Source organism: Parasphingorhabdus sp., from assembly GCF_059726685.1.
In genome coordinates this window covers 1,643,816-1,753,833 of the sequence record NZ_AP041068.1, presented here as the reverse complement: position 1 = coordinate 1,753,833, position 110,018 = coordinate 1,643,816, and the positions used below count along the sequence as shown (strand labels likewise).

The following is a 110,018-nucleotide window of genomic DNA, read 5'->3' as shown; positions in this document are numbered from 1 at the left end:
CAATGATCGCAAGGTCCGCATAGAAGTCGGCTATGGATTGGAAGGCATAATGACTGATGCGCTGTCCAGCATGATAATCCAAAATGACATCTTACCACAATTTCGAAACGGCAACATGCCGGCTGGCATTGAAGCTGGCGTTGACCGGATCGCGATGCAGCTCACACTGCCCGAAGAAGAAGCACGCGCCTTTGCATCACAGGCAGTGGTTCAACAACGTGAGCGTTCCAATGATGGCGAAGGCGGTTTGATCATATTCTGGATCATTGTCGGAATAGTCATAATCGTAATGTCCATATCCGGTTCCCGTGGCGGCAGGCGTTATCGCGGCGGCTCTGGCCCCGTTGTTATCTGGGGCGGTGGTGGCTCCAGCGGATGGGGCAGTTCCAGCGGCGGATTTAGCAGCGGCGGCTTTGGCGGTGGCGGTTTTAGCGGCGGTGGCGGCAGTTTCGGCGGCGGCGGCGCATCGGGGGGATGGTAATGAAAAAGGTCAACCAACTTTCCGAAGCCGATCACAAGCTTGTTACGGCAGCAGTCAGCGAAGCAGAAAAATCCACTGACGGAGAGATTGTCACGATCGTGACCGATCTGTCAGACAAATATCATGATGCCGGGCTGCAATGGGCTATTGGTATCACATTCTTCTTCTTGTCGACGCTCGCTGTTTTTCCGGCCTTTTATCAATCAATAATAACGGGCCTATTCGGTGGCTGGGAACAGGATTTCACCACCGCGGGTGAGCAAATGGCAGTGCTCTTCATTGCCAGCGTTACCCTGTTTCTTGTGATGCGCTACCTCTTTGCCTGGATGCCGCTGCGACTATTGGTGACGCCGAAAAGTACCAAACAGCGCCGCGTGCGCAAGCGGGCGATAGACTTTTTCAAAGTAGGTGCAGAGCGCAGAACTATGGGCTTGACTGGAATATTGATCTACGTTTCCTTGAAGGAACATCGTGCAGAAATTGTTGCCGATCAGGCCATCGCGGAAAAAGTCTCTCCCGAAGTCTGGGGCGAGGCCATGGTTGCGCTGATCGATGAAGTACGCGCTGGCCGACCTGGCGAAGGGATGGCAGCGGCCGTCAAGCATGTCGGCGTGGTGTTGAAAGAGCATTTTCCCAAAACTGACAAAAATCCCAATGAACTGCCAGATCGGTTGATCGAAATTTGAGTAGCGGAAATTCCGACACGCCGGATTCCGGTGCCCCTGTCGAAACCATGTGGGAAGGCCGTTTTATAACGGCCAAAAAACAAGGTCGATGGGAATATGTTTCCCGCAGTCGCGGTATCCGGGCTGCAGTCATATTGGCTATCGATGAAGGTCATGTCCTGTTGGTCGAACAATATCGTGTGCCATTGGGTAAGAACTGCATAGAACTTCCGGCAGGCCTAGTTGGCGATCATGATGATAATATCGATGAGGACGCGTCTTTAGCAGCCATTCGAGAGTTGGAGGAAGAGACCGGTTACCGGGCCGGAACAATGGAAAATTGCGGCGAATTTTATTCTTCGCCGGGCATGGTATCAGAGAGCTTTTCGCTATTCAGGGCACATGGTCTGAGCAAAGTCGGCGAAGGTGGCGGCGTGGACGGTGAGAATATCATTGTCCACCGCATCGCTGTTGAAGAGCTTGATGATTTCATTGATCAAAAACGCGCTGAAGGTGCTGCAATTGATGTTAGGCTGCTGTTACTTTTTCAACCGAAATAAGAGCAATCTCTATCGAAAATTATCCGCATAGGCTTGGATTTTTAAAGTCTTGTTCGGCGTAGGCACGATAGAATAAGAAATACCATATTTGTCGGCATAAGCCTTTGCAGCATCAACATCAGGAAATTTCATCCGCACTTGTCGCTGTGTATCACCAGATCCCGCCCAGCCAGTCAGTTTGTCCGCTTTGCGTGCTTCGGACGGCTCAAACTCCAATATCCATTTGTCAGTTAGCGCCTTGCCTGACTGCATAGCATTCATGGGGTTCTGGTAAATCCGTGCGGCCATCACATTTTCCTTCGTTGATGATCGCCTCAATAAGCGCGTGAAATCGCAAATTCAACCGCTTCGGTCATAGCGGCTTTTGCCTTACCCGAGGGGAAAGCACCCAGAGCGTCAATTGCCCGCTGTCCATAGTGGCGCGCGCGGGAAATCGTGTCATCAATCGCGCCGGTTTTCTTTAGCAGGCTAGTGGCAAAAGCCAGATCATCGTCCGAGACCCTGTGCCCGATAATCGCATCTTTCCAGAATTGCCGATCCTCATCACTCCCACGGGCATAAGCCAGAATCACTGGTAGGGTGACCTTGCCTTCGCGGAAATCATCACCGGCATCTTTACCCATTGTTTCGCTGTCAGAGGAATAATCAATCGCATCATCGACCAGCTGAAATGCGATTCCCAAATTGCGACCGTAAGAATCGAGTGCCAACTCGGTTTCTTCTCCCCGCTCCGCAACCACGCCTGAAATCCGGCTGGCTGCGGCGAATAGTGCCGCTGTCTTGGATCCGATAATATCGAGATAACGGTCTTCGCTAGTATCAATCTTGCGCTGAGCCGTCAGTTGATTGACTTCACCTTCCGCGATGATGGCCGACGCACTGGACAGAATTTTCAGTACTTTCAAAGAGCCGTCTTCCACCATCAGTTCGAAGGATCGGCTGAACAGAAAGTCCCCCACCAATACGGTCGCAGGATTGCCGAAAACCAGATTGGCGGTAGTTTTGCCGCGCCGCAGGTCAGAACCATCTACAACATCGTCATGCAGCAACGTAGCAGTATGGATAAATTCAACCGCTGCCGCCAATTTGAAATGGCGATCCCCTTCGTAACCAATCAATTTGGCAGCCGCCAAGGTTAGCATGGGACGCATTCTTTTGCCGCCACCGGCAATCAGATGGCCCGCCAATTCAGGGATTAAAGGGATTTCAGACTGCATCCGGTCAAGGATGACGCTGTTCACCTGGTTCATGTCACTGGCGACCAGTGCCATAAGTGGTTCTAAGGACGGGGTCGCTTCACGCCCCAAATGATGCACTGTTGCAGACATATTCCCTGCGATGTGGCAAGGGAAAGGCGATAAGGCAAGTGAAATCAAAGCATCTACAGGTGAAGTTTGCAAAACTTGCGGGCAAGTCTATCAAGCTATGAATCAATTAAGGAAATCAGGCTGCTATCCATGGACGACAAGCTCAAACAATATCGCCAAAGCATCAACAATATCGACGCCGCATTGGTGTTCATGCTGGCAGAACGGTTCAAGGTCACGCAGGCCGTTGGCGAATATAAGGCGAAGAACAAGCTCCCCCCTGCTGACCCTTCCCGCGAACAGGAACAAATTGCCCGCTTGCGACAACTCGCCAGCGACGCCGATCTTGATCCCGAATTTTCCGAAAAGTTCTTGCGCTTCATAATCGATGAAGTGATCCGACACCATGAGCAGATCCGGGAGGAGTCCGCCTAGTCTTGCTTTTGCCTGATATGCTTTAGGCCCAAAACACCGGATACAATATGAGTTATAAAGCTGCGTACCACTGGCCATCGGGCAAAATGGTGGATGGCGAGGTCGCGGATAAACGGTAAAATTCTGCCATTTGACTGATAAAGCGGCGTGAACATGACACTGAGCAACTGATAAAGCTCGATATGAAAGGACCGCAACCGGCTATATCGTTTCGATATGCCATCAATGCTGGCAACAGCCGTCGCGAGCGCACTGGCGTCGATGAGGGCCATGTTGGCCCCCTGCCCCAATTGCGGGCTTGTGCAGTGCCAGCTGTCGCCAACATGATATAGTCTTTTCGACGTCTGCGAGCGGCCGGTACGATGCCCATAAACGGCCATGGTCAGCTCATCCATTGAACCAATCTGAGCTATAAAGGGTTCGGCTTCAGGCCAGAGTTTGCAATATTCCGTCCTGAACTGCTCAATACCCGCATCCATGACACCGGCAGCATTTTCCGGCTTTTCAGACCAGAATATCGCTGCCCCCTGATTACCGGTGGCTGGATTGATGCCAACCGGCATTATTCCCGCCATTTTGCTGGCGTGCCAGTAACGCTGATCCAATGCGTTGGGCATTACTCCATGATTGTCAGGTATATCCACAGTAGCCCAGAATGCACCATAACTTAGTTTTCTAAGGCGTCCGGTCGCCAAAGGGCTACGAGCGCCGCTGGCATCCACCAGCAGGTCGAATTGCGCGGCTGGCATACCGTCAGCAAAAACCGGCTCAATTGCAGATTCATTTTCCGATACACCAACCAGTTCCTTGCATGTTTCTATCGGAATTCCAGCCTCTTTTACCGCCTGCATCAAAGTGTCGAAAAGGCTGGCACGGTGAATGCCCAAAGCAGAAACGGCATGGCGGGCATTTTCATATTTCATATCCAGCGCGCGGCGCCCATTATGCACCGAGATACCGTGCAATTGGTGAACAGGGCTAGCCAGTTGCCGAATGCGATCCAGCAATCCCAATGAGTCCAGAACTTGTTGTCCAGAAGGTTGAATGAGCAAGCCTGATCCAAGCGGTCTGGGTTCAGAAAAACGCTCAAACAGAGTTACCTGATGCCCTTGCCGCGCAAGAAACAAGGCAGATGCTAGACCACCCGGTCCGCATCCTATTATTGCAATATTCTGTGCGACTAGCCCCAAAGTTGTAATACTCAAATATTGTCGACAAACTGACTTTATGTCACTGATTTACCATCGATTTCGGTAAGCAGAGCCTGACCATCAAACCGCCAAGATCTTCGCTTTCTTCCAGAGAAACTGTGCCATGATAAATTTCCGCAACATCCCGGACAATGGCGAGCCCCAGGCCTGTACCCGGTTTGCCGGTATCCAGACGCGCACCGCGATCGAAAATGCGTTGACGCTCTTCGGCAGGGATGCCCATGCCATCGTCCTCGATCAGCAATTCGACAAACTCGTCATTCGGTTCGACTGTGACAAAAACACTGCCACCGCCATATTTTGCAGCATTTTCAACCAGATTGCCGATCATCTCGTCAAGATCCTGACGTTCGACAGATACCGCAGCATCCTTGTCGCCATCGATATCGATCCGGACATGCTTATAGAGCCGCCCAACAGCTCGTTCGACTGCCTGCAGGCTGGGCCACACACGGGCACGGCTGTGCGCATGACCGCGGCGACCAACCGCTCGGGCGCGGGCAAGGTGGTGGTCCACCTGACGGCGCATAACGCCCGATTCCCGGATCACCGTGTCAGCAAGGTCATCGGCCTTGGCCGTGGCGCTGTTCATGATGACGGTCAGCGGCGTTTTCAGCGCATGAGCCAGATTGCCTGCATGCCGACGCGCTTCTTCCGCCTGTTTTTCATTATGGTCGAGCAGCTCGTTCAACTCGTCAACCATCGGTGTAACCTCATTGGGCATGGGTTCGCTAACGCGCTTTTTCTGCCCGTTTCGCATCTCACCGATCGCCTTGCGAATTTTTCGCAGAGGCCAAAGCCCATATAAAGTCTGCAACGCAGCCATGCCGATCAGTCCAAGGGCGAGCAACAGGAAGCTGTTGATCAATATCGACCGTATTTCATTCACCTGAGCGTCCAACCCATCTCGGCTCTGGGCGACCTGAAACGACCATCTCACCTCTGAATCGGGAAGAACGACGCTTCGTTCTGCTATCCGCAAAGGTTCCTCAGGGAACTGGTCACTCTCATAGAGATGGGTCTCCAGATCCTCATGGGGTTCTGTTTGCTCCAATGTTCGATCCCATAGCGAACGGGAAGCCCAATCATCATGCCCGGCACCGCTAATCTGCCAATAGGAACCACTATTGGGTTCCAGAAACCGTTGCTCGCCAAGTGGTCGATTGAATAATATCTCACCGTCGGGTCCGATTTCTGCGGAAGCGATCATTGCCGTCAGGGCATATTCAAGCTGATTGTCAAAATTGCGGGTGACCGCGTTGACGAGCACCCGGTCGAGCGCAACGCCGCCGCCAAGTAGCAATATGATGATCCATGCGGCTGCAATACCGATCATCCTGCGGCTCAGCGACCCTGTGGTTTGCGTGCCTAATGGGGGTTTCGGCTGGACATCTGCTTCATCAATCGGAAGATCTATTTTGCTTGTCTCATTCAGCTGTCAGGATCCTCTAGACTGTAACCCAGCCCCCGGATTGTCGAAATGACATCGGCACCCAATTTTTTCCGGATACGGGTTACAAATACTTCAATCGTATTCGAATCACGGTCGAAATCCTGATCATAAATATGTTCGATCAGTTCAGTTCGGGACACAACCTTGCCTTTGTGGTGCATGAGATAAGACAAGAGTTTATATTCCTGCGCGGTCAGCTTCACCGGTCCACCATTTAAAGTGACTTTGCCGGAACGCGTATCCAGCCGGACATCCCCTGCGGTGAGCTCTGATGACGCATTGCCGGAGGCGCGGCGTATCAGCGCTCTAAGGCGTGCAATTAGCTCTTCGGTCTGGAACGGCTTGGCGAGATAATCGTCAGCCCCTGCATCCAGTCCAGCAACCTTATCCGACCAGCTGTCGCGGGCTGTCAGAACCAGCACCGGAAAATTCCGCTCTTCCCTGCGCCATCGGTCCAATACCGTCAGACCATCAATCTCCGGCAAGCCCAGATCAAGGATAACCGCGTCATATTCTTCGGTAGAGCCCATGAAATGGCCATCTTCGCCATCAGTGGACAGGTCAATTGCATAGCCATTGCTTTCCAGAGTCGATTTTAGCTGTTGTCCCAAGGTGGGTTCATCTTCGACTATAAGCACGCGCATAAAGTTACTCCAGGAAACCGGTTTTCAAGATGATATAGCTATATCACCATCATTAAATCCCACAATGATAAAGAGAAAACGACTTAGCGGCGTTCACGGAGGATGGCTCCAGTCCGGCCATCGACATCGACAAAGATGACATGGCCTTTCTGGATAAATTTCAATCGATAGACCTGGGCTGAAGGATCATATTCCGGCCCCAGATACTGGCTACCCGCCATTCTTGGCAGGACCTTGTTTTCAATCGATCGCAGGGACTTTCCCTTGCCCGCCATCATTTGCGCACGAGCTGCTTTTTGCTCGTTATCGCGTTGCATAGCCTGAACCGGGACAGCCGTCACAGCCAAGGCAGTGCAAGCCATTATCGCAGAAAAGATGGGTTTCTTGAACATGATCAGGCTTTTAACGTTCCTGCTTTTAACATCACGTGAACGGCAAGTTCAGTTCACATCTTTAAAGATTAACGGATCATTTCATAGGTAATATTGAGACTAACCGTCGTTCCGACTTGTCCCGGCGCGACGGGGACGGACTCGTCTTGAACACTCATCATCCGCATCGAGCTCACAGGGTGAGGAGAAGCATTACTGAATCCTTCGGCTATGGAAACCACACGCACACCGGTATATCCAGAAGCCCTTGCATAGCTTTCCGCTTGCCTCTTCCCATTTGCAAGGGCTCGTTCGCGCGCCGTTTGCTTGACTTTACTATCGTCATCAATGGAGAAATAGGGACCGTTGAGATTGGTTGCACCGCCATCACTAACAAGCGCGTCCAATATCTGGCCCAGATCATCAATATTGCGAACTTTTGCCCGGACCTGATTGGAAACGCGATAGCCGACAAATCGACTTACCTTGCCCCCGCGATCATATTGGTAATCAGCATTGAGGTTAATACCCGTCGTTTGAATGTCATCTGCTGCAACACCGAGTGATTTCAATTTTTCGATCATCATCCTGGCTTGGCGAGAGTTTTCCCGTAACGCTTGCGTTGCAGTGGGCGCCTTCGTTTCCACTCTGGTACTAAACGTCGCCGTATCGGGACGACTATCGACCTGCTCCGATATGGTGAGCTCAATTACGGGGTTTTGTGCGGTAATCTGGACATTAGCGGCTTCAGCCATCTGACCGCCTCCCAACATCGCAGCAGCGATAGTAATAATTGCGAGATACTTCATGTCGTTCCTTCCAATAAAATCAAAAGTTAAGAACCCTGCTTTGACCAAATGCGACCACCCCATAGTCGTGAGTTGGTTCCTTATAGCCTGCTTTTGCCAAAACGTAACTTGAGCAAAACGCCACTTGCCTATAACGCGCAAGGATAATGTCTCAGCCACCTATTTTCTCTTATGAAGGCCTATCTCTCCATCAAGGCGAAGGATGGTTGTTCCGTGACCTTGATCTGCACGTCGGTCCGCGCGACCGTTTGGCATTAATTGGTCGTAACGGTGCGGGAAAAACGACATTGTTGCGGCTGATTGCCGATCAGATTGAGCCGGATAAAGGCAAACGAATGATCCAACCCGGCACCAATATCGTGATGCTGGAGCAGGAGCCGGATTTCTCTCCATTCGAAACACTGCTTGATTTTGCGGTCGCCGGAAGCCCCGGACCAGCTGCACATGAAGTTCAGTCCATCGCTGACCAGCTGTCTACAGACCTTGCAATCCGTGCGGACAAGGCCAGTGGCGGTGAAAAACGCCGGGCAGCGATTTGCCGGGCGCTGGCTTTGGAACCGGATCTGTTGTTGCTTGACGAACCGACCAACCATCTCGATCTAGGCGCGATTGACTGGCTGGAAGACTGGCTGCGTCGGTACAAGGGCGCTTTCATTACGATTTCCCATGACCGGACCTTTCTTACCCGTCTTACCAAACAGACTATCTGGCTTGATCGCGGTGCTATCCGCCGACAGGAGGTCGGCTTTGGCGGCTATGACGCGTGGATGGAAAAAGTTCATGCAGACGAGGCTCAGGCAGCCAGCAAAATCGACGCCAAGCTGAAACTGGAAGCACGCTGGCTGGAGCGCGGCGTAACTGCAAGGCGCAAACGCAATCAGGGGCGGCTTGAGAAATTATATCAAATGCGGGCGCAACGTGCAGCCATGATTGGTCCGGCCGGAACGGCCAACCTGAAAGCCCAAAGCGATGATGTCCGCACAAAGTCCATCATCATGGCCGAAAATATCTCCAAGGCTTTTGTTGAAGGCGATGCCAAACGCACAATCATTCGGGATTTCTCCCTGCGCATTCAGCGGGGAGACCGGATTGGTATTGTCGGGGCCAACGGAGCCGGCAAGACGACTTTGCTCAAGATGCTGACCGGCGAACTGAAACCGGACACCGGATCGGTTGATCTGGCCAAAACGCTGAACGGTGTCTTCATTGACCAGCAGCGCAGCCTTTTGGAAGGAAACAAGACCGTCCGTGACGTCCTTGCCGATGGCAGCGACTGGGTGGATGTGCGCGGCAACAAAAAACATGTGCAGGGCTATCTCAAAGACTTCCTGTTCGCCCCCAGCCTCATTGACGCCAGAGTAGGCACCTTGTCAGGCGGCGAGCAGTCCCGGCTGCTCCTCGCCCGGGAATTTGCGCGTATGTCAAATTTGCTCGTACTGGACGAGCCGACCAATGATCTCGATCTTGAAACGCTCGATCTTCTTCAGGAAGTGATTGCGGATTATGAAGGCACCGTACTACTCGTCAGTCATGACCGCGACTTCCTGGACCGCACGGTTACCGTGACTTTGGGACTGGATGGCAGCGGCAGGGTAGATATTGTCGCAGGCGGCTATGCAGAATGGGAAGCCAAGCGCAAATCCGATAGCAACGGATCAAAGTCCAGGAAAACCGGCAAAGCGGCACCGACAAAAGCTACTACAAAATCAAGCAGTCCGGCGAAGAAGCTGAGTTACAAGGACCAGCGGGACTATGACATGCTGCCCGGTCGGATCGAAGCAATTGACAAACGTATGGAGCAAATTGCCGAAGCTCTGTCCGACGCCGACTTGTACACCAAAAACTTCACTCAATTCGAACAACTTACCGAAGAGAACGCAACTCTCATTGACGAAAAGGATGAGGCTGAGATGCGTTGGCTAGAATTGGCAGAGCAGGTAGAACAGCTAAAAGGATAGCGATAGAAACAGTGATCAGGCACTCTACACTTGATAACCATGTTCGAAACAAAGAAATGGGCCGTATAGAGTGAAGTCTCAATACGTAAAGATGCCTAAGTAACAGTATGGCCATTCGATGGAAATTGGGTTAGTTAGAAAGTTTATGATGAAGCACGGCTTATAAATATGGACCCAGTCAGCGTTGAAATCGCCGCGATCAGGTCAGCGCTGGCTGAAGCCACCGAAAAGATCGAAGCGCTGAACGGGCTGGTTGTATCCTCCGAAAATGACGAGACTGATACCCCCGACCCAGCCGTTGAAGATATCACTGCGGCAGAGTTGATACATCGCGCGGAAAGACTGTTGAAATGGAGCCGGCTCAAAGCCGATACGCTTAATCTCGGTTCCGGGTTATTTGCTGATTCCTGTTGGAACATGTGCCTTGACACTTATATTTGCGATCTCAAGGGCCAGAAGATAACCGTCTCGTCAATCGCACATAGTTCCGGGATACCCATGACAACGGCCATGCGATATATCAACGTGATGGCAGAAGAAGGCCTGCTCGAGAAATCACCCAATCCTTCTGACAATCGCATGGTTTTCATATCCACTTCTGAAACCTGCAAAGACAAGATCTCTACCATATTGTCTCATTTCAAGTGATCTGACCACCAAGAAGCAAAGCGGTCTGATCCAGTTAACTTCTATTTAACCATCTTTGTTCATTTACGTTTTTACCAGGTGACGGTTCGGAGATTGCGGGATCTTCGAACCACCTCTCCCCGGCGATGCCGGATATTGTGGTTTGTTATCTGGGTAGTTTAATGAGTGACGCAAATTTAGAGACGCTCCTAGCATCAAAGCTGATTGGCAGCAGTCCCAAAATGCAGCAACTGCGAATGCTGGTAAAGTTCGCCGGTCGTTGCAACAGCTCTATCATGATCACCGGCCCTTCCGGAAGCGGTAAAGAAGTTGTAGCTGAAGCGATTCACAGCATTTCACAACGGGCCGCAGCTCCCAACATTACTGTCAATTGTGGCGCGCTGCCGGAACAGTTGATTGAGTCCGAATTATTCGGTCATGAAAAAGGCAGTTTTACCGGCGCAGTCAACAAACATGTCGGTTTGTTTGAACAGTCTAACGAAGGCACTATTTTTCTCGACGAAATCGGCGATATGCCCCTTAACATGCAAGTTAAATTGCTACGGGTTCTGGAATCGCGAATAGTCAACCGTGTTGGCGGCAACCAGAATATTCCGATCAATGTCAGAGTAATCGCTGCGACCCACAAAAATCTGGGCACCGCTATTCAACGCGGATCTTTCCGCGAAGACCTGTTCTATCGGCTTTGTGTTGTACCCATCGAAGTCCCTGCTCTGAGCGAACGGACAGAAGACATCCCGGCATTGGTGGAACATTTTCTGAATAATCAATCAGATAGCAACCCTCTGCCGATTTTTACCGCGGAGGCCTACGCGGCGCTTCAAAACTATAATTGGCCAGGCAACGTGCGTGAACTACGCAACGTCGTTGAACGCGCTACGGTGTTCTTTTCCGGCCAGCAGGTCCATGCCCATGATATCGCGACTTTGGTTCAATCCGAAATCATACCGGCAATCCATGATCGGCAAGTGGAAGCACAACCTCAGTTCGCTGAGAGCACCCCGGGCATAGACAGCGAGGAAGATTTTGCGCCTACCTCACCAATGTTTGCTGCACCACAGTCGAACAATGTCATCGACCTTAACGCCCATCTCAAAAATGAAGAGCGCCGCATCATAATGCATGCTTTGGAAGCCTCACACGGCGTTGTTTCGAAAGCCGCACGGTCGATCAATATCAAACGGACCACGTTTATCGACAAGATGCGCAAACATAGTATCGATAAACAGCTGCAAGATAGCGTAGCACTAGCCGCCGGTTTTTAGCGCCAGCGCTATTGGTATCGTCTCTTCAGCGTTTTATCGTCCCGGAGCGATTGCTAGCCATGATTTTTCTATTTCATGTAGCATTTCCCGCGCGGACTCTGCTTTTTCAATAAATGAGACACCAACTTCCGCCTGGATCCGGCGCCCCGCTTCCCGGTAGATGGTATGGAGCGTTTGGGCGAGATCACCAGCAGCTTCAAAATCCAGCGACTCATCCAATCCATTTAGAATACCAAGCGCTTTGGCCCGAAATTCAAACATTTTTCCATGATCATTGCGCTTTGCACTTTCGATCATCGCGTCCAGACTGTCTCGCAGTTCAGCGAATAATATCGACACCAGATCATAAGGGTTGGCCGACAATACGTGGCTGTTCTTCTGAACCGATTGATAGCTTGATGCACGGCGAATATTGGATTGAAATGTCATTCTTTATTTCTTTCTAACGTCAGTTATCATCAAAAGATGCGAATTGTTGTTCGACATAGGATTGCGTAGCCCGAAGAACGGACAACTGCCGTTCCAAGCCAGCAAAAGTAGTTTGTAATTGTTCACGCAGGCGATCGCCCTCATCAGTGATTTTTTCCCGGCGCTCCTCAATGGACTCCCGGATCGCATCAAGCCGCTCTTGTGCCTGTGCCAAAGCGCCATTCTCGTCCTGTAAGCGGGAAGAAATTGCATCAAGCGCTCCGCTCAAGCCCACATTGGTCTCGCTCACAGTGACTGGCTCCAGCATCAACTTAACTCCGCCGCTGTCCAGTTCCAGCGCAGCATCAAGACGAACATTATCGATACTCAAGGTACCATCGCTTTCGGTGCGCACACCGATATCGGCGAGAGTCCGGAAATCGCCGCCATCCGCCAATTGGGTTGACGTCAGCTGGCTAAGCTGTCGGATGACTTCGCGCGCGCCGCGATCACCGGCCAATGGACCGCCGCTTACACCAGCCAGGCCGGGCGCGGTTGCATCATTTAAAGAACTGCGCAGTTCATTATAGGCGGTGACGAATTCCGTCACGAGACTGCGAACATCGAGCGGTTCTGAATCACCGCTAATCGAAAAAACTGTGCCGGGTTCAGCCGCCAGTAGAGATAGCTGCACTCCGGGAATAGCACCGGTAACCGCATTGCTGCTGTTGGTCAGCTCTATGCCGTCAACCCGAATAATACTATCTGCAGCGGCTCCGATATTTGATAGATTCAAGGCTGCCGAAGGCCCGCTCTGACCAATTGTAAAAGCATTTTCGACCCCTTCCTGCGCTTCAAATACCAGACGAGACCCTGCATTGTCAGTCAATATAGAGGCTGTGACACCGCTATTGCTGGCATTGATCGCATCTTTCAAACCGGCCAGACTGTTATTGGTATCATCAATGACAATATCGAAACTGCCCCCGCTGTTGGTAATGGTGAGAGTGCGCTCCCCAATCGGGTCGGAAGCGCTGGCAAAAACGTCGGTCATTTCTCGCTGAGCGGCCGCTATTTGCACAACCTCTACGGAGGCTGGCAGTCCTTCCGGTCGCGCATCTTCAAGCACGGTTGCGTTGGCCAGTTCGGTGCGGCTGGATATCAGCTCACCGACAAATCCCTGACCATCAAGAGTTTCTTTCACTGCGTCGGAAAAGGTAGTCAGCGCCGAAGCGGTGGCGGCCATTGCCGATATCCGTGTGCTATTAAGCTGGCTTCGTTCATTGAGCTGGCTCAACTTGACACCCGTTGATGCCGCGACGAGGTCGGACACCAATTGGGCGGAGTTGATACCGGAACCAGCGCCGATACTGTTTATGACATTACCAAACATTATTCTTTCACCTTCCTGGTGATTTACGGCACGTTTCGGGGCCGATTAAGATACAGTTTTTCATTTCAGATCAGGCCATCCTGCTGCCGTCGGCACTATATTGCATGTCTTCAGGCAGGTTGATTTTGGGTTTGTGGAGAGGGCTGACCAGTTTTTCGTCCAGCTGAATGAGGAAGCTCAGTATGGCAGCGACCACTGCATAGAGGCGATCGTCAATGACCTCTCCTACCTCCGATGTGTAGTAGATGGAGCGGGTAAGGTCCTGATATTCCATAACCGGCGTACCAACTTCTGCCGCCATTTCACGCATGGCCAGAGCTATCGCGTCACAGCCTTTACCCAATACCACTGGCGCATAATCCTGTTCCCGGTCATAGCGCAGTGCGACGGCAAAGTGGGTTGGATTAACCAGCAGAACGGTGGCGTCTGCGACGGCTTTGCGGGTCGAGTCACTGAGCATCTCGCTGCGACGCTGACGCTGGATAGCCCTGGTGTCAGGTGAACCTTCGGTTTGTTTATACTCGTCCTTGACCTCTTGCTTGGTCATTTTCAGGCGCTTCGTCCGCTGGAACAACTGGATTGGCACATCGATCATCGCGATCAGCATCAGGCTCACGGTGATACCGACCAACAGTTTCAGGAAAAGCGATGTGTAACTGGCAACAGCCATATCCAAATCCTGCGCACCCAGCTGGGCAAGATCGCCAAAATGCATGGATAATATGGACCCGCCGACCACTCCAAGCAGCAAGACTTTCATGATCGACTTGCCAAGCTCCATCAGACCATTGGTTCCGAATATTTTCCCCATCCCCTTTATCGGGTCCAGCTTTGATGGTTTGGGTTTCATCGCAGACCAGCGAAAGCCCAGTGATCCCAGCAATGCTGGTGTCGCTATTGCGGCAACCAGCAACATGGCGAACAGGCTCATAAATTCCGGTACGATACCGGAAACGAGTGAGAAACTGCGCCCTTCTATGTCGAATATCTCAATATCACGATGATCGAAAATCAGCGCGCTGGCGAGCATATCGGCAAGCGCCTGATACAGCGTTCCACCAAAAATCACGACCGCCACGGTGCCAAAGAAAATAACCATCGCGCCGCCAAGGTCCTGGGACTTGAGGACATCACCTTTCTCGGCGCTGTCTTTCAGTTTCTTGGGGGTTGGTGCTTCGGTCTTTTCGCCGCCGGTTGGGGATTCCTGTGCCACTATCCGCCGCCCGCAATGAAGACAGCCTGATTGAGGCCCATGCCCAAAGACTGGACAATCGTGTCGGCCATGATCGGCGCAGTTATTGCCAGCATTACCAGGCCAGCTGTAATTGTGACCGGAATACCGACAGCGAACAGATTAAGCGCTGGTGCCGTTCGGGCCAAGAAGCCCATAACAAATTGAATGAGGATAAGCGCACCGCCGACAGGCAGAGCAATGAGCAGCCCCATGGAAAATAACGTGCCACCAAATTTCACCATGCCTAGCAGCAATTCGGGACCCAGAAATGCAAAGCCCGGCGGCAAAGCGGAATAGCTTTCGACAATCGCCGCGATCAGCATCAAATGGCCATCGATAGCGAGCAGCAACAGCGTCGCCACGATCATTAAAAACTGACCAATAACCGGCGTAGATTGACCTGTTTGCGGGTCCGCCATGCTGGCAAAGCCCAGGCCCATGGCGTTACTGATCGTTTCACCTGCTATAAGCACGCTGGCAAAGCCCAGTTGTAATGCAAAGCCGATAGCGAGGCCGAGTAGCACTTCTCCCATTACGAAAATCATGTTGTTCAGGGTGATCGCTGAATCGGTCGGCAAGTCGAAACTTACGCTGTTGGTTGCGACCATACCGATCATGAACGCCAGGATGATGCGGATCTGGACGGGCACATTAGCCGCGCCGAAAACCGGCGTCACAACCATCGCCGCGCCGGGACGGATCATCGCCATCATCCACATCCAGATCTGGCTTTCTACATCAGCAAAACCGGCCAAAATCATAAGAGCAAATCCGGAATCCTGGTGTAAATTTCACGCGTGAAATCGACAATCAGAACAAGGATTGAGCCACCGAAAATTGCAGCAACAATGGCAACAATAACTAGCTTGGGCACGAAGGTAAGCGTTTGTTCGTTAACCGATGTTGCTGCCTGAACCATGCCCAGGACAAGTCCGACCAGCAAAGCGGGGATCAAAAACGGGGCGGCAGCGAGAGCGGTAACCCACAAGGCTTGCTGCGCGATACCGACAAAGAAATCTGCATTATCGGTCATGGCTAACTCGCAAACGAGGCCGCTAGAGAGCCCATAGTAAGAGCCCAGCCATCTACAAGAACGAAAAGTAGCAGTTTGAACGGCATCGATATAATCACCGGCGACAACATCATCATACCGAGTGACATCAACACGGCGGCTACGACCAGATCGATGATCAGGAAAGGCAGGAATATGAGAAAGCCGATCTGAAAAGCGGTTTTCAGTTCGCTGGTGACAAAGGCCGGCAGCATGATCGAGAAAGGAATATCTTCAGTCGATTCAAAACCGTCTTCATTGGCAAGATCCATGAACAGGCGAAGATCGCTTTGGCGCGTCTGTTTCGCCATAAATTTATGCATGACCTTGCCAGACCGATCAATGGCTTCGGTCAACGTGATCTCGTCCGCCGAATAGGGCGTTATCGCCTGTTCATTTATCTTTTCAATACTCGGCGCCATGACAAACAGCGAGAGAAACAGGGACAGGCCGATCAGCACCTGATTGGGTGGTGTTTGCTGCAGGCCCAGTGCATGACGCAAGATCGAAAGGACTATGATGATCCGTGTAAAGCTGGTCATCATCAGGACTATTGACGGCAATATCGTCAGCAACCCCATTACGATGAGGATTTGCAATGTCGTGCTCAACGGTTGTCCGTCTCCCGACACATCGTCCAGCGCCCGTTCCAGCGCAGCAGATGCACCCGGCGCGGCATCCTGCGCGAAGGCCGGAGCCGCAATGAATGCGGATGCGATGATCGCGACAATGATCCAGATGGTTTTTAGATTAATCTGCATTTTTCTCATCAACTTTTGCAACACCATTGCGAGTGACAGAGAGCAGGATCTTGCGTCCTTCAAAATCAACGACGGCCAGTTTGTTGTTCACACCAATCGGCATGACTTCGACGATATTGAGGCTGGTTGATTTCTGACGCATCATCGTCTGCGGTTGATATTTGCGATAGAGCCAGAGCGTCCCGTAAATCAGCAAGCCGATTAGCGGCAGCATGATTGCGAGTTTTAGAATGTAAAAGGTCATCAGGTGCGCCTTTCCACGCGCGCCCGTGCCATGCCGTTCGACACGATCTCAGCGATCCTTACGCCGAATTTATTCTTGACCGGCACAACCTCGCCGCGGGCCACCAGGGTACCGTTGACGTTAATGTCGATCAGCTGATCGACCTGACGGTCGAGTTCGACGACCGAGCCTTCGCGTAGGTCCATAATGTCGGATACCGTCATAGACACGCTACCAACTTCGACCGACAGGCGAACCTTGATATCCGCCAGAAAGGCATAATGGTCCTGCGGCTGGCTGACATTTACACCACCGTTTACGTCGGCAGGTTCTGCGGCTCCCAGAGCCTCGCTATCATGGGTCATATCGTTCATTTTCTGGTCCTATAGAAACTGTTTGATTTTGAATGCGACACCGCCATTTTGTTCGCCGATGCTGCCGCGTGCGAAGACGCGGTCACCGACGATAAGTGGTACGTTATCGGTTGGAGAAACTGGCAATATGTCACCGACGGCAAGCCGGGACAGTTTGGACAAGTCCATTGTCGGACGCGCCAGGACGGAGCGAACAGGCATATAAACCTGATCAAAAGATTCTTTCAGCGATCTTTGCCAGGCCGGATCAATAGCATTGGTTTCCCGGCTTACCGGGCGATGCAACTGTGGTTCGATAGCGGTGAGTCCATCAATCGGCTGGGCAAAATCAATTGCTTCCACCGCATGACCCGAAAGCGCGATCCGGGCAGAACTGACAAGAATATTCGGATCTTCGAGATCCATCTCGAGATCATCCTTGTCATGAATATATCCGGCATAACGAAACGTTGTTTCATAAACCACCGACCAACTCTCGGCGAGGCTATCGGCGATCGCTTTTCCCAGACGATCAATCATCGCCGTTTCGGACCGCGAAAGCTTTCCTTCTGCGCAGGCTTCACCATCAAATTGCCCGCCAAAAAAACAGTCTACACACCCCGTCAGAAACAAACGCGAAACCCGGACCCACATAGGAGGTCCCGACGTGCCGGAATGATATTCCAGATAGACTGCGTCACCTTCCAGTGCCTCATGCCATTTGGGGAATTGCAATGTGTCGCTGCTGGTCATTTCGACGCCCAACTCACAACTGACAATGCCCATCAGGTGGGCTTTGATCCGACTGGCCAGTTTTTTCTCGACCTTCCGATATACCGTCAACAGCATATCATCAGGACCGCCTTTTTTCAGCAGACTGTGCTCTGCTGGCGCGCGGTCAGTTGAGGCGCTGGCGGAGGCGTTTTCTGTGGTAGGCTCGGACATTGGTTTATCGCCTTCTAAAATCTTACTGGATGACCATGCTGGTGAAATAGACGTCCTCAATTCCGCCAAATCCCGATTTTTCTTTCAGGGTGGCGTTGATGACATCGCGGAGCTTTTTCTTCAGCTCGCGTTTGCCTTCGGACGTGTCCAGCTCGAACGGATCTTGTTGCCCCAGTTCCATCAGGATAGCGGAACGGATGGCAATCTCATGCTCGGTCACATGCTCAAAAACACGCTCATCATAATAGGTTGAGATAGCGAGCGACAATTGCGCAAAGCTCTCAGAATTGGAGAGATTCGATGTAAACGGCTGCTCGATCTGATGATAAGTAATTTTGAAATTACTATCATTAGGCTCCGATATTGCGGTCTTGGCTTCCCGTTCGCTAACGGCTGTGCCGTCTTTCAAAATTATCTTGGGCTTGTTCGGGTCTTCAGGTTCACCACCTTCACTGTTCATCGTACCGGCGACATAAAATCCGCCAGCCGCGCCGCCGCCGCCGAGAACAGCAACTGCAGCAAGCCCAATGATGATGCCTTTCATCTTGCCCTTTTTCTTTTTGGGCTTTTCTTCTTCCGGATTGGTATCTGACATTTTGACCTCTGAAGTTTCTATTCGTTTTAACGGGTGATTTCAGGTTCAGGCGTAGCGGCTGTTATCGGACGGTGCCGGTGGATCGACATCACCCTCGGCCGTCATCGCTGCGCTGCCATTTTGGGAAGGCGAAGCGGTGTGTTCTTCCTGTTCGCCTGCGCCGTTTTGTTGGCTGAAATCCATGCTGTCATTTTGAGATGCAGCGAACATATTGTCCCGTACATCCACACGCAGGGTCAGATCAGACCGTCCCTGTGCCTTTAAAATATCCTGAATCGCCTGGCTGTGTTGTACTATCACCTCACGAGCTGCGTCACTTTCTGCTTCAATTTGAAGTACTTCCACGCCGCCGCGCGAAACGAAAGACACTTCCAGACGCCCCATATTTCTTGGGTTGATCTCAAATTTCTTCAGATCGCCGTTGATCCGCATATCACTGATTTCAGCGGCAAAACGCTCGGCAAATTGCGGCGCGTTCCAGTCGAAACCAACAGTCTTTTGTGTAACAGTTTGAGTGCTGGCGGGTTGGGCAACAGACGCTGGCGCCGACAGTTCAATGCTTGTTTCAAGATCATGCCCAGTGGAAAGCTTTTGCATTTCCATGAAAGACGATTTTGTCTCGATTTTCATCGAAGCATCTGTAGGCGCCTTAGAAACCCGGGCGTCAATTTCAGGGGCTTGTACAGGTTTGGTGCCTGCCAAATTTCGATTACTGGCCAACCGCAAATCAAGAGAGTCCAATACAGGTTGCTCCGATCCAATATTACTTGGCGAGGAAAGTGCCGCAGGGCGTTTGCCATCCACATTATTGGTTTTCGAGCGATTGCGTATTGCAAAGTCAGTATATGGTGCTGCCAGGATGGGAGCCGTTGATTTATTGGTGGTTTGTGACGTTTCCGTTGTAGTGGTCTGCGCCAGAGCGGGCTTCTGCACACTGATTTCAGGTGAGGATTTGTCTGCATTGCTCAACGAAGCAGATGAGATTTTGGCTTTCACGCCATTTTCAGAAACCGGTTTACTCTCTGCCAATATCCTACCATCGAGTGGGGTTTTACTTTGTCCGACAGGATCATTTTCCATCTTGGGCGCAGAGAAAGTTTTGGCACCTTCCCTCAACACATTGCCGTTTTCCGGCGTCGCTATTTTGATGTCGCTAGGAGCAGGCAAATCGACCGGGGTGGTCAACTGCTTACCTGTCAACATAGGGGCCTGTTTGGTATCTATATTCGCGCCAGGGTTTTGCTCTTTGGTGCTCTGGACCGTCACATTCGCACCATTGGGTGCTCGCTTCGGTTCAATGTCAGATATGCTCTTGCCGATCTGTGTTGAATCGCCGGAGGACGGTTGAAGAACCGATACGAAGCGCTGCATTTCCGAAGCAGCTTCTGGAGAAAACGAAGCATCGGTCTGGGTACTATCGACACCGTCATCACCCGCGATCTTCATTGTGACGGTTTTTACCATCTCACGCTTTTCTGAAGGTGTAACGGACTGATCATCATTACCGATCAACTGCGCCAGAAACTGCTCAGCGTCATTGCCTTCTGCCGTTTCTGCTCCGTCTTTATCCAATGCCGAACGCGGCCGGTCTTCACCGGTGGCCAGAAGGGAGCTGAACTCGTTATTTGCAGTGCGTGTTTCCATGCCGACAGGCTTTGCAGAAAGCATGCCAATTATGGATTGAGAGGCCTCAGACAAGATTTTACCCATCATCACGGCGATCCTTTTTCCTATTATTTCCTATATTATACAATATGTTATGACGAACATCGGTTTTAAATATTTCCGCCTTGCGAGCCTTGCGAAGGTTGGAATGGAGGAGTTTTTCGGTACCCTCATAGGTGGTCCGGGCGGCAAGGTTTTGCCGCTCTGCATGGGCAAAGTCTTGCCGGGCTTTCTCCATAGACGCTTCTATCGAGCGCTCGGCATCAACCAGGCGCCCGGAAAGTTCCATTCTGGCGGACAACATATCGGCGTTCACCGCCTGAACATCGGACAGTGTTTCAATCTGAAGTTTTCTGATCCTGTCCGCGTTATGCTCCAATACCGCGCAATGATTGCCAGCTTTTGCAAGCGCCATTTCCTTTAATTTCTTCTGGGTATCACGCACTTTCAATATGCGCTGCAGCCCCTTCACTTTCCGTTTCATGGCTCGAACAGACCAAACAGATCACTGATGCTTTGCCGGAAGTTCACAAGTTCGCGGGGTTTCTGCTTCAGATACTCGACCATGATCGGCCACTGTGCGAGCGCTTCGTCAATATTGGGATCATTACCGGCTTGGTATGCTCCCATTAAAACCAGATCCCGGTTTTCCTCGTAGATGGACCAGAGACGCTTGAAATGGGTTTGCGCCGCATGATGCGCATCATCGATAATGTCCACCGCGACCCGGCTGATTGATTTCCCGATATCAATGGCCGGAAAAATACCCTGCTCCGCCAGCGAGCGAGACAATATTATATGGCCGTCAGCAATAGCCCGCGCATTGTCGACAACCGGGTCGTCGAGGTCATCACCGTCAGCAAGGACAGTGTAAATGGCGGTTATCGAGCCACCAGTCTTATTGTCATTCCCTGCCCTTTCAATCAGACGCGGGATCATCGACAGGGCCGAGGGTGGATAACCTTTCATCGTCGGCGGTTCGCCGGCAGCCAGACCGATTTCGCGTTGAGCATGGGCAACCCGTGTCAGGCTGTCGATAACCAACACAACCGATTTGCCTTGCGACCGAAAATGTTCGGCAATCGCGGTCGCGCGATGGGCCGCCTTTAACCGCGAGGAAGGCGAGTGATCCGCAGGCACAGCTACCGTAATCGTCGGCACTGCATCCTTTTTCTCATTACGGCGGTTCACAAAGTCGTTCACCTCGCGGCCGCGTTCCCCGATCAGGCCAACAACAACAACGTCGGCAACGACGCCGTCCAAAATCTGATTGATCAGCATTGATTTGCCAACACCCGATCCGGCAATGACGACAACCCGTTGACCCTGACCAAATGTCAGCAAACCGTTCAATGCCCTTATGCCCATATCGATAGGCTTGGTTACACTGGCTCGGCGCATCACATTACCTTCAAGCCCCGATAGCGGGATACTCTCGGTGGCCAATATCGGTCCCTTGCCGTCAATGGGCTCTCCCATCGGGCCAATTATCCGGCCGAACAGTGCGTCGCCAACTGCGGCTTCATTAGATTTGGCAAAGGGTAGCACCCGGCTGCCGCTTCGCAGCGGCGCATCCTGCACCATCGGGATCATCAGGGTGCGTGATCCCTTGAAACCCACAACCTCGGCCGTAATCTCCCGGCCGTCGGTCGCTGTCACACGGCCGGAATATCCCAAAGGATATGGGAAACCTGTGACTTCCAGCATGCCATTGTCATGCGCAGATAATTTGCCGACCTGGCGTGGTTCATTGCCGATATGTTCAATGCGGGCCAAAAGACCGCGAATGCCTTTGCCGCTATTATGGTCGCTAACGAACGTTTGGACCGTTTCACTCATGACCGGATTCCGATTGCTGACCGCTCAATTCATCTATCAGTCCGCGCAATTCATCCAGTACGACTTCCGACCCTTTTTCGATCCAGCCGCCGGCGTGATTAAGTTTCAGGTTACCGCGCAGCATGGATGGGTCGGCGCGCAAAGGCAGCTTGCACTTTTCCTGATCAAGCAATGCCAGATCATCGGGGTGCAAAAGCAGGCTTGCACCCTTTTGATCCTGGTCAATTCTGTCTGCCAATTGCGTTGCCCAGGCCTCCAGCAGGACTTTATCTGGTACGGCAAGTTCCGAGCAACGGCGAAAAAGCGATTCAATCGCGTTGAGGATCAAGGAAAAGCTGCCAGTCGAATATAGATCATTCAGATGACTGATTGCGTCGGCCAAGGTGGCAGAGGCCTGATCATTCGTTTCCTGCTCTGCAGCCAAAGCCGCCTGCCCGTCTTCCCAGCCTTTGCGATAGGCCGCTTCAAATATGTCTTCTTCCTCGCCGCCGGGGGCACCGTTCATGCCTGTTTCCGATCCATCAAAACTCGGAAACTGATGGTCAGAACCCGATCCACTATTTTTCGGGAGGCTGCCTGACCAGGCAGAAAATTCTTTCTGTTCCATCGGCATGCGCCACAGTGGAACAACCTCATCATTGTCCATGGCACTGTGGAGATTTTTTTCCGAACGCAGGTCAGACATAATCAGCACCGCCGGTCGACATGCTGATTTCTCCATTATCGATCATCAACTTCGCGATAGCGATAACGCCTTTTTGTGCACTGATCACAGCTTCCATAGGTTGTGGTGGGGACTCATCCATTTCATCCTGAATAGTCTCCGCCGCCCGCTGTGACATAGCTTCGAATATTTTCGCTTTGAGTTCGCTGGAAGCACCGCGCAAAGCAGGCACCAATATGGCAGAATCCACCTTGCGAACGACCGTACCGATATCCTTTTTCGACAGGTTCATCAGGTCGGCAAACACGAACATCTCATCTTCGATCTGCTTTGCGATCTTACGGTCGCGTTTTGCCACACCTTTCAAAATCGCCTGACTGGCCTGCTTGGGCAAGCCGTTGATAATCGACGCACTATCCATCAACCCGCCAATTTCCATCGGTGGCGCAATCTCTTCTGCCGACGGGCCATTGCTTTCCAGAAGTGCGTGAATTTGTGCCAGTGCGTGAGCGCTAACTGGCCCCAAGGTCGCAACGCGGTAAATCAGTTCTTCCTGCAATGCAGGCTCTACCAGCTGCAACATTTCTGCTGCTGCTTCAGGTGTCATGAATGAGATTAAGACCGCAGCAATTTGTGGCGGTTCGTTCTGAACCAATTCGGCCAGGTCTTTAATCTCGACCCACTTGAGTAGCTCCGCGATATTGGTGGGCCTCTTCGGGGCAAAGCGGTTCATCATCGTTTCCGCACGGGGTGTTCCCAGTGCAGCCCGAAAAACGCGGCCGACTTTTTCATCCGACTTATAGGCGAGCATGGTCTGATTTCTGGTCAGTTGCAAAAACCGGTCGAGCGACCCGTCAATTTGAATGGCATCGACGTCAGCAACACTGAACATCGCCTCTCCCAGAAGTTCAGCTTCCTGCGGTTCGAGGCGCTCCAGAATTTTAGCAGCCTCATCATCATCAAACAAAAGCATGAGGATTGCGGCCGTCTGACGTCCGGTAATCAGCTCAAGCTGCTGGCCGTCTTCTTTTTCTGTTTTATCATCCTTAGATGCAGCGTCAGCCATCAGCTTCCTCCAGCTCATCCGATTCTTTCAAAAGCTCTTTCACCACCAGAGCAGCGTGATCAGGATTTTGTTTGACAAAACTCTGCGTCAACAGCGCTCGTTCTTGATAGCTTGGTGCCGCCTGGATCATGTCGATGGTGACCTGTGAACCATTGATCTGGGCTGTCTGCCCCGCACTGCCTCCCGCATCAGCGTTTGTCGGCGCTGCGCTTGGCAGGCTGCGGTTTTGCATCATAAGGTCAGCAGGAATAGCCGCGCTGTTGGCAGCCATATTGGCTTTCAGATTTTTCTCCGCACTCAGCCATTTTTTCAATATCGGGCGAGCGATTAGGAATATGATCAGCAAGGCGACAACCAGCGCCGTCACATTTCGAGCGATAATCGCAAACCAGGGGGATTCATAAAAAGCTTCTTCGGCTTCTTTTTCCGTTACTGGCCGGAATTGACGGGCAGATACGGCAATCTGGTCACCGCGCTCGGCATTAAAGCCAATGGTTCCCTTGACCAGCTTTTCTATTTCCTGGATCTCTTTGGGTGACTTGGTATCTTTCAGCGCCTTGTCATCAATGGCTACCGCGACCGAAAGACGGGAAACCTGACCAGTGGCTTGGTTTGTTATTGCAATTTCACGAGCCAGTTCGAAATTGCGCTGATATTCTTCGCTAGTTTTCCGTGGCTCGGTTTGCTGAGCAACTTGCTCTTCCTCACCGCCAGGTTGATCTTCAAATTCAGCAGCAGCAGGGGGCCTGTTGGCCAGTGCTCCAGGTATACCGCCAACTTGCGGCCCACCGACCGGTTCTTCCGAGCGCATACCTTGTTCAGAGCGCAGGACCGAACCATCGGCAGGATAAATCTCACTGGTCGCCTGTTTCTCGTCAAAATTGACATCGGCGGTGACCTCAGCAACGAAGTTTCCGGGACCGACAATCGGCGTCAAAAGGCTCGCCAGTGATTGACGATAGCGATCTTCTATCGCCGCTTTGATTTTTAACTGGGTATCATTGTTCTTTGAGTTTTCATCGTCACGGCTAGACAATAATCTACCATTTTGATCAATGACCGATACATTGGAAGCGTCCAAACCCGGTACGGAGCTGGCGACCAGATTCAATATCGCTGTCGTCTGGCGCTCGTCCAATTTAGTGGCGCCGCTTAATTGCAAAATGACCGATGCAGCCGGCTCATTTCGATCACGCAGAAATATACTTGGCTGCTCGACAGCCAAGTGCACCCGCGCAGAGATCACATTATCCAGTGCCTCTATCGATCGCGCCAAATCCATTTCCCGGGCCGTGCGCAGCTTTTCAGACTCAACTGCACGACTGGCCCCCATGGGCATACTCGACATAACAGTGTCGCCGCTGGGCGCGGTGCGCGGCAGCCCCTGCCCCGCTAGTTCGATTTTTGCAGCGTGATAATCTTCGTTGCTAACCGTCAAAGTGCCGCTGGTTTCATCAACTTGATAGGGAATATTGGCGCTTTGCAGCGCTTGCATAACCGCCGACTTGTCATTGTCGGGCAGACCGCGGAACAAGTCCCGTTGCGCGGGTTCACGCAAGACCAGCCAGGCCGAAAGAGCGGCGACTATGACTGCGGACAGTATGATCAAAGGCATAGCCCGCGCAATGGCAGGCTGTTGCACAAAGGATTGGATTGAGCCCATGAACCCGCTGACGCCAGACGCGTTCCTGCCCGTCGGCGCGACGGGCGTGAGGTTCTGGTTGATGGAAGTTTCTTCAGCCATCTTATACCGACATGTTCATTATGTCTTTGTAGGCGGACAAGAGTTTGTTCCGAACCTGCAAAGTGGATTCAAAGCCGATGGAGGCTTTATGTTTGGACAGCATGACTGCCGCCACATCGTTGGTTTCGCCCATTTGATAGGCAGCCGTATCGGCTTTGGCGGTGGCCTGTAGCTGGTTCACTTCCTGAATTGCATTGGTCAACTGCGCAGCGAAACCTTTTGGGTCGCTTACCTGTTCAGTTTCGCGCATCTGACCTGGACCGGCCAGATTGCTTGTCTTGCTGGCGATATCCTGCAGCGCATTGTTGCGGTTCAAGATCGCATTGCGTGCAGCCATCAGGCTATTCATATTGACGGAAGACATAATCTATCTCCTGCTCAAGCCGCGAGCGCTCGCATATCGGCCATCCGATAGCGTAGCGTCCGTTCTGAAATACCAAGCTCTTTCGCAGCCTCACGGCGGTTGCCGTTGGTTTGTTCGAGCGTTTTGGTTATCGCGTCATATTCAACGCTTTTGGAAATGGAGTGGAGGTCGCGGCCGCGGACGAAGCGGGCAGAACTGCCAGGCTGCACTGCATCTTGCTTCGGCTGGGCTGAAAGGCTTTCACCAGAGAACATCAGATCTTTGGCTTCAAGACGATCACCGTCACACATGACCAATGCGCGTTGCAGTACATTGGCAAGCTCGCGGACATTACCTGGCCAGTGATGCGCTTTAAGCCGATCAATGCAGGAAGGTGACAGTGCGATGAATTTGTCGCGACCTTTTTGAAAGTCCATCATCATGAATGTTGCTATTGCAACAATATCAGCCGGGCGAGCCGCAAGCGGTTCCAGTTCAACCGGCATCACATTCAAACGCCAGTAAAGATCTTCGCGGAATTTTCCGGCTTTAACTTCTTCAGCAAAATTGCGGTTGGCCGCACAAATGACGCGAACATCGATTTTCTCATGACGCGTTGCGCCGACGGGAAGAATTTCACCTTCTTGCAGAACGCGCAAAAGCTTGGACTGGCTCTCCAGCGGCATCTCGGTAATCTCATCGAGGAAAATCGTACCGCCGTCGGCTTCTTTGAACAAACCAACGGCATTTGCATAGGCGCCTGTAAAGGCACCTTTTTTGTGACCGAATAAAATGGACTCTATCATTGTTTCGGTAATCGCTGCGCAGTTGATGGTGACAAGCTGTTTGTCAGCGCGCGTACTATGTTCGTGAATATATCTTGCGACGCCTTCTTTGCCGGTACCGGTTTCGCCGGTAATCATAACATTGGCATCACTGCTCGCCACCCGGGCGGCATATTTATATAAGGCAACAGATTTCGGATCGGCAAAGGCGGGCCCTTTGCCCCCGCGCATGGACTCGATGATACACGACAGACCAAATACTTTGTCTGCCTCACCAAATTCAATGCGTGGGGGCTGGCTGAGGGTAGCCGGAACGAAACGGAATGGTCCATCGCGATAAATCACGATGGGATCTTTTGTACCACCATTAGCATCTTTTTTCGCTGCACCATCAATGTGGGGTAGTTGCGCAGCGGTGGATGACAATGTGCGGTCGGAGTGGAAAGTTTCTACACTCTCGAGCATATCAACAAGCTCTGGAAACCTAGAGACCAGGCTAGATTTTGTCGCGTTGTTGATCATCTCATTCCCTCACGTTTTACTCTGAACACGGGATCGTAGTTGTGCTCATCCGACACCTCGCAATCCGCGTGCCAGTTTTGGGAATTGGCTGAAAATCAGCTTTTTTTGTTCTAAAACCGTCGGTTTCCCGACATTTCTGTCGGAAAGCAGACACCTTTGAGAGGCACCTGTCGGAGAACCGACAATTTTTTTTGATTAATTATTTTGGGGTCCGCCGTTAACTCCTCTGAGGCCGCTTCAGCAGACGAGGTGACCCATAGTATCAATCAAGTTAAGTAAATTGTGAAAAGGAAGTCACCATGACTGTAATAGGAACCAACGTAACGTCACTGCGGGCCAGCTTCGCTTCTAGCCAAGCTGAAATGGGTCTCGCAAAATCTATCGAACGCCTGTCAACCGGCCGCCGGATCAACTCTGCGGCGGACGATGCTGCCGGTAACGCAATCGCAACCCGCATGACCTCTGAAGTCCGCGGCCTGAATATGGCTATCCGTAATGCCAATGATGGCATTTCTGCAGCGCAGACCGCAGAAGGCGGCATGAACGAAATCACGAGCATGTTGCAACGTATGCGTGAACTGTCTGTTCAATCTGCCAACGGCACGCTTTCTGGCGGTGACCGCACCAACCTTCAGGCTGAGGTAACACAGCTTATCGGACAGATTGGTGATGTGGCATCACGCACAACCTTTAACGATGTTGCTCTGCTTGATGGCACCAACGCATCGATCAGCATTCAGACCGGCAGCGACGCCAGTCAGACAGTGTCGATCGCTCTGACCGATGTCGACGCTACCGCTCTTGCAGTCAACGCGGTTGATATCAGCACCGAAGCTGGTGCGACCGCCGCACTGACCGCTCTGGATACTGCTCTGGACACGGTCACAACCGCACAGGCTAATTTGGGTGCCTCGCAGAACCGTCTGCAGACCACCGTATCCAACTTGTCCGACCGAGTGGCCAACATCACAGAATCTCGCTCACGCATCGTGGATGTAGACTTCTCTGCTGAAACCACAGAACTGGCCAAGAACCAGATCCTGAGCCAGGCATCCACAGCGATGCTCGCACAGGCTAACCAGTCTCAGCAGTCGGTATTGAGCCTGATCAGGTAAGTTCGTTCAGACCAATACTAAAGAGAAGCCTCTTCCCCGAACGGGAGGAGGCTTTTTCTTTGCCTAAATTATTCAAAAAAATATACCGCGCCGGTTTAGTCTGAACTCATCGCGGCTTGCAGTTTTTCCAAGGCACGTTTTTTGATCTGGCAAACCCGGACAGAGGATACGTCAAGCACAGCGCCTATTTCATCAAGCTGCATCTCTTCTATGAAATAGCAGTTCAGGACAAGCTGCTCCCGCTCATTCAGTTTCTTCAGATTTGCCGACAGCAGTTCAACCATCTGGCTTTTTTCCAGTATCTCGTGCTGGTCATCATCATCGTTGGTAAACCAGCTGCTGGAATCGCAATAGACTTCATCAAGGGAATCAACGTGGACGTCGATGGCGCGATCGGCATTCTTGCGAAACTCCGCCTGGTCCATGCCCATCGCTTCAGCCAGTTCGACTTCATTCGGCTCCCGACCATTTTCCTGGGCAAGCTGATCACTAATCCGGCGAAGCTTTTTGTTCCACTCAACCGCACTTCGCCGAAGGCTGCAAGTGTTCCGCAAATAGTCAATCATCGCGCCGCGAACGCGAACGTATAGATAGGTACTGAAGTTATGCCCCTGATCGACATATTTCGCAGCGGCCTCGACCATAGCAACCAGACCGACCTGGATCAGATCCTCTACCTCAATTTGATCGGGCGAGAAGGATTTAATCTGCCATGCAATTTTGGTCACCAAACCTTGATGATCCTGGACCAATTTGGTCTCGTCAATCTGCATGGCACCGTAGGCCTGAGATGCTTTGATTTTTGATTGAAACATAAGTCTATTCCACTCGATTAAAATGTCTGATTTGCTTCGACCCGCGGCGCATCAGGCCGAGGTGAAGGGACGCCAATTTTCGCCAATACTTCGATGGATTTGTCTTCCGGCAACTCGTGATAGGAAAGCACCGTCAAATCCGGGAAGCGGTTCTTCAGCAACCCGCCAAGGGGGCGCCGCACAATCGGAGAAGTGATAAGAGCGATATTCCGCGCTTCCATTGGCAGCGTGCGCGCTGTTTCATCGACTGCTTCGACCAGCTGCTGCGCGAGTTGCGGCTCTATCGGATAGCTTGCGTCTTCTCCGACCTTCAGCGCTTTAACGAGTAGACTTTCCAGTTCCGCATCGAGCGTCACCACCGGCAATGGCAGATTGATAGGGACCATTGTCTGAACGATCAGGTTGCCGATTTTCTGACGGATCATATCAACAATCTGTTCGGTCTCAGTATGGTGGTTCGATGCCTCAAGCATTGCCAGGCAGATTTTCTGAAAATCTTTGACTGGCACTTTCTCCGCCAGCAGTTCTCGGCAAATTGCGGTGATCGCAAATAACGAGAGCGGTTGCGGCGTAAGGCTGTCGACCAGTTGCGGCGATGTTTCCTTCAGCAGGTCGAGCAGTTTCTGCGCCTCATCCATGCTGAACAACTGGGTTGCGTTTCGGCGAACGACATCGTTGAGATGAGTTGCGACAACTGTAGGTGCATCAACAACTGTATAACCTTCGGCAACAGCGTGTGATTTTTTGTCGGCACCGACCCACAAGGCATCCATGCCGAATGTTGGATCTTTACAAGGGCGCCCCTCGATAACCGCATCTACATGACCATCATCCAGCGCCAGAAAGTCATTGGGCCAGACGGTGCCTTCACCCAAAACCATGCCGCCCATCATGATGCGGTAGCTATTAGGTTCCAGTTCCAGATCATCTTTGATGCGGACGAGCGGCACCACAAAACCGAGTTCCTTGGAAATCTGACGACGAATGCCGGTGATCCTTTTCATCAGCGGCGCGCCCTTGCGGTCTTCGACCATCGAGACGAGACCATAGCCAATCTCGATTCCAAGCCGTGCTTTTTCCGATACATCCTCCCAATCAATCTGTTCCGGCTGTTTTTCCTGAACTGGTTCGGGAGGAGCTTCGACAGGCTTTGGTTTGCGGATCAGATAGAACGCAAAGCCACCCGCTACGGCAGCTGCCGGCAGCACGATCATATGCGGCATGCCCGGCAGCACACCCAAAATAGTGAGAATGGCAGCAACCGGTATCCAGGCCCCGCCGGATCCGAATTGCGAGGTAATCTGGTCCGGCAGGTTTTTACTGGATGCAACCCGCGTCACAATCGCGGCCGCAGCAATGGACAGGATCAACGCCGGTACTTGTGCAACAAGGGCATCACCAATGGCGAGCATCGAATAGGTGCTGGCCGCTTCAGCAAACGGCAGACCGTGTACGGCGGTGCCAAGCACAATGCCGCCGATAATATTAACTGCCAAAATCAATATGCCGGCGACTGCGTCACCTTTCACAAACTTCGACGCACCATCCATGGAGCCATAAAAATCTGCTTCGGTCGCAACCTCAGAACGTCTTTCCTTAGCTTCCTCTGGCGCAATCAAACCGGCATTCAGATCAGCATCAATCGCCATTTGTTTGCCGGGCAAGGCATCCAGAGTGAAACGGGCGGATACTTCGGACACGCGGCCCGCACCTTTGGTGATAACAATCAGGTTGATGATCATCAGGATCGAGAAGACGAATATCCCGACGACATAATTGCCGCCAAGCAATAAGCTGCCAAAGGCTTCGATGACCTGCCCAGCGGAATCACCGCCTTCATGGCCCTGCACCAATACCACCCGTGTCGAAGCGACATTAAGGCCGAGGCGCATCAATGTCGCAAATAACAGCACGGTCGGAAAACTCGAAAAGTCGAGCGGTTTGGTCGCGTTTAATGCGACCATAAGGATCGCGAGCGAGATCATGATGTTGGTAATGAAGCCAATATCCAGCATGATTGTAGGAAGCGGCAAAACCAGAAAGATGACGAGCAACAGGGTTGCCATCGGTAACAAACCGGATTTCAGGTTATTGGCCATCCGGTCCATGGAAAAAGCTTGTCGGTTCATTATGATTTACATCCCCAAGGTGGCGAGCATCAGATAGGCGGCACGTGCGGGCTCGCTAAAAGGCTTCGGTGAGTTTGAATGGTTTTCGCCAACTGCGTTGGCATCGGTAACGTGCGCCTGGGCGATGCGCAGATAGTCCTCAGGCTGCACTGTCCGCCTTGTATTTTCGGACGGCGGCAAGATGTTTCCGTTCATCGGCAAACCCTTGCCGGCACCGACCAGATCAACCGCATTGGCCAGTTTCTGTTGGAAACGTCCCCGAATATCCTCAAAACTGCGGGCCTGCCCCTTTTTATCGAAAAATATATTGTGGTTGGCCCGGGCAGCTTTCGGAAAGGCTGATGCGGCAGAAGCAGAGGGGTTGCTATCCATGCGATTGAGAAACTTGGCGGCTCCTACGGGGCCAAGGAAATGCGCCAGATAGAGATCTACTGATTCCGGCTTGCGACCCGTTTGCTGTTGCAGATAGGCGCTATTGTCTCTTGCGAATTCTCCGGCCAGGTGTGCGGAAATCTCGGGATTATTGCGCAGCGCCAATATGCTGGATTTCTGGGCCTTATCGGCGACAGTCAGCTGTCCGTTCGAGCGTCTCGAAATGGCATTCTGCGCCCAGCCAAGCCCATATTGGTCGCCCTTGTCCTTGACCAAACCAAGCCAGGTTTGATCGATAAACTGGTAGAGACCAGTTGCTGAAGATGTTTTTGCCTTGGCATCAGCGCGCATCCCGCTTTCGAGCTGGGCTTGAGCGATCAGATATTGGAAATCGACACCCGTCCGCTGCGCACTTTGCGCGATGACGCTTTTCAGATTGTGCTGCTGGTGCAGATTGGTGATCGATAAATTGGACATGGCTGTATCAAAGTCTCCTTCAAAAGAGAGAAGCAATGATCATGCCAAGTTGCTATTTTTTGGGGTTTTTCCGGGCTGTTTCTAGTGCACCCGAACATGTGTATTTTAAACGCGATTCATCCATCGCGAAACCGCATGGACTTTCACAAATTCAAAGATTTTAATGTGACGGCTTTTGGGTTTATCTACCCCGTCCGGCACCGGAATAGGTGTTGGCCTGACTGTCCCGAAAGCCCGCCAGAAGTTGAAGTCGTGTGGAACTATGGTCACGCAAGAAACGCAGCCGATAGATCGAAGCCTGGATCAATTGATCCGCCTCGTTCATCATTGGTTCCAGACTGCGATCAATATTCCTGGGTTCAATTGCCCCCAATTGCGCCACCGCTTCACCCAATTGTTTACTGGCTTGAAAAATCGCATCACTGTCATGGCCTTCAAGAGCCGAGAAGAGCATATCCTGAGAGTGGCGAAAAGATTCTACCATCTGTTTCATTTGGTCGTTTCCACTCCGAATACGCCCATATCGAGCATCTTTTGTGCCAGTGCGGCTGTATCCACACTGTAAATTCCCGACGCAATTTTCTGTCGCACATCGGCCACTTTCTGAGCATCAAATGGCGGCGTTTGCGCAGCCAGTATAGAAGCCGTGGTGGTGATTGACGGCGCTTCTTTTGCCTGACCGGAATCTGCACCAGCACCAAGTTTCGTTGTGGCACCTTCTTGCAAAACCGGCCGGTCAAGGCGCGTATTAATCGCTGAGTAGCTTTCAACAGGTTTCATTTCAATTCATCCTTAATGTGTTCAACTTATTGATCTTTTTCATCTCAGTCGAAACACCGACAACTTCTTTCACAACAATTTACGGCACGTTGTGAAAAAATTAATATCTTTACAAAAAAATTATTGAGCCAGCTCCACTTCACCCGACCCGGACACACGGGCCATCAATATTTTGGATTTGCGGCTGGAGCGAACGGGAATGTAATCCCCTATTCTTCCGTTTTTCTGCGCCACGACCTTGTAGCTGATACTGAAACTAGGCCGCCTGACCACAAGGTTTAGCGGCTGGTTCCGGCGAACTGCAAATTCCTCTGCGCGGTTGTTTTGAGCAGTCGCACGTCCCTGTCCGCGCCACAGGGGCACAAACACCCTCCATCCAAGATCAGGGCAGCTGACCATGACGGCGTTGTTATTAGTTTCTGAAAAGCGGACGCGATTTGGGCAACGCTTCAATCGCAGCTTTTTGTCTATCGGAGCACGGGCGCCTCCTGCATCACCAATATCTGCATTAAGATATACTGCCACCTGACGATCCAGATGATCTGTATCTTCAAAGGACGAGGCCGCGCCCATTGCAAAAACGGACAATAGGGGAATGGCTAGACGAAAATGGGGCATGATTTTTTCCTGTGCACTCTGTTCGGGAAAAACAAAGCAGGTTTCATGCCAATTTAGCAGTTCGCTATATCCTTATTCTGAAACATCGCTTCCCGGCGGCAGAAATACCAGGCTGATATCCTGTTTCTCTTTGGCCTTGGACACCAGCTTATCCGGCATTTTCAATAATATCATCTCACCGTCCTGGCCCGCCTTTTCAAAAGCATCCGCAATCGCTGCTGAGCGAGCCGCCACTTTTTCCCATTGCCGCAACCTTTGCCCTTCCCTGCTTTCAGAAGCAGGAGGGACATATATGGTAAGCAACTGATTCTGCTGGAGGGTAGCGATCTCCGAGATTTCCTCGCGGGCAAATTCCGTCAACATGGCGTTACTATCTTCAAAAAACGCATCTGCCTTATAATCATAGGCCCCCAATATCTCCGGGGCTTTTGCTGCTTCTTCAGCCAGTTTCGCACGCGTCTCCGGATCTGCAGCATTCACAAAATGCGCATAAGCAAATGCACTGAGCAACATCAGCGCCAGATCGAGAAAGGACAAGGTGGTGCGTCCCGCGTTCACCGCTCAACCCGCCGCCTTCAAAGGTTTTGCCGGGGAAAAATGAACCGGGCCCAATATGACAAGCTCCCGTTTGGCAATCGCAATCGCATGCTGCACAACCTCAGCCCGATAGTTGTTCAGTATCTCTGCCCTGGCTTGCAAGCGTACATAAATGGGAAAAGCGATAATGTGGGACACGAACAGCCCATACAGGCTGGTGAGCAGTGTGAAGCTCATCGCAGGTCCCATTTTCATTGGGTCAATGCCAGTCGCGAACAGCTGGATTAGCCCCAGTATCGTTCCGATCAGTCCGATCGCCGGCGCAATTTCAGATGCGGCGCTCCAATAAGTTGCGGTAATATCCTGCTTCTTTTGGACGATACTCTGTTGTAACCGGGCCCACTCCTCAAAGGTTTTGGCATCCTTGGCGTTGAGTAGTTCGGCAATCACACGGGTGACAAATGCGTCTTCACTACGCACTTTCTCCAGTCCGACAAGCCCTTGTTCCCGCAGTACAAAATCAATGCGGCGGCACATGAAAGTGGCATTCTCTCCGCTTTCTGCAAAAGGATCCCGGCCGCTGTTGAGCAGCGCGGCGAAGGCCAGAGCGAAAGATGCACGGCCGTTCTGGATCCAGGCCATGATCAACACGCTGCCAAGCACCATGCCGAACAATAGCGGGTCAAAAAACCGTTCGATATTACTGAGGATAATATCCATCAGATCGCGCTTTTCCCGCAAGCGGCAAAATTTTTCCGGTAACCGGCAAAAACTTGCCGGTCCGGGCCAAGCTTAAAAAATATCATGATTGCCACCGGCATAAAATCCCCAAAAACCGTCAATTGTCGCTTGCCGCCCCAAAATTGGCACGCCCTTTGCGAAGTACTATTCGAGATTACCGATCCCGGTGTTTCTCATGCCCAAGTGACGGTCGAAAGGCCGCACAGTTAAGACAGGATTTTGTTTCGATGCCGAGTTTGGACCAAGTATTTGCATTAAATGGCGGGGCGCTAAAATTGCGTTCGCAGCGTTTGAACATGCTTGCCTCTAACATCGCGAATGCGTCCACGCCTGGATACAAGGCGAAGGACCTCGATTTTGATCGGGCGATGCAGCAGGCACAAAAAGGCAGTTCCATCGACAAGGCGATGAGCGATCACACCGGTTTTCGCGTGCCGCTGCAACCTTCGCTTGATGGCAACACCGTCGAACTGGCGGTGGAGCAAACCCTGTTTGCCGAGAACGCCATTCAATATCGCACCACCCTATCCTTTCTGAATGGACAGGTGTCGTCGATCAAACGCGCCTTGAAAGGGGAATGAAAATGAGCGGTAGCATGAATGTATTTGATGTCGCCAGCCGGGCCATGTCGGCCCAGATGGTACGCCTCAACACCACGGCTTCCAATCTGGCAAATGCCCGCACGGATTATGCCAGCAAGGATGAAGCCTATCGCGCCATGCGTCCGGTTTTTCGTTCGGTCATGGAAGATAATATGGCGACGATTGATGTCGAACGCGTCGTTCAAACCGATGCCGAACCGCAAAAACGGTACGATCCATCAAATCCCATCGCCGACAAGGAAGGCTATGTCTGGGAAGCGGCTGTCGATGAGACAGCAGAGATGATCGACATGCTCGAGACCGCCCGAAATTATAAGAATAACGTACAAGTTTTACAGACCGCAAAATCACTCATTCTAGAAACGGTAAGGAACCAATAATGGAAATTGCACCACAAGTTTTTGAAAATAACAGATCAAATATCGCTGGTCTTGCGGAGGCACAGCCTGCCAACGCCAAAGGCGATAACAGCTTGGGTCAGGAATCCTTTCTGCGTCTGATGACGACACAGCTGAAGTTCCAGGACCCTTTTGATCCGCTGGATAACCAGGCCATGGTCGCACAGCTCGCACAATTTTCAAGCGTTGCCGGTATTTCCGAGATGAACCAGTCTCTTACAGATATTGCATCGATGCTGGGCAATAACCGCCTGTCCGATGCCAAGGAATGGATCGGTCATTCCGTCCTGGTTCCCGGCAATTTCGCAGTGGCCAACAAGGATGGCGAATATACCGGTGAGTTTGAACTTAACCAGGCAAGCGAAAACCTCTCCATCGATCTGCTTAACGAAGCTGGCGAAATCGTGATGTTCGCCGAGCTTGGCAGTCAGGAAGCCGGACCAATCCAGTTTAACTTTGACAGCAAGAATGCCGCTGGCCAGCCGCAAGACTTAGGTCGACTGCGAGTGCGCGTAAATGGTGGCTCTGTGTCGGATCTCGCGACATGGGTTCCGGTTGCATCGGTGCAGACGTCCGAAGGGAACGGCCCACCCATTCTTGTAACCCCGATTGGTAACGTCCTGCCAGCCGAAGCGCTGCGCATCGGATAGTCGGGAACGTCCCTCAAAAAGATTTTAACCAGGAGAAGAACTAATGTCTTTCTTTACATCCCTTAGTGGCCTGAAGGCCGCACAAACCGATTTGAACGTTATTTCAAACAACGTCGCGAACACGAGTTCGACCGGTTTTAAGAAAAGCCGTGCGCAATTTGGCGACCTGTTTGCCGCGTCACCGACCCAGACAACCAAGACCGTTGCCGGTCAAGGCGTCCGGTTGAGCGGTATTACACAGCAATTCACGCAGGGCACATTGCAGGCCACCGACAAAACGCTGGATCTTGCAATTGCCGGTGACGGATTTTTCTCCGTCCGAGGTCAACCTCCGCGGCAGGGCCTGTCTTTTACCCGCAACGGTTCTTTCTCGGTCAATGTCGATCGCGAAGTCGTCGATACTACTGGCGCCAAGGCGCAGCTTTTACCCGTCGATGCCAATGGTGTGGCGACATCAACCAACGCTGCGGACATGTTCGATTTCATTGTACCGGAATTCGATCCCGCCGATCCAACAGAACTGCTGACCAACATTTCCATCAACGGCGAAGGCGTTGTGAACGCGACCTTCTCCAACGGAAACCAGATTGCGCTCGGAGCGATGGCCATGGCCAGCTTTACCGCTATCGAAGGCTTGCGTCCGGTTGGCGATGCCCACTGGGTTGCGACCGGAGATTCCGGACCAGCACAGGTCAACCAGGCTGCGAACGGACCACTTGGTCAGGTTCGTTCTGGTTCACTGGAACTGGCCAATGTCGATATTACCGAAGAGTTGGTCTCTCTGATTTCAGCCCAGCGGAATTTCCAGGCCAACGCCCAGGCTATCGAGACCGCCAACACCCTCAGCCAGACGGTCATCAACCTTCAGGTCTAGGATCTGATGGTCATATCAATCCAGGAATAATCTATGGATAAGCTTGCATATACCAGCATCAACGCAATGAAATCGTTGATGAACCGACAGACGGCTATCGCCAACAACATGGCGAACTCCAATACTGTCGGTTTCAAAGCCGACATGGTGTCGGCCGAGGCCAAATATCTGGTCGGCCCCGGCCATGACAGCCGTGCAATGGCGGTTGAGCGGGATATGCAGGCCGATATGAACGCCGGTTCGGTAACCCAAACCGGCCGTTCCCTGGATATTGCCCTGGAAGGCGATGCGATGATCGCGGTTCAGGCCGCGGATGGCAAGGAAGCCTATTCCCGGCGCGGCGATTTTCGGATCGCCGCATCGGGTGCCATGGTCACCGGTGACGGTTTTCCCGTTATTGGTGAAGGCGGCCCGATCACAATGCCTCCGGCGGAGCGCATAGATATCGGTGCCGACGGCACGGTGTTCTTTGTACCACAGGGCGGTGATCCAACACAGCCACAGGAACTCGACCGGATCAAGCTTGTCAGCATGACGGGCAGCGCCATTTCCAAAGGGCCGGACGCATTGTTTCGTGCTGCCAATAATGGGGTTTTACCGGTTGATGACAATGCGCAGGTTATCTCTGGCGCTCTGGAGGAATCCAACGTCAACATGACCGCCGCTCTGGTCGATATGATCGAGACCAGCCGCGCATGGGAAACACAGGCGAAACTGCTGCGCACGGCCGAAGAACTGGACGAAAGCAGCTCTGCCATCATGAACATGCCGCAAGGATAATGGGTGCGATAGTCGCACGAAGGAGATTTTGAAATGACCAATGCAGCCCTGCAAGTCGCGCGTACCGGTCTGGATGCGCAAAACACGAAAATGCGTGTTATCGCCAATAACCTGGCGAACGTGAACACCACGGGTTTCAAACGGGACCGCGCGGATTTCGAAACGCTTGCCTATCAGAATATTGTCACGCCAGGAGCGCCATCGGATGCACAGAACCGTTTTGCCAGTGGTCTGCAACTCGGTACCGGCGTCAAGCTATCCGGTATTGGCAAGATCAGTACGCAAGGAACGTTACAAAACAGCGAGAATGCGCTCGACATGGCGATTGAGGGCTCCGGCTTTTTTCAGGTTGAGAGACCCGATGGCACGACAGGCTATACTCGCGCCGGTAACTTCAGCCTGACCGCTGAGGGGAATATGGTCACAAGTGATGGCCTGCCTCTGGTTCCGGCCATTCAGGTACCACAAGGCGCAACCTCTTTGACTATTGGCAATAACGGGACGGTCACGGCAAATCTTGCCGGTCAAACCGACGTAAGCGAGCTTGGTCAGATAGAGCTAGCCAACTTTACAAACCCGTCCGGGCTGATGTCTGTCGGCAACAATATTCTCATTGAAACACCGGCCAGCGGGCCACCTCAGGTCGGCGAAGCGGGCACCGAGGGAATAGGCAGCATTCGCCAAGGCGCGCTGGAGCAGTCCAACGTCAATATCGTCGAAGAGCTGGTGAACATGATCGAGACGCAGCGCGCCTATGAGGTCAATAGCAAAATGATCTCGGCAACCGACGAGATGCTGCAGTTCGTCAATCAACAGATTTAACCTCCAATTGAGCGAGAGGCACTAACATGATGCGCATATCCCATTTTTCGAAGACGGCACTGTCCGTTACTGTGGCTCCCTTTCTGCTGATTAGTTGCATGGGCTCCGGTGGGTCCAATGCGGAGCGGGGTTTCGCAGCCGCGATCGCACCGCCATTGCCAGCCCCTGTCCCCGCAGCTGCCAATGGTGCGATTTTTCAGCAAGCCTCCGGCTATGCTGCACTAACCAGCGGTATGCGCGCCAGCAGGAAGGGTGATATCATCACCATCCTGCTTGTCGAAGATACCAGAGCAGCCAAATCAAATAGTGCATCCAAAGACCGTACAGGCGGGATTTCATTGACGCCGCCCACTTCGGGCCTGTTCTCATTATTCTCGCCCAGCGATGTCGCATCCAGCGGTTCACAGAATTTCAACGGCAGCGGAAATGCCGCCCAGTCCAATTCACTGCAAGGACGGATTAGCGTGACGGTCGCGGAAAGCTATGCCAACGGCACGATGCTGGTGCGTGGTCAAAAACTGACATCGCTCAATCGCGGCGACGAACATACCCAGTTTAGCGGCCTCATCCGTGCGATAGATATTTCTTCCGACAATACTATCCCGTCCACCAAGGTCGCCAATGCCCGCATTATTTACGGCGGCACCGGCGAAATTGCATCCGCCAGCAAGCAAGGCTGGTTGCAAAAATTCTTCTCTTTCATTTCCCCCTTTTAGTCCCCGATCAGGCGAGACAATATGACCCTATCTCCTAAAATAACCCGCTTCATCCATGCCTTCGCAGCATTGGTAATCACCCTGTTTATTGCGATGCAACCGGCGCAAGCAGAACGGATCAAAGACCTTGGTCATTTTGCTGGCCTGCGAACCAACCAGCTGGTTGGCTATGGCGTTGTGGTCGGGCTTGCCGGAACCGGCGATGACAGTCTGGAATATGCGACGTTGGGCGTGAAAGGCATGACCAGCCGTTTTGGCCTGGCCCTGCCTCCCGGCGTTAATCCCGCTACCAAAAATGCAGCGGCGGTAATGGTCACGGCCGAAATGCCGGCCTTCGCCAAACCTGGCCAGCGGATGGACGTGACTGTTTCAGCCTTGGGCAAAGCCAAATCGCTGCGTGGCGGTACATTGATTTTGATGCCGCTCTATGGTGCCGATCAACAAATCTATGCGATGGCGCAGGGTAACCTCGCCGTCGGTGGTTTGGGTATTTCCGCAACCGACGGGTCACAGCTTACTGTCAACATTCCCTCTGTGGGGCGGATTTCAGGCGGCGCAACCATTGAAAGAACTGTCGCAACCGGTTTCGAAAGCGAGCCTTTTCTTAGCTTCAATCTGTCCGATGCCGATCTGACCACCTCCCTGCGCGTGGCGGATGCGATCAATGAAGCATTGGGGACGGATCAGGCTATTGCTGCAGATGCCGTCACCGTGCGGATCGCTGCCCCCGTTGGTGCACAGGAACGCGTGATGTTGATGGGTAAAATCGAAAATTTGATGGTCAAGCCTGCAGAGGCCCGCGCTCGTATCATTGTAAATGCGAGGACTGGAACCGTCGTGATCAACGGAGCCGTTCGTCTGGGTCCTGCGGCGGTGACGCACGGAAAACTGACCGTGCGGGTCGAAGAAAATCCGACGGTTGTGCAACCTGCACCGTTTAGTCGCGGACGCACCACAACCGAGCCAAATAGTGACATCGCTCTGGAAGATGAAGGTGCCCCGGCCTTTGAAATTCGTCGCCGTGCTTCTTTGTCCGAAATTGTCGAAACTATTAATTCCATCGGAGTTTCACCGTCTGATCTAACAGCGATCCTTGAAGGATTGAAACAGGCCGGGGCCCTGAAAGCGGAGCTGATCATTATATGACCATTATTAATCCTACAGGGAAGCCTCTCGCTGGTTCGGCAACAAATGCCACGAAACCCGCCGCGAACCGCGCTAAAACCGAAACAGCAGAGATGGCAGCTAATTTCGAAGCGATATTTGTCCGCCAAATGCTGTCTACAATGCGTACGGCTTCGTTGGGCGAAGGCCTGTTTGATGGTCAGGGCACGGAACAATTCCGAGACATGCAGGATAGCATGCTCGCCAAGAACATGGCCGACAAAGGCGTTTTCGGCGTCGCCGAATTGCTGACACGCCACGTCCAAAACAACGGATCGGAGAAAAATAATGTCTGATCTACTGTCTATTGGACGTTCTGCACTGCGCGTTAACAGCCGGGCGCTGGAAGTGGTTGGATCCAACATCGCCAATGCCGAAAACCCTGACTATGTACGCCGGTCGTTAAATGTCGGTGACACCACCAACTATGGAAACACCAATCCGATATATACCAACTATACCGGCGTTGGCGGCGTCGCCATAAATGGCGTTGTCCGCGCCAGCGACCAGTTTCTGGAAGCGGCCACCCGGCAAACCGGCGCAGACCGTGTCAGGACCGAAGTCACGGTACAATGGCTTGACCAGGGTGAGATCGCGCTGGCCAATAACCAGTCGGATATCGGTAGCCAGCTGACCGAGCTCTTTGGCAGTGCTGAAGAGCTGTCCGCCGTTCCATTCGAACCCGCACTTCGGGGTCAGTTTCTGGGCGATATCGAAGATACGGTAGCCCGGTTCAACCAGACTGCGTCGAACCTTTCCACCACCACGACATTGATGAACGGTGCGGCAGCGCAGGAAACATCCGAGCTGAATGCCGCCTTGGCCGAGCTTGCCGAGGTCAACGAAAAATTGCGGCCCACCGAGCCGGGCACATCACAGCAGGTCGCTCTTTTAGATCAGCGCGATGCCGCCTTAACCGTGATTACCGAGAAGCTGGATGTCGAGATCAGCTTCGGTGAAAATGGGCTCGTTGACATTACGCGCGGCGGTACAAGCCTGGTCGACTATGACAGTGCCAGTCCGGTGACATTTGTCGCCAATGCTGGAGGTGCATTTGACATTGAGGTCGGCGGAGCCGTCCAGCCGCCGCCAACCAATGGAACATTGGGCGGCCTCCACCGTGCGCAAACCGACATTGCGGCAGTATCGACCAACCTCGATGCACTGGCTGTGCAATTTGCCAATGAACTTAATGGCTGGCAGGCCAATGGCCGGACCGATGCCGGAGCGGTTGGTGCAGCCATTGTTTCGCATGGCGGCACTGCTGCAAGTCTCTCCACCACAGGATTGACTGCCAATGATCTGGCCCTGGCATCGCCCGCCGGAGTGGCCAATGGCAACATATTGGCCTTTGTAGACTTACGCACACCGACCGGCACAGAACAGCAATATGAGGGACTTGTCCTCGGACAGGCCCAAAACCTGTTGTCCGCGCGCAGCGAAAGTGACGCGGCGACGGCCTTTGACCTGGCGACGCGCGAGTCACGCAATCGGGTTTCCAGCGTAGATCTGGACCGTGAAGCAGCGGATCTTATCCGTTTGCAGCAGTCTTATGAGGCATCGGCCCGGATTATCCAGGTCGCTCGTGAGACAGTTCAATCCGTATTGGCAATTTTTTAATGAGGCGCTGAACCAGGCGCGCCCAGGGGGTATATAATGGAATCTATCAACCGCACCAGACCAGCGGATGCCATTCAAAAGCAGGCTGACCTATCTGAATTGATTGCCCGGACACAGGATTCAATTGCGACAGGTATTAAGTTCAACCGGCCGTCCGAGGCGCCCTCCAGCTGGTTGGAAATATCCAGCATCAGCAGACAATCCACAATTGAGGACAGCTGGTCGAGCAATATTGGCCGCGCACGCATATTGGCACAGCAAGCAGAATCGACCATCGATACCATGTCCAACGGTACGGCCCGTATCAGGGAGCTGATGGTCCTTGCCAACAATGATACGCTGGCACCGCAAGACCGTGAAATAATAGCTCTGGAGCTGGAAAGTTTTCGGGAACAGTTTAACCAGCTGACGCAGGTTAAGGATAATTATGGCGGCGACCTGTTCTACTCGGGTAACCCGATTCAGATGCGTATTGATGCCAATGTTCTGGTCACGCCAACGCCGACGCTGGATGATGTGTCCGGCAGTGTTGATATTGGCGGCGGCGCGACCGAAAGCCTGGACACGATATTGACAAACATGATTGACGCGGTTCGCAGCGGAACGCCCACAGAACGCGGTGAACAGCTGGATCGTGCCAAATCGCTGACTGATCATTTCTCTGCGCTGCTCGGTCGTCAGGGTCTGACCATCAATCGGCTGGATGAACAGGATTTGAGGCTACAAGAATCTGGAATCAATACATCGGAGCGGCGCAAGGCGCTTGAAAATACCGACATTGCCGAGGCCATATCCCAGGCGCAATCACTACTGATCAACTTGGAAGCCGCGCAACGGGTCTATGCCCAGACAGCTAATAATTCCTTGATTCAGCTGATTGGCTAACCGGCCCAAATCATCACTATCACGCCCTTAACCATAAGGGCTTTCGACCGTCCATCAATATGATGATCGTCCCTTTGCCCATGGGCTTGCGGACAGATTTAAACGGACCTGTGGATTGGAAATAACGTTATGTTCGCTGGAATTGGTATTGTTGTCCTGCTTGTCATGGTATTTGGCGTGTTTCTGGTATCCGGTGGTGACCTGGGCGTGGTTGTAGCCGCTTTGCCAGTCGAAATGGGCATTATCGGTGGTGCCGCGGTTGGCGCGCTCATCATCGGCAATAGCGGCGCGCAACTGAAGGCGCTGATGGGCGGCTTTGGGAAAGTTTTCAAGGGCCCGACTTATGTCAAACAGGACTTCATGGACTGTATCTTGTTGGTCTCCAAGCTGACAAAAATCCTCAAAAGTGAAGGCCCAGTTGCTCTGGAACCGCATATCGAGGATCCCAAAGCGTCACCAATATTCAGCGAATATCCCAAGCTGCTGAAGGACGACACACTTATCCACCTGATCGCTGACAGCCTCAGGCTTGTTGTCGTGTCTTCCGGTACGCTCGACCCGCATGCCGTCGAAGACGTCATGGATCAGGCCATCAAAACACACCATCACGAAGCGATTGCGCCGGCTGACAATCTTCAGGGACTGGCCGATGCCTTGCCTGCGCTGGGCATTGTCGCCGCTGTTTTGGGTATTATCAAAGTCATGGGCTCGATCGATAAACCGCCGACCATATTGGGCGGTATGATCGGTTCTGCGCTTGTCGGAACCTTCCTTGGTGTTTTGCTGGCTTATGGTCTGGTTGGTCCGATGGCCAATCGAGCACGCTCGGTCATCGAAAGCGATGCGAGTATTTATCATGTCGCCAAACAGCTGATTATTGCCAGTCTGCATGGCCATCCGCAGCCGTTGATCATCGAAGCGGCCCGGACCAGCCTGCAGCATGAAAACCAGCCGAGTTTCTCTGATGTATTTGATGCCATAAGGGCAAAATAAACCATGGCCAAGAAAGCAGCACCGGAGCCGGTTCAACCCATCATCGTCAAAAAGATCATTATGGAAGACCATGGCGGCCATCACGGCGGCGCATGGAAAGTTGCCTATGCCGACTTTGTGACGGCGATGATGGCATTCTTTCTGTTAATGTGGTTGCTTGGTGCGACCGAGGAGAAACAACGCAAGGGTATTGCTGATTATTTCGCGCCAACGCTTGCCCAAGTAAAGCGCGATAGCGCGGGCGGCAAAGGAATGTTTGGCGGCTCTTCCGTTACTGATCCTGACAAATATCCTCATAAGAAAGCGAAAAACGTCGGAGACCAGTCAGTCGCAATTCCGCGCCCGCCTGCTGACAATCCGTCTGACACCAAGGGCAAGTTTGAAGGCGCAAAATCTGAGGCTAAATCCCTCACTGCAAGAGAATTTGAAAAGCGCATCCGTGAGCAGTTGAAGAACGATCCGGGGAATCTGAAGCTTCTGTCAAACGTTCGATTTACCGATACCGCAGAAGGGCTGCGCATCGATATTATCGATGAAGCTGATTTCAGCATGTTTGCGCTGGCAACCGATAATCTGAAATCGAAGGCGGCAGATCTCATCGGGGAAGTCGCAAAGATAATCGATACTGTCGATAACGAACTGATCATCAGGGGGCATACAGACAGTCTGCCCTATGCCAGTGGACAAAGCATGAATAACTGGCTGTTGTCGTCAGCCAGGGCAGAAGCTACCCGACAGGAACTGGTCAAAAGAGGCGTGGCGATGAGTCGTATGGCCCGTATCGAGGGCGTTGCGGATACCGAGCCCTATAATCCGGCAGAGCCTATGGATGACCGGAACAGGCGGATATCGATAACAATGAAGACCAAATAAAACTGTTGTCAGTTTAGCGGCCTCAACCAATTACAACCAATTTGGAAATAAAATGGACCAATCTTCTCAGATTGGTCCGAAAATGAATTGCTATTCAGGTTCTCGCTGAAGATACAAGTGATTGAAAGTGTAAAACCTTTCTCTCAAGGTCATCTCAGCCCCCGCAGGTTGCGACTTTGATAAACGTAGCGCACCTGGTCTGCGTTATAGTTTGGGTAGAGTGGTCTATACCACTCTACCCAATCGTCGTTTAGAGGCTCTCAAAAGTGTTCTGCACTTATGGAACTGGACACTCTGCCCAGCAACCATCCCATGGCGACAGTCATGAAAACATCTGCCCTTTACACACCCCTGCCGTTAACCAGCACCGCAAACAAAAAAAGGGGACCAAGCTTCACGCTTGGCCCCCTGCCCCAAATATTTCCAGTGTCATGTTGATAGAGTCATGAAAGCTCTTCCTGATCTACGAGCTATTACCCGGCGCCAGCACTGCAAAGCCGAGACGCAGTTGAAATCACTACGCCCCGAAGCTCCACAAGACTACAGATCATTGGCATATGTCAGGACGTTGTTACGACCGCGCGATTTGGCTTCATAAAGCGCCAGATCGGCTTTTCTGAGGATCGAACGCTTTGTGTCTGAGTCCAGACACTGCGCCACGCCAGCGGAAAAAGTAACCTTACCCAGAGCATTTCCGGACTCCAGATCGACCAGCTCACGGCGCGCCAATCCTTCACGGCACGCATCGACCAGCTTGCATACCTCTTCAATGTTATGGTCTTCGAAGATAACAGCGAACTCTTCACCGCCATAACGAGATGTATGACATTTGCTGTTTGTAAGAGATGACAATTCATCCGCTACCAGCTTCAGCACGCGATCGCCGCATTCATGACCAAAAGCATCGTTTATCTTCTTGAAGTGATCAATGTCGATAAAAGCCAAAACCAATGGTTGTCCGTCTTCGATCAGCTTTTCCAATACCTCATCCAACGTCCGTTCAAACTTCCGGCGGTTTGGCAGTTTGGTCAGCTGATCAAAGTCGGCTTCGTTTCTGGCCTGCTCCAGTTCGGTCTGCAAACTGGCCAGCTTTTTATTTGTTTCGGTGATCTGCTCCCGGTTTTCGCGTGTCGATTCAACCATCAACTTCGATAGATCCAGCAGCTTTTGAATGGCAATGTCAACATCGCCCGAGCGTGCCCGGATACTATCCGCCTGTTCGATCATGTTATTCTCACATTCGATCGCATTTTTATTACCATCATCAATGGTTTGCGTCGTCGCGCGAATATGTTGAATCGCTTCCATGAGGATCTTGTCGATCTGCACCCCAATATCTGAACGCAAGTGTTTATCATGCAGTTCCTGCGCCGCGGCGTTGTCAAGACGTCCTGCAGAAGACAAGCCCACGATTTCGTTTTTCAGACTGGTATTGCCGCCGCAAATATACTCCCATGCCAATTCCAGATTGGAGGAAGACAGAGTAAGATTATGCTGCCGGATGAAACTGGCGATGGCGTAAAGCGGTGGCCGCTCGCCATTATCTTCTATGCAAACCGGGCATGTATCATCGCCGTCATTGTCGCGGAAATAGCTGTCTAATATGTTTTTGATATCTAGTTTCACTTCATGCTCTCAATCTTGGTTGTGGCATCCGGTTGTACGCATCCAGTGCGGCAACCTTGTAGGCCTCGGCTAGTGTTGGAAAATTAAAAACGGTGTCGGACAGATAGTCGATGCCGCCGTCCAGGTTCAGGACGGCTTGGCCGATGTGGATTAACTCTGTCGCGCCTTCACCGACTATATGTACGCCCAATAGCTTGCGGTTGTTCAGGTCGAAAATACATTTCAACAGACCTTTGCAATCGCCCAATATATGTCCGCGTGATGTTTCCTGGAATCGGGCTATGCCGATCTCAACCTGCAGACCCTTGGCGCGCGCCTCATCTTCGGAAAGACCGATGCTGGCGATTTCCGGGATAGAATAGATGCCGAGCGGAAAGCTATGTTCCGAACAATGGATTGGATGATTGAATGCATGGCAAGCGGCTAGCCGGCCCTGCTCCATCGATGTGGAGGCCAGCGCGGGAAAACCGATTATGTCGCCGGCTGCATAGATATGAGGCTGTGACGTTTGCAGTGTTTTTTCATCTACCGTCAATCGACCCCGGCTATCAGCTTCCACTCCAATTTTTTCCAGCCCAAGCTTGTCCACAGCGCCAACGCGGCCAGCAGTGAAAAGCAACATTTCCGAACGAAGCCGTCTGCCGTCATCAAGCTCTACATGCGGATTATCATTTTCATCCAGTTCGATATTCTTGATCGACCTGCCCAAGCGAAGGCTGATACCCCGCTCCGAAAGTTGATGAGTGAAATTGGAGATGATATCGCGATCAATAAATTCCAGTATGTTTTCACGCGCCTCTACAACAGTAACCGGAATTTCCAGCGTCGAGAATATGGTAGCATATTCAAGCCCGATGACCCCGCCACCAACAACAATGATGGATTTTGGCATCGGCATGTTTGCAGCAATGGAATCGCTGTCAACAACGCTAGAGCCATTGAAAGGAATGTGCTTCGGCCGGAACGGTTTTGTTCCCACTGCGATAAGAAATTTTTCTGCAGTGACCGAAAAACTTGTTCGCTTTCCCTGAACCGACTGCGATACGGCCAGTTTGTGAGGGCCGGTAAATTTTGCACGACCGTTCAGCGTTTCAATGTTATTGCGGGATAGTTGACTGTCGATCACCGCGACTTCATCACCCAAGGTTGTTGACAACCGTGAAGCAATGGATTTGCGCGTTACATCTGAACCGTTCCGCTGGCGGCCCGATTTAAAATATTGATCGCGCCATCCGGTAACCGACAGAACCGACTCCCGGATTGTTTTCGACGGCAAAGTTCCTGTGTGAACAGACACCCCGCCAATCTTCTTTTGATCGTCCACAATGGCAACTGATTTTCCCAGCTTGGACGCCTGGATTGCTGCCCTGCGCCCGGCCGGACCACCCCCGATTACCACGAAATCATAGTCAAAATTGGTCATCTATTTCCCTTTCGTGTCATGGTTAACGGTGACAAAGAGAAACATTAAACCCCAAGGGGTAATATCAGTGATGTTATGGAAAAACGCATGTGCGGAAGTTTGTCAGCTGATGAGCGATCAGAAAGAATAATGCATCAATTTGGGACATATCCCAATAAATTATACACCTGTGTCATAAGTCCGTAATTTTTGTTGAAACTGCAACCAGTTGTGATTATTGGACTTTGATTTAACGGCTGTAACCTTTCGCGGCATTCGTGCGAATTAGGAAACAGGTCTTTAAAAAGAACCATTTTTATCGCCAAGGAAAGGCGCTGTCGATCAACATGAGTAACCGCGAAATCGACATGCTCAGTCTAGTGACGCGGCTCGAAAAAATTCTTTCTGCTCTAGATGAAAACGGATATTCCATCGCAGCAATAAAAGTCGAAGAAGCAATTAATGCTCTTGAACGGGCCCAGGAAGCTGAGGAGCAAAACGGAGAAAATTCCTAATCTTCGCTTCTACTGAAGCTCATATATCATCAGCACACAGTTTTTAATCCGTTTCCTTGTTTCATCATCACAATCCCGGCGACTAATGTCCTGCAGCCGTTCATCCCTGTCATCTCCACCTTCAATATAGGTACTCGGCCGGATCTCGATCCGCCGATGAATTTTTGCGCTGGCATAGGCTGTTGCGGATGCGCCCGCTTTACGAACTTTGCCTTCTTCCGCTTTTACCGGCAGGAACAATGTAAAGATGAATATGGGAATGGCTGCCAGCTTTAGTCTAGCCAAGCTTGACGATGCCTTGGGTGGGCCAGTGTCGAGCATGCTGCCTCTCTCTGATACCAAATAAGTTCAGAGTCAGTAACGGCAATTGTAGCGCTATCTTAAGTCGCGGCGAAAAACCTGTCAGATTTCCTGTCCGCAAACATCAGGTGCGAATATGCAGGTTCGATAGATTCATGACGGAATCGAGATAGGCGACACAAGCCTGTCTCGCATTGTCTGTCATGCGGATATTGTCAGCTCCCTGCCCTTCACAATCGGTCACATATTGACGGTCAAAAAACACCGAAATCCAGCGCGATGCTATGGCAGGCGTGGTTGATAGTTCAGCGAACAATTCGTCCCTGGAAATGCACTCCTGTTTTTCTGTCGCAATATATATTTCGAGCAAAAGCTCCCAAGCGGGATCACCAAATATCCCATCATTGGAAAAGAACAGGCTTCTCTCTCGCTGCATGGCCAAAAATCGTTGAGCCCGAGCGACGTGATTATCCAATATGGGATCGGTCATAGCAACCTCATCTTGCGAAAACTTGACCACTGATTGCCCGCAATAATGATATGATCGTGCAATTTGATTTCCAATTCTCGGCATATGGTTTTGATCAGCATGGTGAATTTTATATCGGATTGACTGGGCTTGAGATCGCCAGCGGGATGGTTATGTACCAAAATTATCGCAGAGGCGTTCAGCTCCAGAGCCCGTTTCAATATGGACCGCGGCGGCACAAATATCTTGTTCGGCGAACCGGTCCCCAGCTCCTCATCTTTCAGCAGATGGTTGGCATTATCCAGAAACAAGACCCGCATGGTTTCATTTGCCAACGAGCCCATACTGCCTTGCAGATAGTTGATCAATTTGCTGTCGGTTGCCGAGACCAGCCTTTTGGGCAGGTCATTCTGCAATTGCGCTGTGAATAGTTTCTCAGCAGCCATCAGCAAATTGATCACGGCGTCGTGCGACCCTATTACACGCCGTAAAGCTTCTTCCGATTCCGATAAGATTCGGCCGATCGAGCCAAACTCGGTTAATAGTGCGTCAGATAATGAGATGGCCTTTTCAGGCGCGACTGACTTTATGAGCTCCGCCAGGACGGATCGGTCCCGTATGTCTTCAATCTGAGTTGATGACAGTAAGTTCCTATCGCCAGCGTTATCAGCAAGGGATAAGAAGAAGCGACTTGCATGATCAAATAGGCCAACGGATGTATCGACACGTCCATCAGCTTTGCTGAATGCGCCACTAGCGCTATGGTTTGTAGCGAGACTACGCATAGCGGCCAAAACCGCCTAGCACGCAACGCAATTGCAAGAAACGCAGACCAAGCGAACATATCAATGATGAGGTGCCCCGGATCCATTGCCGTGTACTCAGCAGGAGTGAACATGTGCACAAAAGGATCCGACACAGCCATGAAAATACAAGCCAATGCCGTAGCTCGCTCCGGCCCTCCTCCTCGGTACAGAGAATAGATAATGACCGCACCGAAAAGGAGGAAAAAAAGGACAACTCGCATTGTCTGATCGGAACACGTGGAGACATTTCAGTCAACCCTCTGATCAATCAAGAAACCACAGAAAGATGAGAGGATTCATCTATCGATGTCTGTGCAGCAGGCGGACATTCATGCATATCCAAACCAGCATATTCTTTTCCAATTTTTTTCAATTCGCCATGAACACGCAGAACATCGTTGCTTGCATCCACAAGAGCCATTTGTGCTTTGGCAAGGCGCAGAATGGCAGCTTGACCGGTGGAAGCAGGAACACCTGTGCTCAAGCGGGCTTTAACTAATGTCGACATAAGGTCTGAAACAGAGACCAGTGCCTGATCAATACTATACTCGGTGTGCGGCATATCCTGGCCGATTTGGTCTTTGGCTTTTTTGATTTCGTAAGACATAACATTCCCTTTCCGCGAAGCGCGAATTCCAAAAAATTAAATTTCAGGTTAGGTCTGGTGTATGCTTACGCGGCCAGCAGACCTGAAAGAGACTGAGAGACGGCTAGTCCGATCAAGACAATTGCCAAAATGCCGACAGTCATGCCCACAATGATGGCCAGTCTTTGAACGGTTCCAAGATCGCCGCTCGGTTCCTTCAGGGCTTGCAACCAAAGGTTCGATTCATGGGTGGAGTTAAAGTCGTATGGTACGGCTGCTTCTTCCAACATGAACGACTCTGCTTGTTCGCCCTGACTTGCTTTTGCAGCCAGATCGGGTTCGGATGGAAGATAGGCCGGATCATATATGATCCGATCATAGTCGCCAGCGGCCCGTGCAAAGACGATTGCGGCTTGATCACGCGTTGCCACGTCCAGCGTCCGTCGGGCGCTATCCAGCCGCTGATCCACAGCTGGTTTGGATATGTTCAAGATCCGGGCGATTTCTTTTGATGATTTTCGTAAGACAACAAGGTGCAGACATTCACGCTGCTTCTCAGTCAGTCTTGCAACACGCTCGGCTTCGATTTCAAACTGGTCCACTGGTTACCCCCACGAACTAAGGCGAATATAGTTTCACATTCGAAGATAGGCAACTGGCTAAAAGACTATATATAATTTCGACAAACCCGCCATTAGCTTCAACCAAAAGCAAATTGCTCCAAAGAGAAGGTCAGTGAAGGAAAATACTCTGGAACAGATATCAATGATGCAGAAAGTAAATGCCAGCGTTACAGTTTGATAACATTATGAAATATTGTTCCTAGGGGTCAAATTTTTTGACAGTCTACGTTCATGTTTAAACCGCTATCAAGTTGCCGGCGAGCAATGAGCCTTTGATTTCGGGATATTTCATGGGGCCTTCAAAGCAGGGGATGATATGTGATGAGCAGTTCAGAACACATAAATTTCGAAGATGACGCATCTCAAACGACCGAAATCGTAACCCTGCTGGAGCAGATATTAGCCGAGTTTGACGCCATGGAACTTACAGTGCCCGCTATAAAAATTGCCGAAGCGATTGATTGTCTAAAACAGACGTAATCCCATCTTCTCTGCTTCATTCAGCCACTGAACAATATCAAAAACTAAAAAGTTGCGATGACTGTTAATCGGGATTTGAAAGTGCCGTTAACTTATTCAGGCACTTTCAGCTGCCTAAAACTTGTTGGGCGCCGCATTAATCATCCCCACAATGAGCGGTTGCTTTAACACGAATTGGAAAGGGGCGATTTTTGTTTGCTGGTCCTTACTGGATCGCCCCTTTTTCAATCTCCAAAATGTTGATATCCTGCTCATCGCGTGGTCAATATTGCCAGCGATTTGATTACAGCAGCTGTGCCTAGTCGGCAAGGCCGTCCCAGGCCTCCTTGATTTTTGAAAAGAAACCGCTGCTATTTGGACTTTCGTCGCCCGTTTCGGTTTCCTGAAATTCACGCAGCAGCTCTTTTTGTCGCGCCGACAGCTTGGTTGGCGTCTCCACCTCTATCTGCACAACCATATCACCATGACCGCGGCCACGTAGAACAGGCATGCCCGCACCACGTTGTCTGATTTGCTTACCGGACTGTATGCCCGCAGGGATACGGATTTCATGTTTGGTACCATCAAGGCCCGGGATCACAATCTCCCCGCCGAGAGCTGCTACCGAGAAACTGATCGGCGCGCGCGTAAACAGCGTCGTGCCTTCGCGCTCAAAAATATCATGGCGTGCCAGATGAATGAAAATATAGAGATCACCAGGAGGGGCACCTCGAGCACCCGCCTCACCTTTGCCGGACAACCGAATACGGGTACCGCTATCAACACCAGCCGGGATTTCTACTTCCAGGGCCTGCGGCTTATCGACCCGGCCCTCGCCATAACAGACATGGCATGGGCTCTCGATCACCTCGCCGCGTCCCTGGCAGCTTGCACAGGTACGTTCTACGACGAAAAAGCCTTGTTGTGCTCTTACTTTCCCATGGCCGTGGCAGGTTGGGCAAGTTTTGACACCAGTTCCGGGCTCCGCACCTGATCCATCACATTCATCACAACCGACTGATACATCTATTTCAATCTCTGTTTGCTTGCCATGGAATGCGTCTTCCAGCGAAATTTCCATATCATAGCGCAAATCTGCACCACGTGCCGGACCGCGCTGTTGCTGCTGTCCGCCAAAGCCGCCGCCAGCACCGCCACCGAAAATTGTTTCGAAAATATCGCCAATATCATTGAAAGCGGCTCCACCAAAACCGCCACCGCCAGCATTATTGCCGCCGCCATTGGTAAAAGCCGCGTGGCCATATTGGTCATAAGCCGCTCGCTTTTGGGGGTCCTTCAGGACGTCATAAGCTTCGCTGATGGATTTGAATTTCGCCTCTGCTGCGGCATCACCCGGATTTTTGTCGGGGTGATATTTCATCGCCAGTTTGCGATAAGATGATTTCAGCGTCGCGCCATCGCAGCCGCGATCGACCTGAAGCTGCTCATAATAATCCATTTCGGTTGCCATTACTCTGCTTCCCCCGAAGCTTTACATATACTCAAAAGCTGTGCCCCCGCGCAGGCGGGGGCCTCCTCAACCAATGGCGCTTGCCAGAGGAGATTCCCGCCTGCGCGGGAATACACCATATGTCGCATTACTCAGCCGCTTTTTCTTTTTTGTCAGAGTCCGCGTCGTCGCTATCATCAACTTCGGAGAATTCCGCATCGACGACATCATCATCTGCCTTGGCAGCTGCATCTGCCGCTGCTGCATCAGCAGCATCTCCGCCAGCCGCCTGCTCGGCTTCATAGATTTTCTGGCCCATTTGCATGGAAACTTGTGCCAGTGCTTCTGACTTGGTCTTCATTGCTTCCGGATCACCGCTTTCAATGGCTTCCTTGGTTTCCTTGACCGCTTCTTCGATCTGACCTTTCAGATCGGCATCAATCTTGTCACCATGTTCGGACAATTGCTTCTCGGTCGTGTGGACAAGGCTTTCCGCGTTGTTCTTGGCTTCCGCCTCTTCCCGCCGCTTCTTGTCTTCTTCAGCAAATTTCTCGGCATCTTCAACCATCTGATCGATATCAGTATCGGTCAGACCGCCAGAAGCCTGGATCTTGATCTGCTGTTCTTTGCCGGTGCCCTTATCCTTGGCGGAAACGTTCACGATACCGTTGGCATCAATGTCAAACGTCACGTCAATCTGCGGTACACCGCGCGGTGCTGGTGGAATGCCAACCAGATCGAAATTGCCGAGCATTTTATTATCTGCAGCCATTTCGCGTTCACCCTGGAATACGCGGATGGTCACAGCCTGCTGATTGTCGTCAGCAGTCGAATACACCTGCGATTTCTTCGTCGGGATGGTCGTGTTGCGATCAATCATGCGCGTGAAGACACCGCCAAGGGTTTCGATACCCAATGACAAAGGCGTCACGTCGAGCAGAAGCACGTCTTTGACATCGCCCTGCAGAACGCCGGCCTGAATGGCGGCGCCCATGGCTACAACCTCATCCGGGTTCACACCGGTATGCGGTTCTTTACCGAAAAATTCCTGCACGGTTTCGCGCACCTTAGGCATACGGGTCATACCGCCGACCATCACAACATCGTCAATTTCTGATGCGCTGATGCCAGCGTCTTTCAATGCCTTCTTGCAAGGATCGAGCGTCCGCTTGATCAAATCGCCAACCAGCTTTTCAAGATCAGAGCGGGTGATCGATTTCACCAGATGCTTCGGACCATTTTGGTCGGCAGTGATGAAAGGCAGGTTGACCTCTGTGGTCTGCGCGGAAGACAGTTCAATCTTCGCTTTTTCTGCTGCTTCCTTCAAACGTTGCAGGGCCAGCTTGTCCTTCGTCAGGTCAATGCTTTCTGCCTTTTTGAAATCATCGGCAAGAAATTCGACCAACTTGGCGTCAAAATCTTCGCCGCCGAGGAACGTATCACCGTTGGTTGATTTCACTTCAAAGACGCCGTCACCGATTTCGAGGATCGAAATATCGAACGTACCGCCGCCAAGGTCATAGACCGCGATGGTTTTACCGTCATTTTTCTCAAGTCCATAAGCCAAGGCGGCAGCGGTTGGCTCGTTGATGATCCGCAGGACTTCAAGACCGGCAATTTTACCGGCATCCTTTGTTGCCTGACGCTGAGCATCATTAAAATAAGCGGGAACCGTGATAACGGCCTGTGTAACCGTCTCACCAAGATAGCTCTCGGCAGTTTCTTTCATCTTTTGCAATGTGAAAGCGGAAATCTGGGCTGGGGAATAATCTTCGCCGCCTGCTTTCACCCATGCATCACCATTAGAGCCTTTGACGATTTCATAAGGCACCAATTCCGTGTCTTTCTTGGTCATCGGATCATCAAACCGGCGGCCGATCAGGCGCTTGACTGCAAAGATGGTGCTTTCCGGATTGGTCACAGCCTGACGCTTAGCCGGCTGTCCGATCAGGCGCTCACCGTCTTTCGTGAAAGCCACAACGGACGGCGTGGTGCGCGCGCCCTCTGCATTTTCAATAACCTTCGGCTTACCGCCGTCCATAACGGCAACACAGCTGTTGGTGGTGCCTAGATCAATACCGATAACTTTAGCCATTTTTCCCTCAATTCAATTTCAAAATATTTTCTGTTCATTTCCCGTAGTGGGGCAAAATAACCGCCCGGCCCTTTTCGTTTGGCACCGTTACGGCTTCGAATTGGGATATAGGAGGCATTTTCTTGCGCACAAGTCTTGGCATCGGGATGCCGAGACCATACATAGGTATAAACATTGTTTTCGAGCCCAAATTCTGGAGTTTTCAGCCAATCATGACAAAACATCTTTCGATATTTTTTGCTGGCCTTGCTGCGGTTTTTTTGACTTCCTGTGGACAGGGCGATGTCCTGCTTGTGAAGGATGTAGTGGTCAACCTGTCACCGGTGGAGGGCAATCCTTCGGCTGGCTATGCCACGATTAAAGGCGGACCGGAGGATGTTTCGCTGGTCAGCGTGACCGCGGATGACGTGATGCGCATGGAAATGCATGAAACCGTTGAAGAAAACGGCATGGCAATGATGAAAACACTGGGCAAGGTGCCGGTCCCTGCGGGAGGAACCGTGAAGTTTGAACCCGGCGGAAAGCATCTTATGATATGGGGTATTGGCGGCGGTTCTGTCGCGCAGGGTTCGCTCAGAATGATCTTCATATTCTCAAACGATGACCGTATCCAGGTCGATGCCGCGATCAAGAAAGCAGGCGCAGCAGCAGCCGATGACGAAAAAGCGGACAGTACAGAATAAGTGATAGTGTAAGTGACATCCGCGGCCAGATCAGGACGCCAGCTTACCGAAGCGGAGATCAATTTGTGCCGATCGGTTTTCGCTGACGCAATCGACTATCGCACCGTTCAAATATTCAATCGCAAATGGTGGCCCTTTCAGCCAAGGCGCGTCACAATGGCACCGGACGGGAATCTCTGGTTCCATCCCAAAGGCGGCTTGTTCCGGGATGACTATGCTCAAACCGACCTCAACCTGCAGGGGCTTTTCATTCATGAAATGGTACATGTGTGGCAACATCAGCAGGGGGTATTTCTACCGATCGCGCGGCACCCGTTCTGCCGCTATGATTACAGGCTGATTCCCGGAAAGGCCTTCGCAGATTACGGCATAGAGCAACAGGCCGAAATCGTCCGGCATGATTTTCTGCTAAAACAAGGCGCGCGACTAAAAAACGGCTTCCAGCCTGAACAGTTTATTGGATTGGTTCCGTTTTGATCGGATATGTTTAACCGTTGACGCGATGCTTTAGTCAAACAAGTCTTCCAGAAAAGACTTCCGGCGCTTCTTCTTATATTTCCGGTGGTCATAGCTGTCGCTGTAAATCGTGCGATCGGGCCGGTACGTCTGCTGATGTCGCGGCATTTCAGCAGGCCGTGACCTTTCGATAATCTTATCGATTTCGCCGCGGTCGAGCCACACGCCGCGGCATTGAGGGCAGAAATCTATTTCCACCCCTTGCCTTTCACTGATCGTTAGACTGACATGACAAACCGGACAGGGCATGGCTGGCCCTGTTTGCCGGGCGGGAGACCCATTGGGCGAGTGAGAGTTCATAACATTTCCTGCATTGGGTTTGGGAGCGACGGAAACTTGGAGAAATTCATGGCGGGCGGCATGCATAGGTTTCCGGTGGGGACCGGGGAGTGAAACACGGGGCATGCCGCCCAACCATCTGGCCTGTTAGGTTGTAACAGGATCCAGTTCGCGCTTTGCAGCGGCGATCTTGTCCTTGATCTTCAGGCGAATGCGCTTCAGCTGCTGCATTTCCTGTTGCCGGCCAGCGGCGCGGCAATTGTCGATCAAGCGGTTAAGCCGGCGGTGGCGTTTTACTAGTTCATTAACGTAGTTTTTCATGGGCGACCTCCTGGGGGTTAAACTGCTTGAACAATATGTGCCAAGGATAGGCCAATTGATCCAATCGAAACGATTGCGCACCATTCATAGTTTTTTACTATGGAAGAAATTTGACGGAGATACGAACCGCCCATGCGAGCGGGCTCGACCATCAGATTTATGGAAGCAACCCGATCCGCTCTCGCATCATCCAGCGTGCCAGCATCAGCACGGCAACAATACCCAAGCCACTGGCAAGCCCGGTCCAGACGCCAATGCCTTCCCAGCCCTGCCAGAAGGCAAGTCCAGCGCCGACCCCGATACCGATGAACCAATAGCCCATCAGCGCAAAGACCATCGGTACAGTCGTGTCATGAAGCCCGCGCAACATCCCTGCCCCGACCACCTGCGCCCCATCGACAATCTGGAAGATCGCCGCAATCGCCAGAAAACTGACAGCCAGCGCTGCGACCTTTTCATTGCCGGGAGCACTGGCATCGATGAAAATTGAAATCAGGAAATTCGGCGCAAGCACAAAGACCAGAGCCATCGCCGCCATGAACGATGTCCCCAGCACAAAACTAACCCAACCCGCGCGCGTAATCCCGGCGTGATCGCGGCGGCCATATTGGATGCCCACACGCACCGTGGCCGCCTGTCCCAGTCCCATCGGCACCATGAAGGTCAGTGACGCAAGCTGCAGAGCGATGGCGTGGGCCGCGACGGACTCCGCGTTTATCAATCCCATCAGCAAGGCGGCCAAGCCAAATACCGACCCTTCCAATCCCATGGTTACACCGATCGGCAAGCCCAATTTCCACAGCGCGCGATAGCGCTGCCAATCCGCGGCCCAGAATCGCCCGAACAAATGATAGCGGCGAAAGCGTTTGTGGAGAATAACCACCAGAGCCATGCCGCCGAACATCAACAGGTTCGTCATCACGCTGCCAATACCGGCCCCGATCACACCAAAAGCGGGAACACCAAATTTTCCGAATATCAGGGCGTAATTGAACAGGGCGTTGGCGAGAACCGCGATCACGCTGATGATCAACGCCCAAACCGGTTGCTCCAGCGCCGAAACGAAGTTCCTCAGGATGATGAAGCCCAGAAACGGTAGTATCGACCACATATAGGCTGAAATATATAAACCGGCATTGTGCGCCAGATCGGGCTGCTGACCGAAATATACCAATATGCTCTCGGTGTTCCAAAGCAATATCCAGAAGGGTATGATAACAGTGACAGCGGTCCAGATCGCCTGCCGGAATGTCCGGCGCACATCGCGCACACTATGGCTCATGCGACCAATTTCGCTGGCCATCATCGGCGCCGAGGCGGTCACCAAACCCATGCAGAAAATCGCGCAGCTCATGGCCAGGTTAAAACCCAGCGTCGCCGCCGCCAGTTCACGCGCACCGAGCCAGCCGATCATCAAGACATCTGTGGCGCCAATAAGCGCCATGGTCAGGTTGGACAGGATAAGCGGCCAGGCGAGTTTCAGCGTCGTGCTCGCCTCATGACGCCACGGATTTGGTGCTGAAAAAGACTGCGCTGCACTAACCATAAAAGCCCGTTAGCCGAGCAAAGCGGGAGGCGCTAGCGAAACTCTGCAAGAAATAGGTGCGGGAACATCGGTGCCGGGAATTGATGCAAAGCTATGATGGTCTTCATCATCTGCTGACATTGTGTCGACACTATCCCGAAAGCGAACATTAGGTTTGCCACGTAGCGACATCGTTCTTTGCTTTGGCTTCTGCATCTGAGATGATCAATCTGAGCCAGTCCAATACCCCTCTGGTGCGTTTTGGAATATGGCGACGCTCAGATACCAGTGCCCATACAGGAACGGTGGCGCCACTCCAATCGGCGAACAAAGGAATCAAGCGGGAATGATCCAGCGATCTCTTGGCTTGGAACCAGAGCACTTGAATAACGCCCAGCCCCTCACAGGCTGCATCTACATATGCGTCAAGATCATCAAAAATAACCCGGCCTGAAGGAACAAAGCTGAGATTTTTCTCATCTTTTGAAAATTCCCACGGATAACCGGTCATCGCACCTGGAAAATGATAAGCAAGGTTATCCAGTTCTTTGAGTTCGGTCGGATCGGCTCCCAGCGTAACAGTTTCGAGAAATTTGGGAGAAGCGCATGTAACCCTTGGAAATTCTCCCAGCTTGCGAACCATGTGACTACTATCGGTTAAGGGCCCAATTCTCATCGCAATATCTATTCCATCCTCGATCATATCGACACGCCGATCGGCCAGAACAAATTCAATTTCGAGATTCGGGTGCTCCTCAACAAAATCATGAATAGCTGGGACAAGTATTGCGCTTGCAAGATGCCGTGGGGCGGCTATCCGAACGCGCCCTTGCAATTCTGCATTATTTGCTCTGATCTCGTCATCCGCCTCTGCCAAATTTTGGAGAATGTCAGTGGCCCGGACATAATATGCCCGGCCCTCATCAGTGACCGACACCCGCCGGGTGGTCCGCTCCAGCAAACGCACGCCTAATCCAGTCTCCAAATCCTTTATCATTTTCGAAACAGTCGCAGGCGGTACACCGAGATCCAGGCCCGCCTTGGAAAAAGACCCTGCATCTACAATTCGGCAAAACACTTCAAGTGCTCTAAATCGATCCATATTTATTATACACTCATATGAATAATGAATTTCTAAATAACATATTTATCCACACTGTAGAATAGATAATTTGCATCCATCGCCAGACAAGTTGTCTGGCCTGAGAAATGGAGACAAGATCATGACCACCTTAGCTAAAGAAAACAAAGCACTGCTTCGCCGCTTGATTGACGATGCATTCAACAATCGGGAACTGAGCATATTGCCAGATGTTCTCCATCCTGATTTTGTGAACCATCAGGAAGTCTTTCCGCTTGAAGCGAAAAGGGGCCCTGCTGTTTTTGAGGAACTCTATTCAAAGTTCTTTGAAGCCTTTCCCGATATCCGGGCTAACTATCACAACATCATTGCAGAAGGCGATCTGGTGATGGCTCGTGACACGATCAGCGGCACAAACGAGGGCGCTTTACCTATAGGCGCACCGGCGACAGGCAAGCGCGTCAAATTCCAGGTGTTCCATCTCTACCGGGTTCAAGATGGCAAACTGATCGAACGTTGGGGGCTGACCGATGACATGGCGATGCTGAAGCAGCTTGGTCTGTTGGAGGTTTAAACTGACAACGCCGAGATTTTTTGAAAATACAGGAGAAGAACGATGGAAAACTCAGAAGCAACGAAAGTCGCTCTAGTAACTGGTGCCAGTGGAGGTATCGGCAGACAAATCGCACTGAGACTCGCTGAAGATGGTTATGATCTCGTGGTCCATTACAATACAAATGAAAGCACAGCTCAAGCCGTTGTTAGTGAAATTCAAAGCCTCGGGAGGGCTGCTTATGCAGTTCAGGCAGACTTGTCTTCAGTTGAAGAAATCAGGGCCATGTTCGCGACCATCAAGAAAATCAGCCAAAGACTGGATGCGTTTATAAACAACGCCGGGGTGCCGGCACAAGGCGTGCCTATGTCTGAAACAGATGAGGAAATCTTCGACCGAGTTTTTGCCACGAATACCAAAGGCACGTTCTTTGCGCTCAGTGAAGCTGCCAATTTGTTGAGCGATGGCGGGCGCATAATCAATATGTCATCCAGTACTACATATTTTCCGACGGCCAATCTGGCGGTTTATACGGCAAGCAAGGCGGCTGTTAAAACCTACACGGAGGTTCTGGCCAAGGAAATTGGTTCGCGAGATATTACAGTAAACACCGTTTCGCCTGGGCCCACCGTGCCAGGCATGTTTGAATGGGCGCCAGAAGAATTGCGTTCGGAGGCGGCTGCATCCTCACCGTTCAATCGTCTCGGAACGCCAGATGATATTTCAGGCGTTATCAGCTTTCTAGCCAGCGATGATGCGCGTTGGGTGTCAGGACAACAAATCCTCGTAAACGGCGGCGCGTCCATATAGACGATTGCAGACACCCAGTACATTAGCACTTGAATTTTGACGTCCGCTTTTGCGCTCAAAGCAGACATCAAACCACGTCGTAACCTGCCCGCAGCTACCCCTAATCAGGATAGCCCGGCTCGCCGCGGCAATCGTCATCCAATTCGCCATCGTCATTATAGCCGTCGCAGCGATCATTCTTGTCGATGAAATAGCCAGCGGCAGCTCCGGCGGCGGCTCCAATGGCTGCGCCTTTCAGGGCATCATCGGTATCGCCGGTTACCGCGCCGATAATGGCTCCGGTTGCGGCGCCTGCCGCGGCGCCTTCACCTGCATAGTTGCCGGCACAGGCAGACAGGGACAGGGCCGATATCGCCGTGACCGATAAGAATGATAATTTTTTCGCAAATAGTCGCATCGCCAAAACTCCTGACATTTTCTGCCCCCATATAGTGCCAGTTTAACCTGCAAATGTTGATCTGCTTCCTGAACATTCCCAATTTTTCGGACGAGTGGAATTGATGTTGCGATGACGAACACAAATGGATCCGACGGACCGATCCGGCCTTTCCTACAAGAGCTTGGCTGTGATATTGCCGGGCAGCAGCACTCGATGACTTCTTCCAAGCTTTGAATATGCCCGTATCACCCCTCAGTCTTGCTGTGTTCGTCAATATCCAGGCCTGTGAGACTTGTGTGAACTTTGACCTTCGGAACAACGCCAGAAGTGTTGTGGCAATGGCCCAAAAGGACTGTGTAAAGATTGTAAACTTCGCTGGAAGCCAGGTTCTCCTGAACCGATCCAGGCGGTAATTCGGGAAGCCTATTAAAAATGATCCTCATCCAAATTGATCCTTGCCGCCGCTTCCTTTCCTCTGCCAATAGGCGAGGAGGATAAAGGGGATCGGCATAATGCTATCAGCAATCGGATTAATCGGGGGCCTCGCGCTGCTCATCTATATGACGGTGAAAGGCGTAAACATATTGATCGCCGGGCCGATTGCCGCCGCGATTGTTGCGATGACCAGCGGGCTGGCATGGTTGCCGCCCTTAGCCGCAGAGGGCGCGCCGGATTTCGCGACCGCCTATATGGATGGCTTTGTCAGCTTCTTCAAAAGTTGGTTTTTCATGTTCCTGCTGGGCGCGATATTTGGTGAGATAATGGGCGCATCGGGTGCTGCTGCCAGCGTCGCCCACTGGATCATCGAAAAAATCGGTATCAAACACGCCGTACTCGCGGTGGTCGCCGCCTGTGCGGTTCTGACCTATGGCGGGGTCAGCGTCTTTATCGTTGCTTTTTCGGTCTATTCGCTGGCGGTGCACCTGTTTCGTGAAGCCAATTTGCCGCGGCGGTTCATTCCCGCTGCTCTGGCGTTCGGGTCCGTCACCTTCACGATGACCACGGCGGGAAGCCCGGAAATCCAGAACCTGATCCCGATGGAGTTTCTGGGCACCACTGCTTATGCTGGCTGGGAAGTCAGCCTGGTCGTCGCGGTCTTCATGGCGATTTCCGGCCATTTCTGGCTCAACTGGATGGTGAAGCGCGCGGTCGCCAGAGGCGAAACATTTGTAGGCCGCGAGACGGATGATACGAATACCGACTATGGCGCCCTGCCCGGCCCGCTTTTGTGTCTGCTGCCCTTGGTTGCCGTGCTCGGCATCTTCCTGATCTTCCAATATCCGCAAGATATGGGCCCGCTTTCGGCCATCTTGCCGCAAAACTCGCTCGACAAATGGGCGCTGGTGGCAGCTCTTGGTTCCGGTGCCATTGTTGCTCTGGCCGTCGGCTATCGTAAGCTTAAAGCGATGCCGGAAGCCTTTTCGCGCGGTGCGACGAGCGCAGTGGTCGCGATTACCAATACCTGTGCAGTCGTCGGTTTTGGCGCGGTAGCAAAACTGTCACCCGCTTTTCAGGAAGCACTGATAATGGTCCAGAATATCCCCGGCAGCCCGTTGATCGGTGCCGCCATTGCCGTCACGGTAATCGCAGGCCTGACTGGCTCGGCCTCGGGCGGCCAGACAATCGCCCTGCCCTTGATCGCACCACATTATCTCGACGTCGGCGCACAACCGGATGAGCTGCACCGGGTGGTCGCCATTTCCTCCGGCGCGCTCGATAGCCTGCCGCATAACGGTTATGTCGTGACCACTATCCGGGCGGTGTGCGGCGAGACGCACAAGGATGCCTATGGAGCGGTTGGCGCGCTCACCGTGGTGATACCGGTGATCGGGACGATCATGGCAGTGGCGCTGTTCACGATGTTCTGATGTCAGGGAGATCATGACCTTAACAACCCGCCGATATACTGCTGCAGATAAGCAGGCCTATATTGCCTTGAATCTCGACTGGATTGAGGAATCCTTCACGCTGGAGCAGAGCGACCGCGACCAGTTGGAAAATCTGGAGACCACCATCCTTGCGCCAGGTGGGCAGATCATTGTTGCAGAACTCGACGGACAAGTGGTCGGTACCGGCGCGATTTTACCACCACATCATGAGCCGCAAGATGGCCGAAAATGGATGGAAATCGTAAAAATGGCGGCCCGGAAAGATTTGCGCGGGCAAGGCATTGGTCGGGCGGTGCTGGAAGCGCTGATTGCCGAAGGCCGGTCAATGGCAGCCGATGCCATCTGGTTGGAGACCAATAATGATCTGAAAGCCGCGATCCGCCTTTATGAGCGGTGCGGCTTTCAGCATTTGTCTGGTGATGATTTGTGGCCAACTCCCTATGCCCGCTGCAATGTGCAGATGGTGCTGGAGCTTTAGTCTTATTTGAGCCGTTCGATCTTGCTCGCCGCCTCGTCAATTATCGCTGCGACGTCGAGAATCTTCTCAGACCCCTTTTCCTCATCGGCAAGACGGATGCGGATAGCGCTTTTCATATTGCTCATAGCGCGGCGGATAGATGCACCATCAGCGGCCTGATCCATCTGCGCAATGCCCTCTAGCCGGGAAAGAACATCTGCAATATGCTTTTCTTCCTCGGCCAGTAACGCGGTTCCCGCATCGGTGATCGAGTAGATTTTCTTGCCACCATCATCGACTTTCTCGTCAATAAGGTCCATTTCGGCCATCAGCGTTAGAGTGGGATAAACAATACCGGGGCTCGGTGCATAGTGACCGCCGGTCAGCTCTTCAATTTGCTGGATCAGGTCATAGCCATGGCGCGGTTCCTGTGAAATCAGGTGCAACAATACCAGCCGCAGCTCTCCACGCTGAAAAACCCGCGCACGGCGTTTGGCTTTCGCTCCTTCAAAAGCGGCAGCAGCAAAGGCACGAGCAAATTTCTGTCCATTCATAGCCCCCCAGCGCTTACCCCGCCGAGAACCCGGTCCGCAATCACTATAGTTTGAATATCGCATGATATGTCCTTCTTTTATATCTAAGCTGTTTCTAAGATATATCTTTATAATCTTTATGCAAGAGATGACGGATGAAAATCTTACAAGGCCCTGATTTGAATGGGTGAATTTCTATAACGCGACCTTTGCGCCATCATTTATCCCATATTGGCTAGTCGGCATCGGGCCCGCTGGCTGTTACCATCAGATGCAAAAGGCCTAAACGATCGGGCGATACGAAAGGATGTTGATATGGATTTGGGCATTTCAGGAAAAGTGGCTCTGGTCAACGGCGGCAGCGCCGGATTGGGGCGCGGTGCAGCATTGGCATTGGCTCGGGAAAAGACTGAACTGTTCGTAACGGCCCGCGGGGAAGAGAGATTATTCAAAAGCTGCGAGCAAATGACAAAAGAGACCGGTGCCAATATAACCCCGATTGTCGCGGATCACAGCAGCGATGAAGGGCGAGAAAAGATTCTCAATATCTGTCCCGACCCCGACATTCTGGTGGCCACCTGCTCTCCCCCGCCGTTCACAGGAGACTTTCGCACAGTGGATCGTGAGGATTGGGAGAAGGCATTGTCGCTCACATTGCTGAGCCCGGTGGACTTCATCAAGGCCGTAATTGATGGCATGATCGAACGCAAATGGGGACGCATTGTCAACATCGCAACCGGCGCCGCAAAATATCCCGCTGCCATGCGCGTTCTTTCAGGACCGCCGCGATCCGCGCTGGTCAACTATAGCGTGGCGGTTGCGAAGCAGGTCGCCAAACATGGTGTCATGATCAACACAATCCTGCCAGGCATGCACCATACGGACGGGATCAGGGACATGTTCGAAAGCCAGGCCGAAGCCAATGGAACCAGCTATGACGAAGAAGTCGCCCAATTCGTCAAACAGGTCCGCATCCCGGTCGGTCGCTTTGGCGATGCCGAAGACATGGGGGCTTTTGTGGCGCTATTCTGCAGCGAAATGGCAGGCTATGTAACGGGGCAAAGCCTGACCATCGACGGCGGTATGGGCAATTCCATTTTCTGATCCAGCGTAACCGGATCTGGTAACCAGCTTATTCCGGCTTTTTCGCCACGCCGACAAAGGCAGGCCGTAACAAGCGGTCCTTGATCGTATAACCGGCCTGCATTTCCTGCACCACGGTTCCCGGTTCCTGCTCATCGGTTGGCACTTCGACCATCGCCTGATGCTGGTTCGGATCCAGCGGCAGACCAACAGAGGCGACACGCTTGATGCCGTTTTTCTCGAACACGGTTTCCAGTTCCCGCCCGGTGGCTTCAATACCGCCGATCAGGCCTTTCCACTTTTCTTCATTCTTGATTTCGGTCGGAATGGCGGCGAGCGCACGCTGGAGATTGTCGGATACGCTCAACATATCACGGGCAAAGCCGGTTGCGGCATAGGCTTTGGCGTCCTGCGCATCTTTTTCCAGCCGGCGGCGGACATTCTGGGTTTCCGCCTGTGCATAGAGAACCTGCTGCTTGGCTTCGGCCAGTTCGTTTTCCAATGCCGCGATACGCTCTTCCTGAGACGTTTCGTCAGCGGCCTCATCTCCACCTTCTTTCAATGCTTCGGGCACGCCTTCCAGCTCTGCGGCGGCGGCTTCGTCCAGTTTCGCATCTTCATTTTCTTGTGGCTTTGTATCACTCATTATTTCGTCACTCATTTCAACAATCTGGACAGCGTTTGTGCTGTGAAATCTACCATGGGTACGACGCGGGCATAGTTCAAGCGGGTGGGGCCAATAACCCCGACCACGCCGACCACCTGTCCGTCGCCATCTTTATAGGGGGCCGCTATCACAGATGAACCGGAAAGGGAGAATAATTTATTCTCTGCACCAATAAATATTTTTGCGGCCTCTGCATCGCGGGCATTATCGAGCAGGCGCGCGATTTCCTGCTTGCCCTCCAGCTCGTCAAGCAATTGGCGGACCCGGTCGAGATCATCCAACGCGCTGTCTTCCAGCAAATTGGCTTGGCCACGGACGATGAGGATGGGCCGCTCTGCCGGATCCTGTGTCCAGGTCACAAGACCGCGCTGGACAAGATCTTCCGACGCTTTGTCAATCGCCGTACGACCAGCCTGAATATCGCGATCGATCCGGGATAGAGCCTGTGACAGGGTCATCCCGCCATATTGGGCGGTGAGATAATTGCCAGCCTCTACCAATGCGGAATCGGATATACCGATAGGCAGATCGAGCACGCGATTTTCTACGCCGCCATCCTGGGACACGAGAATGGCAAGCCCCTGCCCTTCCGACAATTTCACAAAACTGAATTGTTTGAGCGTCGGTTCGCGCTTCGGCACCATGACCAAGCCGGCGCAAGAAGACAGACCTGACAATATGCTGGTCGTCGCGCGCAAAGCGTCTTCGACCGGGCCGCTCTCGCTAATCTGGCTCTCAATCGCATCGCGTTCCTCCCGCGAAGGCTCCGCCGCCTGCATCATACCGTCGACAAATAGCCGCAATCCCAATTCGGTTGGCATCCGCCCGGCGCTGGTATGCGGCGCGGCCAGAAGCCCTAGTTCTTCGAGATCCTGCATGACATTGCGGATCGAGGCGGGCGAAAGCTCTAACCCCGGGGCCTTCGATATGGTTCGCGAACCGACCGGAGCACCGCTATCGAGATAGGACTCCACCACCACGCGAAAAATATCGCGAGTACGGTCGTTCATTTCGGTGATGGGCGTGGTAGTCATGGAAGATAGATAGGACGGTTATGGATATGATTCCAGCGTGAAGAAGCCGTTCAAAATATCTTGAGCGTTGCGCAAAGAAATTTCTTCATGAATATCTATCGACAATGACAAATGGCCGTACCCTGAAAAACTCTCGCTATGTTTTCATTCTCGGAGCACCGAATGATGACTTGGGAGCTTTGTCTGATGTTTCGTTAAGTCGAGTTAAGTCGGCAGTTTCTATTTTTCAGAACGACCGGGATGTAAGGATTATTGTTACCGGTGGCTATGGAGATCATTTCAATCGGACGCACCGACCCCATCGACATTATGTATCAGATGAGCTGGCAAAATATGGCGTTCAAACTGAGACGCTCGGGTACGACAGTTTTTTGAGTTCCAATACGGTGGAGGATGCGGTTCAAATACGTGAATTCGTCGTAGATCAAGGTTTATGGAATTTCGAAGTTATTACCTCCACTTTCCATATCGAGCGATGCATGTTAGTTTTTAAGTGCATTTTGCCGGATAGGAATATCCACTTTCATTCTGCCGATGACCCTGTTGATATTTCATCTCTAACGACACACGAAAAAAGCGCGATGCTCAGACTAAAAAAGCAAGGAGGAGTAATTGTTGGAAAGGAGTTTTTTCCTCTAAACAATAGGCAATAGGCCACTTCTCTTCCCTTTTCCTCAAGAATAGAGAAATAGAGTGGCAACCGCTTACAACTTTCTCTAAGCACACCCCCTCAAAGCCACAGGAGAATCATCACATGCGCCCATCAGGACGCGCGCTGGACGAGATGCGTGCTATTTCTATCGAAACGGGATTTACCAAACATGCTGAGGGCTCTTGCCTGATCAGCTTTGGCGATACCAAGGTCATTTGCACCGCCAGTATCGAAGAGCGTATTCCACCCTGGCTGCGCGGCAAGGGCGAAGGCTGGGTCACCGGCGAATATTCGATGCTGCCCCGCGCCACCAATACCCGCAATTCCCGTGAAGCGGCACGCGGTAAGCAATCGGGCAGAACGCAGGAAATCCAACGCCTTATCGGACGTTCTCTGCGTGCCGTTGTCGACATGAAGAAACTCGGCGAGCGTCAGATCACAGTCGATTGCGATGTGATACAGGCTGATGGCGGTACGCGGACCGCGTCAATCAGCGGTGCCTGGGTTGCGCTGCGTCTCGCAGTGAACGGTCTGCTCGATGAGAAACTGATCAGCGAAGATCCGATTGAACAGAAAATCGCGGCGATCAGCTGCGGTATCTATAACGGCAATCCGGTGCTCGACCTTGACTATGACGAGGATAGCAATGCCGGTGCCGACGCCAATTTCGTTCTGACCGGCGACGGCAATATTGCCGAAGCGCAGGCGACAGCCGAAGGCGAGACATTTGATGATGAAGGTCTGATGCGCTTGATGCGTTTGGCCAAAATCGGGTGTAGCCAGATTTTTGAGGCACAAGACAAAGCGGTTTCGTAAGAACGACTATGACCGAACACCGCAAACTGTCTCCGGGTAAACTGATCATCGCCAGTCACAATAAAGGCAAGGTCAGAGAAATTCGGGCACTACTGGCTCCTTTCGGCATTGAACCGATATCCGCTGCTGAATTGAACCTGCCGGAACCGGAAGAAACCGGCACAACATTCGCGGAAAACGCGCTGCTGAAGGCTCATGCCAGCGCCAAAGGTGCGGATTGCGTTGCACTGGCAGATGACAGTGGACTGTGCGTTGCGGCATTAAATGGCGCGCCAGGCGTTTATACTGCGGATTGGGCAGAAGCCGATACCTATGAAGGCGGCCCGGGTCGCGACTGGTATATGGCCATGGGCAAGGTGGAAGGGAAGTTATCCGAACTGGGCCCTGAAGCAGATCGCAGCGCCTATTTTACCTGCACCCTCGCCCTTGCCTGGCCCGATGGGCACGCAGAGCTATTCGAAGGTCGTGTGCATGGCAATCTGGTTTGGCCGCCCCGTGGAACCATGGGTTTCGGTTACGATCCGGTGTTCCAGCCCTTAGGTTTTGAACAAACCTTTGCTGAGCTGGACCCGCAGCAAAAACATGACATGAGCCACCGTGCCGACGCTTTTGATAAACTGGTAAAGGCTTGTTTCGACCAGCCTGTCTGATCAGGGTACGGTTCTACCAATAAAGTTACCTGGCGGACTGTAACGGCACACCAAGACATCGCGTTGACTATTGCTGGCAAGACCGCAGCCGATCTTGGTCGTCTGGCGCCAGATTATTTGAGTATAATGGCCCACGTCCTGCCACCTGCCTGTTGTGCTGACATCGGGAAACGTGCCCGGCACGAAAAATTGTTTTTCGTTGATCCAGCCATCAACCATATTCTGAAAAGAAAAGGCTCCTGCCGTTCCTGCCCACAGATTCTCACCCTGATTGGGCCTCGAACTGCCAGGGCTATGTTCAAATCGGCCATTGGCAATCAATGTTTCGGCATAATCGAGGGCCGCTGCATTGAGCGCAGCATCCAGCTCAACCGGAGGCACGCCAACCTCAGCACGCGCCGCATTGTGAGATGCCAGCATAACGTCGAGCATTGTGCTGCTCGGCGGGGTGGGAGTGGGAGTTGGTGTCGGAGTAGGTGTTGGTGTCGGCGTGGGGGTGGGGGTCGGAGTAGGAGTAGGAGTAGGAGTAGGAGTAGGAGTAGGAGTAGGGGTCGGAGTAGGCGTGGGCGTTGGTGTTGGGCTCGGTGAACCGGGAAGCGTAACCTGCGAATTGCTGCTGCCACTTTCGCCGCCGCAACCGGCAATCAAGACCAGCATTGTAGCTTGCACCAATGTTCGGGGATACCTAGTGATACGCCGATGTTTCATGCTTCATCCTCCACCCTTGCAGCAAAGCCAGCGGACGAGGACGCGCTCGCCCTCTATATCCATTGGCCTTTTTGTGTCGCCAAATGTCCCTATTGCGACTTCAACAGCCATGTTCGTGATCAAATTGACCAAGACGCATGGCAGACAGCCCTTCTTCTTGATCTCAGGCATGAATATAAAGTTAATGGTAACAGGCAGATAAGCTCGATTTTCTTCGGCGGCGGCACTCCGTCGCTTATGGAACCTCGGCTCGTCGCGAAACTGATTGAGGAAGCTGATGTCCTATGGGGCCTGACAGACCATTGTGAAATCACCCTGGAGGCCAATCCCTCGTCTGTCGAAGCCGATCGTTTTGCTGACCTTTCTCATGCTGGAGTGAACCGTGTTTCGCTGGGATTACAATCACTTGATGATGAGACGTTAAAATTTCTGGGCCGCGCTCACGACGTTACGGAAGGGCTGTCAGCGCTGGAAACGGCGCAGCAGAATTTTGATCGCGTCAGCTTCGACCTGATTTATGCACGGCCTGGCCAATCTCTGAGAGATTGGCAGTCCGAATTGGAAAAATCTCTCGGTTTTGGCACCGATCACCTGTCCCTCTATCAGCTTACCATAGAGCCCGGCACACGCTTTGAAACGTTGGTGCGGACTGGAAAACTTGTTCCCGCGGATGATGATCATTGCGCTGACATGTTTGAACTAACGCAGAAGCTGACCCAGGCCGCCGGCCTTCCCGCATATGAGATCAGCAATCATGCCCGGCAGGGTCAAGAGAGCCGACACAATCTCACTTATTGGCGATATGAGGACTATGTCGGCGTGGGTCCTGGCGCGCATGGTCGGCGACTGAACAGTGCAACAGAGCGGCACAAGAAGCCCGAGAATTTCCTATCCGCAGTTCAGCGCAACGGCAATGGCCTGAAAATCGAACAGAGCTTGTCTCCTGAAGTCAAGGCCACAGAAGCGCTGATGATGGGCCTGCGGTTGGCCGAAGGGGTAAATCTGACGGCACTGGAAAAAAAAACCAATCTCGTGACCGATCAAATTATTGATCTGCATCAGGTTGAGAAACTGACGGCCTTGGGATTGCTTGAACCAAGCGCTGATCGGTTGATGGTGACCGCAAGGGGCATGCCACTTCTTGATGCCATTTTACCGAAGGTTATAGCGGATTCGCTTCGCACCTGAATTGAGGTTTCAAATTCCACGTTTGGACTTTGAGGGACTGGCTGCTAGATTCGGTTGCATGGAAAGCGCCCATGCCCTCATCGAGAAATTCTCTCGCCATTTGCGCGAAGGTCGGCGACGGTCGCAACACACGGTACGCGCCTATGTAACAACGGCGGAGCGGTTTTGTGCATTTCTGACAGAACATCTTGGCGCTGCCGTGACTATAAAACAAATCAAAGCCCTCAAGCAGGCGGACATTCGATCCTATCTGGCCTTTCGCCGTGCTGATGGATTGACCAATAACAGTGCAGCCAGGGAACTATCCGCGATCCGAGCCTTCCTTAAGTTCGTTGGCGGAGACGACAGTCAGATACCCAACATCAAAGGACCCAAGGTTACACGCGGCGTTCCTCGTCCGGCCTCGCCAGACGATATTGTAGCGATAGCTGAGGATATTGCAGAAAACGCAAACGCCGATTGGGTCGGCGCACGCGATTGGGCGGTTCTTCTATTGCTCTACGGATCGGGTTTGCGAATTAGCGAAGCGCTGGCCCTGACCGGCAATGCCCTTCCATTGTCCGATACGCTGCGCGTCTCCGGCAAGCGCGGTAAGACCCGGATCGTGCCGCTACTGCCTCAAGTGCGAGAAGCGATAGAGCATTATATCGATCTTTGTCCGCATGCGATGACGCCCGAGCACACCGTTTTTCGCGGAAAGCGAGGTGGCCCATTATCACCCAATCTGGTCCGCCGCGTTGTCCGGCAAGCACGCACAAAACTTGGTCTGTCAGACAAGACCACACCCCACGCTCTACGTCACAGCTTTGCTACCCATTTACTAGCCGGTGGAGCCGATTTGCGGAGCCTGCAAGAATTGCTCGGGCATGCGAGTTTGAGCAGTACCCAGGTTTATACGGCCGTCGATGCCGCGCATTTGCTTGATGTCTATCAGAATGCGCACCCCCGGGCGGGTTGAGTTTTCCATACAATGGTCTCGGCTTTTCAGCCAAAGTGAATTTGTAGAGGGATTTGAACAGAAATCGTAGCGACTTTAAAGGGTCGACAACGACAAAAAAGGAGGAGCGGTGGCCGCTCCTCCTTGTATTGACCTGTCGAGATCGCGGGTCGCTTCCGATCCCGATCAGATCAGCACTTCTTGTCATCTTCCTTCTTGCGGAAAATATTGCCCAGACCACAGCCTACTTTCTTCGTAACCTTGCCGGTATTTTCCAGATGATGCTTGGCGCGGTCACCCATGACTTTCGCGGTCGCTTTGACAGGCTTGTCGCTGGCCAGGGCTGCCCCGTAAGCTGCGCGCCGTTCCCTGCCACTTTGCAGGTCCATGCCGGTGGCATTTTCGACTTTCGCACGATTTTTATCGCCATAGGCTCGCAGATTTTCCTTCATCTTTCCCTTTGTGGTGAATGTTTCACCAATTTTGCGGAAATTCTCCCGGTGATGCGCTGCACGTGCCTTTGCGACGTCACCCAAGGTTACATCCTTGTCGAAAATCGCGGATCCATATTGGAATGTGGTGGAGACCGGATCCTGAATATCGGCTCCGGTGACGGCTTCGATGCCTTCGGTCGCGGCGATTTCAGCCACCACTACAGCCGCTCCTACGCCTGTGCCTGCCAACGCCGCGCGGCCCGCCTTGCCTATTTTTCCGGCGGTCGCGCCGGCTTTGGCCATCTTGGCAAGCTTGGCAGCGTCTGCAGCGGTGGATGCGGCTTTCAATCCACCTGCACCGCGCGCTACCTGCGCCGCACGACCGGCTTTGTTCAGTTTGGAAATATCACCCGCCTTGTTAATGCGCTGCATCAGCTGGGCTTCGTTGGTGGCTCCGCCGATTCCGCGGGCTGCCTGAGCGGCTGTGCCTTTCCCGATAAGCCGTCCGGTTCCCTTGGGACCGGCCTTTTTCAAGATCTCGCCTCTAAGACGTCCTTCGGTCAGTTTCGTTGCGGCTGTACCACCGCGAGGAACCCTTCCGGCCGAGCCGGCCATTTTGGCGGTCTTGCCGATGGATCCGCTTGCCTTGTAGGCAATACCGCCGGCCACGACCGTGCCAATACCCAGCTTGGCCTCATCGGAAAGACCGCCTTCATCGGCGCTGTCATTGCTGCTGGTGGCAAGTTCGGCCTGCCCAGCTACGCCCGGAGGTAAAAGACCACAATTGCCACACCGCTCCACGAAAGGCTCTGTGACGCCCGGCTCCAATGCCGGTTGAGCTTCTATTATAACGCCGGGTTGTGGTGGGCCTAGCGCGTGCGGTTGCGGGCCAGGGCTATTCCGATATTGAACAGGCTGCTGGCTCTGCTGTATCGCCGCAATAAAATGCTGGGGATAGAACAGCTCTACCGGGTCAAGATGGTAAGTGACCGGAACCAGTGATGCTACCGTCGCTGTGATCGAACCGTCTTCTTGAACCACCATATTGGCCTTCGCCATCAGCGGTAGGTCGTCCGCCACATAAACATTGGGTGCTTGCTGTTTGAAATTGCGCAGCACAACCATGTCGGGCTGAATTTCAAAGACAAATGCGTGGATCCAGCTCTCAAGTGCGTACGCACGCCCTGCTTCGACTATAATATGTTTGCCCAGCTCGCGAATTTGCCAGACACCGTCAATAGCCATGGGCTCCGTAACCGCTACCTGATCCGCTTTGGGCAGTAGTCCAGGTATTTGTGCCTGTGCCGTCTGATTTGGCGCAGGAACTATAACTGCGCCAGCTACAGCCAGCGTCAGCAAGGCGCCTGAAATTTTCAAACCGATTTTTCTACCCCGAACGGTGCTGCTTCCCTTTTTCATTGTCTCTTCCTTCTCATCGGAGGCCGATATGGTCCCGCTCCCTGTCATCTTGGGTAGCAAGGAAGGTGGCGATGCTGAATGAGGTGAATCCCCCATTTCAAAATCAGGGTGCCCAGGGGTAATCAGTGGTCATGCCGATTATTACTTCAGACATGATTTCCTTAAAGGTCTCAGATTTCCGCTGCCGGGTCGATCAATCCCTCACGCAGGGAATAAGCAATCAGCTGGGCGACCGAATGAACGTCCAGTTTCTGCATAAGGTTGGTGCGATGGCGGTCGACGGTCTTGGCGCTGATACCAAGATGAGCGGAAATTTCCTTGTTCGATTGCCCGGCGACAATCAGGTTCAAGATCTGTCGTTCCCGATCGGTCAGAACGCTCTGTTGGGGCGCGTTGTCCAAAATACCGGTGAAAAATGGCGAAATATAACGGCCGCCCTGCAAGATCATCGGAACATTCTGATAAAGGTCCTGATTGTCTTCCGCTTTGGAAAACAGACCATCCACACCAGCCTCCACAAGTTCGCTGACTTTTCCCATCGCAGATATGCCAGTAAACACGATAACCCGGGTGTCGGGCGACCAACGCCGTGTTTCGACGAGCACTTCAACGCCCCCCGCGATCGGCATCGACACATCGAGAACAAGCATATCAGGCCTATGTTGTTTAACGGCGCCAATAGCATCCAAACCATTACCGGCTTCTGCCACCACCCTGATATTATGTCCGTCAACAAGCCGCTCGTTTTCAAGAGCGGCTTTCAATCCCGAACGGACGATCGCATGATCATCGGCAATAACGGCGGTAAAGTGGCTCATTTCAATTTTCTGCTCTGCTTGCCTTGGGGCATTTTCCTGTTCTACAATATCGCACAAATGATTGTAACCTATGACATTTCTTAGCGTGATCGCACCATATTTCAAATCAACTTTGCGCTTCTTAGCGTTCATGATCATTCTTGTTGCGATCTCGATTTGGAAGGCTGGGCCGGCAATGGCCGCTCCGGCTCTTCCATTGACGTCCAGCGAAAACCGGACTGATCTGGGTGATTATGTAGTCTATAGTCTGGGCGAAAACCGACCGCTTGCAGAAATGATTTTGGAATATGAGGCGGGCGAATTTGGATCCGGTGTGCCTGTATCCGAAGAGCAGTTTACGCCCTATTCCGACCTTTGGTCTGCCCTCGCCGTAAAAAATATCTCAAAACCAGATGGGCGGCTGGCAGATCAGTGGATTGTTAATTTTGACGCATTTGCCGTGCGGGATGCAGATATCGTTCTGGTCAGGCAGTCTGGCGATGTCGACAGATTACTCTCTTTCTCTTCGGCCAAACCTTATGATCCGACAATATTGAGTGGCACCCAGCTGAAATCCAAACCGCTGATCCTAAGACCGGGAGAAACGGCCACTCTCATGGTTCGGACATCCAAGCTTATGGCAGCAGCGCCCAGTCTAGCGATCAGGGACGAAGCGGATTTGGTCGAACATGAGCTGCGCACGGCGGCACTCAACACGGCCTTCTACACGCTCGCGATATTCGGACTGATTGTCATGCTGGGGGTCAACATTTCGCTGAAAAGCTCAGTTGGAATTCGATACGCTCTGCTTTTCAGCCTGCTGCTCGCCGCCTTGTCCTTCGACGACAATATACCACTCCGGTTCCTCTATCCAAACCATCCGGAATGGAATCCCTATATCGGCTTTCTGATCAGCTATGCCTGCATCATGTTCGGTTTTTACGTGGCAGGCTTTTCAATGGTAACCCGCAAAGGCAGTCACCCATGGTCCAGACACGTCCAATGGCTTGCATTACTGCCCATCGTAACGTTGGTAATGATCCCCTTCCTGCCGCGCATCACGAGCTACAAGATCCAGCTGGCTTGGACAGGCATCATGTGTTTGTCCCATTTCCTGCCCCTCTATTGGTGGGAGAAATCCGCCAATCGCAGATTGTACGAGATGTGGGCTGGACTGATCATCATTTTCATTGCGTTTTTGGTCTACGCAACACTGATGTTCAGCGGTTATCTGGAAAACCAGATCGTCCTGCGGAATTTTGCCAAAACGACATTCATCATAATTGGAACGCTCGTAATGCTTGGCCTTACTTACGGGATCATTTCCCTGCGTAGGGAGCATGACCGGGCTTTGGAAGAGAAAATCCGTGTCCTAAAAGAGGATGCGGAAAAAAGCCAACGTCTGCTGGAGGCCGAAAAAAACTATTCGCGTGCCCGCGATCAGGCCGCGCTGCGCCAGCGCCAGCTGGCAACCGCGTCTCACGACATAAAGCAGCCGCTAACCAGTCTTCGCATGACACTGGATGGGGAAACGACCAATCTAGGAGACACGACGAAAAGGAATATTCGCGAGGCGCTCGATTATCTCGAATCACTTTCGGGAGATTATCTGGTTGAAAGCCGTCCACAGATTGATGAACCTGCGATCAAGGAACAGCAGAAAGCAGAGGACCCCTATCCTCTTTCGATGATCTTTCGAACCGTGGGGCAGATGTTTCGTGAAGAAGCAATTTCCAAGGGCCTCCAGCTTCGGATTGTCGACAGCAATATTCAAACCACCATACCGCCACTGGCTTTAATGCGGATTGTCAGCAACCTTGCCTCCAACGCCATCAAATATACCAACAAAGGCAGGATATTGATCGGAGCGAAACGTCGCGGATCCGGATTCATGATCGTCGTTCTAGACACCGGCCCCGGCATGTCGGAGGCCGAGATTGTCCAGTTTCAGTCAGCATATGAGAAAGGCGACAACTCAAAAGGCGAAGGCCTGGGCCTGGCAATCTGCTTTGAGTTGACCGAACAACATGAATTGGCCCTGGAAATAGACGCAAAGCCCGATCAAGGCACGTGCATACGCATCATTGCAGATGCGATTCAATATTAGACTGATCAGTTACCGATCATCCCGGCCTCCGCTCTGGGATGAAACGAACATTCTTAATTCAAGTCAAACGCCGCTCTATCGCATCCAAGATCATCCCGGATGTGTCAGTGCCATTAAACTTGTCGATGGCCACAATTCCTGTCGGGGATGTCACGTTAATCTCGGTCAGCCATTTTCCACCAATCACGTCTATGCCGACAAAGATCAGCCCGAGCCTTTTCAAATCCGGCCCCATCGCTGCGCAAATTTCCTTTTCACGGTCGGTTAGCTCTGCCGCTTCGGCATAGCCGCCCTGTGCGAGATTGGAGCGAAACTCGCCCTTGCCAGGCTTGCGGTTGATTGCGCCTGCCACTTCACCGTCGACCAGAACGATGCGTTTGTCGCCATCCTGGACCTCGGGAAGGAAGGGCTGGATCATATGTGGCTCTGGCCAGGTTTGATTAAATACTTCAATTAAAGCACTCAAATTACTGCCATCTTCAGGAACTAGAAAAATGGCCTTGCCACCATTACCATGCAATGGCTTCACAACAATACCGCCATGCTGTTCCTGAAAGGCACGGATTTCATCAATGTTGCGGGTGACCAATGTAGGCGGCATATATTTGGCATAGTCCAGCACATAGACTTTTTCAGGTGCATTGCGGACGGATACCGGATTGTTCACGACCAGCGTTTCGCCTTCGATCCGCTCCAGCAGATGGGTTGCCGTGATATAGCCGACATCAAAAGGCGGGTCCTGCCGCATCAACACGACATCGATATCGCTGCCGAGATCCAGCCGCACCCGCTCGCCAAATTCATAATGGTCACCGTGCACTTGTTGGACCTTTACCGGATGTGCCAGCGTAGTCAGACGGCCCGCCAGATAGGTCAGGTCTTTGACATCATAATGATAGAGTTTGTGACCGCGTTTCTGTGCGGCGATCATCAGTGCGAAGCTGCTGTCCCCGCCGATATTGACGGTTTCCATGGGGTCCATTTGCACGGCAATTTTCAAAGTCATAAGAGCGCTTTCTCAGGTCATTGGGGTCACGGCGGGATCAAAACCCGTGCCAGACATTGGGTAAATGGGTCGGCAGACGGCGCGGTGCAACCAAAATTACATCAATCCGCGCGTCTTCGCCATTTTGGCAATATTCCGAATAGAGAATTTCTGCCGCGGCAGCGACCCGTTTTAGCCGATGATGATCAATCGCGGTCTCGAGATCTTTCGCTTTTGTCCGTGCTTTCACCTCAACAAATGCGACGAGCCCGCCTCGCTTGGCGATCAGGTCCACCTCACCGCGCGACGTCCGAACGCGCCGAGCCAGTATACGCCAGCCATGAAGTCGTAACCAGCCTGCGGCGACGCTCTCCGCGCGTCGTCCCTGCTGTTCGGCGCGCTCCCTTTTCGCAGCAGGACGTTTCATTCCTATGCTTCCGCCTTCCAGCGGGTTGCCATTTCATAGAGCTCTTTCCGATCAACTCCATAAGTGCGCGCCACTTCTCCCGCCGCCTTCGAAGCAGGAAGCCGCCGCAATGCAGAGCGCAACGCTTCCTCGATATCCGCGCTACTCACCGGCTCCGCAGCACCCGGTGGTCCAATGACTACGACAATCTCGCCTTTTGGTTTTTCATCGGCATAGCGGCCTGCTAATTCTTGCAGGCTTCCGGTGACCGTTTCCTCAAACTTCTTGGTAATCTCTCGAATGACAGCGGTTTGACGTTCTCCCAATTTATCGAACGCATCCGCGAGCATGGCGCCGAGCCGAGACCCGTTCTCGTAGAAGACCAGGGTCGCCTTGATCGGTTTCAACTCCGTCAACGCCTCACTCCGCGCTTTCATCTTGCTTGGTAAAAAGCCCTCAAACAAAAACCGATCACTAGGCAATCCGGACAAGGTCAGCGCAGCAATCACCGCACTTGGCCCCGGCACTGTTGTGACATATGCACCTTGCGCCCGCGCGTCTCGAACGAGCTTGTAACCGGGATCGGAGATCAGCGGTGTCCCCGCATCACTCACAAGTGCGACAATTTTACATCCTATAGCAGTCAAAATTTCCTGCCGCTCCCGCTCTCCTTTATGGTCATTATAGACCTTCATCTTTCCCTTTTTACCGATGTGATTCAAAAGCTTGCCGGTCACTCTTGAATCTTCGACTAAGATAAGGTCAGCGATTCCAAGGATTTCTTCGGCCCGATGCGACAAATCTCCGAGGTTGCCGATTGGTGTAGCGACGATATACAGGCCATGTTCAATGGGAGCAGACATAATGAACGCCATGACAGATAATTTGCATATAGGACAGGATGAAAAAACATCCCCCCGGATCACATCCGCACCTGTCCGCGAAGGACGCCGCAGCCTTCTGAAATATGCTGGGCTCGCCGGGATCATTTTCCTGGCAGGCTGCGAATCCGTAGTACCGCGCGGCGGTGAGCGTCCGACAAGACCGACACCAACGCCGCCACCGGTCACCGGTGAATTGCCGCAAGATCAAAAGCACCATCGTATTGCGCTGCTGGTTCCCCTATCCGGTAAAAATGCCGGTGTCGGGCAATCCCTGGCCAACGCGACAACAATTGCTCTGCTCGACACCAAAGCACAGAATATTCGCATGACCAGCTACGATACAGCCAAGGGCATTACTGCTGCTGCCCGTAAAGCCGTTGCGGATGGCAATAAACTTATCATTGGACCTTTGCTGAGCGATAATGTCGTAGCGACCGCCAATATCACCCGGCCTGCGGGCGTTCCGATTCTCAGCTTTTCCAATGATGCCGGAGTTGCCGGAAACAATGTTTTCCTGCTCGGCCATATCCCGTCGCAATCGATCAATCGCGTTGTCAGCTACGCCAAGTCAAAAGGCATGAACCGTTTCGCCGCTTTGGTCCCCAATGGGGTTTACGGTCAACGGGCGTCTTCGACATTGCTGCGCTCAGTCAAAAATGTCGGCGGAACGGTTGTTTCGATCCAGAATTTCAACCGCGACTCTCAATCTGTAGAAGCTGCCACCAAGAAATTGTCGCAAAATGGCGACTTTGACGCGGTCTTACTGGCCGACAACGGCACCATGGCGATCAAGGCCGCGCCCTATATTCGGCAAAATGCAAGCGGTAGCGCCAAAATTCTTGGTACCGACCTTTGGAATACAAGCAGCAAGCTTGCCGGATCACCATCGATGCGCGGTGCATGGTTCGCCAGTGTTTCAGACACCCTCTATCGGCAATATGCCAACAAGTATCGCAGTCGCTATGGCCGCGCGCCTTTCCGGCTTTCAAGTCTTGGCTATGATTCGGTTCTACTCACTGTGAAAGTGGCACAAAACTGGAAAGTGGGCACTCCCTTCCCGATCAATCAACTGACTGATTCCGGCGGGTTCATCGGATTGGACGGCGTCTTCCGCTTCCGTCGCAACGGCATTTCCGAACGTGCATTGGAAGTTCAGGAAATCCGAAATGGTAGCTTTAGCGTGGTAGACCCGGCACCCAAGGGGTTCTAATTTATGCTCCGCATCTCGTGCAGAGCATAAACATTATCCAATATTCTGACCGGTGTCTTTCCAGTCTGCCAGAAAGCCCTCGATACCCTTGTCTGTCAGCACATGCTTGAACAATCCACGAATAACGTTCGGAGGCATAGTGGCCACATCTGCTCCAATTCGAGCAGATTCCAGAACATGAACAGGATGACGGATAGAGGCGACCAGAATTTCCGTATCAAAGGCGTAATTGTCGTAAATCAACCGAATGTCATCGATCAGTTTCATGCCATCAAAGCCGTTGTCATCATGACGTCCGACAAAAGGTGAGATAAAGCTCGCTCCCGCTTTGGCCGCCAGGAGTGCCTGATTGGCAGAGAAACATAACGTGACATTGACCATCGTGCCGTCGCTGGTCAGCGCCTTGCAGGTTTTAAGGCCGTCAATGGTCAGTGGCACCTTGATACAAACATTGTCTGCAATTTTGCGCAGCACCTCTGCTTCTTTCATCATCGTTTCATGATCGAGGGCAACGACTTCTGCAGAGACTGGGCCGTCAGTCAGACCGCAAATTTCCTTGGTAACCTCCATAATGTCGCGACCGGATTTCTTGATCAGCGATGGATTGGTGGTAACGCCATCAACCATTCCCGTGGCTGCCAAATCAGCAATTTCAGAGGTATCAGCAGTATCAACAAAAAATTTCATAATTTCCGGCTCCCGATGCGGATATGGTGGTGGCGATAGCGAGTCGCCTAATGTCTTTCCTAGAGACGCGAAACCGGCCGTGCGGTCAAGCTGTGTAGAAAGCTGTGGATAGTCTGTGGGCCAAGCCCACCCAATCAGCTTTAGGTAAAACCAAAAACGCCGATCAGCAATGGATCATTGGTAGCCTCCGGATTGGCCCTGATTTTCGCTTCCTGCGCGCCGATGGACCGATAAATAGCATCACTGACCTTATCCGTCACATCTCCGCTAATATCTGCAAAATTGATATCACTGACTTGCGAAAGCACAAGATTGATAATCTCATTGTCGAACAGGTTTAGCCCCTTGCTGACACCTGGCAGCATCTGGGTCGCCAGCGATGTACCGAGCTGACTCTGCAGCAGGTCCGTGGCGGCCCGTTCCCCACCTTTGATGATCGCGGCGGCATCCGCAATACTCATACCTCTAATGGTGTCAGCAATAATCGGCGCTGCCAGTTCAGCCCCTTTCTCAGCCGCGCGATTAACTTGCTTGAGTAGACGTTTCTGAATCGGTTTGGATCTCAAAAGAGCGGTGGCAATATTCGTAACGCGCGTCCCGCCTAGTCTTTCCGGCACCGATATGCGAGCAATCTGGCTATCGAAAAAGCCGTTGGGTTGCATTAGTTCAGCAAAGGCATTTTGCGAAGACAAGGTCAAAAGACGCCTTACCGCTTCGGTCAGGCTCAGCGATGGCAAGCTGGCACAGCCGGGTAGCGCGACCACCGAGGCAGCAACTCCTGCGGCCAGAAAATTGCGGCGATTGATATGTGTCATGATCTTACTCCCCTAATTCCAGATACGCTGCATAGCAGTTGGTGACGCGATCCCAAACCATGCCTATACGGACCAGATGAATCGTATCCATGATCCTGCCAAAGATCGGGCCAGAGTGCTATTGCTCAACGCCGCGCTGGGGCCGCTCGATTATCGAATACCCGAAGGCATGGATGCTCGTCCGGGCTCTATCGTAATGGCGCCGCTGGGCCCACGCAAATTACCCGGCGTGGTGTGGGAAGCAGAGAGCTTTCCCGTTGACGAGATTGATGCAAAGAAACTGCGTCCCTTGCTGGAACTGCGTGACGTCCCGCCACTTTCCGCACCGCTGAGGCGATTAATTGAATGGACCGCGCGTTACTATTTTGCTGCGCCAGCCTCGGTGTTGCGCATGGTCCTTTCAAGTGGCGCGGCCTTTGCCGACAATCGCCCGATCATCGAATATCGACTCAACGGCAATGTTCCGGACAGGATGACCCCACAACGCGAACAGGCGCTCGAAAAGCTGGTTGATGTACAGGGCACGATCAGCGAACTGGCTTTCAAAGCAAATGTGTCTGTCGCGGTCATAAGGGGGCTTGAAAAAACAGGCGTGCTGGATCGTCATGAAGTATCGGCCTTTGCCGATATCAAGCAACCTGATCCGAATTTTGCCAAGGTCGATCTCAGCGATGATCAGACCGAGGTTAGCGATATCTTGGTCAGCGCCGTGCAGGACGCCGCGTTCCAACCCTATTTGCTCGACGGCGTTACCGGCTCTGGTAAAACCGAGGTCTATTTCGAGGCCGTTGCAGAAGCGTTGCGCCAAGATAAACAGACATTGGTTCTACTCCCCGAAATTGCACTTACCGAACCTTTTTTGGACCGTTTCAAGGCGCGTTTTGGTGCTGAACCAGTCGCCTGGCATAGCGGCCTTAAGCAATCTGATCGCAAGAAAAACTGGCGAGCTTTGGCCGATGGTGATGCGAAAGTAGTCGTCGGCGCACGGTCCGCGTTATTTCTGCCCTATAAGAATCTCGGCCTGATCATCGTCGACGAGGCGCATGAAGTCAGTTTCAAACAGGAAGATGGCGTGCGTTATCACGCTCGTGATGTCGCGGTTATGCGCGGACTACATGAGAAGATTCCGGTTGTGCTGGCCTCTGCAACACCGGCTATTGAGAGCCGGCATCAGGTCGAGCAAGGCAATTATCAGTTGCTCGAATTGCCCGCCCGCTTTGGCACGGCAACTTTGCCCGAAATAGAAGCGTTAGATCTTACCCAGGATATCCCAGCGCGTGGGTCGTGGCTGGCGCCGACGCTGATCAACGCGCTTGAGGATAACCTTGGCAAGAAAGAACAATCATTGTTGTTTCTCAATAGGCGTGGCTTTGCACCGCTGACGCTATGCAGAACCTGCGGCCATCGGATCAATTGTCCGAACTGCACAGCGTGGATGGTCGAACACCGGCTGACCAAACGCCTGGCTTGCCATCATTGCGGTCATGTCATGCCGCAGCCAGAAAAATGCCCGGAATGCGGCGATGAAGATTCACTGGTTGCCTGCGGTCCCGGGGTAGAGCGTATTTGCGACGAAGTTAAAATGCTGTTCCCGCAGGCGCGAACGGCCATTGTCACGTCGGACACCATCTGGTCGCCTGCCAAGGCCGGGGAGTTTGTCGCGCAGATGGAGGCCAGTGCGATAGATATCGTCGTTGGCACACAGTTAGTGACCAAGGGCTATCATTTTCCCAATCTGACATTGGTCGGTGTTGTTGATGCGGATATCGGTCTGGAGGGCGGTGACTTGCGCGCAGCGGAACGCAGTTTCCAGCAGATTGCACAAGTCGCAGGCCGGGCGGGCAGAGCGGAGAAACCCGGTCATGTCTATGTTCAGACGCGCATGCCCGGCGCGCCGGTGATTCAGGCGCTGATAAAAGGCGACAGAGATGGTTTTTATGCCGCCGAAACTGAATCCCGCCGCGCCGCTGCGGCACCGCCTTTTTCCCGGCTGGCCGCGATTATCATCTCTTCCGAGGATAATGCAGAAGCGATGGAAACAGCGCGGCTGATTGGTCAAACCGCGCCCAAGGCGGAGGGCTTCGCTGTTTATGGCCCCGCCCCTGCCCCGCTCGCCATGTTACGCGGCCGTCACCGCCATAGGCTGTTAATCCACACCCATCGCTCGGTCGAGTTGCAGGAAATCATGCGTGAATGGCTGGAAAAACTCGAATGGCCGCGTGGCGTAAGGGTTGGCGTTGACGTCGACCCCTATAGTTTTGTTTGAATCATGGAAAATATCACTAGTTTGTGCTCCGCACTTGATGCGGAGCGGTGGGTAATGGTAGCGCTGCATCCACTCTGGGCTCCGCATCAAGTGCGGAGTACAAAACACCATAAGGCTCACCGATGAACCGTTTTCTCGCTTTTCTTGCTCTTGCCGTTTCAATGCTATTTGCGGCCCCAGCCCATGCCGATCCAGCCGATATCGCGGCGGCCAGCCGGTCAGTCGTGCGAGTTGTCTTAGCGGCCACGGACGGCGACAAGGTTGCGTTTGTCGGCCATGGCAGCGGTTTTGCTGTCGCGCCGGACAAGATCGTCACCAACGCCCATGTCGTCGAGATTGCCCGGCAGGAAAGATCTGTTGTTATAGGTATCGTCCCGTCCCAGGGCGGCACGAGCTATGGCGGGAAAGTGATCGCCTACTCTCCGGGCAATGACCTTGCGCTTATTCAGCTGCAGGACGGCGGGCGATTGCCGCCAATGACTGTTTTTAGTGGTCCGGTTGCAGATGGAGCGAATGTCGTTGCTGTCGGGTATCCCGGATCGGTTGATCGGGCCCAGGGGTTGAACCTTGATGACCTGGTGAACCCGATGTCACCGGTGAAAACCCGTGGTTCCGTATCCGGCGGACGTTCCACCAAACAGTTTGATACGATCCTGCACACCGCACCAATAGCCAGCGGCAATAGCGGTGGACCATTGATAGACAATTGTGGCCGAATACTGGGTGCAAACAGCTTTGGATCCTTGTCTGACGGCAATGACGCAGAATTCGGTTTTGCTGTGTCCAGTCGGGAAATCCTGTCATTTCTGCGCAAGGCTGGAGTCAAAGTCGGCATGACCGCAACGCCCTGCCGATCGGCCGCGGACATCAGCCTCCAGGAACAGCGGCGAGAAGCAGCCGCCCGCGCGAAAATAGAGGCGGCACGAAAAGCCGAATTGGCGAAACGCCAACAGGCCGAGGCAAAACTGCGCACTACCATTTCGCAGGATATCATTACCGAGCGTGAGAACCGGATGGCAATTGCCGCACTGATGCTCGTGCTCTCATTGGTCGCGGTTGGCGGCGTGGGTTATCTGATGATCCAGGACAAGCGCACGCCCGCCATAGGGACAGCAGGCGGAGCGGCTTTGTTGCTGGTAGGGGCGATCATCGTGTTCCTTTCACGCCCAGCCTTCAACGAAATTGATGATCGCGTGGCCGCAGCGCTGAAAGAACAGCTGCCAAGCGAAAACGGGAATAATGGTGGCACCGTTGTGGCAACAACCGGAAAATACCAATGCCGACTCAACACCGAACGCAGCCGGATCACAGTTTCGCAGGCCGACACGCTGGACATAGACTGGACAGAAGGCGGCTGTGTCAATGGTCGCACTCAATATGGCCGTGATGGTGAAAAATGGTCACGGATCTTTGTGCCCAATGAGGAACAGACGGTAACGATCAGCAGCTTCGATCCGGCCAGTGCAGAGTTCACGACCGAACGTTATCTGCTCGGCCTGGCCGCGATGAACAAGGCAAGGGAAATTCGCAAGCAATATGGCAACCGCGCCTGTACCAGCGACGAACAGGCTCTTTCCGAAATAGCCGAAATGGTGAAAGCGATCCGAACAGAGCTGCCAATGCAGACAAATGAGCGCTTGGTGTATGAGTGCGAAAAATCCTTGCAATGATTGAACTCCCGCGATGATCGCCGAGGGGCAGCGCAAATCGGCTATGCGATTCATCCTGCTGACGGTGTTCATCTACTCCGTGGGCTTTGGGATCATTATGCCAGTGCTACCGGAACTGATTCAGGAACTGGAGGATGTCAGTCTTTCGGAAGCAACCTTGCTCGGCGGCTTTATTAGCGCGTCCTATGCGCTGTTCCAGTTTCTGATGGGCCCGCTCGTCGGGAATTTGGGTGACCGGTATGGCCGCCGTCCCGTATTTCTGGTTTCTCTGCTGGCGTTCGGCATTGATTTTGCGCTGATGGGGTTTGCAACCTCTATCATCTGGCTGTTCATTGGTCGTTCCATTGCCGGCGGCCTTGGTGCGATATTCGGTCCAGCCAATGCGGCAATGGCGGACATGTCGAGTGAAGAAGATCGGGCCAAGAGCTTTGGTTTGGTCGGCGCCGCCTTTGGCATTGGTTTCATTGTCGGCCCGGCATTGGGTGGTTTTCTGGGTGACTATGGTACGCGCATCCCGTTCTTTGTCGCGGGCGGACTGGCTTTCCTGAATTTCATCTATGGCTGGTTTGCTTTTCCGGAAACCATGCCGGCCGAACAGAAACGCAGCTTTGAATGGAAACGCGCCAATCCGCTGGGCGCTTTGCTCAACCTTGGCAAATTGCCCAACCTGCTTGGTGTTGCTGTCATCTACTTCCTGTGGATGCTGAGCAGCTCTATCTATCCGACCAGCTGGTCCTTTTTCGCTCCGGCACAATATGGTTGGGACAGCAAGATGGTGGGATTGTCGCTGACCTGTGTCGGCCTTTCCATGGCACTGGTTCAGGCCTTTTTGATTGGTCGCTTCGTGGATGCCATTGGAGAGCGAAAGACCGCAATTTTTGGCATTTTCGTCGCAATCGTGATTTTTGCTGTCTATGTGATGGTCAACATAGGTTGGGTCGCGTTATCAATGTGCCTGGTGGTTGGGCTACAGGGCATGGCCATGCCCAGCATCAACGCCATGATGTCCCGCCGCACACCAAACAACATGCAAGGAGAGCTGCAGGGTTTCAATGGCAGCATGGCTGCGCTTGCCGCCCTGATCGCGCCGCTTCTGTACAATGGCTCACTTTCCTATTTTACCAGCGATGCGGCGCCGTTTCGTTTTGTCGGCGCGCCGTTCGCCATTGCGGCGATTGTCGGGCTAATCCCGCTAATCTTGCTCATGGTCATCAAACCCGCCCCTGACTACAAGGGGTAAGATATAATCAGGCCTGATCGGTAAGAATTTCCAGAGCCTCTGCTTCAAATGCCGCCATGGCCGCCTTCCACGGACCGGGACCGAAGCTGATTCGCGAAACACCCAATTCAGCCAATCGGGACATTGACGGGCCATCGGGCATCATCATGATATTGACCGGCAGTCTGGCTTTTTCGCAAATATTGCTGATCAGTTTTTCGTCCATGGCAAAAGGAATGAAGAAGCTGCCTGCGCCCGCATCGGCATAGACTGAACAGCGTTCCAGCGCCTTTTGGGCCAGCGCGTCATCATGATCGGCCAAGGGCGTCTGAATAAACAAATCCGTGCGTGCGTTTATGAACAGTCCGGTGTCGGCAGCTGCTTTTACGCGTTCGGCCTGTTCTGACACATCGCGCAATCCGCCCGCCGACAGATCCTGATCCTCCAGGTTGAGGCCAGCGGCACCGGCGTCTTTCATCTGCTGTGCATTGACGCCCACTGTCGCCGCATCAGCACCATATCCGGTTTCCAGATCAATGCTAACCGGCACATCAACTGCGGCAACAATATGCTTTGCATTGGTGAGTGCGAAATCAAATGGCAACTTCTCACCATCCTCAAATCCTTGCGCGCCAGCGACTGACAGGCTTCCGGTCGCAACCGCCTTGGCGCCAGATCGAACCGCAACCTGAGCACTGCCCGCATCCCAGATGTTATAGAGTATGATCGGCTCACCCGGTAAATGCAGTTCAGCAAATTTTTTGATCATATCCGTCATTAGGTCGCTTCCTTTTTGAGCAAACGTTCTTTTATTTCGAGTCCATAGGCATAGCCGCCCATACTGCCGTCGCTGCGCACCACCCGGTGACACGGGATCAGCACGGCGACATTATTGGCGCCATTGGCACTGCCCACGGCGCGCACCGCTTTGGGCTTGCCTATGGCCGCCGCAATATCGGCATAGCTGCGGGTCTCGCCGAGCGGAATTTTCTGAAGCTCTTGCCAGACGGCTTCCTGAAACGCTGTGCCCTGCACATCCAATGGAATATGACTGGCATCGCCCGGTCTCTCGACAGAAGCAGTAACTTGTCGAACCAACGTTTGAAACGCATCTCCGCCCTGCTGTAAATCCGCCTTGGGGAAACGGGCGTGTAATTCGTCTTCACCCTCGTTGAACGATAGGCAGCACACACCTTTATCTGTGGCAGCGACCATCATCGTGCCTAGCGACGTTTCGACATTAGCCCAGCGGATCGTCACGCCCGCCCCGCCATTTTTCCAAGCACTTGGCTTCATGCCTAATCTCTTTCCATTATCTGCATAAAATCGCGAAGCAGAGCCATAACCCGCATCATATATAGCTTCGGTTACCGATGCTCCGTCGTCCAGGGCTTTCTTGGCCCGCTCGGATCGCAGGGCGCGCGCATAGGCTGCGGGGGACAAACCCATCTCGCGTTTGAATATGCGCTGCAAATGGGTTGGCGAATAACTGGTCATGGTGCCCAATTCGTCCAGTGTCGGCGCTGTTTCGGCCATACGAATTGCATCTATCACCGCTTTCACAGCTGCATCATCACGTGCAACATCCTTGGGCATACAGCGCATGCAAGCTCGGAGCCCTACGGCTTCCGCTTGCTCTGGCTTGGCAAAAAAGCGCACATTTTCGCGCTTGGGGTGCCGCGCAGCACAGGATGGGCGGCAATAGATGCCGGTGGTCAATACGCCGGTTACAAACTTGCCGTCATAAGACCGGTCGCGATTGGCCACAGCCTGCCAGGCCATATTGTCATCGATCAAGGATTCGTTGTTGTTCATGCCATTCTTTTGCCAACCTTTACCGACCCTCGCATCCCGTATCTTGCGATCAAAGCAAAATCTTACCTCGGACATAATCAAACAGCTTGAAAATCCGCCTTTTTTGGCAATCTTCAAAAAGCGTTCGAGTGCCATCTTGCATCGCAGCAAAATGGTTGCTAGACGCCGCCCATCCGAAGGCGAGATGCTGTTATTTTCGCCGCTGTTCGGGAACAAATCACATACCAGTTTTTTGGTCAATTTTCAGATCAATAATACAGGCACGGAGTAAAGAACGCGTGGAGAATTCCAGCGGCATTAGGGCGAGTTTAGCGGGGCGTTACGCCACTGCGCTGTTCGCTTTGGCCACCGAAAATAAAGCCATCGAAACCGTGGAAGCAAGCCTTGCTTCGCTCGGCAATGCGATGGGCGAATCGGACGACCTGAAAGCGCTGATCAGCAGCCCGGTTCTGTCTCGCGCCGATGCTGGTAAGGCCATTGCCGGTATCGCCAAGGAAATGAAGCTTGATGATCTGACCACCAACGTACTTGGTGTTCTCGCGGCCAATCGCCGTCTCGACCAGATACCAGCCGTCATTCGCGCCTTCTCAACCTTGGCTTCCGGCCATCGCGGAGAGATTACCGCTGAAGTGACCTCTGCTCATCCCCTGGATGATGCTCAAGTTGATGCGCTCAAGGCGCAGCTCAAGAAACGTGTGGGAAGCGATGTTTCGGTTTCCACCTCCGTCGATCCGTCCATATTGGGCGGTTTGGTTGTTAAAATCGGCAGTCAGATGATCGACAATTCAATTAAAACCCGTTTGAACACGCTATCTCAGGCCATGAAGGGCTAAAGGAAGAAACATGGATATTCGCGCAGCAGAAATTTCAAAAGTCATCAAGGACCAGATCGCCAATTTTGGCAATGAAGCCCAGGTTTCCGAAGTCGGAACTGTTTTGGCGGTTGGTGACGGCATCGCCCGTATCCACGGTCTTGACCAGGTGCAGGCCGGCGAGATGGTTGAATTTTCCAACGGCACTCAGGGCATGGCGCTGAACCTCGAAGCCGATAATGTCGGTGTCGTGATTTTCGGTTCGGATGCGGACATTAAAGAAGGCGACGTTGTTAAGCGGACCGGCACGATTGTGGACGTTCCCATCGGTAAAGAACTGCTCGGCCGCGTTGTAGACGGTCTCGGCAATCCGATTGACGGCAAGGGTCCGATCAAAACCGAAAAGCGTAGCCGCGTTGAAGTCAAGGCGCCGGGCATTATCCCGCGTAAATCGGTGCATGAGCCTGTACAAACCGGCCTTAAAGCCCTCGACGCGCTGGTTCCTGTTGGCCGCGGTCAACGCGAATTGATCATCGGTGACCGTCAGACCGGTAAAACCGCTGTCGCCATTGATACCTTCATCAATCAGAAAACAATCAACGCTGGTGATGACGAAGGCAAAAAACTTTACTGCATCTATGTTGCTGTGGGCCAGAAGCGCTCCACCGTTGCACAGATCGTGCGTCAGCTCGAAGAAAATGGCGCAATGGAGTATTCCATTGTTGTTGCCGCTTCGGCTTCCGAGCCTGCTCCGCTTCAGTATCTCGCACCTTATACCGGTGTGACGATGGGCGAATATTTCCGCGACAACGGCATGCACGCCTGTATCGTTTATGATGACCTTTCCAAGCAGGCTGTGGCTTATCGTCAGATGTCCCTGCTTCTGCGTCGTCCTCCGGGCCGTGAAGCTTATCCTGGTGACGTTTTCTATCTTCACTCACGTTTGCTCGAACGCGCAGCGAAAATGAACGAAGACAATGGTTCTGGTTCTTTGACCGCACTGCCGATCATTGAAACACAGGCTGGTGACGTTTCCGCCTATATTCCAACCAACGTGATTTCGATTACCGATGGTCAGATTTTCCTTGAAACCGATCTGTTCAACCAGGGCATCCGTCCTGCGATTAACGTGGGTCTGTCGGTTTCGCGTGTGGGTTCTGCGGCACAAACGAAAGCGATGAAAAAGGTTTCGGGCTCGATTAAACTCGATCTGGCTCAGTATCGCGAAATGGCGGCCTTTGCGCAGTTCGGTTCTGATCTGGACGCCTCCACCCAGAAATTGCTGGCACGCGGTGAGCGTTTGACACAGCTTCTGAAGCAGGCGCAATTCTCTCCGCTCGCTTTTGAAGAGCAGACCGCTTCCATCTACGCTGGTACCAACGGCCATCTCGACAATGTCGCGGTTGACGATGTTGTGCGTTATGAAGAAGCGATGCTTGCGCATATGCGTGCCGATCATGCCGACATTCTGAAAACAATCCGTGAAAGCGGTGACCTGGCCGATGACACCAAGGCGAAGCTCGAAGACGCTCTGGCAGCCTTTGGCAAGAGCTTTGCCTAATGGCTTCGCTCAAGGAACTTAAGGATCGGATCGGGTCGGTTAAATCGACCCAGAAGATCACCAAGGCCAAGAAGATGGTGGCCGCTGCCAAATTGCGCCGTGCGCAAATGGCGGCCGAAGCCGCGCGTCCTTACGCCAATGAAATGGCCAAGGTCATGGCAAGCCTCGCCGGCAAAGTGACAGTGGATGAGAATTCACCGAAACTGCTGGCTGGCACGGGTAAGGATCAGGTGCACCTTCTGGTTGTAGCAACCTCAGATCGTGGTTTGTGCGGGGCGTTTAACGCCAATATCGTCAAAGAAGCGCGGGTGAAGGCTGAAAAGCTGATCAAGGACGGCAAGACTGTTCTGTTCTATATGGTTGGCCGCAAAGGCATTCCGGTGATCAAGCGGATGTATCCCGATCAGATATTGAAGCATTTTGACACGACCGAAGCGAAAACGCCCGGTTTTGAAGAAGCCAAGGCCATTGCCGAAGATCTGACCGCAATGGTTGAAGAAGGCAAATTTGACGTTGCCCATCTCTTCTTCTCGAAATTCAAATCCGCTCTGGTTCAGGAACCAACGGCGCAGCAGATTATTCCTGTCGCTCTGGACACGACCGATGAGGCGGGTTCCGACGCAGCTGTGGAATATGAACCAGACGAGGAAGAAATCCTCACCGAGTTGCTGCCACGCAACCTGACAACCCAGATTTTCGGTGCTTTGTTGGAAAATATGGCGTCAGAGCAAGGCGCGTCGATGACTGCGATGGACAATGCAACGCGCAACGCAGGCGACCTGATCGACAGCCTGACCATCGAATATAACCGCAGCCGTCAGGCCGCAATTACAACTGAATTGATTGAAATTATCGCTGGCGCTGAAGCGCTCTAAAGCACGTACGCAAGGAAAGACAAATGGCAAATACCAACAATGTAGGCCGCATTTCACAGGTTATCGGCGCCGTCGTCGACGTAACCTTTGACACGGATATCCCGGCCATTCTCTCGGCTCTGGAAACCGACAATAACGGCAACCGGCTGGTGCTTGAGGTTGCTCAGCATCTTGGCGAAAACACGGTGCGTACCATCGCTATGGACGCGACCGAAGGTTTGACCCGCGGTCAGGAAGTCACCGATACCGGCGCGCAGATCAACATGCCTGTTGGCCCTGAAACGCTTGGCCGCATCATGAATGTTGTGGGTGAACCTATTGATGAGCTGGGCCCGATTGGTCACAAAACCACGGCACCTATCCATGCAGAAGCGCCAGCTTTTGTCGACCAGTCCACCGACAGTGAAATTCTCGTCACCGGTATTAAGGTTGTCGACTTGCTCGCGCCTTATGCAAAGGGCGGTAAAATTGGTCTGTTCGGCGGTGCCGGCGTGGGCAAGACCGTGCTTATTCAGGAGCTGATCAACAACATTGCAAAAGGCCATGGCGGTACATCCGTTTTCGCCGGCGTGGGTGAGCGTACCCGCGAAGGTAATGACCTTTATCACGAATTTCTCGACGCGAATGTTATCGCCAAGGGTGAAGACGGCAACGCAACCTCCGAAGGTTCGAAAGTGGCCCTCGTCTACGGTCAGATGAACGAGCCTCCAGGAGCGCGTGCCCGTGTTGCTCTGTCCGGCCTGACCATCGCGGAATATTTCCGTGACCAGGAAGGCCAGGACGTTTTGTTCTTCGTCGACAACATCTTCCGCTTCACGCAGGCTGGTTCAGAGGTGTCCGCGCTTCTTGGCCGTATTCCTTCGGCTGTGGGTTATCAGCCAACTCTGTCCACCGACATGGGTCAGCTGCAAGAGCGTATTACCTCCACCAACAAGGGTTCGATTACATCGGTTCAGGCCATTTACGTTCCTGCCGATGACTTGACCGACCCTGCGCCGGCAACGTCTTTTGCCCACTTGGATGCAACGACCGTTTTGAACCGTGCGATTTCAGAGCTGGGTATTTACCCTGCTGTTGACCCACTCGATTCAACGTCGCGTGTTCTAGAGCCACGCGTTGTGGGTCAGGAACATTATGATACGGCCCGTGCTGTTCAGGAAATCCTGCAGAAATATAAGTCTCTGCAGGACATCATCGCCATTCTCGGCATGGACGAGCTTTCTGAAGAAGATAAGCTGGTCGTTGCCCGTGCGCGGAAAATTCAGAAATTCCTGTCTCAGCCTTTCCATGTTGCGGAAGTCTTTACCGGCATCAAAGGGAAGTTTGTTGATCTGGAAGACACGATCAAATCCTTCAAAGCGGTTGTGGACGGTGAATATGACCACCTTCCTGAAAATGCCTTCTACATGGTCGGCGGCATTGATGAAGCGCTTGAAAAAGGCAAACAACTGGCAGCAGAAGCGGCCTAAATGGCGGAACTGCGCCTCGAAGATTGCGTCAATGAGATCTGCCCTTGGTCGGGAGATCCCGTTTTGGCAGACTCTTTGACGGAATATAAGGGCGTGGTCGTCGGCTTTTGCAATACTGGTTGCCGGGATAAATTTGAGAAAGCAGCATCCATGTTTGATGCAGCGATACAGGACTGAACAAGATGGCAAACCTACATTTCGAACTCGTAACCCCAGAAAAGCTGGTCCGGTCGGATGATGTCTATATGGTTGTCGTGCCCGGCGCAGAGGGCGATTTTGGCGTATTGGCTGGCCATGCGCCGTTTATGTCCACCATCCGGGATGCAGAGCTTTCCATCTACGCCAGCGAAGGCGCAGAAGCTGAAGTGATCACCGTGCAGGGCGGTTTTGCCGAAGTGAATGAAAAAGGCCTGACCGTATTGGCTGAGGCGGTTTCCTAAGCCTCGACAACCGGTGCCGTCCGGCGTTCACTGCGCCAGAGGAATAATCCACTTAGCAAGATCAGGCTGCCTCCCAGCAACGCGAGTTCGTCAATCGCGTCTCCAAAGATGAATACGCTGATCAAAGATGCGACGATCAACTGGATATAGACAATCGGCGCGATTGCTGCCGCCGTCGTGCGCATAGTAGCCATATAAAGCAGGAAATGGCAGCTCGTGGCCGTGACAGCCACAACTGCACAGCGCAGGATAACATCCCAATCCGGTGGACCGGGAACATGCATCACTGGCACCCAGAAATGGCCGATTACAGAGGCAACCGACAAAAATATGGCGGCCCAGAAGGCAATGTAAAACTGCGCTGCAAATATGGATCGCTGGCTGGACACCATACGATTTAGAATCAGCATCGCCGCCATCGCAACCGCCGAGAACAGGGGCAGAATGGCAACCCAACCAAAGGCCGCCACATTGGGACGGAGCATGATCAGAACACCGCCAAAAGCCACAATTGTCGCTATCCAGGTTGTGGGCCGCATCTTTTCCTTCAAGAACCAGCCTGAAAACAGCGCTGTAAGGATCGGATTAACGAAAGATATCGCCACCGCATCCGCCAGTGGCATGATATAAATAGCTGAAAAGAAAGTAATTGTTCCAATCGCCAGCGTCATACCGCGCGCGGCGTGCAGCCAAGGCCGGCTGATCTGAAAACCGGCTTTGCCCTCTCGCCATGCAAGAATGGCAGCCAAAGCTGTAGCTCCGATGGTAAAACGCAGCGCCGCAACCGCTGGCGCCGGCCAATCGCCCGCCATGGATTTGATAAACGCATCGCCAATGGGGAATCCGGAAAAAGCGATCAGTGCCAACAAGATACCACTGCCCGCTACTGTTTTTCCGATATTTTTATCCGCCTGCAAAATCCGTCCAATCCAAAAAGGCCTGCAGCCACCGATTGCAGGCTATTCAGCAACACACAACCATCTTTTGCCCACCGGAACAAATCGCATAAAACCAAAACTGTCCCATCACCATTATCCAAACATTAACCATTTTCCCCGAAAGAGATGTCTGATGACTTGGGAACAAACTATTTCCGGCGGAGAGACATGAGCGCATTTGGTAAGAAAAATGGATTAGGTGGCGGCAGACCGTCATTTGGCGTCGCAAAACCTATGTCTGGTGGTGGGGGAAAGAAACCTACCGATCCGGAAGATCTCGAGAAACCAGAAGGTGGTGGCCAGTTTCCACCAATAGATGCTGTCCCGCTTCCTGGCGAACAGCAATCCTCTGAAGCGCCTACTCCAGATAAAGACGATGCAATGTCGCGCCTTGCCGAGCGCTCCAATCCACTACCGGAAGAAGGCGACAAGGATGAAGGCTTTGGCGCATCCGTCCACAAGATTAAAGAGCAGGTGCTTCCGCGTTTGCTGGAACGGGTTGACCCAGAAGCTGCGGCAACCCTCAACAAGGAAGAGCTGACCGAGGAATTCCGCCCGATCATCATGGAGGTGCTGACCGAGCTGAAACTGACACTGAACCGCCGTGAGCAATTCGCGCTGGAGAAAGTGCTGGTTGATGAACTGCTCGGCTTTGGGCCTCTTGAAGAGCTGCTCCAAGATCCGGACATTTCCGATATCATGGTGAACGGTCCTGAACAGACCTACATCGAGAAAAAGGGTAAGCTGGAAATCGCGCCAATTCAGTTCCGCGATGAAGAACATCTCTTCCAGATCGCACAGCGTATCGTGAACCAGGTTGGCCGCCGCGTCGACCAGACCACACCGCTTGCTGATGCGCGCTTGGCCGATGGTTCTCGTGTGAACGTCATTGTGCCGCCGCTTAGCCTTAAAGGCACGGCCATCTCCATTCGTAAATTCTCCGACAAACCGATTACCCTCGATATGATGCAGGGCTTTGGTTCTATGTCCACGGCCATGTGTACCGCACTGAAAATTGCCGGCGCCTGCCGCTTCAACGTTGTTATCTCTGGTGGTACGGGTTCTGGTAAAACGACCATGCTCAACGCCATGTCGAAAATGATCGATCCCGGTGAGCGCGTGCTGACCATCGAGGATGCCGCCGAGCTTCGCTTGCAGCAGCCACACTGGCTGCCGCTTGAAACCCGTCCGCCTAACCTTGAAGGCGAAGGCGCCATCACCATCGGTGACCTCGTGAAAAACGCCCTGCGTATGCGTCCTGACCGGATTATTCTCGGTGAGATTCGTGGCGCGGAATGTTTCGATCTTCTCGCTGCCATGAACACGGGCCATGACGGCTCCATGTGTACGCTTCACGCCAACTCTCCGCGCGAGTGTCTTGGCCGTATGGAAAACATGATTTTGATGGGTGATATCAAGATCCCCAAAGAGGCGATTTCGCGTCAGATCGCAGAGTCCGTTGACCTGATTGTACAGGTGAAGCGTCTGCGCGACGGTTCACGCCGTACCACCAACATTACCGAAGTTATCGGGATGGAAGGGGACGTGATCGTGACGCAGGAATTATTCAAATATCAATATCTCGACGAGGATGCCGACGGCAAGATCATTGGTGAATATCAGTCATCCGGTCTACGCCCGTATACGCTTGAAAAAGCGCGGCAATATGGCTTTGAACAGCCCCTGCTTGAGGCTTGTCTCTAAGACATCTCTAAAGCTTCGGCGAAATATTCACCGTTTTTCGCGAGAAGATACTCTGTCGTTGGCGGGAATCCGTCCAGCACCTTTCTCTTTACAAGTCGCTGCGCCGTTGTCGTCTTCAGGCTGAGCGAAACTGCGCGTGGTGATGCCTCGGGCAAAGCCCGTTCGATCGCACTGAAACGGTTCCGCCCTGCGGCCAGGACGTGAACCAGCGGTAAGGTCCAGCGGGTCATATCCTGCACCGGAATTTCCAGGCGATGCTGCGTCTTGATGACAGAACTGGCAACCCTCGCCAGTGCCTCGCCGCTTTCAGTTAGTAGATATTCAGGACGTAGCGGATGACCATGACCCGGATTGCGTATCACCCAACCGGCCTCGATCAGCTGTTCAAGAGCACGAGATAGACTGTCACGCGACAGACCAACGCGATTCAATATCTCCACGAACCGAGCGCCCTTACCAGAAAGCACCGCCAATATCGCAATCGTCCAGCGATAGCGGCTAAGCGCGAGAACCGTCGATAAGGGCAAAATTGACATAATATTTAATCTACTATACTTTTCTGACTATAAATCAAGCACGAGTCGAAAGGGAATTTTCCACATGGCAATGAATTATGACGGCGATTTAACCGTTTCAGTGGGCGTTAGCGACATTGATACGGCCATCGAATGGTATTCAAAAATCCTCGATTTCGAGCTGTTATATAAAAATGCCGATATTGCCTGGGGTGAAATGTCCACTGGATTGTCGAACGTCAATCTCGGCCTCAGTCAGGTCGAAACAGTCCAACATGGCGGCGGTGCCACTCCTGTCTGGGGTGTGAAGGACATAGTTAAGGCAAAAGCCAGTTTGGACGCGGCGAAAGTGAAACAAGACGGCGAAATTCAGCATATTCCCGGTTTGGTGAAACTTCTCACTTTCTACGATCCCGACGGCAATGCGATGATGCTGTTCGAGAATGACAGCCAATGACTTCAGCGTTGTTGTGGCTACCGGTGATGTTGGCAATACAGACGTCAACGCCTGCCGCCGACGGAGAATTGCCCAATTGGCTGCTTGGAAACTGGGCTGGTAAGGGCGCGTTGTTCGAGCAGCCCGCCAACATGTCTCTTTCCGTTTGCCCCGAAACCGGAGACCGCGGACTGACACTCGACTATCAAGTCACGGGGGAAGGCAATCCCGCAATCCATTTTACGGGCCAAGCAGATTATATTCCAGATGGCAAAAATCGATGGCGCGGTCGCTGGATCGGCAGCAATGGTGTGGCCCACGATCTGACTGCTCTCGCCTCAGATGACTCATTCGTTGCCACTTGGAAAAATGCTGCGGTTGAGACAGGTAGAACGCACTATCAAGGCATTGCGCCCGGACAGCTCAGAGTGACGGATTATGTCTTGCGAGACGGTGGACGTTTTGAGCAATTTGCCAGTGCTGAATATGCTCGCAATTCAGCCTGTCCGGCATTGACCAAAAAGGGTCAGTGACCCTTAAACGCCAAACCGATGCTGATGGCGGCAAAGAGCAAAGACATGAGCATGACAAAGGGCCAAGGCATGAAGCCGACTTTTTCGATATTCTTGCGATTGTTTCGTCGGCGTTCCGCGACTGCAGCAATTGCAGCAATCACAACGGCAACGCCGCCAGCAATCGCCCATCCACTTAAATCCGTCAACAAGTCCAAGATCGGTCAGTCATCCAGCATGTTGATAATGCCGGAAAAATCCATGCCGCCTTGCCCATTTGCTTCAGCATATTGCTCATAAAGTGTGCGTGCTTTTTCGCCCATCGGAACCTTTGCACCAGCACTCTCCGCCGCTTCCATCGCAAGACGCAGATCTTTTAACATCAATGCAGCGGCAAAACCGCCCTCATAGTCGTTATCCGCCGGGCTTTGCGGCCCAACACCTGGCACTGGGCAATAGCTTGTCATCGACCAGTTCTGGCCTGATGCCTTCGATGAAATATCATAGAAATTCTGAAGGTCGAGGCCCAGCTTTTCGGCCATCTTGAATGTCTCGCAGGTCGCAATCATCGAAGCACCGAGAAGCATGTTGTTGCAGATCTTAGCTGCCTGCCCTGCGCCATTGTCACCGGCGTGTATGACGGCCTTGCCCATATCCGACAAAATCGGTTCGGCCCGTTTAAAAGCCTGTTCGCTGCCACCGACCATGAAGGTCAGGGTACCGCCATTGGCCGCTGCAATGCCGCCGGATACAGGAGCATCGACTGGTACGATATTCTTGGCCTTGGCCATGTCAGCTACATCCCGCGCGCTATCGACGTCGATGGTCGAGCAATCCAGCACCAATGTGCCCGGTCCGGCATTTATGATCACATCATTGGCATAGACGGACCGGACATGTTTCCCGGCGGGCAGCATGGTCACCACGGCTTCCATATTGCGGATAGCATCGGCGGCATCACTGACAGGATGACAACCCGCTTCCCCAGCCTTGGCGAGCGCTTCGCCAGACAAGTCAAAGGCATGCACCTCATGCCCCGCCTTCGCCAGATTGGCAGCCATCCCGCCGCCCATATTGCCGAGACCGATAAATCCGATTTTCATGTTTAGCGCCCCTTCCATTTGCCTTCACGCTTCTCGATAAACGCAGCCATGCCTTCGGCCTTGTCTTCGGTAGCGGTCAGTATCTGGAACAGGCGGCGCTCGTGCAGCAGGCCCTGATCAAGCATAGTTTCAAATGCGGCATTGACCATTTCCTTGTTCACCTGGATGGCCATCGGCGGCATCGAGGCAATTGTTCCAGCAGCTTTGATAGCTTCGTCAACAAGTTGATCGTGAGGCACGACCCGCGCCACCAGACCTGACCGTTCCGCTTCTTCTGCGTCCATCATCCGGCCCGTCAAACACATGTCCATCGATTTGGATTTACCCACCGCGCGGGTCAGGCGCTGTGACCCTCCCATGCCCGGTGCAACACCTAGCTTGATTTCCGGTTGACCAAATTTGGCGTTTTCACTGGCAATGATGAAATCCGCCATCATGGCCAGTTCACAGCCCCCGCCGAGCGCAAAGCCGTTCACCGCCGCAATCCATGGCTTGCGGGTCGTCTTTACGATCTGGCTCGTCCACTTGGAGAAAAAATCCTCCAGATAGAAATCAGCCGCAGACTTCTCGAACATTTCCTTGATGTCGGCGCCCGCAGCAAAGGCCTTGTCACCCGAACCCGTCAGAACCGCGCAAAGCTGCGTTTCGTCTGCCTCAAAGGCTGCAAAGGCACTGATCAATTCATCCAGAACCTCACTATTCAGCGCATTGAGCGACTTGGGCCGGTTCAGCGTGATCAGAGTTACTTGCCCTTTTTGTTCGGTCAGAATCGTTTCATAAGTCATAGCGGTTTCCATTCCTCATCTGCGGGTAACGGCGCAAAAATACTGTCGATCAATGCGTCACTGGTATCCTCCGGTGTGGAGGGATCCCATTTGGGATTATTATCCTTGTCGACAATCAAGGCGCGAACGCCCTCGATAAAGTCGTGCCGAACCAACACCCTTGCTCCGATGCGATATTCATTGCGCATTTCGTCGGCAAATGTTTCCATCGCCGCCCCTTCTTTCAACTGGCGCAGCGCTACTTTGCAGGTTTGCGGGCTTTTCGTGCCCAGCGTATCCCGTTCTTTCGCGGCCCAATCACTGTCGTCTGCGTCCAAGGCCGCGAGTATCTCTTCATACACATCCGAAGCAAAGAATTTGTCGATCTTGCCTAGGTTGTCAGTAATGCGTGCCGCTGGCACAACGTCAGACAATTGACCCAATATCCCGTCTATCCGATCTGGGTTTTCGCTGATCCGTTCTTTCGCTTCTGCAAGTTTCGCGGATTGCAAATAATGCGTCGCCAAACCCACTTCCTTACATTCCGCACCATCAAGCCGCGCACCAGTCAGCGCCAGAAACTGGCCTAAACGCCCTGCGAGCCGCGACAGGAACCAACCACCACCAACATCTGGAAACAGACCAATACCGGTTTCCGGCATGGCAAAGCGGGTATTTTCTGTCGCAATCCGGTATTTGGCTGGCTGTGAAACACCGACACCACCGCCCATGGTGATACCGTCCATGAAGGCAACCACTGGCTTTGGATATTCGAACAACAGATGGTTGAGCTGATATTCGGTATAGAAAAATTCCCTACCCTCTTTTCCGTCTTTTTTACCGGACGCTTGCAACATAGCGATGTCACCGCCTGCACAAAATCCGCGACCTTCGCTATGATCAATCAACACGGCTTCAACGCTATCGTCATCGCGCCATTCAATCAGCGTATCACGCATAGCTTCACACATGGCGAGATTCAGCGAATGTATAACTTTAGGGCGGTTCAGGCTGATATGCCCGACGCGGCCGGTTTTCCTGATGATAAGGTCTTCGGTCATTTTATCTTTCTATTCTTGAGCGGCGGTTATTGCCGCAACATTTCACGCGATACAATCATTCGCATGACCTGATTGGTGCCTTCAAGGATCGAGTGGACACGCAGATCGCGCCAGAAGCGCTCGATCGGATAGTCCTGCAAATAGCCATATCCGCCAAAAAGCTGCAGCGCATCATTGACGATTTTCGAGCCATTGTCAGTCGCTAGGCGCTTCGCCATAGCGGCAAATTTGGTTTTATCGGGGGCACCCTGCGTCACCTTCACCGCCGCCATGTAAAGCAGAGCACGTGCGGATTCGAGATCTGTCGCCATATCAGCCAGCATGAACTGGGTGTTCTGGAAGTCGCTGATGCTCTTGCCAAATTGCTTGCGTTCTTTGGTGTAAGCAATCGCTTCATCAAGGCAGCGTTGCGCTCCACCGAGCGAACAGGCACCGATGTTCAATCGACCACCGTCAAGGCCTGCCATGGCGATGCGAAAGCCCTCACCTTCGCCGCCGACACGGTTTTCAACCGGCACGCGCACATTATCGAAATTGACCTGCGCGGTTGGTTGCGAATGCCAACCGAGCTTCTTTTCATTCGCGCCGAAGCTGACGCCTTCCATATCCTTTTCGATGACCAGACAAGTTACGCCACTGGCGCCATCATCCGAGGTCCGCGTCATCGTGACGTAAAGCTCATTCTCTCCGCCACCGGAAATAAACGCCTTTGATCCGCTTACGACATAGTGATCGCCATCTCTGACCGCTTTGGTCTTCAGCGATGCTGCATCCGAACCGGCACCCGGTTCGGTCAGGCAATAGCTGGAGATTTTCTCCATGCTGATAAGGTCGGGCAGATATTTATCCTTCACCGCCTGCGCGCCGAATGTATCGATCATCCAGGCCGCCATATTGTGGATGGAGATAAACGCACTGGTTGAAGGACAGCCATAGGCCATGGCTTCCATAATGATCGCGCTTTCCAGCCGGCCGAGACCAATGCCGCCGGACTCCTCGGACACATAAATTCCGCCGAAACCAAGATCTGCGCTTTGTTTGATGACATCACGCGGAAAGATATGCTCTTCGTCCCATTTCCCGGCATGCGGGGTGATCGCATCGGCGGTAAATTTTTGGGCCATGTCCTGAATGGCCAGCTGGTCTTCGGTTAGGGAGAATTGATCCGTCATTGTGACTCCATTAAAAAGGGCGGCGGATTTTGTTCCGCCGCCCGTTATCTCATATTGCGTATGTTACGCCAATTTCCGCATCACATCGCCAAACAGGTCTTCATCCGAGGGCAACTCCTTGGACACTGCGAGCGGTTTGGAGACCCACGTTTCGTTGATCAAGTCACGCCACGTGATGTTATTGTTGGTGCCATTGCCGCCCCAGCTACCACAGCCGAGAGAAAAGGTCTGGCGCATACCGTTCCACAAATTGCCGCTGTTAGAGGCCGATTGTGGCTGATTGACCATTACGCGGGATGTGCGGGTTGCATTGGCCAGTTTCATTATATTCTCGTCTGACTGCGAGTAGAGACCACAGCTATGCCCCTGCCCCTGATAGGCCTGAATATTATTGGTCAGCTCAATCGCTTCTTCAATATCGGCTGCACGATATAGCGCCATGATTACCGTCAGTTTTTCTCCGGAGAATGGAAAGTCCGGGCCGAAACCGGTTTCCGGTACCATGAAGAATGTCCGTCCCTCCGGTAAATTGAAACCAGCCATACCGGCGATCTTCTCTGCTGGTTGTGCAACAATTGATGTGTTGAATTTACCGTCAGGCCACAGCGCATCCTGCAGCTTCTGCTTTTCTTCTTCGTTGACCAGATAACCGCCCTGATGTTTCAGCTTTTCAACCATCTCGTCGTAAATGGCATCGACCAGAATCACACTATTATCTGAGGAACAGCTTGCGGCCAGATCCAAAGTTTTGGAGATGCGGATTTTTTCAGCTGCGTCTTCCAGATCGGCGCTTTCATCCACTGTGATAACCGCATTGCCGACACCAACGCCCAAAGCAGGTGTCCCGCTGGAATAAGCTGCGGTAACCATTGCGCCGCCGCCAGTGGCGAGCACGCGATCACATTGCCGCATCAGTTCATTGGTTTTCTCGACCGATGGCACATCAATGCTGATCACCAGATCTGCCGGTGCGCCCATTTTTACGATGGCATCACGCATCAGGTCACAAATCATCTTGTTGGTCAGCTTCGCTCTCGGATGTGGCGCTACTATGATCGAGTTGCGTCCCTTAACCGCCGATATTGCTTTGATAACCGGTGTGGCTTCCGGATTGGTCGATGGCGACAAGGCACCGATCACGCCGACCGGTTTGGCAATTTTCACGATATTGCGCTCGTGATCTTCCTCGATGATACCAACCGACTTGTCGTCGATAATATCGAACAAGGTCGCCCGCGTCTTGCGGAAAATCTTCAGATATTTGCCGTCATAATTGCCAAGCTGTGTCTCATCGACCGTATGCTGCGCAATTTTTTCGGCCACGGACTCCTCGGCGACGGCCCAGACCATCGCACGGATGAGCTCATCAACCTGTTCTTGTGTGTAATTTTCAATCTGCTGCTGTGCTGCACGTGACCGCGCAACCAGTTCGGCTACTTCTTCCACAATCGGGTCTTGCGGGTTGGTGGTTGTGTCCAGCATTATAAGCTCCTGAAATTATTTGTGCTCGAATATCAACGGAAATGGACTCGTCGACACGGCTTTTTCTTTACCGTTACATATAATTCACCACCGATAAGCATGCAACGCCGCGCGCAATTAAATTACAAAAGCAACAGAGCGCTGCTGCGATACGCAATTGCATTAACAATCCGATTGCGCCTATCGTCAGCGAAATGAACCGTTTCACCACCACTCTATCGGCCCTATGACAACTGATGTTTTAGATAAAGCGCCGGTGGAGCCAGCGCCCGTTCAACCATCCGCAGCCGGCCAAAACCGGCCGATGGCGGGTATAATCACCCGTCTGGCCGCCATGCTTTCGCTTGCGATTATGTTCGCGTTTGTGAAACTGGCCGGGCAACAGGGCGTGCACGTCACCGAAAGCCTGTTCTATCGGCAGCTAACCGCCATGCCTTTAATTTGTTTCCTGATCTGGCGCAGCGAAGCCGGTTGGCCGGCTATAAAATCTGATAAACACGGATTGCATATCCTGCGTTCGACGCTGGGTATCTTTGCCATGGGGCTCAATTTCTGGGCCATGACCCTGCTACCGCTTGCCGATGCCACTACAATCAGCTTTACCGTACCGATTTTTGCGACGCTGTTCGCAGCGCTCATCCTCCGTGAAAAGGTCGGTATCCGGCGTTGGTCCGCCATCCTGATCGGTTTCATCGGCGTTTTGGTGGTTATCCAGCCGGGCGGCAACCTGATCCCCGCCTTTGGTGCAACCGTAGCGTTGATCGGTGCATTGGTCACGGCGTCGGTTACGCTTGTTATCCGGATGCTGGGTCGCACGGAAACCAGCATCGTCACCATATTCTGGTTCTCGGTTTACACTCTCCCCGCACTCGCTATTTGCGCTTATATATATGGCGGTGGGCATGATGCCAAGACCTGGGCCTATTTGTTCGGCGTCGGTATTTTCGGTGCGATTGGCCAACTTACCATCACCCAGTCGTTGCGCTTTGCACCAGTGTCTACAATCATGCCGATGGATTATAGCGCGTTACTCTGGGCGACGATTATTGGCATCATTGTCTTCGGCCAGTGGCCCGGAGTCTCCATTTTAATGGGCGCACCGATTATCATCGGGTCCGGCCTGTTTATCGCCTGGCGGGAGCATGTTCGGGCATCACGAGAAGCAAACAGCGAAAACTGATAGCTTGGCAAGTATGTCCAAAGCGCATAGCCTCCTGATTAAAGGGAGAGGGACATGAATAAATTTTGGCACCATTTAGCTGCGCTATTCGCAATATTCACATTTTCAAATATCGCGGCGGCCAATGAACCGCCCCCCGCCGTTCCCTACCCCAAAGTTACCGTGTACGAAGCGGCCAAGATCATCACCATGGAACCAGGTTTCCCCGAAGCCCGCTATGTCGCAACGGCTGACGGTATTGTCCTAGGAATGGGTAAAACCCTTGATGACCTGAACGCCTGGACAGAGGGCCGCGATGTCACCGTGGACCGGCAATTTGCCAAAAATATCCTGATGCCCGGCTTTGTCGAACCGCATATCCATCCGATGCAGACGATCATGATGTTGCCTATCCCCTTCATCAGCCCAGAAAGCTGGGACTTGCCCGGCAAATCCTATCCCGCGGTGCGCGGCAAGGGGGATTACGAACGCCGTCTGCGCGCGGTTCTTGCGAAAAGCACGGATGAGCTTTTCATCACTTGGGGCCATCACAAGCTATTCCACGGTGATATGGATCGCGCGTTGCTCGATCGCATTGCGCCTGACCGGGCAGTGGTGATCTGGCAGCGAAGCTTTCACGAGATCATCGTCAACACGCCGGCACTGAAATTACTTGGCATCGGCACGAAAGATGCCTTTGCCGAGGCCTTCTCCAAGCCCGGCATCGATCCCAGCCATGCCGACTACGACAGCGGCATCATTCATGAAACAGCCCTGTTCAATGGTATCGAAAAACTCCGCCCTTATCTTTTCTCTCCGGCAAAAGTGCAGCAGGGCCTGACCGATATGCGTCAGATGATGCTGGAAAATGGCGTGACGACCAGCGCGGATCTGGCCTTTGGCGGCTTTGGCGGGCCGGAGATGGAATCGCAGCTGTTCAAGAGCCTCTATGACCAGCCAACAATGCCCTCGCGTATTCTGGCTATTCCGGTTGCTCCCTTAATCACAGGCGACCCCAACGCCTGGCTGGCAGACATGAAGGCTAAATATGACAGCGATAAATTTTTCTTCTCCAACCGGGTAAAGCTGTTCGCTGATGGTGCCTTTTTTGCCCAGTATATGCAGATGAACCCGCCTGGCTATAGCGATGGTCATCAAGGGAAATGGCTGACAGAACCGGACGAATTACTAAAGCAAACCGAGCGGTTCTGGGATGCCGGCTGGAACCTCCATACCCATGTCAATGGCGACAAGGGTCTCGATGTAGTACTTGATATTACTGAGAAGCTTCCCGTTAAAAATGGTCAGGATATTGTAATGGAGCATCTCGGCTATTCGACCGAGGCGCAGAACCGGCGAATTGGCGATATGGGTCTCTATGTCTCTGCCCAGCCCAATTATATCCGCATCCTCGGCGATACTTATGCCAAGACCGGGATGGGGCCCGACCGCGCAGCCCAGATGAGTCGGCTCGGCTCTCTCGAACGCAAAGGCGTCCCGCTCGGTCTGCACAGCGACTTTAACATGGCACCGATTAATCCGCTCTACCTTGCCTGGGTGGCGAGCAACCGGATCACGCTGGACGGCAATGCCAAGGCTCCGGCCGAACGGCTTACGCTCGACAAAGCTTTGCGCGCTATCACCATTGAGGCAGCGCAAGTCATCGGGCTTGATGCCATGGTCGGCAGCATTGCCACCGGCAAGAAAGCCGATTTCACCGTGCTGGATCGTGATCCCTATGAAGGCGGTGCAGCAAAATTGCAGGACGTGCAGGTGCAAGGGGTTGTGTTTGAAGGTCGCTGGTTCCCGGCGCGATAGGCTTTTTTGTTGACCGCAATCTAGTCCGGTTTTCGGTAAACGCTCATGATGGCGCCGTTTCCTGTCGGCGCTGTCTTGACCAGTTCAAGAGTCCCTGTTTCGACATCGCAATCAAATAACCGCTTACCGGCACCGACAATCACTGGAAATATCCACAGACGAAACTCGTCGATCAAATCCGCCGCCAGCAGGGTTTGGATCAATTGCCAACTACCGTGGATTTGCAACAATGGTCCATCCTGACTTTTGACCTCGGTAATGTCGGAGACAACATCACCGGAAAGAAAGGTTGTGTTCGTCCATCTGAGGTCGGTTTTTCCGGAGGATACCACGTAAACATGACCGTTGTTCATGCTGCTGTCCTGATGACCAGAAAACATCTCATAAGTTTTCCGGCCGAGCAGCATATCATAAGGCTCGGCCATCGCCTCTTTCTGAACCTGGTCCATAACCGGATCCCAATATTCTGCGGCCCAGCCGCCCGACGTAAAACCACCTGAGCGATCTTCATCGGGCAACCGGACGGCCTGCATGACGCCATCAAGCGTAGTGAAAGTAAGCGCTGCAATGTCTCTCATTTCATCACTTCCGTGAATATAATTGTCGCCAATGATGCGTCATGATCGCCATTCTTACATAGGCATGTCCATCGCCGGAGCCAGTTCGATGGTCCCGCCGATATCGAGATGAGGTGATTTTTGCGTCATGGCAATGGCGGCATCCTGGTTTTCGGCCTGAATGATTGTGATGCCGGACAGCGGATTGGCTCCGCCATCTTCCGTCACGCCGTCAGAGCTGACGGTAATCGATTGACCAACAGGGAGGCCGCGATCTACCACCGCATCACCAAGACCATCCATCCACGCCATCCATTTCTGCATGTGTTGTTGTCCTTCTTCTGGTGTCATTGAAGTTTTGCCGCCGTGATAAGCCAGGATGAATTTCTGCATTTTCGTTCTCCTCTGAGGGTTTGTTGTTTTTCGAACCGCCTTTATTGCGCCAATCTAAATATGTTAAAGAACATTTTTAGAAGTCTTCTATGGTCTCGTGAAACGGAGAGAAATTCAATGCCTTACAGTGCAGAACATAAGCGGCAGACACGGGCCAAGATCGTTGAATCGGCCAGAATCCTTTTTAACCGCCATGGCTTTCAGGATGTCACGATCGACATGGTGATGGAAAATGCAGGGCTTACGCGTGGTGGTTTCTACAATCATTTCAAGACGAAAGAACAGCTCCATCACGCTGCGGTATCCAGCTTTCTTCATGGCCGCGGCGCGCAATGGCGCAAAGATGCGGGTGTCGATCCCAGCTCGCCGGGGGAAGACATGGTCCGCCAGATGATATCCGGATATCTGTCGTCGGAGCATTTGGGCGATATCGATGGACAATGCCCGATGATCGCCTTGCCGTCGGATATCGCACGCTCCAATCCGCAAGTTCAGACGTCCTATCTGCAACTTCTGGAGGCGATGGTTGGACTGTTTGAAAAGGGTCTTGGTGACAAAGGTGATCAAGGACGGCAACGGGCCTTATCGCTCGCCGCGTTGTGTGTAGGCGGCATGGTTATTGCCAAATCGCTGCCCGATTCAGAACTGGCGGAAGAGGTTCGTGCGGCGGCGCAGGACTTTGCCTTAGGTCAGTTGACCAACTAGGATTCAGGATCGCACATGCCTAATTCACGCCCCGGTCTTTCCCCTCCCAATAAGGATCACGCAATTCGCGGCGCAGTATCTTACCGCTAGCGTTGCGCGGTAATTCCGGGATCACATCAACCGATTTCGGTACCTTGAACCCGGCAATCCGCTCACGGGCCCATGAAATCACACTGTCCGCATCTATCTCACCAGCATCGGGCTTGGGAGAGACGACCGCTTTTACCGCTTCGCCCCATTTCTCATCGGGGATACCGATTACTGCGACTTCGTTGACCTGCGGGTGGCCGAAAATCGCGTTCTCAACCTCCGCTGGATAGACATTCTCACCGCCGGAGATGATCATGTCCTTCACCCGGTCCTTTATGTAAAAATAGCCGTCTTCGTCCATGATCGCAGCATCGCCGGTATAGAGCCAGCCATCACTATCCACTGTCTCGGCAGTCTTTTCAGGATTGTTGAAATAATGCAGCATGTTAAGACCAGATCGTGTGGCGATTTCTCCGATTGTACCGGGCAGCACTTCCTGACGCTGCTCATCGACAATTTTCATTTCCACTCCGGGCAGCGGCACGCCGATACCGCGCATCCGCTCGTTGCCATCCGGATCATGATCCTCGGGCGGCAGGATGCATACTGTGCCGGTGGTTTCGGTCATGCCATATTGCTGACAGAATAAAGCCTGTGGCATCGTCTGGATACACTGGCGCAGCAGCTCCAACGGAATCGGCGCAGCACCATAGGTGACCGAGCGGACCGTAGAGAAATCCGTGTCCTTGGCGCGCGGCCAGTTGACCAGCATTTGCAGCGCCGTCGGCACAAGGAAAAACTGGTTCAACCCCTTGTCCACACAATCGAGCACGGTATCCGGATGAAATTCGGGAATGACCATCATGGTGGCGCCATTGTAAAAGGCAATCGGTCCAATGCCCGACCCGGCAATATGCGCGCAAGGCATCACTGCAAGCGTGCTGTCGTCAGGGCCAATGTCAATCCAGGCATGTTCCGGCTTGTTCTCGACGAGCGGGCGCATTTTGAACAGATTGTCGTTGGTCAGCACCGCACCCTTGGGATTGCCGGTGGTGCCAGAGGTGTAGAGTTGCAGTACGCCCTTTGCCGGATCAATGTCGGGCAGCTCGCCGGGTTGGGTTTTGACCAACCACTCGTCGAGCGCCTGCAGCCCGTCTGCCTCTCCGGCAGAGAGTATAGTTTTGACGGTCCCCGCCTGTGCTGCCGCCTGCTTGGCGACCTCGGCAAATTCGGGTTCACAGATCAGCAGCGGCGCCTGTGTATCCTTCAGTACATAGGCCACTTCTGGCGCGGCAAGACGCCACCCAATCGGGGCAATCACCGCACCTGCACGGCTCGCGGCGGCAA

The 110,018-nt window shown here is 52.7% G+C and carries 123 protein-coding genes and 1 pseudogene (2 of these 124 running past the window's edge); 52 read left to right on the top strand and 72 right to left on the bottom strand.

The genetic code is table 11. The features are described from left to right. The 3 genes in view from AC6I9Z_RS08730 to AC6I9Z_RS08720 are tightly spaced (at most 47 nt apart) and all read left to right on the top strand, a layout consistent with a single transcriptional unit that may run on beyond the window. Positions 1–481 carry the 3' portion of a TPM domain-containing protein gene (locus tag AC6I9Z_RS08730; protein WP_461455282.1) on the top strand. It extends 344 nt beyond the left edge of the window, so 481 of the gene's 825 nt are visible here — the last part of the coding sequence; its start codon lies beyond the left edge, outside the window; it ends in the stop codon at positions 479–481. Next, the gene (locus AC6I9Z_RS08725; RefSeq protein WP_461455280.1) at positions 481–1,167 is read left to right on the top strand and encodes a TPM domain-containing protein; all 687 of its coding nucleotides are present in this window, start codon (positions 481–483) and stop codon (positions 1,165–1,167) included. Before AC6I9Z_RS08730 ends, AC6I9Z_RS08725 begins: the two co-directional genes overlap by 1 nt. Positions 1,168–1,214: 47 nt before the next feature. Then, positions 1,215–1,706, top strand: a complete 492-nt coding sequence (locus tag AC6I9Z_RS08720; RefSeq protein ID WP_461456879.1) for an NUDIX hydrolase — start codon at positions 1,215–1,217, stop codon at positions 1,704–1,706. 9 nt (positions 1,707–1,715) lie between these two features. Here AC6I9Z_RS08720 and AC6I9Z_RS08715 read toward each other — a convergent pair whose 3' ends face one another. Then, positions 1,716–1,994 (bottom strand): NADH dehydrogenase ubiquinone Fe-S protein 4, encoded by a 279-nt coding sequence (locus AC6I9Z_RS08715; protein ID WP_109357445.1) that lies wholly within the window; start codon positions 1,992–1,994, stop codon positions 1,716–1,718. Between the two features lie 26 nt (positions 1,995–2,020). Continuing rightward, the gene (locus AC6I9Z_RS08710) at positions 2,021–3,034 is read right to left on the bottom strand and encodes a polyprenyl synthetase family protein (protein ID WP_461455277.1); all 1,014 of its coding nucleotides are present in this window, start codon (positions 3,032–3,034) and stop codon (positions 2,021–2,023) included. A 129-nt stretch (positions 3,035–3,163) separates the two neighbouring features. Here AC6I9Z_RS08710 and AC6I9Z_RS08705 point away from each other — a divergent pair, with 129 nt between their 5' ends. After that, entirely contained in the window at positions 3,164–3,448 is a 285-nt protein-coding gene (locus AC6I9Z_RS08705) for a chorismate mutase (RefSeq protein ID WP_109357447.1), read from the top strand. Here AC6I9Z_RS08705 and AC6I9Z_RS08700 read toward each other — a convergent pair. The 5 genes from AC6I9Z_RS08700 to AC6I9Z_RS08680 form a co-directional block, all read right to left on the bottom strand. After that, positions 3,445–4,653 carry an FAD-dependent oxidoreductase gene (locus AC6I9Z_RS08700; protein ID WP_461455275.1) on the bottom strand — a complete coding sequence of 403 codons (1,209 nt, stop codon included), beginning with the start codon at positions 4,651–4,653 and terminating at the stop codon, positions 3,445–3,447. The two genes, AC6I9Z_RS08705 and AC6I9Z_RS08700, sit on opposite strands and share 4 nt — an antisense overlap. A gap of 25 nt (positions 4,654–4,678) precedes the next feature. Continuing rightward, positions 4,679–5,995 (bottom strand): sensor histidine kinase, encoded by a 1,317-nt coding sequence (locus AC6I9Z_RS08695; protein WP_461455273.1) that lies wholly within the window; start codon positions 5,993–5,995, stop codon positions 4,679–4,681. Between the two features lie 95 nt (positions 5,996–6,090). Further along, positions 6,091–6,756 carry a response regulator transcription factor gene (locus AC6I9Z_RS08690; RefSeq protein WP_461455271.1) on the bottom strand — a complete coding sequence of 222 codons (666 nt, stop codon included), beginning with the start codon at positions 6,754–6,756 and terminating at the stop codon, positions 6,091–6,093. Between the two features lie 83 nt (positions 6,757–6,839). Then, a complete protein-coding gene (locus AC6I9Z_RS08685; protein ID WP_461455269.1) occupies positions 6,840–7,148 on the bottom strand; it encodes a PepSY domain-containing protein in 309 nt (102 codons plus the stop codon). Positions 7,149–7,216: 68 nt separating this feature from the next. Then, positions 7,217–7,936, bottom strand: coding sequence for an SIMPL domain-containing protein (locus tag AC6I9Z_RS08680; protein ID WP_461455267.1), 720 nt, complete (start codon positions 7,934–7,936; stop codon positions 7,217–7,219). A gap of 146 nt (positions 7,937–8,082) precedes the next feature. On the opposite strand from AC6I9Z_RS08680, the gene AC6I9Z_RS08675 reads away from it, so the two are divergent. The 3 genes from AC6I9Z_RS08675 to AC6I9Z_RS08665 all read left to right on the top strand — a co-directional run bounded on the left by AC6I9Z_RS08675 (position 8,083) and on the right by AC6I9Z_RS08665 (position 11,807). After that, positions 8,083–9,894 (top strand): ABC-F family ATP-binding cassette domain-containing protein, encoded by a 1,812-nt coding sequence (locus AC6I9Z_RS08675; RefSeq protein WP_461455265.1) that lies wholly within the window; start codon positions 8,083–8,085, stop codon positions 9,892–9,894. A gap of 168 nt (positions 9,895–10,062) precedes the next feature. Then, the gene (locus tag AC6I9Z_RS08670) at positions 10,063–10,542 is read left to right on the top strand and encodes a helix-turn-helix domain-containing protein (RefSeq protein WP_461455263.1); all 480 of its coding nucleotides are present in this window, start codon (positions 10,063–10,065) and stop codon (positions 10,540–10,542) included. Between the two features lie 161 nt (positions 10,543–10,703). Beyond that, complete coding sequence (locus AC6I9Z_RS08665; RefSeq protein ID WP_461455261.1) at positions 10,704–11,807, top strand: sigma-54 interaction domain-containing protein; 1,104 nt, start codon at positions 10,704–10,706, stop codon at positions 11,805–11,807. A 33-nt stretch (positions 11,808–11,840) separates the two neighbouring features. Here AC6I9Z_RS08665 and AC6I9Z_RS08660 read toward each other — a convergent pair whose 3' ends face one another. The 18 genes from AC6I9Z_RS08660 to AC6I9Z_RS08575 all read right to left on the bottom strand — a co-directional run bounded on the left by AC6I9Z_RS08660 (position 11,841) and on the right by AC6I9Z_RS08575 (position 27,341). After that, on the bottom strand, positions 11,841–12,236 hold the full coding sequence (locus AC6I9Z_RS08660) for a flagellar export chaperone FliS (protein WP_461455259.1): 396 nt from the start codon (positions 12,234–12,236) through the stop codon (positions 11,841–11,843). A 19-nt stretch (positions 12,237–12,255) separates the two neighbouring features. Next, complete coding sequence (gene fliD / locus AC6I9Z_RS08655; protein ID WP_461455257.1) at positions 12,256–13,608, bottom strand: flagellar filament capping protein FliD; 1,353 nt, start codon at positions 13,606–13,608, stop codon at positions 12,256–12,258. 70 nt (positions 13,609–13,678) lie between these two features. Then, positions 13,679–14,821: a flagellar type III secretion system protein FlhB gene (flhB, locus tag AC6I9Z_RS08650; RefSeq protein ID WP_461455255.1), complete on the bottom strand. Its 1,143-nt coding sequence runs from the start codon at positions 14,819–14,821 to the stop codon at positions 13,679–13,681. Then, on the bottom strand, positions 14,821–15,603 hold the full coding sequence (gene fliR, locus AC6I9Z_RS08645) for a flagellar biosynthetic protein FliR (protein ID WP_461455253.1): 783 nt from the start codon (positions 15,601–15,603) through the stop codon (positions 14,821–14,823). Before fliR ends, flhB begins: the two co-directional genes overlap by 1 nt. Beyond that, the gene (locus tag AC6I9Z_RS08640; protein ID WP_461455251.1) at positions 15,600–15,875 is read right to left on the bottom strand and encodes a flagellar biosynthetic protein FliQ; all 276 of its coding nucleotides are present in this window, start codon (positions 15,873–15,875) and stop codon (positions 15,600–15,602) included. Before AC6I9Z_RS08640 ends, fliR begins: the two co-directional genes overlap by 4 nt. A gap of 2 nt (positions 15,876–15,877) precedes the next feature. Then, positions 15,878–16,654 (bottom strand): flagellar type III secretion system pore protein FliP, encoded by a 777-nt coding sequence (gene fliP / locus AC6I9Z_RS08635; protein WP_461455249.1) that lies wholly within the window; start codon positions 16,652–16,654, stop codon positions 15,878–15,880. Further along, entirely contained in the window at positions 16,644–16,898 is a 255-nt protein-coding gene (locus AC6I9Z_RS08630) for a flagellar biosynthetic protein FliO (protein ID WP_109357462.1), read from the bottom strand. The genes fliP and AC6I9Z_RS08630 overlap by 11 nt, the downstream gene beginning before the upstream one ends. Further along, positions 16,898–17,251, bottom strand: coding sequence for a flagellar motor switch protein FliN (fliN, locus tag AC6I9Z_RS08625; protein ID WP_461455247.1), 354 nt, complete (start codon positions 17,249–17,251; stop codon positions 16,898–16,900). Before fliN ends, AC6I9Z_RS08630 begins: the two co-directional genes overlap by 1 nt. Positions 17,252–17,260: 9 nt before the next feature. Continuing rightward, positions 17,261–18,175, bottom strand: coding sequence for a FliM/FliN family flagellar motor switch protein (locus AC6I9Z_RS08620; protein WP_461455245.1), 915 nt, complete (start codon positions 18,173–18,175; stop codon positions 17,261–17,263). 22 nt (positions 18,176–18,197) lie between these two features. Then, complete coding sequence (locus AC6I9Z_RS08615; RefSeq protein ID WP_109357465.1) at positions 18,198–18,770, bottom strand: flagellar basal body-associated FliL family protein; 573 nt, start codon at positions 18,768–18,770, stop codon at positions 18,198–18,200. A gap of 45 nt (positions 18,771–18,815) precedes the next feature. Continuing rightward, positions 18,816–20,483 carry a hypothetical protein gene (locus AC6I9Z_RS08610; RefSeq protein WP_461455242.1) on the bottom strand — a complete coding sequence of 556 codons (1,668 nt, stop codon included), beginning with the start codon at positions 20,481–20,483 and terminating at the stop codon, positions 18,816–18,818. After that, positions 20,473–20,919 carry a hypothetical protein gene (locus AC6I9Z_RS08605; RefSeq protein WP_461455240.1) on the bottom strand — a complete coding sequence of 149 codons (447 nt, stop codon included), beginning with the start codon at positions 20,917–20,919 and terminating at the stop codon, positions 20,473–20,475. The genes AC6I9Z_RS08610 and AC6I9Z_RS08605 overlap by 11 nt, the downstream gene beginning before the upstream one ends. Further along, positions 20,916–22,274 (bottom strand): FliI/YscN family ATPase, encoded by a 1,359-nt coding sequence (locus tag AC6I9Z_RS08600; protein WP_461455238.1) that lies wholly within the window; start codon positions 22,272–22,274, stop codon positions 20,916–20,918. Before AC6I9Z_RS08600 ends, AC6I9Z_RS08605 begins: the two co-directional genes overlap by 4 nt. After that, on the bottom strand, positions 22,267–22,959 hold the full coding sequence (locus AC6I9Z_RS08595; protein WP_461455236.1) for a FliH/SctL family protein: 693 nt from the start codon (positions 22,957–22,959) through the stop codon (positions 22,267–22,269). The genes AC6I9Z_RS08600 and AC6I9Z_RS08595 overlap by 8 nt, the downstream gene beginning before the upstream one ends. After that, on the bottom strand, positions 22,952–24,004 hold the full coding sequence (locus AC6I9Z_RS08590; protein WP_461455234.1) for a flagellar motor switch protein FliG: 1,053 nt from the start codon (positions 24,002–24,004) through the stop codon (positions 22,952–22,954). The genes AC6I9Z_RS08595 and AC6I9Z_RS08590 overlap by 8 nt, the downstream gene beginning before the upstream one ends. Next, on the bottom strand, positions 23,997–25,748 hold the full coding sequence (gene fliF, locus AC6I9Z_RS08585) for a flagellar basal-body MS-ring/collar protein FliF (RefSeq protein WP_461455232.1): 1,752 nt from the start codon (positions 25,746–25,748) through the stop codon (positions 23,997–23,999). The genes AC6I9Z_RS08590 and fliF overlap by 8 nt, the downstream gene beginning before the upstream one ends. A 1-nt stretch (position 25,749) precedes the next feature. After that, the gene (gene fliE / locus AC6I9Z_RS08580) at positions 25,750–26,112 is read right to left on the bottom strand and encodes a flagellar hook-basal body complex protein FliE (protein WP_461455230.1); all 363 of its coding nucleotides are present in this window, start codon (positions 26,110–26,112) and stop codon (positions 25,750–25,752) included. Between the two features lie 14 nt (positions 26,113–26,126). Further along, entirely contained in the window at positions 26,127–27,341 is a 1,215-nt protein-coding gene (locus AC6I9Z_RS08575) for a sigma-54 interaction domain-containing protein (protein ID WP_461455228.1), read from the bottom strand. 356 nt (positions 27,342–27,697) lie between these two features. Here AC6I9Z_RS08575 and AC6I9Z_RS08570 point away from each other — a divergent pair, with 356 nt between their 5' ends. Further along, positions 27,698–28,513, top strand: a complete 816-nt coding sequence (locus AC6I9Z_RS08570) for a flagellin N-terminal helical domain-containing protein (protein ID WP_109357474.1) — start codon at positions 27,698–27,700, stop codon at positions 28,511–28,513. 95 nt (positions 28,514–28,608) lie between these two features. Here AC6I9Z_RS08570 and AC6I9Z_RS08565 read toward each other — a convergent pair whose 3' ends face one another. From AC6I9Z_RS08565 to AC6I9Z_RS08530, 8 genes are all read right to left on the bottom strand, one after another. Next, positions 28,609–29,328: a sigma-70 family RNA polymerase sigma factor gene (locus AC6I9Z_RS08565; RefSeq protein WP_109357475.1), complete on the bottom strand. Its 720-nt coding sequence runs from the start codon at positions 29,326–29,328 to the stop codon at positions 28,609–28,611. A gap of 17 nt (positions 29,329–29,345) precedes the next feature. Then, positions 29,346–31,457: a flagellar biosynthesis protein FlhA gene (gene flhA / locus AC6I9Z_RS08560; RefSeq protein ID WP_461455226.1), complete on the bottom strand. Its 2,112-nt coding sequence runs from the start codon at positions 31,455–31,457 to the stop codon at positions 29,346–29,348. A 6-nt stretch (positions 31,458–31,463) separates the two neighbouring features. After that, complete coding sequence (locus AC6I9Z_RS08555; protein WP_461455224.1) at positions 31,464–32,306, bottom strand: lytic transglycosylase domain-containing protein; 843 nt, start codon at positions 32,304–32,306, stop codon at positions 31,464–31,466. Between the two features lie 181 nt (positions 32,307–32,487). Further along, complete coding sequence (locus tag AC6I9Z_RS08550) at positions 32,488–32,799, bottom strand: hypothetical protein (RefSeq protein ID WP_461455222.1); 312 nt, start codon at positions 32,797–32,799, stop codon at positions 32,488–32,490. Continuing rightward, complete coding sequence (flgM, locus tag AC6I9Z_RS08545) at positions 32,796–33,086, bottom strand: flagellar biosynthesis anti-sigma factor FlgM (RefSeq protein WP_461455220.1); 291 nt, start codon at positions 33,084–33,086, stop codon at positions 32,796–32,798. The genes AC6I9Z_RS08550 and flgM overlap by 4 nt, the downstream gene beginning before the upstream one ends. Positions 33,087–33,206: 120 nt before the next feature. Next, a complete protein-coding gene (locus tag AC6I9Z_RS08540) occupies positions 33,207–33,704 on the bottom strand; it encodes a flagella basal body P-ring formation protein FlgA (protein WP_461455218.1) in 498 nt (165 codons plus the stop codon). A 72-nt stretch (positions 33,705–33,776) separates the two neighbouring features. After that, entirely contained in the window at positions 33,777–34,262 is a 486-nt protein-coding gene (locus AC6I9Z_RS08535) for a hypothetical protein (protein WP_461455216.1), read from the bottom strand. Positions 34,263–34,265: 3 nt separating this feature from the next. Continuing rightward, positions 34,266–34,961 carry a MotA/TolQ/ExbB proton channel family protein gene (locus AC6I9Z_RS08530; RefSeq protein ID WP_461455214.1) on the bottom strand — a complete coding sequence of 232 codons (696 nt, stop codon included), beginning with the start codon at positions 34,959–34,961 and terminating at the stop codon, positions 34,266–34,268. 248 nt (positions 34,962–35,209) lie between these two features. On the opposite strand from AC6I9Z_RS08530, the gene flgB reads away from it, so the two are divergent. The 13 genes from flgB to AC6I9Z_RS08465 all read left to right on the top strand — a co-directional run bounded on the left by flgB (position 35,210) and on the right by AC6I9Z_RS08465 (position 45,359). Continuing rightward, positions 35,210–35,563, top strand: coding sequence for a flagellar basal body rod protein FlgB (flgB, locus tag AC6I9Z_RS08525; RefSeq protein WP_461455212.1), 354 nt, complete (start codon positions 35,210–35,212; stop codon positions 35,561–35,563). Continuing rightward, a complete protein-coding gene (gene flgC, locus AC6I9Z_RS08520; RefSeq protein WP_461455210.1) occupies positions 35,560–35,964 on the top strand; it encodes a flagellar basal body rod protein FlgC in 405 nt (134 codons plus the stop codon). The genes flgB and flgC overlap by 4 nt, the downstream gene beginning before the upstream one ends. Continuing rightward, positions 35,964–36,632, top strand: coding sequence for a flagellar hook assembly protein FlgD (locus AC6I9Z_RS08515; RefSeq protein ID WP_461455208.1), 669 nt, complete (start codon positions 35,964–35,966; stop codon positions 36,630–36,632). Before flgC ends, AC6I9Z_RS08515 begins: the two co-directional genes overlap by 1 nt. A gap of 43 nt (positions 36,633–36,675) precedes the next feature. Beyond that, on the top strand, positions 36,676–37,506 hold the full coding sequence (locus tag AC6I9Z_RS08510; protein ID WP_109357484.1) for a flagellar hook-basal body complex protein: 831 nt from the start codon (positions 36,676–36,678) through the stop codon (positions 37,504–37,506). A gap of 33 nt (positions 37,507–37,539) precedes the next feature. Continuing rightward, positions 37,540–38,286, top strand: a complete 747-nt coding sequence (flgF, locus tag AC6I9Z_RS08505; RefSeq protein WP_461455206.1) for a flagellar basal-body rod protein FlgF — start codon at positions 37,540–37,542, stop codon at positions 38,284–38,286. A gap of 33 nt (positions 38,287–38,319) precedes the next feature. Further along, entirely contained in the window at positions 38,320–39,108 is a 789-nt protein-coding gene (gene flgG / locus AC6I9Z_RS08500) for a flagellar basal-body rod protein FlgG (protein WP_109357486.1), read from the top strand. A gap of 98 nt (positions 39,109–39,206) precedes the next feature. Further along, positions 39,207–39,824 (top strand): flagellar basal body L-ring protein FlgH, encoded by a 618-nt coding sequence (locus tag AC6I9Z_RS08495; RefSeq protein WP_461456877.1) that lies wholly within the window; start codon positions 39,207–39,209, stop codon positions 39,822–39,824. Positions 39,825–39,845: 21 nt separating this feature from the next. Continuing rightward, positions 39,846–40,970, top strand: a complete 1,125-nt coding sequence (locus tag AC6I9Z_RS08490; RefSeq protein WP_461455204.1) for a flagellar basal body P-ring protein FlgI — start codon at positions 39,846–39,848, stop codon at positions 40,968–40,970. Then, on the top strand, positions 40,967–41,284 hold the full coding sequence (locus AC6I9Z_RS08485; RefSeq protein WP_461455202.1) for a rod-binding protein: 318 nt from the start codon (positions 40,967–40,969) through the stop codon (positions 41,282–41,284). The genes AC6I9Z_RS08490 and AC6I9Z_RS08485 overlap by 4 nt, the downstream gene beginning before the upstream one ends. Beyond that, positions 41,277–42,608 carry a flagellar hook-associated protein FlgK gene (gene flgK / locus AC6I9Z_RS08480; protein ID WP_461455200.1) on the top strand — a complete coding sequence of 444 codons (1,332 nt, stop codon included), beginning with the start codon at positions 41,277–41,279 and terminating at the stop codon, positions 42,606–42,608. Before AC6I9Z_RS08485 ends, flgK begins: the two co-directional genes overlap by 8 nt. Positions 42,609–42,644: 36 nt before the next feature. Then, the gene (locus AC6I9Z_RS08475) at positions 42,645–43,493 is read left to right on the top strand and encodes a flagellin (protein ID WP_461455198.1); all 849 of its coding nucleotides are present in this window, start codon (positions 42,645–42,647) and stop codon (positions 43,491–43,493) included. Between the two features lie 129 nt (positions 43,494–43,622). Further along, on the top strand, positions 43,623–44,486 hold the full coding sequence (gene motA, locus AC6I9Z_RS08470; protein ID WP_461455196.1) for a flagellar motor stator protein MotA: 864 nt from the start codon (positions 43,623–43,625) through the stop codon (positions 44,484–44,486). Positions 44,487–44,489: 3 nt separating this feature from the next. Continuing rightward, on the top strand, positions 44,490–45,359 hold the full coding sequence (locus AC6I9Z_RS08465; RefSeq protein WP_109357492.1) for a flagellar motor protein MotB: 870 nt from the start codon (positions 44,490–44,492) through the stop codon (positions 45,357–45,359). Between the two features lie 540 nt (positions 45,360–45,899). Here AC6I9Z_RS08465 and AC6I9Z_RS08460 read toward each other — a convergent pair. Continuing rightward, positions 45,900–46,985, bottom strand: a complete 1,086-nt coding sequence (locus tag AC6I9Z_RS08460; protein ID WP_461455194.1) for a GGDEF domain-containing protein — start codon at positions 46,983–46,985, stop codon at positions 45,900–45,902. 1 nt (position 46,986) lies between these two features. Then, entirely contained in the window at positions 46,987–48,408 is a 1,422-nt protein-coding gene (sthA, locus tag AC6I9Z_RS08455; protein ID WP_461455192.1) for a Si-specific NAD(P)(+) transhydrogenase, read from the bottom strand. A gap of 326 nt (positions 48,409–48,734) precedes the next feature. On the opposite strand from sthA, the gene AC6I9Z_RS08450 reads away from it, so the two are divergent. Beyond that, a complete protein-coding gene (locus AC6I9Z_RS08450; protein WP_461455190.1) occupies positions 48,735–48,902 on the top strand; it encodes a hypothetical protein in 168 nt (55 codons plus the stop codon). A gap of 9 nt (positions 48,903–48,911) precedes the next feature. Here the strand turns inward: AC6I9Z_RS08450 and AC6I9Z_RS08445 are convergent, their stop codons facing one another. The 5 genes from AC6I9Z_RS08445 to AC6I9Z_RS08425 all read right to left on the bottom strand — a co-directional run bounded on the left by AC6I9Z_RS08445 (position 48,912) and on the right by AC6I9Z_RS08425 (position 51,665). Further along, positions 48,912–49,223: a hypothetical protein gene (locus AC6I9Z_RS08445; protein WP_461455188.1), complete on the bottom strand. Its 312-nt coding sequence runs from the start codon at positions 49,221–49,223 to the stop codon at positions 48,912–48,914. Between the two features lie 103 nt (positions 49,224–49,326). After that, positions 49,327–49,692, bottom strand: a complete 366-nt coding sequence (locus AC6I9Z_RS08440) for a hypothetical protein (RefSeq protein ID WP_461455186.1) — start codon at positions 49,690–49,692, stop codon at positions 49,327–49,329. Next, on the bottom strand, positions 49,689–50,456 hold the full coding sequence (locus AC6I9Z_RS08435) for a JAB domain-containing protein (protein WP_461455184.1): 768 nt from the start codon (positions 50,454–50,456) through the stop codon (positions 49,689–49,691). Before AC6I9Z_RS08435 ends, AC6I9Z_RS08440 begins: the two co-directional genes overlap by 4 nt. 289 nt (positions 50,457–50,745) lie before the next feature. Next, complete coding sequence (locus tag AC6I9Z_RS08430; protein ID WP_461455182.1) at positions 50,746–51,084, bottom strand: hypothetical protein; 339 nt, start codon at positions 51,082–51,084, stop codon at positions 50,746–50,748. Between the two features lie 65 nt (positions 51,085–51,149). Next, on the bottom strand, positions 51,150–51,665 hold the full coding sequence (locus tag AC6I9Z_RS08425; RefSeq protein WP_461455180.1) for a sigma factor-like helix-turn-helix DNA-binding protein: 516 nt from the start codon (positions 51,663–51,665) through the stop codon (positions 51,150–51,152). Between the two features lie 342 nt (positions 51,666–52,007). On the opposite strand from AC6I9Z_RS08425, the gene AC6I9Z_RS08420 reads away from it, so the two are divergent. Further along, positions 52,008–52,166, top strand: coding sequence for a hypothetical protein (locus tag AC6I9Z_RS08420; RefSeq protein ID WP_461455178.1), 159 nt, complete (start codon positions 52,008–52,010; stop codon positions 52,164–52,166). Positions 52,167–52,464: 298 nt separating this feature from the next. Here AC6I9Z_RS08420 and dnaJ read toward each other — a convergent pair whose 3' ends face one another. Both dnaJ and dnaK read right to left on the bottom strand, forming a co-directional pair. Next, positions 52,465–53,616, bottom strand: coding sequence for a molecular chaperone DnaJ (gene dnaJ / locus AC6I9Z_RS08415; RefSeq protein WP_109357500.1), 1,152 nt, complete (start codon positions 53,614–53,616; stop codon positions 52,465–52,467). 127 nt (positions 53,617–53,743) lie between these two features. Beyond that, positions 53,744–55,690, bottom strand: a complete 1,947-nt coding sequence (gene dnaK / locus AC6I9Z_RS08410; RefSeq protein WP_461455176.1) for a molecular chaperone DnaK — start codon at positions 55,688–55,690, stop codon at positions 53,744–53,746. A gap of 212 nt (positions 55,691–55,902) precedes the next feature. On the opposite strand from dnaK, the gene AC6I9Z_RS08405 reads away from it, so the two are divergent. Continuing rightward, entirely contained in the window at positions 55,903–56,373 is a 471-nt protein-coding gene (locus AC6I9Z_RS08405; RefSeq protein ID WP_461455174.1) for a copper chaperone PCu(A)C, read from the top strand. A 12-nt stretch (positions 56,374–56,385) separates the two neighbouring features. Further along, the gene (locus AC6I9Z_RS08400; RefSeq protein ID WP_461455172.1) at positions 56,386–56,850 is read left to right on the top strand and encodes a vgr related protein; all 465 of its coding nucleotides are present in this window, start codon (positions 56,386–56,388) and stop codon (positions 56,848–56,850) included. 30 nt (positions 56,851–56,880) lie between these two features. Here the strand turns inward: AC6I9Z_RS08400 and AC6I9Z_RS08395 are convergent, their stop codons facing one another. The 5 genes and pseudogenes from AC6I9Z_RS08395 to AC6I9Z_RS08375 form a co-directional block, all read right to left on the bottom strand. Beyond that, entirely contained in the window at positions 56,881–57,189 is a 309-nt protein-coding gene (locus tag AC6I9Z_RS08395; RefSeq protein ID WP_461455170.1) for a TFIIB-type zinc ribbon-containing protein, read from the bottom strand. A gap of 126 nt (positions 57,190–57,315) precedes the next feature. Beyond that, entirely contained in the window at positions 57,316–57,489 is a 174-nt protein-coding gene (locus AC6I9Z_RS08390; RefSeq protein ID WP_162559112.1) for an HP1242/YdcH family protein, read from the bottom strand. A 157-nt stretch (positions 57,490–57,646) separates the two neighbouring features. Further along, entirely contained in the window at positions 57,647–59,035 is a 1,389-nt protein-coding gene (locus tag AC6I9Z_RS08385) for an MATE family efflux transporter (protein WP_461455168.1), read from the bottom strand. 148 nt (positions 59,036–59,183) lie between these two features. Then, on the bottom strand, positions 59,184–59,891 hold the full coding sequence (locus tag AC6I9Z_RS08380) for a substrate binding domain-containing protein (protein WP_461456875.1): 708 nt from the start codon (positions 59,889–59,891) through the stop codon (positions 59,184–59,186). Positions 59,892–59,939: 48 nt separating this feature from the next. Then, a pseudogene (locus tag AC6I9Z_RS08375) lies at positions 59,940–60,116 on the bottom strand (helix-turn-helix domain-containing protein); the annotation flags it as partial. A 121-nt stretch (positions 60,117–60,237) separates the two neighbouring features. On the opposite strand from AC6I9Z_RS08375, the gene AC6I9Z_RS08370 reads away from it, so the two are divergent. Together AC6I9Z_RS08370 and AC6I9Z_RS08365 are read left to right on the top strand one after the other, a co-directional pair. After that, positions 60,238–60,669: an ester cyclase gene (locus AC6I9Z_RS08370; protein ID WP_461455166.1), complete on the top strand. Its 432-nt coding sequence runs from the start codon at positions 60,238–60,240 to the stop codon at positions 60,667–60,669. 42 nt (positions 60,670–60,711) lie between these two features. Then, positions 60,712–61,458: an SDR family oxidoreductase gene (locus AC6I9Z_RS08365; RefSeq protein WP_461455164.1), complete on the top strand. Its 747-nt coding sequence runs from the start codon at positions 60,712–60,714 to the stop codon at positions 61,456–61,458. 100 nt (positions 61,459–61,558) lie between these two features. Here AC6I9Z_RS08365 and AC6I9Z_RS08360 read toward each other — a convergent pair whose 3' ends face one another. Continuing rightward, positions 61,559–61,873, bottom strand: coding sequence for a YMGG-like glycine zipper-containing protein (locus tag AC6I9Z_RS08360; protein WP_461455162.1), 315 nt, complete (start codon positions 61,871–61,873; stop codon positions 61,559–61,561). A gap of 476 nt (positions 61,874–62,349) precedes the next feature. Here AC6I9Z_RS08360 and AC6I9Z_RS08355 point away from each other — a divergent pair, with 476 nt between their 5' ends. Both AC6I9Z_RS08355 and AC6I9Z_RS08350 read left to right on the top strand, forming a co-directional pair. Further along, positions 62,350–63,705, top strand: a complete 1,356-nt coding sequence (locus AC6I9Z_RS08355) for a GntP family permease (protein WP_109357512.1) — start codon at positions 62,350–62,352, stop codon at positions 63,703–63,705. Between the two features lie 13 nt (positions 63,706–63,718). Continuing rightward, positions 63,719–64,204 (top strand): GNAT family N-acetyltransferase, encoded by a 486-nt coding sequence (locus AC6I9Z_RS08350; protein ID WP_461455160.1) that lies wholly within the window; start codon positions 63,719–63,721, stop codon positions 64,202–64,204. A 2-nt stretch (positions 64,205–64,206) separates the two neighbouring features. On the opposite strand, the gene AC6I9Z_RS08345 is transcribed toward AC6I9Z_RS08350, so the two are convergent. Continuing rightward, positions 64,207–64,737, bottom strand: a complete 531-nt coding sequence (locus AC6I9Z_RS08345) for a PadR family transcriptional regulator (protein WP_461455158.1) — start codon at positions 64,735–64,737, stop codon at positions 64,207–64,209. 294 nt (positions 64,738–65,031) lie between these two features. On the opposite strand from AC6I9Z_RS08345, the gene AC6I9Z_RS08340 reads away from it, so the two are divergent. Continuing rightward, a complete protein-coding gene (locus AC6I9Z_RS08340) occupies positions 65,032–65,820 on the top strand; it encodes an SDR family oxidoreductase (RefSeq protein ID WP_461455156.1) in 789 nt (262 codons plus the stop codon). A 28-nt stretch (positions 65,821–65,848) separates the two neighbouring features. On the opposite strand, the gene grpE is transcribed toward AC6I9Z_RS08340, so the two are convergent. Both grpE and hrcA read right to left on the bottom strand, forming a co-directional pair. Then, entirely contained in the window at positions 65,849–66,460 is a 612-nt protein-coding gene (gene grpE, locus AC6I9Z_RS08335; protein WP_461455154.1) for a nucleotide exchange factor GrpE, read from the bottom strand. Continuing rightward, entirely contained in the window at positions 66,457–67,500 is a 1,044-nt protein-coding gene (gene hrcA / locus AC6I9Z_RS08330; RefSeq protein ID WP_461455152.1) for a heat-inducible transcriptional repressor HrcA, read from the bottom strand. Before hrcA ends, grpE begins: the two co-directional genes overlap by 4 nt. Before the next feature lie 104 nt (positions 67,501–67,604). Between hrcA and AC6I9Z_RS08325 the strand changes: the two genes are divergently transcribed. The 3 genes from AC6I9Z_RS08325 to rdgB all read left to right on the top strand — a co-directional run bounded on the left by AC6I9Z_RS08325 (position 67,605) and on the right by rdgB (position 69,618). Beyond that, positions 67,605–68,153, top strand: coding sequence for a YdcF family protein (locus tag AC6I9Z_RS08325; RefSeq protein ID WP_461455150.1), 549 nt, complete (start codon positions 67,605–67,607; stop codon positions 68,151–68,153). Positions 68,154–68,254: 101 nt separating this feature from the next. Further along, positions 68,255–68,968 carry a ribonuclease PH gene (rph, locus tag AC6I9Z_RS08320; protein WP_461455148.1) on the top strand — a complete coding sequence of 238 codons (714 nt, stop codon included), beginning with the start codon at positions 68,255–68,257 and terminating at the stop codon, positions 68,966–68,968. An 8-nt stretch (positions 68,969–68,976) separates the two neighbouring features. After that, a complete protein-coding gene (gene rdgB, locus AC6I9Z_RS08315; protein ID WP_461455146.1) occupies positions 68,977–69,618 on the top strand; it encodes an RdgB/HAM1 family non-canonical purine NTP pyrophosphatase in 642 nt (213 codons plus the stop codon). Here rdgB and AC6I9Z_RS08310 read toward each other — a convergent pair whose 3' ends face one another. Beyond that, positions 69,619–70,326, bottom strand: coding sequence for a CAP domain-containing protein (locus AC6I9Z_RS08310; protein ID WP_497811339.1), 708 nt, complete (start codon positions 70,324–70,326; stop codon positions 69,619–69,621). It lies immediately after the preceding gene. On the opposite strand from AC6I9Z_RS08310, the gene hemW reads away from it, so the two are divergent. Both hemW and AC6I9Z_RS08300 read left to right on the top strand, forming a co-directional pair. After that, a complete protein-coding gene (hemW, locus tag AC6I9Z_RS08305) occupies positions 70,318–71,514 on the top strand; it encodes a radical SAM family heme chaperone HemW (RefSeq protein ID WP_461455142.1) in 1,197 nt (398 codons plus the stop codon). The two genes, AC6I9Z_RS08310 and hemW, sit on opposite strands and share 9 nt — an antisense overlap. 58 nt (positions 71,515–71,572) lie before the next feature. Next, positions 71,573–72,472 (top strand): tyrosine recombinase XerC, encoded by a 900-nt coding sequence (locus AC6I9Z_RS08300; RefSeq protein ID WP_461455140.1) that lies wholly within the window; start codon positions 71,573–71,575, stop codon positions 72,470–72,472. Between the two features lie 170 nt (positions 72,473–72,642). Here AC6I9Z_RS08300 and AC6I9Z_RS08295 read toward each other — a convergent pair whose 3' ends face one another. Together AC6I9Z_RS08295 and AC6I9Z_RS08290 are read right to left on the bottom strand one after the other, a co-directional pair. Next, the gene (locus AC6I9Z_RS08295; RefSeq protein ID WP_461455138.1) at positions 72,643–74,304 is read right to left on the bottom strand and encodes a hypothetical protein; all 1,662 of its coding nucleotides are present in this window, start codon (positions 74,302–74,304) and stop codon (positions 72,643–72,645) included. Between the two features lie 170 nt (positions 74,305–74,474). Continuing rightward, positions 74,475–75,254 (bottom strand): LuxR C-terminal-related transcriptional regulator, encoded by a 780-nt coding sequence (locus AC6I9Z_RS08290; RefSeq protein ID WP_461455136.1) that lies wholly within the window; start codon positions 75,252–75,254, stop codon positions 74,475–74,477. Between AC6I9Z_RS08290 and AC6I9Z_RS08285 the strand changes: the two genes are divergently transcribed. Continuing rightward, positions 75,253–77,208: an ATP-binding protein gene (locus AC6I9Z_RS08285; protein ID WP_461455134.1), complete on the top strand. Its 1,956-nt coding sequence runs from the start codon at positions 75,253–75,255 to the stop codon at positions 77,206–77,208. The two genes, AC6I9Z_RS08290 and AC6I9Z_RS08285, sit on opposite strands and share 2 nt — an antisense overlap. A gap of 58 nt (positions 77,209–77,266) precedes the next feature. Here AC6I9Z_RS08285 and gshB read toward each other — a convergent pair whose 3' ends face one another. From gshB to rsmI, 3 genes are read right to left on the bottom strand one after another with little or no spacing between them, the layout of a single operon-like run. Beyond that, positions 77,267–78,214, bottom strand: a complete 948-nt coding sequence (gene gshB, locus AC6I9Z_RS08280) for a glutathione synthase (RefSeq protein WP_461455132.1) — start codon at positions 78,212–78,214, stop codon at positions 77,267–77,269. Positions 78,215–78,251: 37 nt separating this feature from the next. Further along, the gene (locus AC6I9Z_RS08275; protein ID WP_461455130.1) at positions 78,252–78,620 is read right to left on the bottom strand and encodes a YraN family protein; all 369 of its coding nucleotides are present in this window, start codon (positions 78,618–78,620) and stop codon (positions 78,252–78,254) included. A gap of 2 nt (positions 78,621–78,622) precedes the next feature. After that, positions 78,623–79,462: a 16S rRNA (cytidine(1402)-2'-O)-methyltransferase gene (gene rsmI, locus AC6I9Z_RS08270; RefSeq protein ID WP_461455128.1), complete on the bottom strand. Its 840-nt coding sequence runs from the start codon at positions 79,460–79,462 to the stop codon at positions 78,623–78,625. 1 nt (position 79,463) lies between these two features. Between rsmI and AC6I9Z_RS08265 the strand changes: the two genes are divergently transcribed. After that, positions 79,464–80,693, top strand: coding sequence for a penicillin-binding protein activator (locus tag AC6I9Z_RS08265; protein ID WP_461455126.1), 1,230 nt, complete (start codon positions 79,464–79,466; stop codon positions 80,691–80,693). Positions 80,694–80,726: 33 nt separating this feature from the next. On the opposite strand, the gene fsa is transcribed toward AC6I9Z_RS08265, so the two are convergent. Both fsa and AC6I9Z_RS08255 read right to left on the bottom strand, forming a co-directional pair. After that, the gene (fsa, locus tag AC6I9Z_RS08260; RefSeq protein ID WP_461455124.1) at positions 80,727–81,380 is read right to left on the bottom strand and encodes a fructose-6-phosphate aldolase; all 654 of its coding nucleotides are present in this window, start codon (positions 81,378–81,380) and stop codon (positions 80,727–80,729) included. 140 nt (positions 81,381–81,520) lie between these two features. Next, the gene (locus AC6I9Z_RS08255) at positions 81,521–82,195 is read right to left on the bottom strand and encodes a DUF4197 domain-containing protein (protein WP_461455122.1); all 675 of its coding nucleotides are present in this window, start codon (positions 82,193–82,195) and stop codon (positions 81,521–81,523) included. Between the two features lie 76 nt (positions 82,196–82,271). Between AC6I9Z_RS08255 and AC6I9Z_RS08250 the strand changes: the two genes are divergently transcribed. From AC6I9Z_RS08250 to AC6I9Z_RS08240, 3 genes are all read left to right on the top strand, one after another. Beyond that, positions 82,272–84,461, top strand: a complete 2,190-nt coding sequence (locus AC6I9Z_RS08250) for a primosomal protein N' (protein WP_461455120.1) — start codon at positions 82,272–82,274, stop codon at positions 84,459–84,461. 122 nt (positions 84,462–84,583) lie between these two features. Further along, positions 84,584–86,131 (top strand): S1C family serine protease, encoded by a 1,548-nt coding sequence (locus AC6I9Z_RS08245; RefSeq protein ID WP_461455118.1) that lies wholly within the window; start codon positions 84,584–84,586, stop codon positions 86,129–86,131. Positions 86,132–86,174: 43 nt separating this feature from the next. Beyond that, positions 86,175–87,371 carry an MFS transporter gene (locus AC6I9Z_RS08240; protein WP_461455116.1) on the top strand — a complete coding sequence of 399 codons (1,197 nt, stop codon included), beginning with the start codon at positions 86,175–86,177 and terminating at the stop codon, positions 87,369–87,371. 7 nt (positions 87,372–87,378) lie between these two features. Here AC6I9Z_RS08240 and AC6I9Z_RS08235 read toward each other — a convergent pair whose 3' ends face one another. Both AC6I9Z_RS08235 and ada read right to left on the bottom strand, forming a co-directional pair. Beyond that, entirely contained in the window at positions 87,379–88,128 is a 750-nt protein-coding gene (locus AC6I9Z_RS08235) for an isocitrate lyase/PEP mutase family protein (RefSeq protein ID WP_461455114.1), read from the bottom strand. Then, complete coding sequence (ada, locus tag AC6I9Z_RS08230) at positions 88,128–89,165, bottom strand: bifunctional DNA-binding transcriptional regulator/O6-methylguanine-DNA methyltransferase Ada (RefSeq protein WP_461455112.1); 1,038 nt, start codon at positions 89,163–89,165, stop codon at positions 88,128–88,130. The genes AC6I9Z_RS08235 and ada overlap by 1 nt, the downstream gene beginning before the upstream one ends. A gap of 278 nt (positions 89,166–89,443) precedes the next feature. Between ada and AC6I9Z_RS08225 the strand changes: the two genes are divergently transcribed. From AC6I9Z_RS08225 to AC6I9Z_RS08200, 6 genes are read left to right on the top strand one after another with little or no spacing between them, the layout of a single operon-like run. Then, on the top strand, positions 89,444–89,998 hold the full coding sequence (locus AC6I9Z_RS08225; protein WP_461455110.1) for a F0F1 ATP synthase subunit delta: 555 nt from the start codon (positions 89,444–89,446) through the stop codon (positions 89,996–89,998). Positions 89,999–90,008: 10 nt separating this feature from the next. Further along, the gene (gene atpA, locus AC6I9Z_RS08220) at positions 90,009–91,538 is read left to right on the top strand and encodes a F0F1 ATP synthase subunit alpha (RefSeq protein WP_461455108.1); all 1,530 of its coding nucleotides are present in this window, start codon (positions 90,009–90,011) and stop codon (positions 91,536–91,538) included. After that, positions 91,538–92,413 carry a F0F1 ATP synthase subunit gamma gene (locus AC6I9Z_RS08215; RefSeq protein WP_461455106.1) on the top strand — a complete coding sequence of 292 codons (876 nt, stop codon included), beginning with the start codon at positions 91,538–91,540 and terminating at the stop codon, positions 92,411–92,413. The genes atpA and AC6I9Z_RS08215 overlap by 1 nt, the downstream gene beginning before the upstream one ends. 23 nt (positions 92,414–92,436) lie before the next feature. Continuing rightward, positions 92,437–93,882 carry a F0F1 ATP synthase subunit beta gene (gene atpD / locus AC6I9Z_RS08210; protein WP_109357537.1) on the top strand — a complete coding sequence of 482 codons (1,446 nt, stop codon included), beginning with the start codon at positions 92,437–92,439 and terminating at the stop codon, positions 93,880–93,882. Beyond that, positions 93,883–94,059: a glutathione S-transferase gene (locus tag AC6I9Z_RS08205; RefSeq protein ID WP_461455104.1), complete on the top strand. Its 177-nt coding sequence runs from the start codon at positions 93,883–93,885 to the stop codon at positions 94,057–94,059. A gap of 5 nt (positions 94,060–94,064) precedes the next feature. Then, the gene (locus AC6I9Z_RS08200) at positions 94,065–94,322 is read left to right on the top strand and encodes an ATP synthase F1 subunit epsilon (RefSeq protein ID WP_108810671.1); all 258 of its coding nucleotides are present in this window, start codon (positions 94,065–94,067) and stop codon (positions 94,320–94,322) included. Here AC6I9Z_RS08200 and AC6I9Z_RS08195 read toward each other — a convergent pair. Continuing rightward, positions 94,319–95,239 carry a DMT family transporter gene (locus AC6I9Z_RS08195; protein ID WP_461455102.1) on the bottom strand — a complete coding sequence of 307 codons (921 nt, stop codon included), beginning with the start codon at positions 95,237–95,239 and terminating at the stop codon, positions 94,319–94,321. The genes AC6I9Z_RS08200 and AC6I9Z_RS08195 overlap by 4 nt on opposite strands. 189 nt (positions 95,240–95,428) lie before the next feature. Here AC6I9Z_RS08195 and AC6I9Z_RS08190 point away from each other — a divergent pair, with 189 nt between their 5' ends. After that, positions 95,429–96,964, top strand: a complete 1,536-nt coding sequence (locus AC6I9Z_RS08190) for a TadA family conjugal transfer-associated ATPase (RefSeq protein ID WP_461455100.1) — start codon at positions 95,429–95,431, stop codon at positions 96,962–96,964. Here the strand turns inward: AC6I9Z_RS08190 and AC6I9Z_RS08185 are convergent. Beyond that, positions 96,961–97,500, bottom strand: coding sequence for a winged helix-turn-helix transcriptional regulator (locus AC6I9Z_RS08185; protein WP_461455098.1), 540 nt, complete (start codon positions 97,498–97,500; stop codon positions 96,961–96,963). The genes AC6I9Z_RS08190 and AC6I9Z_RS08185 overlap by 4 nt on opposite strands. Positions 97,501–97,564: 64 nt before the next feature. Between AC6I9Z_RS08185 and AC6I9Z_RS08180 the strand changes: the two genes are divergently transcribed. Both AC6I9Z_RS08180 and AC6I9Z_RS08175 read left to right on the top strand, forming a co-directional pair. Beyond that, the gene (locus AC6I9Z_RS08180) at positions 97,565–97,936 is read left to right on the top strand and encodes a VOC family protein (RefSeq protein ID WP_461455096.1); all 372 of its coding nucleotides are present in this window, start codon (positions 97,565–97,567) and stop codon (positions 97,934–97,936) included. After that, the gene (locus tag AC6I9Z_RS08175; RefSeq protein WP_461455094.1) at positions 97,933–98,448 is read left to right on the top strand and encodes a hypothetical protein; all 516 of its coding nucleotides are present in this window, start codon (positions 97,933–97,935) and stop codon (positions 98,446–98,448) included. The genes AC6I9Z_RS08180 and AC6I9Z_RS08175 overlap by 4 nt, the downstream gene beginning before the upstream one ends. Here the strand turns inward: AC6I9Z_RS08175 and AC6I9Z_RS08170 are convergent. From AC6I9Z_RS08170 to AC6I9Z_RS08145, 6 genes are all read right to left on the bottom strand, one after another. Next, the gene (locus tag AC6I9Z_RS08170; protein WP_461455092.1) at positions 98,442–98,636 is read right to left on the bottom strand and encodes a hypothetical protein; all 195 of its coding nucleotides are present in this window, start codon (positions 98,634–98,636) and stop codon (positions 98,442–98,444) included. The two genes, AC6I9Z_RS08175 and AC6I9Z_RS08170, sit on opposite strands and share 7 nt — an antisense overlap. Positions 98,637–98,651: 15 nt before the next feature. After that, positions 98,652–99,530 carry a 3-hydroxyisobutyrate dehydrogenase gene (gene mmsB, locus AC6I9Z_RS08165; protein ID WP_461455090.1) on the bottom strand — a complete coding sequence of 293 codons (879 nt, stop codon included), beginning with the start codon at positions 99,528–99,530 and terminating at the stop codon, positions 98,652–98,654. 2 nt (positions 99,531–99,532) lie between these two features. Continuing rightward, a complete protein-coding gene (locus tag AC6I9Z_RS08160; protein WP_461455088.1) occupies positions 99,533–100,315 on the bottom strand; it encodes an enoyl-CoA hydratase-related protein in 783 nt (260 codons plus the stop codon). Further along, positions 100,312–101,355: an enoyl-CoA hydratase/isomerase family protein gene (locus AC6I9Z_RS08155; protein WP_461455086.1), complete on the bottom strand. Its 1,044-nt coding sequence runs from the start codon at positions 101,353–101,355 to the stop codon at positions 100,312–100,314. Before AC6I9Z_RS08155 ends, AC6I9Z_RS08160 begins: the two co-directional genes overlap by 4 nt. Positions 101,356–101,381: 26 nt before the next feature. After that, positions 101,382–102,527 carry an acyl-CoA dehydrogenase family protein gene (locus AC6I9Z_RS08150; RefSeq protein ID WP_461455084.1) on the bottom strand — a complete coding sequence of 382 codons (1,146 nt, stop codon included), beginning with the start codon at positions 102,525–102,527 and terminating at the stop codon, positions 101,382–101,384. A 63-nt stretch (positions 102,528–102,590) separates the two neighbouring features. Then, a complete protein-coding gene (locus tag AC6I9Z_RS08145; RefSeq protein ID WP_461455082.1) occupies positions 102,591–104,009 on the bottom strand; it encodes an aldehyde dehydrogenase family protein in 1,419 nt (472 codons plus the stop codon). A gap of 226 nt (positions 104,010–104,235) precedes the next feature. Between AC6I9Z_RS08145 and AC6I9Z_RS08140 the strand changes: the two genes are divergently transcribed. Continuing rightward, positions 104,236–105,189: a DMT family transporter gene (locus tag AC6I9Z_RS08140; protein WP_461455080.1), complete on the top strand. Its 954-nt coding sequence runs from the start codon at positions 104,236–104,238 to the stop codon at positions 105,187–105,189. A gap of 54 nt (positions 105,190–105,243) precedes the next feature. Continuing rightward, positions 105,244–106,986, top strand: a complete 1,743-nt coding sequence (locus AC6I9Z_RS08135) for an amidohydrolase (RefSeq protein WP_461455078.1) — start codon at positions 105,244–105,246, stop codon at positions 106,984–106,986. A gap of 20 nt (positions 106,987–107,006) precedes the next feature. On the opposite strand, the gene AC6I9Z_RS08130 is transcribed toward AC6I9Z_RS08135, so the two are convergent. Further along, on the bottom strand, positions 107,007–107,564 hold the full coding sequence (locus AC6I9Z_RS08130; protein ID WP_461455076.1) for a dihydrofolate reductase family protein: 558 nt from the start codon (positions 107,562–107,564) through the stop codon (positions 107,007–107,009). A 54-nt stretch (positions 107,565–107,618) separates the two neighbouring features. Continuing rightward, entirely contained in the window at positions 107,619–107,936 is a 318-nt protein-coding gene (locus AC6I9Z_RS08125) for a YciI family protein (protein WP_461455074.1), read from the bottom strand. 117 nt (positions 107,937–108,053) lie between these two features. Here AC6I9Z_RS08125 and AC6I9Z_RS08120 point away from each other — a divergent pair, with 117 nt between their 5' ends. Beyond that, a complete protein-coding gene (locus tag AC6I9Z_RS08120) occupies positions 108,054–108,641 on the top strand; it encodes a TetR/AcrR family transcriptional regulator (protein ID WP_461455072.1) in 588 nt (195 codons plus the stop codon). A gap of 19 nt (positions 108,642–108,660) precedes the next feature. Here the strand turns inward: AC6I9Z_RS08120 and AC6I9Z_RS08115 are convergent, their stop codons facing one another. Continuing rightward, positions 108,661–110,018 carry the 3' portion of a long-chain-fatty-acid--CoA ligase gene (locus AC6I9Z_RS08115; protein ID WP_461455070.1) on the bottom strand. The gene runs 229 nt beyond the window's last position, so the window shows 1,358 of its 1,587 coding nt (coding positions 230–1,587); the start codon falls outside the window, past its right edge; its stop codon occupies positions 108,661–108,663.

Excerpts from the sequence above, each read along its gene's own strand:
- AC6I9Z_RS08725 (WP_461455280.1), top strand. The coding sequence starts at position 481 with ATGAAAAAGGTCAACCAACTTTCCGAAGCCGATCACAAGCTTGTTACG.
- AC6I9Z_RS08720 (WP_461456879.1), top strand. The coding sequence starts at position 1,215 with ATGTGGGAAGGCCGTTTTATAACGGCCAAAAAACAAGGTCGATGGGAA.
- AC6I9Z_RS08715 (WP_109357445.1), bottom strand. The coding sequence starts at position 1,994 with ATGGCCGCACGGATTTACCAGAACCCCATGAATGCTATGCAGTCAGGC.
- AC6I9Z_RS08710 (WP_461455277.1), bottom strand. The coding sequence starts at position 3,034 with ATGTCTGCAACAGTGCATCATTTGGGGCGTGAAGCGACCCCGTCCTTA.
- AC6I9Z_RS08705 (WP_109357447.1), top strand. The coding sequence starts at position 3,164 with ATGGACGACAAGCTCAAACAATATCGCCAAAGCATCAACAATATCGAC.
- AC6I9Z_RS08695 (WP_461455273.1), bottom strand. The coding sequence starts at position 5,995 with ATGATCGGTATTGCAGCCGCATGGATCATCATATTGCTACTTGGCGGC.
- AC6I9Z_RS08690 (WP_461455271.1), bottom strand. The coding sequence starts at position 6,756 with ATGCGCGTGCTTATAGTCGAAGATGAACCCACCTTGGGACAACAGCTA.
- AC6I9Z_RS08685 (WP_461455269.1), bottom strand. The coding sequence starts at position 7,148 with ATGTTCAAGAAACCCATCTTTTCTGCGATAATGGCTTGCACTGCCTTG.
- AC6I9Z_RS08680 (WP_461455267.1), bottom strand. The coding sequence starts at position 7,936 with ATGAAGTATCTCGCAATTATTACTATCGCTGCTGCGATGTTGGGAGGC.
- AC6I9Z_RS08675 (WP_461455265.1), top strand. The coding sequence starts at position 8,083 with ATGTCTCAGCCACCTATTTTCTCTTATGAAGGCCTATCTCTCCATCAA.
- AC6I9Z_RS08670 (WP_461455263.1), top strand. The coding sequence starts at position 10,063 with ATGGACCCAGTCAGCGTTGAAATCGCCGCGATCAGGTCAGCGCTGGCT.
- AC6I9Z_RS08665 (WP_461455261.1), top strand. The coding sequence starts at position 10,704 with ATGAGTGACGCAAATTTAGAGACGCTCCTAGCATCAAAGCTGATTGGC.
- AC6I9Z_RS08660 (WP_461455259.1), bottom strand. The coding sequence starts at position 12,236 with ATGACATTTCAATCCAATATTCGCCGTGCATCAAGCTATCAATCGGTT.
- fliD (WP_461455257.1), bottom strand. The coding sequence starts at position 13,608 with ATGTTTGGTAATGTCATAAACAGTATCGGCGCTGGTTCCGGTATCAAC.
- fliR (WP_461455253.1), bottom strand. The coding sequence starts at position 15,603 with ATGATTTTGGCCGGTTTTGCTGATGTAGAAAGCCAGATCTGGATGTGG.
- AC6I9Z_RS08640 (WP_461455251.1), bottom strand. The coding sequence starts at position 15,875 with ATGACCGATAATGCAGATTTCTTTGTCGGTATCGCGCAGCAAGCCTTG.
- fliP (WP_461455249.1), bottom strand. The coding sequence starts at position 16,654 with ATGCAGATTAATCTAAAAACCATCTGGATCATTGTCGCGATCATCGCA.
- AC6I9Z_RS08630 (WP_109357462.1), bottom strand. The coding sequence starts at position 16,898 with ATGACCTTTTACATTCTAAAACTCGCAATCATGCTGCCGCTAATCGGC.
- fliN (WP_461455247.1), bottom strand. The coding sequence starts at position 17,251 with ATGAACGATATGACCCATGATAGCGAGGCTCTGGGAGCCGCAGAACCT.
- AC6I9Z_RS08620 (WP_461455245.1), bottom strand. The coding sequence starts at position 18,175 with ATGTCCGAGCCTACCACAGAAAACGCCTCCGCCAGCGCCTCAACTGAC.
- AC6I9Z_RS08615 (WP_109357465.1), bottom strand. The coding sequence starts at position 18,770 with ATGTCAGATACCAATCCGGAAGAAGAAAAGCCCAAAAAGAAAAAGGGC.
- AC6I9Z_RS08610 (WP_461455242.1), bottom strand. The coding sequence starts at position 20,483 with ATGATGGGTAAAATCTTGTCTGAGGCCTCTCAATCCATAATTGGCATG.
- AC6I9Z_RS08605 (WP_461455240.1), bottom strand. The coding sequence starts at position 20,919 with ATGAAACGGAAAGTGAAGGGGCTGCAGCGCATATTGAAAGTGCGTGAT.
- AC6I9Z_RS08600 (WP_461455238.1), bottom strand. The coding sequence starts at position 22,274 with ATGAGTGAAACGGTCCAAACGTTCGTTAGCGACCATAATAGCGGCAAA.
- AC6I9Z_RS08595 (WP_461455236.1), bottom strand. The coding sequence starts at position 22,959 with ATGTCTGACCTGCGTTCGGAAAAAAATCTCCACAGTGCCATGGACAAT.
- AC6I9Z_RS08590 (WP_461455234.1), bottom strand. The coding sequence starts at position 24,004 with ATGGCTGACGCTGCATCTAAGGATGATAAAACAGAAAAAGAAGACGGC.
- fliF (WP_461455232.1), bottom strand. The coding sequence starts at position 25,748 with ATGGCTGAAGAAACTTCCATCAACCAGAACCTCACGCCCGTCGCGCCG.
- fliE (WP_461455230.1), bottom strand. The coding sequence starts at position 26,112 with ATGTCTTCCGTCAATATGAATAGCCTGATGGCTGCACGCAATGCGATC.
- AC6I9Z_RS08575 (WP_461455228.1), bottom strand. The coding sequence starts at position 27,341 with ATGCTCGAGAGTGTAGAAACTTTCCACTCCGACCGCACATTGTCATCC.
- AC6I9Z_RS08570 (WP_109357474.1), top strand. The coding sequence starts at position 27,698 with ATGACTGTAATAGGAACCAACGTAACGTCACTGCGGGCCAGCTTCGCT.
- AC6I9Z_RS08565 (WP_109357475.1), bottom strand. The coding sequence starts at position 29,328 with ATGTTTCAATCAAAAATCAAAGCATCTCAGGCCTACGGTGCCATGCAG.
- flhA (WP_461455226.1), bottom strand. The coding sequence starts at position 31,457 with ATGAACCGACAAGCTTTTTCCATGGACCGGATGGCCAATAACCTGAAA.
- AC6I9Z_RS08555 (WP_461455224.1), bottom strand. The coding sequence starts at position 32,306 with ATGTCCAATTTATCGATCACCAATCTGCACCAGCAGCACAATCTGAAA.
- AC6I9Z_RS08550 (WP_461455222.1), bottom strand. The coding sequence starts at position 32,799 with ATGAAACAGATGGTAGAATCTTTTCGCCACTCTCAGGATATGCTCTTC.
- flgM (WP_461455220.1), bottom strand. The coding sequence starts at position 33,086 with ATGAAACCTGTTGAAAGCTACTCAGCGATTAATACGCGCCTTGACCGG.
- AC6I9Z_RS08540 (WP_461455218.1), bottom strand. The coding sequence starts at position 33,704 with ATGCCCCATTTTCGTCTAGCCATTCCCCTATTGTCCGTTTTTGCAATG.
- AC6I9Z_RS08530 (WP_461455214.1), bottom strand. The coding sequence starts at position 34,961 with ATGGATATTATCCTCAGTAATATCGAACGGTTTTTTGACCCGCTATTG.
- flgB (WP_461455212.1), top strand. The coding sequence starts at position 35,210 with ATGCCGAGTTTGGACCAAGTATTTGCATTAAATGGCGGGGCGCTAAAA.
- flgC (WP_461455210.1), top strand. The coding sequence starts at position 35,560 with ATGAAAATGAGCGGTAGCATGAATGTATTTGATGTCGCCAGCCGGGCC.
- AC6I9Z_RS08515 (WP_461455208.1), top strand. The coding sequence starts at position 35,964 with ATGGAAATTGCACCACAAGTTTTTGAAAATAACAGATCAAATATCGCT.
- AC6I9Z_RS08510 (WP_109357484.1), top strand. The coding sequence starts at position 36,676 with ATGTCTTTCTTTACATCCCTTAGTGGCCTGAAGGCCGCACAAACCGAT.
- flgF (WP_461455206.1), top strand. The coding sequence starts at position 37,540 with ATGGATAAGCTTGCATATACCAGCATCAACGCAATGAAATCGTTGATG.
- flgG (WP_109357486.1), top strand. The coding sequence starts at position 38,320 with ATGACCAATGCAGCCCTGCAAGTCGCGCGTACCGGTCTGGATGCGCAA.
- AC6I9Z_RS08495 (WP_461456877.1), top strand. The coding sequence starts at position 39,207 with ATGGGCTCCGGTGGGTCCAATGCGGAGCGGGGTTTCGCAGCCGCGATC.
- AC6I9Z_RS08490 (WP_461455204.1), top strand. The coding sequence starts at position 39,846 with ATGACCCTATCTCCTAAAATAACCCGCTTCATCCATGCCTTCGCAGCA.
- AC6I9Z_RS08485 (WP_461455202.1), top strand. The coding sequence starts at position 40,967 with ATGACCATTATTAATCCTACAGGGAAGCCTCTCGCTGGTTCGGCAACA.
- flgK (WP_461455200.1), top strand. The coding sequence starts at position 41,277 with ATGTCTGATCTACTGTCTATTGGACGTTCTGCACTGCGCGTTAACAGC.
- AC6I9Z_RS08475 (WP_461455198.1), top strand. The coding sequence starts at position 42,645 with ATGGAATCTATCAACCGCACCAGACCAGCGGATGCCATTCAAAAGCAG.
- motA (WP_461455196.1), top strand. The coding sequence starts at position 43,623 with ATGTTCGCTGGAATTGGTATTGTTGTCCTGCTTGTCATGGTATTTGGC.
- AC6I9Z_RS08465 (WP_109357492.1), top strand. The coding sequence starts at position 44,490 with ATGGCCAAGAAAGCAGCACCGGAGCCGGTTCAACCCATCATCGTCAAA.
- sthA (WP_461455192.1), bottom strand. The coding sequence starts at position 48,408 with ATGACCAATTTTGACTATGATTTCGTGGTAATCGGGGGTGGTCCGGCC.
- AC6I9Z_RS08450 (WP_461455190.1), top strand. The coding sequence starts at position 48,735 with ATGAGTAACCGCGAAATCGACATGCTCAGTCTAGTGACGCGGCTCGAA.
- AC6I9Z_RS08445 (WP_461455188.1), bottom strand. The coding sequence starts at position 49,223 with ATGCTCGACACTGGCCCACCCAAGGCATCGTCAAGCTTGGCTAGACTA.
- AC6I9Z_RS08440 (WP_461455186.1), bottom strand. The coding sequence starts at position 49,692 with ATGACCGATCCCATATTGGATAATCACGTCGCTCGGGCTCAACGATTT.
- AC6I9Z_RS08435 (WP_461455184.1), bottom strand. The coding sequence starts at position 50,456 with ATGCGTAGTCTCGCTACAAACCATAGCGCTAGTGGCGCATTCAGCAAA.
- AC6I9Z_RS08430 (WP_461455182.1), bottom strand. The coding sequence starts at position 51,084 with ATGTCTTACGAAATCAAAAAAGCCAAAGACCAAATCGGCCAGGATATG.
- AC6I9Z_RS08420 (WP_461455178.1), top strand. The coding sequence starts at position 52,008 with ATGAGCAGTTCAGAACACATAAATTTCGAAGATGACGCATCTCAAACG.
- dnaJ (WP_109357500.1), bottom strand. The coding sequence starts at position 53,616 with ATGGCAACCGAAATGGATTATTATGAGCAGCTTCAGGTCGATCGCGGC.
- dnaK (WP_461455176.1), bottom strand. The coding sequence starts at position 55,690 with ATGGCTAAAGTTATCGGTATTGATCTAGGCACCACCAACAGCTGTGTT.
- AC6I9Z_RS08405 (WP_461455174.1), top strand. The coding sequence starts at position 55,903 with ATGACAAAACATCTTTCGATATTTTTTGCTGGCCTTGCTGCGGTTTTT.
- AC6I9Z_RS08395 (WP_461455170.1), bottom strand. The coding sequence starts at position 57,189 with ATGAACTCTCACTCGCCCAATGGGTCTCCCGCCCGGCAAACAGGGCCA.
- AC6I9Z_RS08390 (WP_162559112.1), bottom strand. The coding sequence starts at position 57,489 with ATGAAAAACTACGTTAATGAACTAGTAAAACGCCACCGCCGGCTTAAC.
- AC6I9Z_RS08385 (WP_461455168.1), bottom strand. The coding sequence starts at position 59,035 with ATGGTTAGTGCAGCGCAGTCTTTTTCAGCACCAAATCCGTGGCGTCAT.
- AC6I9Z_RS08370 (WP_461455166.1), top strand. The coding sequence starts at position 60,238 with ATGACCACCTTAGCTAAAGAAAACAAAGCACTGCTTCGCCGCTTGATT.
- AC6I9Z_RS08365 (WP_461455164.1), top strand. The coding sequence starts at position 60,712 with ATGGAAAACTCAGAAGCAACGAAAGTCGCTCTAGTAACTGGTGCCAGT.
- AC6I9Z_RS08360 (WP_461455162.1), bottom strand. The coding sequence starts at position 61,873 with ATGTCAGGAGTTTTGGCGATGCGACTATTTGCGAAAAAATTATCATTC.
- AC6I9Z_RS08355 (WP_109357512.1), top strand. The coding sequence starts at position 62,350 with ATGCTATCAGCAATCGGATTAATCGGGGGCCTCGCGCTGCTCATCTAT.
- AC6I9Z_RS08350 (WP_461455160.1), top strand. The coding sequence starts at position 63,719 with ATGACCTTAACAACCCGCCGATATACTGCTGCAGATAAGCAGGCCTAT.
- AC6I9Z_RS08345 (WP_461455158.1), bottom strand. The coding sequence starts at position 64,737 with ATGAATGGACAGAAATTTGCTCGTGCCTTTGCTGCTGCCGCTTTTGAA.
- AC6I9Z_RS08340 (WP_461455156.1), top strand. The coding sequence starts at position 65,032 with ATGGATTTGGGCATTTCAGGAAAAGTGGCTCTGGTCAACGGCGGCAGC.
- grpE (WP_461455154.1), bottom strand. The coding sequence starts at position 66,460 with ATGAGTGACGAAATAATGAGTGATACAAAGCCACAAGAAAATGAAGAT.
- hrcA (WP_461455152.1), bottom strand. The coding sequence starts at position 67,500 with ATGACTACCACGCCCATCACCGAAATGAACGACCGTACTCGCGATATT.
- AC6I9Z_RS08325 (WP_461455150.1), top strand. The coding sequence starts at position 67,605 with ATGACAAATGGCCGTACCCTGAAAAACTCTCGCTATGTTTTCATTCTC.
- rph (WP_461455148.1), top strand. The coding sequence starts at position 68,255 with ATGCGCCCATCAGGACGCGCGCTGGACGAGATGCGTGCTATTTCTATC.
- rdgB (WP_461455146.1), top strand. The coding sequence starts at position 68,977 with ATGACCGAACACCGCAAACTGTCTCCGGGTAAACTGATCATCGCCAGT.
- hemW (WP_461455142.1), top strand. The coding sequence starts at position 70,318 with ATGTTTCATGCTTCATCCTCCACCCTTGCAGCAAAGCCAGCGGACGAG.
- AC6I9Z_RS08310 (WP_497811339.1), bottom strand. The coding sequence starts at position 70,326 with ATGAAACATCGGCGTATCACTAGGTATCCCCGAACATTGGTGCAAGCT.
- AC6I9Z_RS08300 (WP_461455140.1), top strand. The coding sequence starts at position 71,573 with ATGGAAAGCGCCCATGCCCTCATCGAGAAATTCTCTCGCCATTTGCGC.
- AC6I9Z_RS08295 (WP_461455138.1), bottom strand. The coding sequence starts at position 74,304 with ATGAAAAAGGGAAGCAGCACCGTTCGGGGTAGAAAAATCGGTTTGAAA.
- AC6I9Z_RS08285 (WP_461455134.1), top strand. The coding sequence starts at position 75,253 with ATGATCATTCTTGTTGCGATCTCGATTTGGAAGGCTGGGCCGGCAATG.
- AC6I9Z_RS08290 (WP_461455136.1), bottom strand. The coding sequence starts at position 75,254 with ATGAACGCTAAGAAGCGCAAAGTTGATTTGAAATATGGTGCGATCACG.
- gshB (WP_461455132.1), bottom strand. The coding sequence starts at position 78,214 with ATGACTTTGAAAATTGCCGTGCAAATGGACCCCATGGAAACCGTCAAT.
- AC6I9Z_RS08275 (WP_461455130.1), bottom strand. The coding sequence starts at position 78,620 with ATGAAACGTCCTGCTGCGAAAAGGGAGCGCGCCGAACAGCAGGGACGA.
- rsmI (WP_461455128.1), bottom strand. The coding sequence starts at position 79,462 with ATGTCTGCTCCCATTGAACATGGCCTGTATATCGTCGCTACACCAATC.
- AC6I9Z_RS08265 (WP_461455126.1), top strand. The coding sequence starts at position 79,464 with ATGAACGCCATGACAGATAATTTGCATATAGGACAGGATGAAAAAACA.
- fsa (WP_461455124.1), bottom strand. The coding sequence starts at position 81,380 with ATGAAATTTTTTGTTGATACTGCTGATACCTCTGAAATTGCTGATTTG.
- AC6I9Z_RS08255 (WP_461455122.1), bottom strand. The coding sequence starts at position 82,195 with ATGACACATATCAATCGCCGCAATTTTCTGGCCGCAGGAGTTGCTGCC.
- AC6I9Z_RS08250 (WP_461455120.1), top strand. The coding sequence starts at position 82,272 with ATGAATCGTATCCATGATCCTGCCAAAGATCGGGCCAGAGTGCTATTG.
- AC6I9Z_RS08245 (WP_461455118.1), top strand. The coding sequence starts at position 84,584 with ATGAACCGTTTTCTCGCTTTTCTTGCTCTTGCCGTTTCAATGCTATTT.
- AC6I9Z_RS08240 (WP_461455116.1), top strand. The coding sequence starts at position 86,175 with ATGCGATTCATCCTGCTGACGGTGTTCATCTACTCCGTGGGCTTTGGG.
- AC6I9Z_RS08235 (WP_461455114.1), bottom strand. The coding sequence starts at position 88,128 with ATGACGGATATGATCAAAAAATTTGCTGAACTGCATTTACCGGGTGAG.
- ada (WP_461455112.1), bottom strand. The coding sequence starts at position 89,165 with ATGAACAACAACGAATCCTTGATCGATGACAATATGGCCTGGCAGGCT.
- atpA (WP_461455108.1), top strand. The coding sequence starts at position 90,009 with ATGGATATTCGCGCAGCAGAAATTTCAAAAGTCATCAAGGACCAGATC.
- AC6I9Z_RS08215 (WP_461455106.1), top strand. The coding sequence starts at position 91,538 with ATGGCTTCGCTCAAGGAACTTAAGGATCGGATCGGGTCGGTTAAATCG.
- atpD (WP_109357537.1), top strand. The coding sequence starts at position 92,437 with ATGGCAAATACCAACAATGTAGGCCGCATTTCACAGGTTATCGGCGCC.
- AC6I9Z_RS08205 (WP_461455104.1), top strand. The coding sequence starts at position 93,883 with ATGGCGGAACTGCGCCTCGAAGATTGCGTCAATGAGATCTGCCCTTGG.
- AC6I9Z_RS08200 (WP_108810671.1), top strand. The coding sequence starts at position 94,065 with ATGGCAAACCTACATTTCGAACTCGTAACCCCAGAAAAGCTGGTCCGG.
- AC6I9Z_RS08190 (WP_461455100.1), top strand. The coding sequence starts at position 95,429 with ATGAGCGCATTTGGTAAGAAAAATGGATTAGGTGGCGGCAGACCGTCA.
- AC6I9Z_RS08185 (WP_461455098.1), bottom strand. The coding sequence starts at position 97,500 with ATGTCAATTTTGCCCTTATCGACGGTTCTCGCGCTTAGCCGCTATCGC.
- AC6I9Z_RS08180 (WP_461455096.1), top strand. The coding sequence starts at position 97,565 with ATGGCAATGAATTATGACGGCGATTTAACCGTTTCAGTGGGCGTTAGC.
- AC6I9Z_RS08175 (WP_461455094.1), top strand. The coding sequence starts at position 97,933 with ATGACTTCAGCGTTGTTGTGGCTACCGGTGATGTTGGCAATACAGACG.
- mmsB (WP_461455090.1), bottom strand. The coding sequence starts at position 99,530 with ATGAAAATCGGATTTATCGGTCTCGGCAATATGGGCGGCGGGATGGCT.
- AC6I9Z_RS08160 (WP_461455088.1), bottom strand. The coding sequence starts at position 100,315 with ATGACTTATGAAACGATTCTGACCGAACAAAAAGGGCAAGTAACTCTG.
- AC6I9Z_RS08155 (WP_461455086.1), bottom strand. The coding sequence starts at position 101,355 with ATGACCGAAGACCTTATCATCAGGAAAACCGGCCGCGTCGGGCATATC.
- AC6I9Z_RS08150 (WP_461455084.1), bottom strand. The coding sequence starts at position 102,527 with ATGACGGATCAATTCTCCCTAACCGAAGACCAGCTGGCCATTCAGGAC.
- AC6I9Z_RS08145 (WP_461455082.1), bottom strand. The coding sequence starts at position 104,009 with ATGCTGGACACAACCACCAACCCGCAAGACCCGATTGTGGAAGAAGTA.
- AC6I9Z_RS08140 (WP_461455080.1), top strand. The coding sequence starts at position 104,236 with ATGACAACTGATGTTTTAGATAAAGCGCCGGTGGAGCCAGCGCCCGTT.
- AC6I9Z_RS08135 (WP_461455078.1), top strand. The coding sequence starts at position 105,244 with ATGAATAAATTTTGGCACCATTTAGCTGCGCTATTCGCAATATTCACA.
- AC6I9Z_RS08130 (WP_461455076.1), bottom strand. The coding sequence starts at position 107,564 with ATGAGAGACATTGCAGCGCTTACTTTCACTACGCTTGATGGCGTCATG.
- AC6I9Z_RS08125 (WP_461455074.1), bottom strand. The coding sequence starts at position 107,936 with ATGCAGAAATTCATCCTGGCTTATCACGGCGGCAAAACTTCAATGACA.
- AC6I9Z_RS08120 (WP_461455072.1), top strand. The coding sequence starts at position 108,054 with ATGCCTTACAGTGCAGAACATAAGCGGCAGACACGGGCCAAGATCGTT.